Below are 115,343 nucleotides of genomic sequence, written 5' to 3' on the forward strand. Positions count from 1 at the left end.
CGTCGCTGCACGAAATCGCGACGCGTCCGGCCGCCACATGCAAGTGCGAATGCAGATTGCTGAAGCCTATGGAAACCTGCTGCAAGGCGACAACAGCGAAAATCCCGTGCGCCGCGCCGAAGTCGGTGCGGAGCTCGCCAGGCTTGGCAACGCAGAGAACGAATGCTTCGGGATCGAGCACGGCTTTGTTTATGAAGGATCGCCGATCGTCGCTGACGGGGCGGCCGCTCCATTTCCGTTCGATCCCGTCGTCTACAAGCCGACGACCACGCCCGGTGCCCGCCTGCCCAGCACGTATCTGAAGGATGGGACGGCACTCTACGACCGGCTCGGTGCGCATTTCACGCTGATCGATTTCCGCGGCGCCGACCTGTCACCCTTCGTCGACGGTGCGGCGCGACGGCGGATCCCGCTGTCGATCCTGCAACTCGACGAGCCCGATCTGAAGGGCGTCTATGGCCGGGACATGCTGCTCGTGCGCCCCGACCATCACATCGCGTGGCGTGGAACGGGCGGCAAGGCACCCAATGCGGACGCGATCCTCGCGACGGCTCTCGGCTGGGGAGGCGAGCGGTGAAGCCGCTGCATGCCCTCGTGATCGGTGCCGGTATCGGGGGCACGGCCGCTGCCATTGCGCTGCGCCGGGCCGGTCTCGACGCTTCTCTGTTCGAGCAGACGACGGCGCAACGCGAGGTCGGCGCCGGCATCCAGATCAGCCCCAACGCCTCCCGGCTGCTTCGCCGCTACGGGCTTGGCGACGCCATGGCGCGAGCCGCCGTTCGTCCCGCCGCGGTGGTCTTTCGTCGCTGGCAGGACGGCCGTGTGCTGGGGCGCGAGGAATTGGGCGACGTCCTCGAGGACCGCTACGGTTCGCCCTACTACCATTTCCACCGGGCGGACCTCATCGCTCTCCTGGCGGACGCGTTCGGCCCCAAGGAGATCAAGCTCGGGCGTCGCCTGATCAATGTCGAGCAAGACGATAGCGGCGTGACCGCCCATTTCGACGATGGCACGTCCGCGCGCGGCGACCTCCTGATCGGGGCCGACGGAATCCACTCCAGGGTTCGTGAGTGTCTGTTCGGCGAGGAAAAGCCGAGGTTCTCGGGGCAGATCGCGTATCGGGGGCTCGCGCCTGTTGAACGCGTCGCGCATCTCGGCCTTCCGCTCGATGTCACGAACTGGGTGGGGCCGGGCGGTCACTTTGTCCATTACTTCGTTGCCGCCGGTCGCTTTCTGAATTTTGTGGCGGTGAGCGAAGCGGCGACCTGGACGCGGGAGCAGTGGTCCGACCGCGGTTCGATCTCCGATGCCGTCAAGATCTATGAAGGGTGGCATCCGCAGACTGCGACGATTCTCAACGCGGTCGACGAGACGTTCAAGTGGGCGCTGTTCGATCGCAATCCATTTCCGGAATGGACGCAGGGGCGGATCGCACTCCTCGGGGACGCCTGTCATCCCATGCTGCCGTTCATGGCACAAGGTGCCGCACAGGCCATCGAGGATGGCGCGGCGCTGGCGGCCTGCCTGAAACACGCAGCCTTCGACATTCCGTCTGCGTTTCGCGCTTACGTCGCATTGCGCAAGCCGCGTGCGACTGAGGTGCAGGAAAGATCCCGCGCCAATTCCACGAGCTTCCACATGCCGGATGGGCCGCAGCAGATCGAGAGGGATCACATCCTCGCCACGCGCGGCGTGCGCGGCAGCCCCGAGGCAATGAACCGACTTTATGGCTACGACGCAGAAGCCGTCGCGGCGACGCTGGAGGAAAAACCATGACCCGCGCTTTCCAAATCGCCTATGTCGATCTCGATACGCCCGCCGCAGAGCAGGAGTTCGCCTATTATGATCAAGTGATCGGCGCAACTCCGACCGAGCGGGGCTCCGACGGCCGCACCTATTTCAGCCTCGGTGTCGATCACCACAACATCACCATCAAGCCGGCGTCCGATAAACGCCTCACCGCACTCGGTCTGAGGATCGGCCAAGAAGCGATCGACGAGACGATCCGCTCACTGCGCGATCTCGGACTTTCCGCGGAAAGGAAGAGCGATGCGCGGCCGGGCGTTCCGGACTTGGTGGAGGTTGCCGTTGCCGGGCACACACTGCACCTCGTGCCGGAGATGGCCATGCCCGGCCCCGGTTTCCGCACCTCGGGTGTCGTTCCGACGCGGCTCGGACATATCGCCCTGATGGCGCCGGAGGCGGACAAACTCATCAAATTCTGTTCGGCGATCGGGTTTCGTGCGACCGATTGGTTCGAGGGAATAGCCACGTTCCTGACCTGCAACCACGATCACCACGTGCTCAATATCATCGCGGCACCGGAGGCGCGGGTTCATCATCTCGCCTTCGAGCTGCGCAGCCGCGCCGCGCACCACGACGCGGCGGATTTTCTGGCGACGACAGGTCATCCGATGCTCTGGGGCCCGTCGCGGCACACCGCGGGCCATAACCTCGCTTCCTATCACTATGACCCCAGCCGCTTTCTGATCGAGCTCTACTCCGACATGGACGTGCTCGTTCCAGAGCTCAATATTTTCGAGCCGCGACCGTGGCACGATGCATTTCCCCAACGCCCTCGCGTGTGGACGATCGATCAGCTGACGACGTGGGGAACCCGTTTCGAGTTCGACTTGAAGACGGCGTAGCGCCGGCCGATTGCCGATCGAAAACCAACCGCGAGGAAAGAGATGCCACGGCACGCGCGCGAGGCTAGATCCGCTTGTTTGGGTGTCGCGCTGACGATCCTGGTCGGCTTGGCCGTTGCGGCGCCGGGCTCGGCTCACGAGGAGAAGCGCTACGATCCCGGCGCATCCGACACAGCGATCAAGATCGGCAACACGGCTCCCTACAGTGGGCCGCTCTCCTCGAATGGCATCATCGCCAGGACGGAAGCCGCCTACTTCAAGATGATCAACGATCAAGGCGGGGTTAACGGCCGCAAGATCGAGTTCATCTCCTATGATGATGCCTATAGTCCCCCGAAGACCGTCGAGCAGACCCGCAAGTTGATCGAGAGCGACGAGGTGCTGCTGCTCTTCAATCAACTCGGTACGCCGACCACCATGTCGGTCATCAAATATGTCAACGCCAGGAAGGTGCCGCAGCTGTTTATCGCGGCCGGAGCAACGGTCTTCGGCGATCACGAGGCATACCCCTGGTCGATGGGTTTTCAGCCAAGCTACCAGAGCGAAACGCGCATCTACGGGAAATACCTGCGCGAAAACTACCCCGACGGAAAGATTGCCGTTCTGTCGTCCAATGACGACTTTGGACGGGACAACATCAAGGGCTTGAAAGACGGTCTGGGCGATGCGGCCGGCAACATCGTCGCCGAGGTCACCTATGAGACAAGCGCGCCGACGATCGATTCCGAGCTTGTGAAGCTGAAATTCTCGGGCGCGAGCATCTTCGTCAATTTCGCCTCCGCGAAGTTTGCGGCCCAAGCCATCAAGAAAGCAGCAGAGATCGGCTGGAAGCCCGTGCATATCCTGCATGGGAACTCGCAATCGATCAGCGCTGTGCTGAAACCTGCCGGCCTCGAGAACGCCAGGGACATCATCACCGCAAGTTACAGCAAGGACCCCGCGGATGCGGCCTGGAAGGATGACCCCGGCTTGAAGAGATTCTCCGATTTCATGGCCGAGCACATGCCGGGCGAGGATCGAGACAATTCCTACGTGGTCTATGGATACAACGCCGCGCAGGCGCTGGTTGAAGTGCTCAGGCAATGCGGGGATGACCTGACGCGCGCCAACGTCATGAGGCAGGCCGAGGCTTTGAACGGGGCGCACCTCGACATGCTGCTTCCGGATATCGCGTTGACGACATCGCCAAGCGACCACTATCCGATCGAACGAATGCAACTACAGAAGTTCGATGGGCGGAACTGGGTGCGATTTGGCGCCGGCGTTGAAGGCGCGCTGGACAAGAAGTGAATGGCCATTGGCGGAGGATCCTGTCGGTAGGCAAAACTGAATTTCGGCAATGGCTCAAATGGTGGGTTCCCGGCAGCTCGACAATTGCGTTGTCTTTCAACGAGCTTGCCGAGCCCTTTCTCCGCCGCCGATATGCGCTCCCTGAACTGCGATTAACCCTCGCTTAGGCGTGGCTAACTGCCTTGCAAGCAAAGATTGCAAGGGCCAACGAATGTCACTTTTTGAGAACGCGCCGGATCGCACGCTTCCGGAGGTATCGCGTTCTGCCGATGATACGCGCCTGCTGCCGGTCCTCAGCGTGGCGACGCTGTTCGTATCCGCGCTGCTGCTGTTCCTGATTCAGCCGATGTTCGCGAAAATGGTGCTGCCGAAGCTTGGCGGCGCGCCCTCGGTCTGGTCGGTGGCGATGGTGTTCTTCCAGGCCGTCCTGCTCGCCGGCTATGCCTATGCGCATCTGCTCGGCCGGTTGTTCGGGCCGCAGCGCGCGGGCCTCGTCCATCTGCTCCTGCTCGTGGTCACGGCCATGATCTTGCCAATCGCGATCGCGCCCAATTGGGGTGCGCCACCCGCCGATGGGACCGCGCTCTAGCTGTTCGGGCTGTTCGCTGCGTTCCGCTGGCGCTCTATCTGTTCACCTTCGTTGTCGTGTTCCGCGACCGGCCGTGGATCAGCCACGCGACCGTGGTGCGCCTCGTTCCGTTCGCCGTGGCCCCGCTTGCGATCAGTCTGGTTGGCGCCAAGGTGTACTGGTTCACGACGATCGTGCTCCATCTCGTCGTGTTCGCGCTGTTGGCGCTGCTCTGTCATAGCGAGCTTTATGCCCAGCGCCCGCGCCCGCAGCGGCTGACGGAGTTCTTCCTGTGCACCTCGCTCGGCGGTGTGCTGGGCGGCGCCTTCGCGGGGCTGCTGGCGCCGCAGATATTTTCCGGCAATTACGAATATCCGATCCTGATCGCACTCGCATTGCTGGCACTGCCCGGCATGTTCGCAGGCGGTGCGCGCCAGGCGCTGATGAAGGCGTCGCCATGGCTGGCGGTGGCGATCGCCCTTGCCACGGTCTGGTACGTGACCCAACTACAGCTTCTGGCCTCCTTCGAGCTTCCGTTCCGGGCCTTGCTGGTCCTGCTGGCGGCCGGCATGATATTTTTGCGCCAGCGGCCGGTGTCATTCGCCGGATTGGCGATCGCCGGCCTGATGCTGACGACGTTCTGGCGTCCGGGCATGGCCCCGATCGAGACCGCGCGCAGCTTCTTCGGGGTCCATACCGTGGTCGACCTCGCGGATGGCCGCGCGCGGCTGCTGTTCGACGGCAACACGATGCATGGCGCAGAGCGGTTGCGGAACGACGACGGCACGCCGGTCGAGGGAGCGCCTCAGCCTCAGAGCTACTACTATCCGGGCAGCCTGCTGGCCGAAGGGGTTGCGGCGATACGTAGCGCCCGGAGCAGCTTCGGACGGGTTGCGGTCGTCGGTCTCGGTACCGGCACGCTCGCTTGCCTCCGTCGCGGCGCCGAGAACTGGACGTTCTTCGAGATCGATCCCGAGGTGATCCGGATCGCGAGCAATCCAACCCTCTTCACGTTCCTGTCGCGCTGCGCGCCGAAGGCCAGCCTCGTGCTCGGCGATGCGCGTCTCACACTGCAGGCCTCACTTGATCGCTACGACCTGATCGTGCTGGACGCCTTCTCGTCCGATAGTATTCCGGTCCACCTGCTGACGCGTGAAGCGATCGCCGGCTATGTGTCGAAGCTGGCGCCGCACGGGGTCATCCTCGTGCACATCTCCAACCGCCATCTCGATCTCGCGCCGATCATGGCGAATGTCGCGCAGTCCCAGGGGTTGATCGCACTCTTCAAGGAAGGACATCCCGTCGGCGACGTCATGACTACGCTGAGGACGGCGTCCCGGGTGGTGATGCTTGCGCGCACGCCTGACGATGTCGGCAAGGCGGCCCGGCATTGGGCCGCCATGTCGCCGGATCCGGACAGCGCACTCTGGACGGACGACTACTCGAATCTCCTTGGCCCCATGCTGCGGGCGAAACTCGGCTCCTGACCGCGCGTAGAACTGCGCGTGGCCAACTTCTACGGTCATGTTTGCTGCGGTACGACAGAGGATCGGACAGCCCGGATTGGCTAAAGGAGTGTTAAGAGCCATGTCCGATTTTCGTCGATCGCGCAGAACTGACATTAAATTGTCATGCTGTAGGAATCGGGGAAACTTGCCACAAGCGGCGTGAGGACAACATGACGGCCTTCATCACTTGGAAGGCGGAAGTTGGAATATCCTCGCAAATGAGGTCGGCACCGGATGAGTGCCAAGCGTGCCCGGATGGTCTCCTGAAGCGCTTTGCGCGCGACCAGTCCGGCAGCTACGCGATTATCATCGCCTTGCTGATGCCAGTCCTGGTGGGAACCGCAGGACTTGGTACCGAGGTCGCGTGGTGGTTCTACAAGCACAAGAATATGATGAGCGCGGCCGACTCCGCGGCGGTCAGTGCAGCCACCGCCGGCACCAATTTTGCGACCGAAGCCAACGCCATCACGACGTTCTACGGCTACGCGAACGGGATCGGCAACGTCACCGTCACCGTGAACCAGCCGCCGTCCACGGGAAGCTTCACTTCCAGCTCCCAGGCGGTCGAAGTCATCATCACCCAGCCGCAAGCGCGGCTCATGTCGGCGTTGTTCGGCTCCGGGGCGGTGCCGGTCACGGCCCGTGCCGTCGCACTGGGCAATGTCGGCACAGGCTGCGTGCTGGCGCTCGACCCGACCGCCAATCCCGCCGTGACGGTGAAGGGCAACACCCAGCTCAACCTGATCAACTGCAACCTCTATGACAACTCGAACGGCGGCTCGGCGCTCGATGTCAGCGGGACGGCAACGATATCCGCAGCCATGGTTGGCGTCGTTGGCGGGGTTTCCGGCACGAGCAGCATCACGGCGACCGCCGGCATTCGGACCGGCATCAGGGCGATCGCGGATCCCTATGCCAACGTCACGCCCACGATGCCGACGTGGTGCGACTACTCGAACAAGTTCAACGTGAAGGGGACGACGACCCTCAGTCCGGGGAGCTATTGCGGTGACATTTCGGTGGCCGCCGGTGCCACGCTGACATTCAATCCAGGGGTTTACTATTTGAACGGCGCGAACCTGTCGGTGGCCGGCAACGCTACGATCACGGGAACGGGCGTCACCCTGGTGTTTACCGGCTCGGGCGGCAACTGGGGCTCGGCGACGATCGGGAGCAACGCCAATGTCAGCCTCACGGCGCCGACGAGCGGAACGACCGCTGGAATCGCAATCTATGGCGACCGGAGGATGCCGGTGGGTACCAGCTTCAACTTGACGGGCGGCGGTACACAGAATCTGCAGGGAGCGGTCTACCTCCCGAAAGGGGCGCTGAGCTTCAGTGGCGGCAATGGCACGAGCACGACATGTACGCAAATCATCGCCGACACGATCTCGATCGTCGGAAATTCCAATGTCCAGGTCAATTGCGCCGCGATGGGCGGCAATGCCATCGGTACGGCGACAGCGCAGCTTGTCGAGTAAGCTGGAGGGATGAGATGAAAACGGGCACGACAGGTGGTGAGCGCCGTTCCCAACGACGCTGCATACTCTTCCGTCGCAGGTTCGGAAATGACACGCGCGGTGTCGCGGCGATCGAATTCGGCGTCCTGGTTCCGCTGCTTTCGCTGATGGTCGTTTCGGTGACCGATATCGGCCTTGCGATCTACCGCAAGATGCAGGTGGAGGGTTCGTCGCAAGCAGGCGTCGAGTATGCCATCGCACATGGGTTCGACGCCAATGCGATTTCGACCGCCGTGGCAGCCGCGACGAATTCCAATGTGATCAACGCCTCGCCTGTTCCGATCAAGTTTTGCGGGTGTGCGACCAGTTCGGGCGTCAGCAGCATGACCTGCGGCGGAATCTGTCCCGGAGGCGGAATGGCGGGTACATACACCATCGTCTCCGCGCAAGGCAGCTACTCGACCATCATCAACTACCAGGTCGTTCCGAACAGCTATGTCATCAGCACCCAGTCGACGGCGAGGCTGCAGTGAAACGCGCATTCTGGCGCGACCGGAGCGGGGCGTCGGCACTCGAATTCGGCCTGATCGCGCCGTTCTTCTTCGCGTTCCTGTTCGGCGTGATCGAGTTCGGGCTGTTGATGTGGACGCAGGTGGGAATGCAGCACGCAGTGGCGGTCACGGCGCGATGCGCCAGCGTCAACGCCACGCTTTGTCCGACCGGCAACCCGAGCGCGATAGCCACCTACGCAACCCAGCAGGCGTTTGGACTGAGCTTGCCGTCCTCGACATTCACCTACAGCGCCGCGGCGTGCGGCAGCCAGGTGAGCGCAAACTATCAATTCCAGTTTCCCCAGATCCTCAATCTGGCGCCGTTCACGCTGACGGCCGCGGCCTGCTTTCCCTCCTAGAAGTTCGTGTCCCGAGGCGTGCCGCGAGGACATCGGCGTCCCGTGCCCCGGGACGCCGATGTGTAGGCGAGACTGTTCGGCTTGCCCGATCACGATGTGCCGGTGCAAGCCATTCGGTGCGTTGCTCCCTTTGCGCTTTACTTCAGCTTCAAGGCCTCGACACCTTCGTCACGAACCGCCTGGAGGCTGCGCGGATTGAGGTCGAGCGCATGGAGGATCGTCGGCGCGATCTGGGTGGTGAAAGCCGTCTCCTCGACGACCCTCGCATGCTTGATGCGCGGCGAAGAGACCAGCAGCAGCACGTTGCGATCGTCGTTGGAGAAGCCGCCGTGCTCGGCGAGCTTGCTGCCGCCGGTGCAGATGACGCCATGATCGGTGATGGCGATGAAGTCCGGCACCCGGCTGTTGTGGAACGGATCTTCATAGAGCTTGGTCAGTTCGTCGCGGTCGAGCAGCTTCTGGATATGCAGATCGGCGGCGTGGGCGAGGATGTAAGCCTTGGCATCTGCGTAGTAGGGATGGCCGGTCGCCGGATTGGTCGCTTGCTGCAGCTCCGGCGACAACCAGACCAGCGCCTCGTCATCGCAGATCTCGAAGCCGTTGGTACCGAAGCCGGGCGCCTTGCTGTACAGCGCATCGGAGATCGCCACGCGGTCCTTGACGTCGATCGGTGACTGGCCGTGCTTGGCGCTGACGATGATCAGCGTCGAATCGTAGAGGTTCTGCGCCTTGAGTTCATTGACGAACTTGCCGAGCGCGTCGTCCACGAACTGGAATTGCAGCGTGAGCGCATTGCCGGGCGTTGCCTTGCCGTCGGCATAGCCGCCGACAAGCGACTTGTCGGCATCCGCATGGCCGGCCTTGGCGAGCTTCTGGCCGACGCTGACCGCCTGGAAGTTCATGCCGAAGATCGCGGGCACCGGCTGACGCTGGCTGCGCGTGCCGTCATAGCCGTCGATCCAGTTCAACACCGCCTTCACTTTCAGCGAGTCGTAGGAGCGGACGCCGGTGTAGCTCGTGGTGTAGTCGTCGCCGGGCTGGGCGCCGGCGTCGATGGTGTCCTGCGAATTGATTTCCGGCGTGAAGAGCTCGTCGAGGCCCTTGCCCGACGGGCCCGCAAGGTCCTCATAGGCTGGATGCTTGTCGGACCAGGCCGTGCGCATTCCGGCCTCCTTGATGACTTCGAAGATCGTGTTGGTGCGCACGTAATCATGGGGATAGACCGGCACGCACTGGCCGTTCACGAGCTTGCGCTGCATGTGATCCGGATCGAGCTGGGTGTAGACCTGACCCAGCGTGCCGCCGGCGGTGTAATCGGCGACCAGCCCGCTGGAGTAATTGTAGGTCTTGTCGAGCGCTTCGAAGTTGGTGAGTTCGGTTCCTGCCGGGCCCACACAACCGGGGTCCGCAAGACCCTGGCTGGTGTAGAAGGCCTTGGCCGGATATTCGGTGCGGTCATAGCTGTCGTCATAGAACAGGCCGCCGCCCTTCGGCGTGGCGCCCGTGACCTGCGCGAGCATGCCGGGAAAGCTGTCGGATGGCGCGGTGGTATAGGCGTTCGGATAGACCACGCCCTTTCCGGTGAGCTGGGCGAAGTTGCCGCCGGGGCGGCTTTCGACCCAACGCTTCAAATCGACGGCGTGCATGCCGTCGACGCTGATCAGCAGGACGTGCTTGTAGCCATGTCGCTGCGAATGGTCATTGTCGTCATCCGCTTGCGCGACGGCGACGCCGCAAGCCAGCATGGCTGCCGCTATCGCGGCCGTTGACAGGAAATAGTCACGAAAGCCACTCATGAGTTCGCCCCTCTTTGATTTCGGTGAGTTTGGAATCGCCTGCGCTGGCCGCGACAACTTGTCGCGGTCAATTGACGGCGGCATGACGCTTTCATGCGAGTTCGATGACCGTGGTCGGGGCTGACCGGCATCCGATGATTGCAGGATTGGCCCAATCTGGGCGACGCGCCGGCCGGGCGACGCCGCGCAATGGCAAGCTTTGCCGTTCAAACGCGGACATCGCGTCTCTGACGTCTTATGCTGGACCGCGCGACACTGCCGGCTCTATGAGAGCATGAGGGGGAACGCGCATGCCCAACATGTCTCGCCGGCCATTCCTGCAACTCGCGCTCGGCGCGGCGACGCTGCCGCTTGCTTCCCGCGGCATGCGCGCGGAAACGCTTGCGCGCCCCATCACGATGATCGTGCCGTTCGCCGCCGGTGGGCCGACCGACGTGCTGGCGCGGATCCTCGCCGAATATATGCGCAATTCGCTCGGCCATCCCGTCATTATCGAGAATGTCACGGGCGCCTCCGGCACTGTCGCGGGCCTGCGCGCCTCGCGCGCGGCGCCGGACGGCACGACGATCACGATCGGGCATTGGGGCACGCATTGCCTCAATGGCGCGATCTATCAGCTGCAATATGACGTGCGCGAATTCGCGCCGATTGCGCTGGTCGCGAGCGGACCGCAGCTCATCATCGGACGGCCCGATCTGCCGGCGAAGAATCTGAAGGAGCTGATCGCCTGGCTCAAGACCAATGGCGACAAGGCGACCGCCGGCACCGCGGGCCCGGGTTCGGGCGCGCATGTCGCGGGCGTGTTCTTCCAGCAGCTGACGGGCACGAACTTCTCGTTCGTGCCGTATCGCGGCGCCGGTCCCGCGCTGAACGATCTGATGGCCGGGCATATCGACATTATGTTCGATCAGGCCTCCAACTCGCTGCCGCAGGTGAAGAGCGGAACCGTGAAGGCTTTTGCGGTGACCGCATCGTCGCGGCTCGCATCGGCGTCGGATATTCCGACGGTCGACGAGGCTGGACTGCCGGGACTCGATATCGCCTATTGGCACGGCATCTGGGCGCCGAAGGGCACGGGCCCCGATATCGTTTCGACGCTGTCGAAGGCGGTGATGTCGGCGCTCGCCGAGCCCGTCGTTCGGCAACGCTTCGCGGAACTCGGGCAGGAGATCCCGTCACCGGACAAGCAGACCTCTGCCGCGCTGCGCGACCATCAGGCCGCCGAGGTCGAGAAATGGTGGCCGATCGTCAAGTCGGCCAACATCAAGGCGGAATAGGCGCAATCATCTGATTCAAAAAGTGTTTTGACCGGCCCCGATCCGGGCTCGTTGCCTTGAAAAGACGGTTCATACTCCTATATGTGCAATCGTACATATAAGAGCAACGATGACTGATCCGAGTAAATTGGTGGCGGCGCAGGCCTCCCGGCCCAAGGGACGCCGCAGCAAGGATATGCCCGACGGCCGCCAGGCGCTGCTGATCGCGGCGACCGAGGCCTTTGCGAGTCTCGGTTTCGACGGCGCCGACCTGCGCAGCGTCGCCGCGGCGGCGGGCGTCGCGCCGAATCTCGTGCGCGTCCATTTCGGCAACAAGGCCGCGCTGTGGGAGGCCTGCCTCGACCGCGTCGTTACACTTGCGGAGCCTGTGATGGCCGAGGTGCACACCATCGCCACGGACACGCGCCGTTCGCTGGCTGACCGGCTGCGCGATCTCATCATCCGCGTCGCCACGTTCTATGCCGCGCATCCGCAGGTGCGGGACTTCGTGGTTCGCCACGGCGCGGAAACGCCGGAGCGCTCCGCAATGGTGACCGAAAAGCTGCTGCGTCCGGCCTATGAGAGCGCGCGCGAGCTCTTCGAGGCCGGCATCGCGGCGGGCATCATCCGCAGCAGCCATCCGGCGCTGTTCTTTGCGCTGCTCAACGCGGCGCTCAACCAGCCGCCGGCGTTTCCGATGCTGCTCGGCCGGTTTGCGCCCGAGATCGATCCCGAGACAGCGCGGACGCAGCTGCTCGATACGACGATCGCAACGCTTTTGCATCTTCCGCCGTCGCAAGCCGGTGCCGAACCCGCCGCCGGCAACGGCCGCACGCCGCTGTCGTGACATCCAGTCTCGACCAACACTTCAACCTGCCAGTGAGAGAGTGATCCATGAAACTTCGTCTTGCCCTCGTGCTTCTCGCCGCAACGATTGCGCCCGCGTTGGCCCAGTCCGGACTGAACGAATCCATGCAGCGTCAAGCCTGCCTGGGTGACGCGGTCCGGCTGTGCGGCGCCTACATTCCGGATCGCGGCCGGATCAGGGATTGCATGGCCGCGCAGGTCGAGCAGCTCAGCCCGTCATGCCGCGCGGTGTTCGATGCGTCGGTGCAGGCCGAGCGATCGCCGTCGTCGCGGCGGTGATCCGCGCCACCGGTCACAGAATCATGCGTCCAGGCAACAGGTCGCAGCCAACAGCGGTTGCCGGAGGAGCAGCCCTCGCAAATCCGTGAAAACACCTCCTTCCGTTAACCTTTGATTAACCATGCGGTCCGATTGTTAACCATTCGACAAGAGAACCGAGTCAGAGGCGATGGACGCAACTCAACAGGTGGCACGTCAGCAGGTCCGCATGCGCGGCCGTTCCTATGTTGCGTTCGTTTTCTCGCCAATCGTGCCCGTGGTGTCCTGGCTCGCCGAGATCGACGCGACGCTGGGGAAGTCGCCGGGCTTCTTCGCCGGCAAGCCTGTGGTGCTCGACCTCTCGGCGGTCGACCTCAGCCAGGCCGCGATCGCGCATCTGGTCGGCAGCCTCGCTGAGCGCAATATCCGCATTCTCGGCATCGAGGGTGTCGACGAATCCAAGCTCGGCGCCAACCTGCCGCCGCTTCTGACCGGCGGCCGGGCCTGCGCAATCACCCATGTCGAGCCGAAGACGCCGCCGGCGCAGGAAAAGAACAAAGACAAGGACAAGACCAAGCTGCCGTCGCTGCTGCTGGAGAGCCCGGTGCGTTCCGGCCAGTCGATCGTGTTTGCCGAAGGCGATGTCACCGTGCTCGGCTCGGTCGGCTCCGGCGCCGAGATCGTCGCCGGCGGCTCGATCCATGTCTACGGCACGCTGCGCGGCCGCGCGATGGCCGGCATCAACGGCAATTCGGCGGCGCGGATCTTCTGCCAGAAGATCGAGGCCGAACTGCTAGCCATCGACGGCTACTACCAGACCGCAGATGAAATCGCCGACAGCTTGCGCAACCGGCCCGCCCAGGCGTGGCTCGAGGGCGAAATGCTGCGCATCACAGCTTTGAACTGATCGACCACAAGGAGAGAGAGAATGGCCAAGGTATTGGTCGTGACGTCTGGGAAGGGCGGGGTCGGCAAGACGACCTCCACCGCCGCGCTTGGCGCGGCGCTCGCGCAAATGGGCCAGAACGTCGTCGTCATCGATTTCGACGTCGGCCTGCGTAACCTCGATTTGGTGATGGGCGCGGAGCGGCGGGTCGTGTTCGACCTCATCAATGTGGTGCAGGGCGTCGCCAAGCTGCCGCAGGCGCTGATCCGCGACAAACGGCTGGAAAATCTCTGGCTGCTGCCGGCGTCGCAGACCCGCGACAAGGACGCGCTGACCGAAGAAGGCGTCAAGCGCGTGATCGCCGACCTCAAGACCAAGTTCGACTGGATCCTGTGCGACAGCCCGGCCGGCATCGAACGCGGCGCGACGCTCGCGATGCGCTATGCCGACGAGGCCATCATCGTCACCAATCCGGAAGTGTCGTCGGTACGCGATTCCGACCGCATCATCGGCATGCTGGATTCCAAGACCGCCCGCGCCGAGCGTGGCGAGCGGGTCGAGAAGCATCTGCTGGTCACCCGCTACGACAGCGCGCGTGCCGCGCGCGGCGAGATGCTGTCGATCGACGATATCCTGGAAATCCTTGCCACACCGCTGCTCGGCATCGTCCCGGAAAGCCAGGACGTGTTGCGCGCGTCCAATGTCGGCTGCCCGGTCACGCTGAACGCTGCGAGCAGCGCGCCGGCGCGGGCCTATACCGACGCGGTGCGGCGCCTGATGGGCGAAGCGGTGGAGATGACCGTGCCGGTCGAGCGCAAGGGGCTGATGGACCGGTTGCTGCGACGGAGGGCGGCATGATGAACGTAATGCGGCTGTTCGGCGGCCGCTCTGCATCGGCGCCCGTCGCGCGGGAGCGGTTGCAGATCCTGCTTTCGCATGAGCGCGGCCGGACCGGCACGCCGGACCTTCTGGAGATGCTCCGCTCGGAAATCCTGGGCGTGGTCTCCAAGCATATCGACGTCGATCCCGACAAGGTCGTGGTCCGGATGGACCGGGGCAAGTTCGTCTCGATGCTGGAAGTCGACATTGAGGTTCCCAACGGCGTGCAACGATCAAAGATGGTGGCGGCCACATGACAGCAGACAGCAACAGTCACATTGCCTGGCAGCGCGCGCAGCTGAAGAAGCTGCGTGCGGCGTTGAAGGCGATCGAGGTCGATCAGCTCGGCAAGGCCAATTGCGGCCGCGCGACGCAGATGACGATCGACGAATTGCAGCGCAAGATCGGCGAATCCGGGCGCTGCATCGCGGAGTACGAGCGCCGCACGCGTCGTCCGTTGGCAACGGACCGGGGCAGCCTCGCCAGCGTCAGCTGGACGCACTGGAACGCCAACATGCCGATGGCCAAGTCGCAGCGCCATCGCGCGTGACGGGATAGTTTATCCCGTCGTCATTGCGAGGAGCTCGCGACAAAATTGCAGAGCAATTTTGCGCTGAAGCGACCGAGCAATCCATGCTTCAACGTGTGCGGCACGATGGATTGCTTCGCTTCGCTCGCAATGACGGCCGGCTACAGCAAAAACGCCAGCGCCGCCTCGCACTGGTCCTCGATCTTGAGCGTGAGCAACTCGTCGGCGCGGGTGCGGCCGAGATTGACGGCGGCGATCGGCAAGCCGCGCTGCTCCGCCATCCGGACGAAGCGAAAGCCGGAATAGACCATCAGCGAGGAGCCGACGATCAACAGAGCGTCGGCCTGTTCGAGATGCGCCTGCGCCGACGCGACGGTATCGCGCGGCACGTTCTCGCCGAAGAACACCACGTCGGGTTTCAGCACGCCGCCGCAGGCCTCGCAGGCCGGCACCACGAACGACGAAAAATCCTGCTCGAGATCGGCATCGCCGTCAGGGGCATCGCCGGCATCGAGCGTGAGCCAGGCGGGATTCAGCCGCGCCAGCTCGCTCTGAAACTGCTCGCGGGGCGTCGTCGCGCCGCAGCCGAGGCAGCGCACCACATCGAGCCGGCCGTGCAGGTCGATCACGCGCTGGCTGCCTGCGGCTTGGTGCAGCCGGTCGACATTCTGCGTCAAGAGCAGCTCGCAGCGGCCTTGTTGTTCGAGCTTCGCCAGTGCGCGATGCGCGCCGTTTGGCGCCGCGCGGCCGAACCGCCGCCAGCCGACCATGCTGCGCGCCCAGTAGCGCTGCCGCGTCGCCGCCTCACCCAGGAATGCCTGGATCGTGACCGGCCGCGTCCGCTTCCAGTTGCCGTCGCTGTCGCGATAGTCGGGAATGCCGGAATTGGTGCTGCAGCCGGCCCCGGTCAGGACAAACAGGCGCTGGTGACCGGTGACGAAATCCTCAAGGGCGGGGTGCTGCATGGCAGCACATCTAGTGTGGCGGGCATGCCTGCGCCAGATGTGGGGCCTGCCAGATGAGGACCTTTCGCGTGGCCTCTGCGTTGACGGCATGGCGGCCGGGGCAGGGTGTTGCAAACTGTCTTGCTTAGCGCAATTGCCGAGGAAGAGACCGATGCGGCCGGGATTCATTGTCGTCGTTTGCGGGCTGATGTCCCTGTCGCTGTCACCGTCCCATGGCCAGGATGCGGACGTGCCCGGCGAGCAGGCATTCAACAATTCCTGCCGCACCTGCCACACCGTCAAGGACGGCGATAACCGCGTCGGCCCGAACCTGCACAACATCATCGGCCGCAAGGCCGGATCGGTCGCGAACTTTCCCTATTCGGAGGCGATGAAATCATCCGACATCGTCTGGGATGAGCGCACGCTGCTGCACTTCATCGAGGATCCGGAAGCCGTGGTGTCCGGCAACGGCATGAAGCCGTATACCGGCGTTCGCTCGGCGGAGGATCGCGCCAAGATCGTGGCCTTCCTGAAATCCCCCGGCAAGTGAGCGTTGGCGGAATGCCGGCCTCAACGAGCCGGCAGGACGAACACCTGGCCGGGATAGATCAAATTGGGATTGCGGATCTGCTGCATGTTGGCGCGATAGATCACCGCGTAGCGCTGCCCGGCACCCAATGCGCGCTGGCTGATCCGCCACAGGCTGTCGCCGCGGGCCACGGTGGTCGTGGTGATCTTCGGCACGACCACGGCGGAAGGTGAGTTCAGTGCGGTGGTGGTTGCCGCCGCGAGTTGCGGCGTGGTCACACCCGTACGGCCGGACGCCGCCGCAGATGTCGTGATCGATGCGGTCGTCGTGGTGTCCGGAACGTTGAACGGCACCTCGGCGCGCGCGCGGACCTTGCCGGAGCCAAGGTCGACCTCGTCAAGCCGGATCCGATAGTCGCCGGTCATTACGCCCTTGTTGATCGTGACCGAGAGGTGCCCCGCCGCGTCGGCCGTCGCGGATGTGATCAGACTGTCGTTGAGATAGAGCTTGACCGTCGCGCCGGGAGTTGCCTGAGCGCTGACATGGAGCTTGCCGCCCGGATCGGTCTCGACGGCCTCGACAGCCACCTTCCCGTGCGTCGCCGCCGCAGGTTGCGACAGCACGCGGATCGGCCTGTCCGGCGCCATCAGCGCCACCATCGGGCGCTCTCTTGTCGCAGCGTCGAGCGCCACCGCCACGCTCTGCTTGGAGGTCACCTGCTTGCCGTCACGCGTGGTGCGCAGGGTCAGGTCGTAGTTTCCCGGCGGAAGCGGGCGCGGCACCATGACGAACTGGCCGGACTTGTCCGCCACGGCGCGATCGTGCACCTCGCCATTGCGCAGCAATTCCACCGTCGCGCCAGGGAGCGCCCGGCCGGCGACAACGGTCTCACCGGTCGGCTCGATGTTGACGACGTCAAACTCCGGCACCGCGGTGCCGCCCGGTGTTGCCGACGGTCCTGCCAAAGCGTTGGCCAGCGCCGCGGTCTCGGTCTGCGCCTTTGCCAGCGCAGTCTTGTCCTGGTCCTGCGCGGGAGCCGCTGGCGCCATCAAGCGCGTGCTCACGCCCAGGATCTGCTGGGTTTGGTGGATGCCGAAGATGAACGCAGCGGTGCCGCCGGCCGCAAGTGCCAGCAACGGTATGGCCAGTCTCATCGCCGTGACGTTCATGACTGTCATTCCGGGATGAATCTACCCGCGCATGCGCGCGCGCGACCCTGCAGCCCTGTGGGGAGTCCGGAAAGAGACTGCGCCGATTTGCGCGGCCCATCAAGCCGAATGAAAGGACTACTCCTCTTGGGCAGGCTGGCCGACGCAGCAGCTGTTGGGGATCGCGTCTGGCTCAGAACTCCGGCGCCGCATGGTCCGCCACCGGTGCGCGCGCAACAACCGTGGCCGGGTTGATTTCCTGCTCAGACTTACAGGTAAATCTTCGCTGGACGCTCGCTCGCAGTCCGCGGCAGATGGCCAGCGCCGATCTTCGACGGCGGCGCCGTTGCCTATTGCGAATACGACAGCTGTTCTTCCGTCACCACGCGCTCGATATTGCCTGCCTTGCTTCTGATCCGGTACCGAAGCCGCCCGTCGGCTTCAATCGGCATGCGTTGAATGATGGTGTAGACCGCCGGCTCATCGGCCTCGGCACGACCTTGCGGCCCCTGGGCCCGGTGGTGAACGTCTTCATTCAGCTTGTAGGCATATGACATCTGTCCACCTCTGCAGTTGGGGGTGCTCTCACGCAGGACTGTGCTGTGACGCAATGGAGCCGTGGCTTCCCGTATGGACGCGACTTGCTGTTTCGATGGCCGCGTCAGGCCTCTCCGGAGTCCGCAGGAGCACGTTGGCTACATTGACCGAATACGCCGCAAATAGCCACCGAATACTCGCCTTCGACCAAGGATGGGTGAGAGCGCTGGGTGGGTTCCCGGCCGTTTGCGGCCTCAATTGCCATTTGATCTCCGCAGGCAGATGCTGCCCGTCAGTGGTACAAGGGAGGAGCAACATGAGCAAGGCAGGTCTCGACCACCGGCATCCCAACAAGGATGGCGAAATCAGCGGCAAGCACGGAAACACGCTGCTCCGCACCTTGCGTAAGGTTTACGGGCCAGGTTTCGCGGCGGGTTATCCCGAAACCGAGAAGCTGAGCGATGTCCTGGCTTCGTTGAACGAGACCTCGCTGAGCCAACTCCGCAGAGATCATCAGACCGGCCATCTCGCGCACAAGATCGCCAAAGCTTCGAAGTAGGTGCCGAGCGGAGCCGCAGCTCAGAATTCGAGCTCCGCATTGTCCACCACCTCCTTCATCACGAAGAAGGTGCGGGTCTGCCGCACACCGGGCAGCGCGATCAGCTGGTCGCCATGGATGCGGTTGAAGTCCTCCATGTCGCCGACGCGGATCTTGAGGAAATAATCGAAGTCGCCGGCGACGAGGTGACAGTCGAGCACGAACTTCAGCTTCGCCACCGCCTGCTCGAAGCTCGCAAAGCTCTCCGGCGTCGAGCGGTCGAGCACGACGCCGACCATCACCAGCGCGCCCTTGCCGACCTTGCGCGGCGCCACCATGGCGCGGACGCCGCTAAGAAAGCCTTCGTCGAACAGCGCCTGGGTCCGGCGATGGCAGGTGGCGGGGCTGACGCCGACCTGATCGGCCAGCTCGGCGTTGCTGAGCCGACCGTTCTTTTGCAGCAATCTCAATATCTTGAGGTCGATGCGGTCGAGTCGGGCGGACATGGAAGAATCTCTCATTGCTAGCCAGTAACGTGAGAGAAAACATATCATCTGGCGCGAATTCGGCAATCTTCGACGATCAGGCGGCCTGACTTAGAGAGCACCTTTCGCGGCTGTAGTGATAGTTCTGGCCGCCGTTCCAGACCACCAAAGAGGATGCCAGTATGCTGGAGAAGTTCGCACGCTACCCGCTCACCTTCGGGCCGACCGCCATCGAGAAGCTCGATCGGTTGTCAAAGCACCTCGGCGGCAAGGTCGAGCTCTATGCCAAGCGCGAGGATTGCAATTCCGGGCTCGCCTTTGGCGGCAACAAGCTGCGCAAGCTCGAATACATCATCCCCGACGCGATCGCCTCCAACGCCGACACGCTGGTCTCGATCGGCGGCGTGCAATCCAACCACACCCGCATGGTCGCGGCAGTCGCGGCCAAGATCGGCATGAAGTGCCGGCTGGTGCAGGAAAGCTGGGTGCCGCATGAGGACGCAGTCTATGACCGCGTCGGCAACATCCTGCTCTCGCGCGTGATGGGCGCGGATGTGCGCCTGGTCGACGAAGGTTTTGACATCGGCATTCGCAAGAGCTGGGAGCAGGCGCTCGAGGAAGTGAAGGCGGCGGGCGGCAAGCCCTACGCGATCCCGGCCGGCGCCTCCGTCCACAAATATGGCGGGCTCGGCTATGTCGGCTTCGCCGAAGAGGTGCGCGCGCAGGAGCGTCAGTTCGGCGTCAAGTTCGACTACATCATCGTCTGCACGGTGACCGGCTCGACCCATGCCGGCATGCTGGTCGGCTTCGCCGCCGACGGGCGCGCGCGCAACGTGATCGGCATCGATGGTTCGTTCACGCCTGCGCAGACCAAGGCACAGGTGCTGTCGATCGCGCAGAACACCGCGAAGTTGGTCGAACTCGGCCGCGACATCGTCGAGGATGATGTCGTGCTGATCGAGGACTACGCCTATCCCGCCTATGGCGTGCCGTCGGACGAGACCAAGGCGGCGATCCGGCTCAGCGCACGGCTGGAAGGCATGATCACCGACCCCGTCTACGAGGGGAAATCGATGCAGGGCATGATCGATCTGGTGCAGAAGGGTTTCTTCCCGGCCGGGTCGAAGGTGCTCTACGCCCATCTCGGCGGCGCGCCGGCGCTCAACGGCTACGCCTACGCATTCAGGAACGGCTGAGACGACCAGAGTTTTCGATTTCGTAGCCCGGATGGAACCCCTGCATCCGGGCTACAGGTCCCGCCCGTCCTGCGTCAGGTCGGCGTCAGCTTCTCCCGATATCCTGTCCCAGGCCGGGCGAGTCGGGAGACCTTCGCGTGAGGATGATGAATGCGGCCGGCCGAGCCATCGCCGCGCTCGGCGTCGGCATCGTCGCGGTGGGGCATTGGTTTTGGGTTTACCAGAGCCGTGGTCATGCGCCGCACTCTTGCCTGCTGGCGATGAACAGCGAGATCGAGCTCTATGCCGGCATCTTCCTGATCGGCGTCGGCGTGCATGCCTTCGCATCCCGCTGCTGGTTCAGCGATCCAAATCCGCCGGCGCAGTCTTCGGTTCGGGAGCCGCAATAGCGTCCGCCTGGCACGTCGGCTGGACTATGTCCAGGTTGACATCTTCGGAACATAATAGGAACATGCCATCTGTAACCTGAGGGTGTGGCGATTGCCTCATCCGCGGCGGTATTGCGTGGCCGCTGGAGCAAAGGCCACGCCGCGCACCACTTGCGGATGAATTTCTCCGCCTCCTATAAGGGGTTGTGGCTGGGGAGTGGATGTCATGAGAGTTGCGATCTGGGCGGCCGTTGTGGCCGCGTGGCTGTTTGCGTCCGCAACTCCATCGAGCGCCCGCGGTCCCTACGGTTCGATCACGGTCGGCAATTGGAAGGGCGGCGCCTTTACCGACGACAAGAGCGGTGCGTTCACGCATTGCTCGGCGGGGAGCACATACCAGAGCGGCATCTTCTTCATGGTGGCGGTTGCCGCGAATGGCAGCTGGCGGCTGGGCTTGGCTCATGACAGCTGGCGTTTGACGCCGGGCGAAGCCTTTCCGCTTGCGCTGACCTTTGACGGCCAGCCCGCGTTCAATGTCTACGGTATGCCGCTCGGCGAGAAGCTCGTGAATGTCGAGATGCCGGTGAATTCGGCGCTGATCAATCAGTTCCGCAAGGCGCGCCAGATGACGGCGTTCGCGCAGGGGCAACTGTTTCAGTTCAATCTCAATCAGACCGCGCAATTGCTGCCGGCGCTGCTCAACTGCGTGGTCTCTGTGAAGAAGAACGGCGTCTCCAACGCCGGCGAGTTCGCGGTCGCGACAAAGCCTGCGGCTGCCGCGCCGCCGCAGCAGGCTGCTGCACCCAACGCGCCGCCCGCGAAGCAGGCGAGATCAGGCACCGGCACCGGCTTCGTCGTCAGCGATAGCGGCCACGTCGTCACCAACCATCATGTCGTCGATGGTTGCAGCGAGATCACGGGCAATCTGAGCGGTGCGGCGGCGGTCAAATTGCGGTTAGTGTCCGACGACGAGACCAACGATCTCGCGCTGCTGCAGGCGCCGTCCCCGTTCAAGGATGTCGCGAGCATCCGGCAGAACTCGATTAGGGTTGGCGACGGAGTCGTGGCGATCGGCTACCCCTATCATGGCCTGCTGACATCCGATTTCACCGTGACCACGGGCATCGTTTCTTCGCTGAGCGGCATCCTCAACGACACGCGTCATCTGCAGATCAGCGCCGCGGTACAGCCCGGCAACAGCGGTGGGCCGCTGTTCGATCTCGGCGGCGCCGTGGTCGGCGTGGTGGCCGCGAAACTCGACGCGGTCAGGATGGCGCGGGCCACGGGATCGATCCCGGAAAACATCAACTTCGCCATCAAGACCGGCGCGCTGCGCGACTTCCTTGACAACAGCGCGGTGATGTACCGGACCGCCGAATGGCGCGACGGGACCAAGAAGGAGACGTCCGATATCGCCAAGGATGCGCGCGGCTACACCCTGTTGATCACCTGCACGGTGAACGAGCAGAGCGCGAGCGCGAAGAAGGGCAATTGAGACCTCCGATACTCCCTCTCCCCATCCCTTACGGTAGGGCGATCGCATATCGGCCACACGTCATTCCCTGCGAAAGTCTGGGCAGCCGCTGGCTACTTTGCATGGGGTTGTTTTCGATATTTGGCCGTGCGCGCCTGCGACGTACGGGCGCGTATCACCCGAGCCGGCGCAGCGTATGCACCGTGATCTCGGCCGGGCAGTTCAGCCGCACCGGCGCAAGGCTGGTGCCGGCGCCGGCCGATGTGTAGCCGGCAAGTTCACCGAACCGCCAGGCGCCCCGGCCCATCCTGCGCGGCAGCCGCGCCTCGAGCTTGATGGCGATGCCGCCGGGCAGGCAGAGCTGGCCGCCATGGGTATGGCCGCTCAGCATCAGGTCGAAGCCGGCGGCGGCCGCCGCGCGATAGGATTCCGGCGTATGCGCGAGCAGGATCGAGAACGCATCGCGCGGGATCGCCGCGGCAGACTTTGCAATGTCGTCGGTGCGATAGAAATGCGCATCGTCGATGCCGGCGAGATGGATCGTCGCGCCATCGCGCGTGATCGGCTCCTGCTCGTTGAACAGCATTCTGATGCCCATCGCCTCCAGCGCCGGCGTCATGCGGATGCTGTCGTGATTGCCGAGGATGCCGTAGAGCGGCAGCTTGATCCGCGCGCAGAGATCCTTCATCAGCGCGAGACTGGTTTCGAACGGGCCAAACGTCTTGCCGCGATAATCGCCGGTGAGGACGCAGATGTCGCAAGCGACATAGCGGACGATGTCAGCCAGATGCCGCATCGCTCCCTGGCTGATGTCGGCGTGGAGATCGCTGAGATGAAGGATGGTGAAGCCGTCGAAGGCCGCTGGCAGACGCGTCGACGTCACGAGGTTGCGCCGCACCTCGACCCGGTCGGCGTTGCGGCGCGCCCGGCCATGCAGGCCGGCCAGCTTGAGCGCGGTCTCGACGATCCACGGCGCCAGCTTCCAGTTCTCGACGTTGAACACCAATGTGCCCTGGCCGAACAGCTGCTTTTCGTGCGCGGCCTCGATTCCAAGCCGGCGCACGACGTGATCCGCGCCGATCCGCTCGACCAATCCCTGCAATGCCGTGTCGGCCATCGTCCCCCGTGCGGCCCGCGATGCGAAACGCGAACCCGGCACGACACTATCACGCGCAATCCCGGCCGGGATACCACTGAGGCTCAGACCATGGGGACGCGCTTGGCGGCAACTGCGGCCGGCGAGATCACCTCGATGTCGAGCGGCACCTGCCAGCGCTCGGTAAAGCGGACCTGCGGCGGCGCGTTGCCTTTGGGCGCACCCTGCAGCACGAAGCCGTCATAGCCCGAATTCATCACCTCATTGCATTTCTGCACATAGATCGGGAAGCCACCGATATAGGGCATGAACACGCGGGGACGGCCCGGAATGTTGGCGCCGACATACCAGGAGCTGCAGGTCGAGCGCAGCGAGACCGTGGAGACGTCGTTGACATGGGCGACCCAGGCGTCCTCATCGTCGCGGACCGCCTCGATCGTGCCGGCGCCGACGTCGCGCATGTGGCTGATGCAATCCGCCAGCCAGTCGACATGCTGCTCGATCGCCTGGATCATGCTCGCGAGCACCGAAGGGCTGCCGGGCCCAGTGATCATGAACAGGTTCGGAAATCCCTCCGAGGCGAGGCCGAGATAGGCGCGCGGGCCGGCCTGCCATTTTTCGGCCAGCGTCTGCCCGCCGCGGCCGGTGATCGCGATCTTGTCGAACGAGCCGGTCATGGCGGCAAAGCCGGTGGCGGAGACGACCGCGTCGAATCTGTGTTCGGTGCCGTCGACCACGATGCCGTCGGTGGTGAAGCGCTCGATCGGTGTGTTCGACACGTCGACCAGTTTCACATGCGGCAGGTTGTAGGTCTCGAAGTAGTTGGTATCGACGCAGAGCCGCTTGCAGCCGAACACGTTTCGAGGGCACAGCAGCTCGGCGGTGGCGGGATCCTTGACGATGCCGCGGATCTTCTCGCGCGCGAAATCGGCGATGGTGTCGTTGGCGGCCTTCTCGAACAGGAGGTCGCCGAACGCGCCGAGGAAGGGCAGGCCGCCGCGCTGCCAGGCTTCCTCATAGAGCCGCTCGCGCTCCTGCTCGCTCGCCTGCAAGGCGGGCTGGGCATTGAACTGAAAGTAGAAGCCGGTCGGGCGCGCACGCGCCTTCGCGCGCAGCTCCGGATAATGCGCCTTGGCTTCCTTCAGATACTCCGCCGACAGCCGCTCGTTCCATGCCGGCACCGACCAGGTCGCGGTGCGCTGGAACACGGTGAGCTCGGACGCCTGCTGCGCGATGATCGGGATTGACTGGATCGCGGACGAGCCGGTGCCGATGACGCCGACGCGCAGGCCGGTGAAATCGACACCCTCATGCGGCCATTCGCCGGTGTGATAGATCGGCCCGCGGAAATCTGCCATCCCGGGGAAAGCGGGTCGGTTGGGCGCCGACAGGCAGCCGACCGCCATGATGCAGAATTTGGCGGTGACCTTGTCGCCGCGATCGGTTTCGATCAGCCAGTTGCCTGCCTGCTCGTCGAAGGTCGCCGCGGTGACGCGGGTGTCGAACACGATCTGGCTGCGCAGGTCGAAACGGTCGGCGACGTGGTTGGCGTAGGCGAGAATTTCGGGCTGCGGAGAATATTTCTCCGACCAGCTCCAGTCCTGGTCGAGCTCCTCGGAGAACGAGAACGAGTATTGCAGGCTCTCGACGTCGCAGCGCGCGCCGGGATAGCGATTCCAGTACCAGGTGCCGCCGACGCCGCCGCCGGCCTCATAGACCCGCGCGGTGAACCCGAGCCCACGCAGCCGATGTAGCATGTACATGCCGGCGAACCCTGCGCCGATCACGACGGCGTCGAACGTTCCACTTTCGGCAGGGCGCGCAGCCTTGCGCGCGGTGCTCTCCTGAGCCATGGCCCGTCTCTTCCCTATCTCTTGTCGTTATATCTTGGCCGCGCCTCGTTGGACGCGACGACCGAAAGATTAGGGCGAGGGCGGCGCGGCCCGCAAGCGCATGCATTGCCGCGCCGGGTATGGCTCCTATGCCGGGCCGCCGATTACTGCGGTATCCGGAGCAGGTTGGGGCGATGCAGCCGGGGATTGCGTGGAGGTGCGCGGCCCCTGCGGAGCTTGCGACCGCAGTCAATGCAGTATGCTTGGACCGGCTCAAGGCTCTGCGCGAAGTTCAGCCGTCGTTGGATTTCACGATCCGGATCAGCTCGTCGCCGTAATGCTCGAGCTTCTTGTCGCCGATCCCGGCGATGTTGCGCAGTTCGCCCAGCGTGTCCGGACGCATCGCGGCGATGCCGTCGATGGTCGAATCGTGCAGCACCACATAGGCCGGCACGCCGCGCTGGCGTGCGACTTCCGAGCGCCAGGCGCGCAGGGCGGCATGCAACGCCGGGCTCACGGCCCCGCCGGGACCGTCGGCCGCGGGCGCCAGTTCGCCGCGGCGCGACTTGCCGCGGACCGCGCGGTTGCGGGCGCCTTCCGGTTGCTCACGCAACATCACCGCGGTCTCGCCCTTCAGCACGCCGCGGGCGCTGTCGGTCAGCTTCAGCGCGCCGAAGGCGTCGCTGTCGGCGCGGAGATGGCCCATCGCCACCAGCTGGCGCAGCACCGCGCGCCATTGCTTCTCGTTAAGCTCGCGGCCGATGCCGAACACCGACAATTGGTCGTGGTTGAACTGCTTGACGCGTTCGGTCAGCCGCCCGATCAGCACGTCGATCAGGTGCATGGCACCAAAGCGCTGCCCGGTGCGATAGACGCAGGACAATAGCTTCTGCGCCGGCACTTTGCCGTCGCGGACGCGCGGCGGCGTCAGGCAATTGTCGCAATTGCCGCAGCTTTCATCCGAGCGGGTCTCGCCGAAATAGCCGAGCAGGCGCTGCCGCCGGCAATGCACGGTCTCCGCGAGCGCAACCAGCGCGTCGAGCTTGCCGATCGAGACGCGCTTGAAGGCGTCGGAGCCGGTCGATTCGTCGATCATGCGGCGCTGCTGCACGATGTCGGAAAGGCCATAGGCCATCCACGCGGCCGACGGCTTGCCGTCACGGCCGGCGCGTCCGGTCTCCTGGTAATAGGCCTCGATGCTCTTCGGCAAATCGAGATGCGCGACGAAGCGCACGTCGGGCTTGTCGATGCCCATGCCGAACGCGATCGTGGCGACGATCACGATGCCGTCCTCATTGAGGAAGCGGTCCTGATGCCGGGCCCGCACGCTGGCGTCGAGCCCGGCATGATAGGGCAGCGCGGGAATGCCGGCCTCGCTCAGCGATGCCGCAACATCCTCGACCTTGGCGCGCGACAGGCAATAGACCACGCCGGCGTCGCCGGCATGCCGCTCCTTGATGAAGGACTTCAGCTGCGTGGTGGCGTTCTGCTTGTCGACGATCTCGTAGCGGATGTTGGGGCGGTCGAAGCTTGCGACGAACTCAGGCGCGTCGGTCAGTGACAGCCGCTCGGCGATCTCCTTTCGCGTCAACGCGTCCGCGGTTGCCGTCAGCGCGATGCGCGGCACTTTCGGGAAGCGCTCGGCGAGTGCGGACAGGCCGATATATTCCGGGCGGAAGTCATGGCCCCATTGCGAGACGCAATGCGCCTCGTCGATCGCAAACAGCGCGATCTGCGCCTGGCCGAGCAGATTGAGGCAGCGCGGCGTCAGAAGCCGTTCCGGCGCGACATAGAGCAAATCGAGATCGCCGGCGAGCAGCCGGCGCTCGACCTCGGAGGCTTCCTGATAGGACAGCGTCGAGTTCAGCACCGCGGCGTTGACGCCGGCCTCGGAGAGGCCCGCGACCTGGTCACGCATCAGCGCGATCAAGGGCGACACCACGATGCCGCAGCCGTCGCGCAGCAGCGACGGCAGCTGGTAGCACAGCGACTTGCCACCGCCGGTCGGCATCAGCACCAGGCAATTGCCGCCATTGGTGACGTGGCGGACGATCTTTTCCTGCGCGCCGCGGAAGCCCGACAGGCCGAATACGGAACTGAGCACGGATCGCGCGTCGCGGGGCGGAGCGGCTGCAAGATCGAGGGCTGGTTGGGCGGTCATGATCCCTGAGCGGGCGATTCGGGTTCCCGGATCGAACGATTCCGGAACGAAACGTGTTAATACACCGTCCTGCGATAAACTCAATTGAGGCAATGCCTGCCGGCCATCGCGCGCGCCGATGCGGTCGGCTGAGCTCAGCCGCACGCGGATCAAGGATGCCGATCGACGCGCAAAGCGCTTTCGAGCGAAGTGGATGCCGCTTCGCGTGAAGAAAAGCGCCTCAAGATAGGCAACCCTGACGCCATCAGGCCGTCAGGCCGTCGGAGCGGGCGGCGCCGGTGGCGGCGTCATTGGCTCGACCTTGTAGGTCTTCGGCAGGTTGATCGGCCGGTAGGCCGAATCCTTCGCCATGCGCTCCAGTACCGAGGCGTGGATGGCCGCCCCTTCCGGTATCGGCCGCGGCTCGCCGCGCGGCAGATAAAAGCCGAGGAAGGACTTCCGCTCCGGCCATTCCTTCCATTTGTCGCTCTTCGGAATCCATTCCAGGATTTCCCAGGCGGCGGTCAGCGAATTGTGCAGCGGGGCCGTCGCGCTCGGCGGCACATAGTCGTGCTTGTGCGGCGGCAGCGGCATCCCCCAGGCGAGATGATCGATCAGCGCCTGATCCATGTGCAGCCCGGCAGCCCCGGCCTGCGCGAGCATCCAGATCAGCGGAAATTTTGACGGCCCGCTCTGGTCCTCAGGATAGCCGCCGCCGACGTCTGAGTGCACGCCGGCGAACCAGACCTGGCGAATATCCTGCTCCACCTCCGTCGCTGGATTGAACGGATCGGAACGGAACTTCTGCGGCTCAATCCAGCGGTTGAGGCGGAACATGCGCCTGCGTTCGTCGATCGAGATCGCCTGGCGAAATCGCCTGACACTGGAATTGGTGCGGGTGAACAGCAGCGTCTGGATGTCGAACAGGAAGTTGTCCTGCCGCGGCACGATGATCGAGGCCACGGTGTCCCAGACCCCGACGAACTCGATGTCGATGTTGCGCCCGCCGGCGATCTGGCTGAAGTGCCAGGCTTCCTTCAGCGGGGCATCGTCGAACGTGCCGTCCGATTTCTGGGAGTCGGAGCTGGCTTTCTTGTAGGTGTTGAACGCGTAGTCCGCGATATCGAGCTGGTCGACCGGCAACAGGCCCATCACATGGACGAAGGCCGCCAGCGTGCGCACGGTATAGGCGCCGCGGCTGAAGCCGAACATCCAGACCCGGTCGCCGGGCTCCCAGAGCCGGCACAAGAACCGGTAGGCGCCAAGCGTGTCCACGTCGAGACCGGCGCCGAAGGCCAGCCCGAAAAGGCCGCGCACCTCCTGCTTGAAGCGGCCCCAGCTGTTCTGCAGGCCGATCGTGCCGAGACCCGGATGATAGTAGATCCGCTGCCGGTCATCCTTGTCGGCGACGCGAAACAGCTTCAGGACGTTGGAAATATTGGCGCCGATCTCGTTGCCGGTGCCGTCGCAACAAATCACAATATCCTTCGGCATCCGTTGCCCCCGCGGCCGCCGTGAAAATTCGCGACCTCAATGTACGGCAGAACACGGGGACGATTCAATCTCCAATTGAAGACGGTTCTGTGTACGCGGTGTGAACGCCGACTGTCGTTCCGGAGTCTGCGGCCGGCATCGGGCGCGCGTGCGCGCACTCCACAGCGGTCAGCAGAATTCAATTGCAACACTTTGGAAAAGGTGGGAATCTCATCGCCAATCATTGCGATATTGCGTCGATATTTTTTCTCCCCTTCAGGATTTCGCCGGTACGCGCGATCATCTTGCCTGCTGCTTTCCGCAGCTTCCTCAGCCTGGACGGGAAGGGGTCGGAATGAGCCACCAAGCTCTCGTGACGGTCATTCTCGCGGGATTGGTGGTGATAGCGTTCGGACTGTTCTGTTGGGTCGGCAGCTACTCCGATCGCGTATTCGCCAACAGATTTCGGACCCGCTTTCCGGAGAAGACGCTGAGTTACACCGGCGATCAGCTCGGCGAGCTGGTGCAATCCGATCTCCGGATGAAATATGTCTTCCCGATTCTGTTCCCGCTCGATCTTATCGTCATGCTGGCGCTGGCGGGCGCGATGGGCGCGGCGTCGTCATATTGGCTCAACCAGATCTATCCGACTGCAGCGTGGCTCGGCCTGGTCGTGCCGGCGGTGTATCTGCTGAGCGACCTGATCGAGGACTGCTTGCTGGCCTGGCTGTTGCTGCGCGGCGACCCGCATGCGGCAGCACGTTCCGTCTCGATCCTGAAGGCGATCACGACGATCAAGCTCGTCAGCATCTTTGCCTCGATCGTGCTGACGCTGGTCGCGTTTGTCGGATGGCTATCTCACAGCGACTCGCTTCGCCTCTAGAGCTTCGGTTCTGATTGAATCAGAACCGAAGCTCTAGATTTTTGTTTGACGCGTTTTCTTCACGCGAACCGGTGTCCACTTCGCTCGAAAACGCTCTAAAGCGCTGGCGGTCTACTGATAGGTCGCCACGATGTCGGAGACGGCGCGCTCGAGCTGCCGGGCGGTCGCGCACTGGCGCACCACGGTGCAGAAGGTCGCGTAGCGCGGCATCTCGGAATCGCCGAAGCCCCAGACCATGCGGCCTTCGGGGTTGAGCCACACCAGCCGCTTGGAGCGCTCGCCGATGCGGCGCAGGATGTCGGCGCGCGGATCGAGATTGTTGCTACGGGCGTCGCCGAGCACGATCACCGTGGTCTGCGGCGTGATCGCGCTCATCCAATTGTGCTCGAAATCGGCGAAGGAATTGCCGTAGTCGGACGAGCCGAAGCCGACCTTGGACATGATCTCCTTCATCGCCTCTTCCGGCGATTTCGATTCCAGGATGTCGCTGACCTCGATCAAATGGCCCGAGAAGGCGAACGAGCGGACGTCGTCAACCACCTCGTGCAGGCTGTGGATCAGGAGCAGGAAGAAGTCCGAGACGCGGGCCACCGAACCCGAGACGTCGCACAGCGCGACGATCTTCGGCCGGTCGCGATGCTTGCGCTTCCACGCGGTGAGGAAGGGCACGCCGCCCCAGGCCGCGTTCCGGCGCAGCGTGCGGCGGACGTCGAGATGGCCGCGGCGCTGACGCTTGCGCGGCTTGGAATAGCGCTCGCGCAGCCGGCGCGCGATCTGGCGGATCAGTGCGCGCATCTGCTCGACCTGGCGCGGCTCGATCCGCGCCAGCGGGGCGTTGCGCAGGATCTCGTTGCGCAGATTTTCCGTCTCCTCGCGCCCGTAGAGCAGCAGAGCTTGCGAGACCGCGTCGCGAACGGTGCCGCGCAGGCCGTTGAGCGCCTCCTGCAGCCGCTCGGCGAGCGCCGGATTGCGCGTGGTCTGCTCGTCGATATCGTCGCGCAGGCGCTGGATGCCCATCGCATCGAGGATGCGGGTCTGGAAGATGCCGCGCTGGGTGAAGTAGCGGATGTCGGGCAGCGAGGCGGCGCCGGAGGCATTGGCGATCGCCGTCGATATCGCGGCGCGATCCTGCGACAGCAGCATCTGCGCCAGCGGTCCGACATTCTCGCTGGCGGCGTCGCCCGCCGCATCGCCATGCTCGTCGGCCGACGGGTTGGCGCCGGATTCGCTGCTGTCGTCGGTCTTGTTCTGCTCGGCGGTCTCCTGCTGCGGCTCGGGCTGGCTGAAGAACAGATCAAAGCATTCGCCGAGCGAGCGCTTCTCGTCCTGGGTCTTGGCAAGCGTCAGCAGGAACGTGTCGCGCAGGATGTCGCGGTCGGCAAAGCCGACCTGGGCGACCGCCCGCATCGCATCGATGCTTTCCGCGGGCGAGACCCGGACCCCGGCTCCCCGCGCCGCACGAAAGAAGCGATGCAGGTTCTCGCGCATCTTGGTCTAGCTGAATACGCCTTGGCGCGACGCCTTGGCGATGAAGGACGAAATCTGCGGCGTCGCGGCCTCGATATCGGCCTCGTATTTCAGGAGCACGTTGAGCGTGTCCTTGACGATCTCGGTGTCGAGCTCGCTGGCTTGCAGCAGCACCAGCACGCGCGCCCAGTCGATTGCCTCGCTGACCGAGGGCAGCTTCTTCAGGTCCAGCGAGCGGATCTCGTGGATGAAGCCGACCATCTGCTTGCGCAATGTCTGCGAGATGCCGGGCACCCGGCTCTCGACGATGCGCTCTTCCAGCTTCTGCTCGGGAAAGCCGATATGCAGATGCAGGCAGCGCCGCTTCAAGGCATCGCCGAGATCGCGCTCGCTGTTCGAGGTCAGGATCACGGTCGGCGGCGCCACCGCGGAGACGGTGCCGAGCTCGGGGATCGTGACCTGGAAGTCCGAGAGGATCTCCAGCAGCAGCGATTCGAATTCGGCATCCGACTTGTCGATCTCGTCGATCAGGAGCACGCAGCCGGCCGGCTGCTCCAGCGCCTGCAACAGCGGCCGCGGCTCGACGAATTCCTTGGAGAAGAACACGTCGCCGAAGGTGTGGAGTTGGTCGAGTGCTGCGGCCAGCGTCTGCGCGCCGCCGAGCACCTCGCCGAGCTTGTCCTTCAGGATCTGGGTGTAGAGCAGCTGCTTGGCATATTTCCACTCATACAGCGCCTTGGCTTCGTCGAGGCCTTCATAGCACTGCAGACGGATCATCTTCAGGCCGCGCCAGGCGGCGATCGCCTTCGCAAGTTCGGTCTTACCGACGCCGGCAGGGCCCTCGACCAGGATCGGCTTCTCGATCTGCTGCGACAGGTAGACCGCAGTCGCGATCTGCCGGCTCGCAATATAGCCTTGCGCGGCGAGGCCGCTTTCCGCGGCCTCGATCGAGGCGGTGGGCCTGGTGTCAGCCACGAGGATCAGCTCCGAATTTGCCTTGAACTCGGACCTGTTCTGCTCCCGTTGCGGGCAAAGCACAAGGCTCGTTTGGCCCGCAAAGGCATGGGCTTAGCGCATGGTTCCGGGGTATTCCGCCGAGCGCAATACGGAGGAGGCGGCAGCTTCTAGCCCGCGCAGCTCTTCACGAAATCCTTGCGCTGCGGGCCGGTGATCTTCTGGTCGATCGCCTGCTTCAGGCAGTCGAGATGCGCCTGCGCCATGCAGAGCTGCATCTGGTCATGCCGGTCCTGTCCCTTCAACGCCTTCGCCGCGCTCTGGCAGGCCGCGCGTTTGGCACCGGGGACGGGCGCTGCCGCCGACGTGTTCTCTTGCGCTGGAGCCGCCGCCGGCGCTGCCGCCGGTGCGGGGGTTGAGGTTGATTGCGCGAACGCTGCGACCGAGACCAGCAGCGAACCAGCCGAGACCAGGGCGACGACGAGATGTTTCATGGGGTGAGCCTCCGCGGGCATGATCCGGAGAAGTGAACGTCGGTTTTCCGGAACGTCATGCTCAGACCAGGAAAGGGATCACGATGCGATTCCATGGTCGCGCCGTGACCCAGGGGAGGCTGAGAACTAGCGACTGCCGCCTGAATGCGGAGTGAATATGCCGGGAGGCCACTTCACCTCAGCGTGAGGCCGGTCGCAGCTTCGAGCTCGGAGATCGCCTGCGCGGCGTTCGCGACCTTGATCGTGGTCATGCCCATCTCGCGCGCCGGCTTCAGGTTGACGCCGAGGTCGTCGAGATAGACGCAGTGCTTCGGGTTCACCAGCAGCGTCTCCACCATCATCTGGTAGATGCGCGGGTTCGGCTTGCGCAGGCCGATCTTCGCGGACTCGATGACGTGGTCGAACAGCGACATCACCTCGGCAACATAGAGCGTGCGTCCGCTGTGGCTGCCGATTGGGTTCGACGGCAGATTGTTGGTGATGCAGCCGGTCTTGAATTCCGCCTTGATGCGCTTCAGCGCCTCGACCATTTCCGGGCGCAGGTCGCCGGAGAGCAGCGGCAGCACGTCCTTGCCGCGCACCTCGGCGCCGAGCGCCTTCGATTCCGCGGCGAACAGCTCGTCGAATGCATCGATACCGATCTCGGCGCGTTCGAACTTGGCCCACGCGTTTTCCAGATGGTTGGCGGCGTTGGTGCGGCGGATGATGTCGATCGGCAGGCCGCGCTCAGTCTCGTAGCGCGCGAAGGCCTCGAACGGCGAGGTGGTCAAGACACCGCCGAAATCCCAGATCACTGCCTCGATCATCAATGTCCTGCCCGTTGCAAAGCGGCGGCTTCGCCTCGGGTCGTCCGGCCGTTTTGGCCGAAGACAGGGAAACGCGCGTTCAGCCTTCTTTATTGGAATTGCCGCCAATCAGGCAAGCCGCCAGTTCGCGGCAAACTCCGCCACGCGGAACGGGCTCACCAGACCATCGGAACCAGGCGGTAACGCACGCGCCCGAGGTATTCGGCATAGCCGTCGAGCTCGGCAGTGAGCATCCGCTCCTCCATCATGGATCTCAGGCCGAGCAGCGCCGCCATGACCGGCACGATGCCAAGGCCCCACCAGGATCCGAGCAGCAGCGGCGTGCCGACATAGGTCAACAGGCCGCTGGCATAGATCGGGTGGCGCACATAGGCGTACGGCCCCGTGGTCACCGCAGCATGCCCGCGCTCGCGCTGGATCTTCACGACGGGGGCGGCGTAGCTGTTTTCGCGGTAGGTCCGATAGACGATGTAGAACGATGCGGCGATCATCACCGCGCCGGCGCATTGCAGCCAGAACGGGACGAACGATGTCCGGTAGCGCACCGCGTCGAGCGCCATCAGCGGCAGCCATGTCAGCCACAACAGCGGCATGATCGTCGTGATGACGCGATCCCACCCGGCCTGGCCGCGCGCGGTGCGGCGCTCCGCCAGTAGGCCCGGATCATGTCTTGCGAGCCATGCCTCGGTGATCAGTCCGCCGATCGTGATCTCGAGCAGGAACATCCAGGCGCCGGCCCATCGCATGGTGCCGGCCGCAAGAAACAGGAGTGTCCCGAGGCCGACAAATGTGCAGGCGGCGCGGCGCAGATCGATGCGAGGGGGATTGCCGTTCTGGTTCATGTCTCTCTCCGAAGAGCGGCAACGGCCGCGCCGCCGGATCGGGCGGGCCGTTGCATGTCCGGGTAGCGGATCGAAGCGCCTTCAGTGCGTGGACCTGATTACGGTCTGCGGGTCCAGTTTCGTGCCTGTCCGGAATAGACCTTGCTCGGCAGCGCGCGGGCTGTGGGATCGAGCAGGACCTTCATCGCGGTGTTGAGCCGCGCCTCCGAACGCGGCGAGCCGTCATGGCGCATCTGCTGCGGAGCACCGGGGCCCTGCGGCGGCGCCATGTAGGCCGACGTTGTCGGCGGGGCGGGCGTGGTGGCGATCTTCGGACGGGCGACAACGGCCGCCTCCAACGGGCGCCGCGCGTCGGCGAGGCTTGACGCTGCGGATGCTTCCGCGGGCGGCGGAGAGGCGGCGCTGTCGGATCCGGATTTGCGGGGCGGTTTTGCCATGGCATCGGCTCCATAGGTTCGGTGATGACGACGTCGTCAGGATTTGTCTTCGTCGGATGTGGTGCGTTTGGCGATGATCGGGTTGCGGTCGCTGATCGCGGCGAGCAGTGAGGCGTGGCTCACGACTGATGACACGACGATCTTTCCGGACGGCTCGATCCGGCGACCGTTCTGCTGCTGTTGCTGTGGGCTCCTGGCGGTGGATTTCTGCATCATGTCGGCCTCCTCGAGGGCAGGGGTGGGGCCCGACAGCGCCGGGCCCCGAGTTTGGCGATCAGATGCCGAAAGCACCGAGGACGCCCGGCAGCGCCTGCACGGCCGTACCGAGGATGTCCTGCCAACCTTGCGGGTTGACCGACCCGTTGGTCGCCACTTCGGCAATCCGCTTCGGACCGCGCTCGATGCCCTCACACTGGATCGGGCTACGCACGCTGCCGAAGGTCTCAAAGTCGTTCCTTGCGTACATGTTCAGCTCCTTCTTTCGGTTTGAATTGACGGCAACTACGGGAGGTGGGCACCGACCGGGGCAGCCGTCGCTGGACGTCGCCCAGGGGATCGCTCATCGCGTCGATCCCTTGGACCACGTGACGCTAATTCGCGCCACGTTCTGATCTCCTCCGGACGCAGAGGAGCAATCGCGTCAATAGACCTGCCACTGCCGCAGCGGCCCGACCGCCACCGGCACCACGTCGCTCACATCGATCGTGTACTGATAGACTTCGCGAGCCTGGGTCAGGACCTGCGTCGGGTTGAAGAAGCGGTAGGTCACGTCGTGGCAAATCGATTCCGGACGGCAGATCAGACTCTGGTCGACCTCGACGGTGTCGAGCCGCAAGCCCTTCTTGGCGACGTCGGTGAAGATCTTCCGCGTATTGTAGGCATTCATCGCCGAGTAGTTCAGCGCGCGATCCTGCGGCGAAAGACCGACATTGCGGAATTCGTTGTAGATCCGCTCGAGGAAGCCCTCGGCGCCGTCCGGCCAGGTGGTGGGGTCGGGCCCGAACAGCGTGTAGAGATCCCACTGGTAGAAGCCGCGCCAATCGGTCACCAGCGTCGGAACGACCGTGCCGTTGAGCAGCTTGGTCGTGTTGGTGCTGTCGACCCAACCGGCCATCGAGACCCGCGCGACGCCGCCGCGCGGCGGGAATGCGGGGGGCGTGATCGGTCGTGCGTCAGCGCCGGCGGCGGCCGCCGTCGCCAGCACCACGGTGCGGGTCGTCGCGGGATCGTCGTGCGAAACCTCCTGATGCCACAGCGCCAGGATCAGCGCGGCGAAGAATCCGAGACCGAACACGTCGAGCGGCTTGATCGCATAGATCGGGATCGAATCGATCGTCATCGTCCAGGTGATGGCGTCGGCGTCCGGGAAGTTGTTGCCGGCGCCGGCCGGCGTCGCGGTCTCGCCTTCAGCCTGGTTCAACAGATAGCGCGCCATGATCGCCGGATTGTACGGCGCCGAGGTATCGCCGGAGTGGTCGCGCTCGGGCCCGAAGGCCGGATCGCCGCGGCCGATCAGGCTGTCGCGCCAGTTGGCGATCGCCTGCACGAAGTAGTCGAGGCGGGCTTCCTTGCCGAAATCGTAGAACAGCCGCCCGATCGGGAAGGCGAGCTGTCCGGTGGACTCGGGCGTCGCGCCCTGCGGACGCATGCCGCCGCCACAGCCGCAGCTCTTCTCGCTGGTTCGAACCGCGGGCGCTTCGTACATCGGCAGCGCCTGGGGCATTGCGGCGGGAAGCGCATTGCTCGGCATCAGCGCGTGCAGCTGCTGCGGTTGCAGCCAGGTTTGCGGCATCATGCCGGCCGTTGGCATCGCCATCTGCGGCATCATCATCGGCGGCATCATCATCTGGGGTGCCGGTGCCGGCATCCAGACCATGTCGCCGCCCGCATGGGGAGCGTGATACGGATAAGGCGCGGGTGCGGCGATCGGCGCGGTGACGACGCCGTGATCAACGGGGACGGCCATGGCCGCAGGTGCCGCCGGCGCGGCGGGCTGCGCCTCGCTTGGCATGATCCCGCCGTTGCTTCGCAGGATCGAGCCGTCCGGCCCGAATATGCGCGGAGCCGATGGTGCAGACATTGCTGATAGATCTCCCATGGAACCCTCTCTGGTTGCAGTTGGCTGAGCGGCGAATGACGGTTGGACGAAAGGGCGCGCGGACACTCCCCAGAAGTGGGGAGGCGCGGCCGTGGCACCCGACGGCATGACGGCGTCCGCCTGCTCGCCAAGCAGGGCGGCGACAGCCGCGGGAATATCGAGCCGTCCGACGAGACAGCGCGAGGCGCTGCCGTCGTTGCGGCAGGGCACCGCGCTTTCGAGCAGCGCGGCACGAACGGCTTGCGGATCGGCCTTGCGTCCGTTCTGGCGCAGGCATGAGAGCAGCAGCGCGACGACGCCTGTCACGATCGGCGCAGCGTAGCTCGTTCCGGACCGCAGGCTGACGTTGCGGACCGGCGAGGCGCCGGCGATGTTCTCGCCAGGCGCCAGGATGCCGTTCTCCAGATAGGCGTCGCCGAAATTGCTGAACGGCAGCGGGTTGCCGGCCAGATCGCACGCGCCGACCGCAAGCACCGAAGCGAGGCTGCCCGGCACCTGGACGCAGCGGCAGCCATCATTGCCGGCGGCGGCGACGATCAGCTTGCCGGCGCGCTCGCAGGCGCGCACCGCGTCGACCAGAATGCGATCGGCCTGCCCCGTCGCGGATTGCTGACCGCTGCTGACGTTGATGATGTCGGCGCCCACCGCCAGCGCCTGGTTGATCGCGAGCGCCAATGTGCTTTGCGAGGACGGCTCGATCTGCCCGGCGGCATTCTCGCGATAGATCGAGAACACGGTTGCGCTGCAGTTCGGCGCGACGCCGAGCACCGGGCTGCCGGGTGTCCCCATCAGCACGCTCGTGACATGCGTGCCGTGCTCGGACTGGATGATCGATGAAGACGGCGCGACGAATTCGCCGCCCATGGCGACACGGGCCTGCCTGAGCGAGGGATGATTGAGAGCGACGGGACCGTCGATGATCGCGATCTTCACCGCGGGGTCGCCACCCGACGTTCTCTGCCACAAGGCAGCCAGACCAGCGATGTCGGCAACTGGATTCATGAAATCGATCCTGGCCGATCTGCTGCGAATTCGTGCAGCCGATCCGTCTTCCACGGCAATCTGCAACCGCGCAGCGAACGAAAAGAGCGGCATGTCGCTGCGTTGGTGCTGTTGTGGCAGGTGTGCCGCGAAAGGCCTATTCGCCGCGGTGGATCAGAAAGGATCGAGCCGATGATACGGATCGACCGATCCGTGAGATCGATCCCGCGCCTCGAAAGATCGATCAAAGGGTTTAGTCGGGATCGGTCTCGCGGCGTGATGCGGCGCGCATGCGTGCAAAGCCGCGCCGCATTCGCGCACCAATGCGTGCGCGCGCTGCGGTCAGTCGAATACGGAATTCAGGTCGCTGGTGTCAGTCGAGCTCGCGGCGACGATCGAGAGCCGGCGCAGATGATGCGATCCATGGCGCTTCGCGAACCCGCCGCATCGCCTGCGCCCGGCGCGGCAGGCCGAGCTTTTGCAGCACGTGATGGACGTGATGCTTGACGGTGGCAAGACTGAGATTGAGATCGCGTGCGATCTCCTTGTTTGACATGCCCTGCCCGATGAGCTTGAGGACCTCGCCTTCGCGGCGCGTCAGGCCCTGGTCGGTATCGATCGTATCCGTCTGACGTTCCATGCAAAACAACGCGCGCAGCAGTCCGCCGGAAATCTCGGCGCTGCAGGCAAGCCGCCCCGACGCCACGTCCGACAGTGCGCGGCACAGCTCGTCGAAGCTGGCATTCCGGGAAATGTAGCCGCTGAACCCGGCTCGGCCGCAGCGGACCACGTCGCGCCGGTCCTCGTTGAGGCCAAGCGCCACCAGCGCGATCTCGGCATGCTCGCTCGCGATCACGCGCACCTCGTCGAGATCGATGCCCTGTGTGACGTCGATCAGAATGACACCCACATTACCGGTCTTGAGGGTCGCACGCAGGCCGGCAAGATCGGCGACTGCCGCCTCGACGGCAAACTCGGCGTGGTTCCGGAAACTCGAGGCAAGCCCCTCGCTGAACAGCCTGATCGGCGTGACGACCGCGATCCTCATCATTATCCTCGAAACTCAACGAAATGGCGGATGAAAAGCCGTCTCTATGTCAACGGCACCGGCATCCAGAAAGTCATGAAGGTAAGTATGCGGTATGCTGCCAGAGGTTGTATTATATTATCAGGTCGAAATTACGGCTCTGATACGCGCGGGATCAAGAGATACAGTTCACATTCGAACGTCGTGCCGGCAGCACGATGCAGGATACGGTGTGATGGATATCGCGGCAAGGTGGCGAGACGCAGCGCGTGCGCACCACGGGCTGCTGGAAATCTCGTGGCGACTTCAACGCCGTAGTGATCGACGTCTAGATATTTAGATAATTGACGCGTGCGGGCCCGGGTGCTCTGTACAAGATTGCGTGTTCTTCGGCCGAGTGTGAGCGACGCAATGCCGCGCCTCGGATGTGCTCAATACAGATGCAGATCAACAGGGTTCCATGACGAGCGTGATTCGAGCGACAGCCTTTCTGACCCTGTTGATGGCAACGCCGGCCTTCGCGATCGTCGGTGGTGGCGCGCCGTCGACCGATGGCGTCGCGCGCGCCGTCGTCACCATCGTCGGCTCGCGTGGCAATTTCTGCACCGGCGCACTGATCGCGCCGAAGGTGGTGCTGACCGCGGCGCATTGCGTGCAGCCCGGTGCCGACTACAAGATCGTCGATTATGGGCCGGACCGGCAGCCGAAGCTGCAGGACGTCAAGACGGTTGCGATCCATCCCGGCTTTCGGATGCAGGCGATGACCAATCATGTGGCGACCGCCGATGTCGCGCTGCTGCAGCTCGCGGACCCAGCCGCAGGCAAGGCGCCGGCCGTGCTCGGCATGCCCAACATTCCGATCCAGGTCGGCGGCCGCTTCACCGTCGCAGGCGTCGGTGTCACCGTGCGCGGCGACGGCAAGAGCGGCGGCAGCATTCGCGTCGCCGGCCTGATCGCGAGCGGCAAGCCCGGCACGCTGCAGATTCGTCTGGTCGATCCGGTCGGGCAGGGCGTGCGCGACGGGCTCGGCGCCTGTACCGGCGATTCCGGTGCGCCCGTGTTCGAGGACAAGCCAGGCGGGCCTGTCATCGTCGGCGTGGTGAGCTGGTCCACCGGCCCGAACGGCACCGCCGGCTGCGGCGGCATCACCGGGGTGACGCCGCTCACGCTCTATCGCGACTGGGTGATGCAGACCGCGCGCCAGTGGGGTGCGAGCTTCTGAAGTTGCCTCGCCCCGCTTGCGGGGAGAGGTCGGATCGCATCGAGAGATGCGATCCGGGTGAGGGGGAGTCTCCGCGAATCTGCTTGCCATTGTGTATGCGGGGACAGCCCCCTCACCCCAACCCTCTCCCCGTAAGAACGGGGAGAGGGAGATGAGAGCGTTAATGCCCCGCCGCCTTGTTCGCGGCGGCGTTGTTCAGCACGATCAGGCCGTCGACGGCGACGCCGAGCTTGCTGTTGATCAGGAACGGATTGACGTCGATTGAGGCGATGCGGCCGTTGGCGTCGGCCATCAGGTTGGAGAGCCCGACCAGCGCCTTCACCGCCGACGGCTCGTGCAGCGCGGGCTTGCCGCGATAGCCCTTCATCTTGACCCCGGCCTTGGTCTTGGCGATCAGCTCTTTCGCCTCGGCGGCATCGAGCGGCGCGCCGGCAAGGGCGACGTCCTTCAGCAGCTCGATATCGACGCCGCCGGTGCCGAACAGCACCACGGGGCCCATCTCGGCATCGAGCGAGGCGCCGACCACGAGCTCGAGGTCGGCCTTGACCTGTTGCGCAATCAGGATGCCCTCGAGCTTCGGCTTGCCCTTCAGCTTCTTCACCCGCGCGGTGATGTCGTTGAACGCCTTCTTCACCTCGGCGGCGTTGGCAAGGTTCAGCACCACGCCGCCGATGTCCGACTTGTGCAGGATGTCGGGGCTGACAACTTTCGCGACCACCGGGAAGCCGATCGCCTTGCCGATCTTCACGGCCTCCGCCGCGGTCTGCGCGACGTCCTCCTTGGAGATCGGGATGCCGTAGGCCTTGAGCAGCCGCTTCGAGGCGACCTCGTCGAGCGCGGCGGCGCCGTTGGCGGCCTTCAGCGTCTTCTCCAGCACCGCGCGAGCGGACGCCTTCGAGCTTGACACGATGTCGGGCACTTCCTTGCGCAGACCGGCATATTCAATCAGCGACTTGATCGCGCCGACCGCGCGGTCGAGTCCCTGCATGACCGCGATATGGGGCAGCGACTTGCGCAGTCCCTTGGTGAATTCGGTGAAGCCGATCGACATCGCGCTGATATAGATCACCGGCTTGTTGGCCTGGCCCGCCATCTCGTTGACGATGCGCAGATTGCGCTCGCGCAGCTCATGCGGCGCCTTCGGCAGCTCGGCATCGATGATGACGATGTCGGTGTCGGGATCGTCGATCATGATCTTGATCGACTTCATGTAGACGGAGGGATCGACCACCGCGGCGAAGCCGGCGTCGAGCGGGTTGCCGACGATGCTGCCGGGCCCGAGCATCTTCGCCAGCTGCTCGGACGCGTTCGAGCTCAGCGCTGCGAAGTTCAGGCCGGCGGAATGGAACGCGTCGATCAGCAGCCCGCGCTTGCCGCCCGATAGCGACACCGCCGCAAGGCGGTTGCCCTTCGGCGGATCGGCATGGACGAAGCACTCGGTGGTCTCGATCAGTTCATCCAGGCCGCGCACGCGGATCACGCCTTCGCGGGTCGAGATCGCATCGAACGTCTCGATCGAGCCGGCGAGCGCGCCGGTATGCGCCATCGCGGCGGCGCGGCCGCCTTCGGAGGCACCGAGCTTGAGCGCGATCACCGGCTTGCCCGCGGCGCGCGCGGCCTTGCAGGCTTCGCGGAACACCTTTGTGTTCCTGACGCCTTCGAGATAGACCACGATGACGCGGATGCTCGGATCGGCGGCGAAATAGCTCATCAGGTCCGGGGTCTCGAGGCCGGATTCGTTACCGGTCGTGACCATGTAGCCGACGCCGACGCCGCGATCCTCGAGCGCCTGGCGGATCGCCATCACGATCGCCCCGGATTGGCCGGCGATCGCGACCGCGCCCGGCTCCATGGTGACGATGCGGTCGTCGATATTGGTGAACAGGTTCTCGCCGGCGCTGAGATTGCCGAGGCAATTTGGACCGGTAACCGCAAGTCCGGTCTCCTTGATCGCCTGCTTCAGCTCGACCGCGAGCCGCTGGCTTTCCTCGTCCTGCAGCTCGCTGAAGCCTGATGTGACGATGGTCGCCGAGCGGGCGCCGGCAGCGGCCGCGTCGCGGATCACCTGCACGGCGAATCGCGCCGGTACCAGCACCAACACATGGTCCGGCTTTTCCGGAAGGCTGGCGAAATCCTTGTAGCAGGTGACGCCCCAGATGGTTTCGCGCTTGGCGTTGATCGGAAACAACCCGCCGGCATACTCGTATTTGATCAGATTGTTCCAGATCCGTTCGGCGTAGTTGCCGGGCTTGTCGGTGGCGCCGACCAGCACGATGTTGCGCGGGTGCAGCATCGCATGGATGCTCTTGACGATGTCGCTCGCGTCAGCGGGCGGTGCCCATTTGCGGGACGGATGTGACGCGGTGCCTCCGAAAGCTTCCATGGAGCCTGCCCTTATCCTTGTTCTACTTGTTTCCTCTGGCCCACGGCGGATCACCGCAGAACGCGATTTTTCATTGTTTTTATGGCTGATGGAAGGGGGTAGCAACTCACGCTGCTGCAAGTCAGGGCATCGCTTGCAATATCCCGGCAGGCGCAAAATCGATGCCGATCAGGAACCTGATTCGGGTCGGCTCGAATCCGTCTCGAACGGGTTCGAATCCGGGCCGATCATGGTCGCGTGCAGCAGATAGCGCTCGGGCCCCGATGTCAGCGCGTCGAATGGCCAGCAGGTCGACAGCACCAGCTCATACCGGTTGGTGAGCGGATCGATGCCGGACTGGTCGAAGAGCACGACCGCGCTGCGATCGGCGAGGTAGCGAAAAATCTTGCCGTCGCTTCTCGTGACGTCGATCTCGTCACCGATTGTGACATCCTTCAGAAAGCGGAAATGGGTGTCGCGATGCGCGGAATAGACCGCAACGCCCGGCTCGCCGGCATCGACGGTCTGCTCGACATGGCCGGGGCCGAACGCCAGCGCCTGGCCGCTGCTGCCGGCAAGCGCAATTGCGGACGCGTGCAGGCGCTTCACCTCGATCCGGGCGACCGGCCAGGTATCGGCCCAGCGCCACGGCTTCACCGGATGTCCGGTCGCGATGCTCTGTGCGAAGGCGCGCTCCAGCAGCAGCTGCGCGAGCAGCGCCTTGGCGTGGATATAGGCGCCCTGGCCGAACAGGATCAGGCCGATGAGGGCGAAGGCGAGCGGGAGGATGAAGCGGCGCATTGCTATCTTGCTCCCGTCATTGCGAGCGAAGCGAAGCAAAGCAATCCATCATGCGGCATATGGGGAGCCATGGATTGCGTCGTCGCTTCGCTCCTCGCAATGACGCTTAGCGAGAGAAGTGGCGCGCGCGGCCCATGGGGGACGGGTGAGAAGGCCGCGCGCGCTCTTGAAAGAGGAGGTCGGGGGCACCTCCTCCTTTCATCCGACGTCAGTGGGACGACGTCTGACGCCGGTTGAACACCAGAAGCAGAATGCTGACCGTGAGCAGGATCACACCCGCGATCATCTTCAGTTCGGCATCGGTCGCGGTCTTCGGCAGCTGAATCGTGCCGGGACCTGGTGTCGCGACCGGTGACCGCTTCAGCGCGGCGAGCTGCACCTTGCCGTCGCCGCCGTCGGCGCGGCGTTCGGTCGGTGCGGCCGGCAGGCGCGGACGCTCACCGAATACTTTAGCGAAATCCCAGCCCGCGGGCAGGTTGAGCGGCAGTTCAGCAAGCTTCAGCGGCTCGCCTTCGGCACGGCTCGGCGTCTTGTCGACCGCAACGAGGCTGGTCAGCCGCGTCACGAGCTGATGCTCCAGCGCGAGCGCAAGGATGGTCTTGTCGGCGTCCTCGGAGCTCATCTGCCGCGTGGTGCGCGCAACCTCGGCATCCGCGATCTTGCGGCGTGCCCACAGCTTGGAGAGGCCCTTGCCTTCGGCCGCATTCGCGAGCGGCAGTGTCACGCTCCACGGACGGTCGCCGATGCGGCCCTTGATCTCGACCGAGCCAGCAAGCTTGTCGAGCTTCGCGGCCAGCACCAGCGGCTCGTCGCCATAGACGTCGGGGAGTGCGGACGGCGTCAAGTCGGCCGTTGCATCGGAGAACTTTGCGGCGAGGTTCGTCACCGCGGGATTCTCCAGCTTGGCGAACAGGTCGCGCATCCGCTCGTCGACCTGCTCGACCGAGCCGATATGGGTGAAGGTGCCGCGGCCGAGCTCGGCGGCGCGCGTCATCAGGTAGGTGTTCGGCGCTGAGCCGATTCCGACCATGAAGACGCGTGAGCGGCCGCGCAGCGCGCTGATGGTTTCGAACAATTGCTGCTCATTGCCGATGGCGCCGTCGGTCAGGAACACGACCTGGCGGACATGGTCGGCGTCATCATGATTGGTGTCGGAGAGCGCCGCGCGCATTGCCGGCACCATCTCGGTGCCGCCGCGCGCCTGCAACGCGCTGACGAACGACGTCGCGTTGCCGATATTGGCGCTGTTGGCCGTAACCGGTGCCGGGAACAGCGTGTCCATGGTGTCGTCGAAGCGGATCACGTTAAAGCGATCGGTCGGCTGCAAGCGGCCGAGCGCGTAGATGAGGCTCGCCTTGGCCTGGATGATCGAGGTGCCGCCCATCGAGCCGGAATTGTCGATCACGAAGATCACTTCGCGCGGCAGGGGCTTCTGTTGCGCCTGCTCGACCGATGGCGGGGTGACGAAGGCCAGCAGATAGTCGGAATTGCCGACATGCTCGCGGAACAGGCCGACCGACGGCGCCTTCCCGGCGGCCGGCTTCCAGCTCAGCTCGAAATCGCGGTCGGCCGGCACCGGGCCTTCGGCGAGCTTGACGACGCGCGTGGTGCTGTCGGGGCTCTCGATCCTGACCTGGTGGAAATGGCTCTTCACCTCGCCGAGCGCGAAGCCTGCGTTGAGGTGAACGGTGATGTTGGTTGGGTTGACCGGAGCATTCGTCGCGGGATCGAGCACTTCGGAGGTGATGCGATCGCGGTCCGGCACCGGATCGGTCGTGGTGGCGCCCCAGCCGCTGCCGTCGGCGCGGAGGTCGACGCTCTGCACCACCGGGCGCGGATTGTAGCGCGGTCCGACCACCATCGGCACCCGCAGCGAGAATTCGTTGCCGTTCTGCTGCACCGGCTCCTGATACTCGATCTGCACCAGCACGGTTTCACCTGGGCCGATATTGGCAACCGAGTTGGTGAAGATGTTCGGCCGCTCCTGCTCGGTGAGCGCGGCCTTCTGGCCATTGTGTTTGGCCTGTTCGTAGATCGCGCGGGCCTGCTGCCGCTCCTTGATGTCGCCGACCACGATGCGGTCGCCGACCACCATCTTCAGCGTGTCGACCGCGCCGCCGGCCGGCAGCGGATAGACATAGGTCGCTTCCACCCAGTCCTTGGTCGGATTGCGGAAGATCTGCGTGACGCGGGCACGGACGGTCGGACCCGACACGGTGAGGTCGACATCGATGCCGAGCCTGGTTGCGTCGGCATAGCCGTCGTCGGTCTTGAACAGCAGCGAGCCGGAGCGCGCCTCGCTCGGCCGCGGTACCGCCTGTTGCGGCAACTCGGCTGACCACACCGGATCAAAGCTCACGAACAGCGCCGCGAAGCCGATCGCCAGCGCGGCGACACCTTCCACCAGGAAGAACAGCACAATGCGCATCCGGCGCGACAGCCGGATCTGCGGGCCGCTCTCACATGCATCGTAAATCGTCATTTTCGTCACTCCTGAGCGAGACTTTCGCTGCCTCGCGATCATGGAGAACGGCGGTTTTGGCGCGAGCAGAATGATCGGCAATGATTGGCCGCCGCCCGGCGCGGCCCGCCGCCGGCCGAGGCGGGTTTGTGCGGTTTTGTGATGGATTGTCCGGTCTGCTAGACTGCACAGATTGATGGGGAATCAGCGCAGGACCACGATGCCGACGCCGGCCAAGCAGCTTTCCGCCGAGCAGAGCCAGCAGGTCGCGGAGACCATCCGCGAGGAAATCGCGCGCCGCCGCATCTCGCGGCAGACGCTGGCCGAGCAGGCGAAGCTCAGCCTGTCGACGCTGGAGAAGGTGCTCGGCGGCCGCCGCCCGTTCACGCTCGCGACCACTGTGCGGCTCGAGCAGGCGCTCGGCGTGTCCTTGCGTAAGCTGCCGGAGACGATCACGGTGGCCGCGCCTGCCAATGGCGGGATCGCGCCCGACAGCCTCGGATCCTATTCGCGCCGCTCGGTGGCGCGGATCGAAGGGACTTACATCACGGTGCGCCCGTCGTTCGGCGAGCAGGGCGCGGTCTACGCCTATCGGACGGAGATCGCCTGGGACGATGCGGCGTCATCGCTCGGCTTTCGAGAGGGCGAGCGGCAGGATGCCGATTACACCCAGTATGGCGAGGTGGCGGTGCCCAATGAATCAGGCTTCGTCTATCTCGTGACCAACCGGCATGGCCAGCACCGCGTGATCACGGTCTCGCGCCCGCGCAATTCCGGTGAAATGTACGGCATCATCACCACGCTGCTCGCCGGCCGCGGCTCGCTGCTGACGCCGGTCGCCGCGCCGATCGCATTCCTGCCGGTGAAGAACGTGTCGAAGCCGAGCCTCGGCCGGGTGTCGGCCGACGATGCGAACTACGCCCTCTATCGCGAGCATCTGCGCCGCACGATCGACGAGCCGTTCGCGATCTTTTTGCCGGGATAGTCGCAGGTTACGCGGCAACAAGGACGTCGTCGGTACACTCCGATGCTAGCCCCGTCATCCTGAGGTGCGAGCGGAGCGAGCCTCGAAGGATGCACGGCCACCATCGGAGCCGTCGACCCTTCGAGATGCGCGCAAGAGCGCGCTCCTCAGGGTGACGGTGAGAGAGTGGTGTGCCACCGGCTGGTTCAATCTGGCCTCTCGCTTCATACAAAGCACTCCGCAAGAACAACGAAGCCGCCCGATTGGGCGGCTTCGCGATGGCTGATGTTTGGTCGCGGCGCGCGTGGCGCTAGCCGCCGGTCTCGGCGCTGATGATGTCGCCGAACAGCTCCCACTGTCCGTTCTTGAACTGCATCATCTTGAGCTGCTCGACCGGGGCGAAGTCGGTCGCACTGGTGTTGATCCGGATGCCAGGAATCAGCGTGTCGGGCGTGAAGTCCTTCAGGCTGGCGGCCTGCTTCATCACGTTCTCACGCGTCAGGTTGTCGCCGGCCTGCTTCAGCACCTGCACCATGGTCTGCGCCGCTGCGTAGCCATAGACCAGATTGGCGTCGGACAGGTTGGCGCCCGGCATGTACTTCTCGGCGAACGCCATGAACTTCTTCATGCCCTCGTCGTTCTTCCACTGCGGATCGGACGCGTCCTTGAGGTACCCGGCCGACAGCACGCCTTCGGACGCTTCGAGGCCGGCGGGCTTCATGACCGCGCCGATCGAGATCGAGACGTCGGTCATCACATGCATCGGCTTCCAGCCAAGCTCGGCGATCTTCTTGATCGCCTGTGCGGCGAATTTCGGCGTCGAGATGTTGACGAACACGTCGGCGCCGGTGTCTTTCAGCTTGACGATGTGGGAATCGATCGAGGGCTCGGTGGTCTCGTAGCTTTCCTCGACGACGATCTTGACGCTCGTTTTGTCGAGCACCTCCTTGAGGCCGACCAGGTAGTCCTTGCCGAAATCGTCATTGGCATAGAAGATCACGACCTTGGCATCCGGCTTGGCCTTGAGGATGTACTTGCCGAAGATCCGCGCCTCGACGCGGTAGCTCGGCTGGAAGCCCATCGTCCACGGGAAATCCTTCGGATCGTTCCACTTGCTGGCGCCGGTGGCGAGGAAGAGCTGCGGCACCTTCTTGGCGTTGTGATACTTCTGCACCGCGGTCTGGGTCGGCGTGCCCAGCGCGTTGAACACCAGGAAGACCTCGTCGCTCTCGATCAGCTTGCGGATCTGCTCCACGGTCTTCGGCGGCGAGTAGCCGTCGTCATAGGAGATCCAGTTGATCTTGCGGCCGTTGATGCCGCCCTGATCGTTGATCATCTTGAAATAGGCTTCCTCGGTCTTGCCGATGACGCCGTAGGCTGAGGCAGGACCGCTATAGGCCTCGACATTGCCGATCTTGATCTCGGTGTCGGAGGCGCCGGTGTCATACTTCTTTTGTGCAAAGGCGGCCTGGGTTGAGAGCAGGCAGAGCGCGGCGGCGGCGGCCAGCAGCGACAATTTTGTGGTTTTCATAAAGGCAATTTCCTCGATTGATTCTGGTTGGGGACTTACGCAACGAACCCGCAGCCGGTCCCGGCAGACGGTTGTGGGCAACACTTCTCTCGACATGGCCAGGGAGACGCGAGACGCGTCCCCAGGCTCATGCGGCAGTATCGGTCGGCTTCGGCTGGCTGAATTGCTGCCGCAGCGTCGGCTTATGAATCTTGCCTGTCGCATTCCGCGGCAGGGCATCGATGAATTCGATCAGGCGCGGGCACTTGAACCGCGCCAGATTGGCCTGGCAATGCGCGTGGATCTCGGCCGGCGTCAGCGTGTGGCCCGGCTTCACGGCGATCACGGCCATCCCGACCTCGCCCCATTGCTCGTTCGGGATGCCGATGACGGCGGCCTCGGCGACGGCGGCCAATTGATGCAGCACGCTTTCGACCTCGGCCGGATAGACGTTCTCGCCGCCGGAGATGTACATGTCCTTCCAGCGGTCGACGATATAGTAGAAGCCTTCCTCGTCGATCCGCGTGGCGTCGCCGGTGTGCAGCCAGCCGTCGGTGAAGGAGGAGGCGTTGGCGTCCGGCCGGTTCCAGTAGCCCGGCGTAATGTTCGGGCCCTTGACCCAGAGTTCGCCGAGTTCGCCGACCGCGGCATCGCTGCCGTCGGGCCGCACGATCCGAACCTCGGTATGCAGCACCGGCTTGCCGGACGAGCCGGCCTTGCGCGCGGCATCCTCGCGGTCGAGCACCATCACCGCGGGCGAGGTCTCGGTCATGCCGTAGCCCTGTTGCAGCGCGACGCCGCGCGCCTCCCAGGTCTTGAGCAGCGGCACCGGCATCGGTGCGCCGCCGACCCCGCCGATCATCAGGCGGCTGAAATCCACTGATGCGAAGGCCGGATGCTGCGCCATGAACTGATAGATCGCGGGCACGCCGAAGAACACGTTGATGCCCTGCAAGGGATCGCTGATCAGCTTCAGCGCCTCGCCGGGATCGAACGCGCGCATGATCAGCACCGTGCCGCCGGCATGCAGTACCGGGTTGGTGTAACAATTCAGGCCGCCGGTGTGGAACAGCGGCAGCACCGTCAGCAGCACCGAGGCCGGCGAGATGTAAGCGGGGCCGCCGAGATTGACGCAATTCCAGAACGTCATCCCATGCGTTATGATCGCGCCCTTCGGTTGGCCCGTGGTGCCCGAGGTGTACATGATGGTCGAGATGTCATCGAGCGTGACCTCCTCGAACCGTTCGAGCGGTTTCGCCGCCGCGATGCCGGCCTCATAGGCACCGCCGGGGCCGAGCCGCACGGTCGAAGCGACATCGCAGAGCTTGGCGACCGCAAGCGCGGTCTCGGCGAGGTCGTCGTCATGGATCATCACCTTGGGCGCGGCGTCGCCGGTGATGTAGCGCAGCTCGGGAACGGTGAGGCGGGTGTTGAGCGGCAGGAAGACCGCCGCCGATCCGGAAGCAGGCGAACTGAACCTCCAGCGTATCCGTCGTGTTCAGCGCCAGCACCGCGACCCGGTCGCCGCTGGCGACCTTGAGCTCGTCGCGCAGATAGCCCGCGAGCCGCGACACGCGGGCGTCGAGTTCCGCATAGCTGAAGCGGCGACCGCTTGCGAGATCGACGAGCGCCATCTTGTCCGGCGTGCGCCGGCGATGATGCGCGATCCAGTCGTAATAACGAACCGGCAAATGTCCCTCCTCTGGAACGGCAGTCTTGCGCCGCCTGTTCCTGGCTCGATTGATGCCATGAATTGGCAGTGGAGGGGGCGTATCGGGATACTGTCTTGCGTTTAGTGGCTGGCGGGTGGCCAGATGGAAGGCCGGTCCAGCCGACAGCCACTCGACGCAAGTGAACAGAGAAAAATCCGGACATCGTCGGAGGCGGGAATCAACGGAGCACGCGGATGGCAAACCCGTTCTACACCAGCGAGCATGAGGCCTTTCGCGAGGTGATGCGGCGCTTTGTGGCCAAGGAAATCGAGCCTTATGCCCATCAATGGGACGAGGAGGGCGAGTTTCCCCGCGCGCTCTATGCCAAGGCGTCCGAAATCGGGCTGCTCGGCCTCGGTTTCCCGGAAGAATATGGCGGGATCGCCGCCGACCAGTTCATGAAGATCGTGGCCTCGCAGGAGCTGGCGCGCGCCGGCGCCGGCGGCGTCTCCGCGAGCCTGATGAGCCACACCATCGGCTCGCCGCCGATCGCCCGCGCCGCCCGCCCGGAGGTCAAGGCGCGGGTGCTGCCGGAGGTGCTTGCGGGCAAGAAGATCTCCGCGCTGGCGATCACCGAGCCGAGCGGCGGCTCCGATGTCGCGAATTTGCGGACCAAGGCACGGCGCGACGGCGACCATTATATCGTCTCTGGCGAGAAGACCTTCATCACCTCGGGCATGCGCGCCGACTATCTGACGGTCGCGGTGCGCACCGGCGGCGAGGGTCCGGGCGGCGTCAGCCTGCTCTTGATCGAAGGCGATACGCCGGGCCTCTCCCGCACCAAGCTGAAGAAGATGGGCTGGTGGGCGTCTGATACCGCGACACTTCATTTCGACGAATGCCGCGTGCCGGTCGAGAACCTGATCGGCGAGGAAGGCCAGGGCTTCAAGATCATCATGCAGAACTTCAACAGCGAGCGCATGGGCATGGCGGCGGGCTGCACCGCCTATGCGCGCGTCTGCCTCGACGAGGCGGTCGCCTATGCCAAGGAGCGCAAGACGTTCGGCAAGCCGATCGCCCAGCACCAGGTGATCAGGCACAAGATCGTCGACATGGCGCAGAAGGTCGCGGCCTCGCAGGCGATGCTGGAAATGCTGGCGTGGCGGCTCGGCCAGGGCGAAAGCCCGGTCGCCGAGATCTGCATGATGAAGAACCAGGCCACGCAGACCATGGCGCATTGCGCCTCCGAGGCGGTGCAGATCTTCGGCGGCGCCGGCTTCATGCGCGGCATCAAGGTCGAGCGCATCTATCGCGAGGTCAAGGTCAACGCCATCGGCGGCGGCACCGAGGAGATCATGAAGGATCTCGCGTCACGGCAGATGGGGTTGTGATGAATTTGCTCCGTCATTCCCCGGTGCGCAATTGCGCACCTGAGGGCGCGCGCAGCGCGAGCCCGGAATCCATCGAGCGGCAAATTTGATGTGAAATGGATTCCGGGTTCGATGCTTCGCATCGCCCCGGAGTGACGAGGATCAAGGAAACATGCTCTTCACCGCCGATCACGACGAACCGCGCCGCGCTCTACAAAAATTCATCGCGGCCGAGATCAATCCCCATGTCGATGAATGGGAGAAGGCCGACATCTTCCCGGCGCATGAGCTGTTCAAGAAGCTCGGCAATCTCGGATTCCTCGGCCTCAACAAGCCGGTCGAATTCGGCGGCCAGGGGCTGGATTATTCCTACGCGCTGATGATGGCCGAGGAACTCGGGGCCATTACCTGCGGCGGCGTGCCGATGGCGATCGGGGTGCAGACCGACATGGCAACGCCCGCGCTGGCGCGGTTCGGCTCCGACGAGGTGCGGCGCGAATTCCTGGTGCCTGCGATTGCAGGCGACCAGGTCGCCTGCATCGGCGTCTCCGAGCCCGGCGCCGGTTCCGACGTCGCCTCGATCAAGACCAATGCGCGCTCCGACGGCGACGACTACGTCATCAATGGCGGCAAGATGTGGATCACCAACGGCACACAGGCCGACTGGATCTGCCTGCTCGCCAACACCAGCGACGGCCAGGTCCATCGCAACAAGTCGCTGATTTGCGTGCCGATGAAAACCAAGGGCGTGCAGGTCGCGCGCAAGCTCGACAAGCTCGGCATGCGCTCCTCCGACACCGCGCAGATCTTCTTCGACAATGTCCGGGTGCCGAAGCGCAACCGGATCGGCGAGGAGGGTCAGGGCTTCACCTACCAGATGATCCAGTTCCAGGAGGAGCGGCTGTGGGGCGCGGCCGCCTGCCTGAAGGCGCATGAATTCATCATCAACGAGACCATCGACTACACCCGCAACCGCAAGGCGTTCGGCGGCTCGATCCTCGACAACCAGGTGGTGCACTTCAAGCTCGCGGAGATGCAGACCGAGGTCGAGCTGCTGCGCTCGCTGATCTATCGTGCTGGCGAGGCGCTGGTCGCGGGCGAAGACGTGACGCGGCTTGCGACTATGGCGAAATTGAAGGCCGGCCGGCTCGGCCGCGAGCTCACCGACGCCTGCCTGCAATATTGGGGCGGCATGGGTTTTACCAACGAGACGCCGGTCAGCCGCGCCTATCGCGACAGCCGCCTGACCTCGATCGGCGGCGGCGCCGACGAGGTGATGCTGATGGTGTTGTGCAAGATGATGGGCACGCTGCCCGAGATGAAGAAGAACTAGCGCGAAGCCGTCCGGCGGATCGCACGCGCCGCCGGTACGACCGCAGGGATGGAGGCCGATATGCTCTATCAGGAGAGCCAGAAAGTCGTGGAGCTGAAGCATCGCCTTCAGTCGTTCATGGATCGCCATGTCTATCCGAACGAGGCCCGGTTCTACCGCGAGGCGGAAGAGCTCGGCCCGTGGAAGGTCTATCCTGTCGTTGAGGAGCTGAAACCGAAAGCCAGGGACGAGGGGCTGTGGAATCTGTTCCTGCCCGAGAGCGAGCACGGCGCAGGTCTCTCCAATCTCGAATATGCGCCGCTGTGCGAGATCATGGGCCGATCGCATCTTGCGCCGGAGCTCTTCAATTGCTCGGCGCCGGATACCGGCAACATGGAGGTGCTGGCGCGTTACGGCACCAGGGAGCATCAGGAGCGATGGCTGAAGCCGCTGCTCGCGGGCGAGATACGGTCCTGCTTCGCGATGACCGAGCCGGCCGTCGCTTCCAGCGACGCGACCAATATCGAGAGCTCGATCGTGCGCGACGGCGATGACTACGTCATTAATGGCCGCAAATGGTACACCACCAATGCCACCGATCCGCGCTGCAAGATCTGCATCTTCATGGGCAAGACCGATCCGCACAATCCGGACCGGCATCGCCAGCAGTCGATGATCCTGGTGCCGATGGATACGCACGGGATCGAGGTGCTGCGGCCGCTTCCGGTGTTCGGCTTCTACGGCGTGCCGGACCGTGCCTCGGAGGTCGTGTTCACCAATGTGCGGGTGCCCGCAAGCAACATGCTGCTCGGCGAGGGCCGCGGTTTCGAGATCGCGCAGGGGCGGCTCGGCCCGGGCCGCATTCATCACTGCATGCGGCTGATCGGGCTTGCCGAACGCACGCTGGAGAAGATGTGCGTCAGGACCAGGAGCCGGGTCGCGTTCGGCAAGCCGGTCGCGGAGCAGACGGTTACGCAAGAGCGGATCGCGGAATCGCGCATCATGATCGAGCAGGCGCGGCTCTTGACGCTCAACGCGGCCCACATGATGGACACGGTAGGCAACAGGGTGGCCAAGGCCGAGATCGCCATGATCAAGGTCGCGGTCCCCAACATGGCCTGCCAGGTCATCGACTGGGCGATCCAGGCGCATGGCGGCGGCGGTACCAGCAACGACTTCGGGCTTGCCGCAGCCTATGCGACGGCCCGGCTGCTGCGTCTCGCCGACGGTCCGGACGAGGTCCATCGCAACCAGATCGCGCGGCTCGAGCTGCGCAAATACGGCAATGCCTGAAGGAGAAGCGTGCGCGATGAATGCACCGCGCACGACATTGTTGCAGTCACTGCGCCGGCGCTCCATGGTGGCGGCGATCAAGAACATGGGAAACGCCTGATGATCACGCTCTATCACTGCGATGCCGCGCGCTCGTTCCGTCCGCTGTGGATGCTGGAGGAGCTCGGGCTGCCCTATGAGCTGAAGATGTTGCCGTTCCCGCCGCGCGTATTCGCCAAGGAATATCTCGGTATCAATCCGCTCGGCACCATTCCGTTCATGGTCGATGGCGAGACGAAGATGACGGAGTCCTCGGGCATCTGCCACTACCTCGGCACCAAGTACGGCCCGACGCCGCTGATCGTAGGTCCCGACGAGCCGGCCTATGGCGCGTTCCTGAACTGGATGTATTTTTCCGATGCGACACTGACCTTTCCGCAGACACTGGTGCTTCGCTACAGCCAGCTCGAGCCGGAGGAGCGGCGCAACCCGCAGGTCTCGGGCGATTATGCAAAATGGTTCCTGGGCCGCCTGCGCGCGGTGGAGGCCGCCGCTGCGAATTCTGAATTCCTCTGCGCGGAACGCTTCACCGCGGCCGACATCGCCAACGGCTATGCGCTCCGGCTCGCCACCAATATCGGCCTCGCCAAGGATTTCGGGCCGAATGTCGCGGCCTATTGGGCGCGGCTGCAGCAGCGCGAAGGCTACAAGCGCGCGGTGGCGTCGGAGCAAAAAGCCGGGCAGGAACAGAACGTTGCGCCGCGAGCGCGGCCGTAACTTCCCCGTCGTGCCGGAGCAATGCACAGCATTGAACCCCAATACTCAATTGCGCATTGGGGAACCTAGAGATCCCGCAATTGCGCATTGGGGTTCGCTGCGTCGCATCGCCCCGGAATGACGACGTATCGCTTTTGCGAATTTGCGCTATGGTAGCTCCGCCGCAGCGGCCCAAAGAGCCGCGCGAGGAGGAACCGCCATGGACGCGATCGTGGACGCGAAGTGCCAAAAGTCCGGCCAGCAGTCCGGCCACCGGATGTTGATCACGCCGGAACGGGTGTTCTATGCGGGGCTGCTCGGCCGCCCGCGCGAACGCTGTCCCGGCGCATTCCATGTCTATGTCGCGATCCGCGACGGCTTGCATCTGTCGACCAGCGAAGGCCGCGAATCCCACGGCGAGCTCGCGGTGACGATGCCGAACCTGCGCCACACCATCACCAGCGAATATCGATCCGCGATCTGCGTTGCGATCGAGCCGGAGAGCGTGCCTGATGGCACGCTCGAAGCCGTCGCCCGCCGCCTGCAAGGACCCGACTCTCACTTGTTCGCGAACCGGATTCGCAACGCCTATGCGACGCTTGCCGAGATGCAGCATCGCGACGCGATCGCGAATGCCGAGTTCGACACCATGTGCTTCGGCGACGCGCTGCCGCAGCGTGTGCTCGATCCGCGGGTCGTGCGCGCGATCGGCCGCATCGGGCAGTTCTCCGGCGAGCCGGTGACCGCGGCCGGCTGCGCCACCGAGGCCGGGCTATCGCCCTCGCGCTTCCTGCATCTGTTCAAGGAGGAGACCGGAATCTCGTTCCGCTCCTTCCGCGCCTGGAAGCGCGCGCGGCATCTGCTGCATTTCGCCAACCAGGACATCAATCTCGCGCATCTCGCGCAGGATATCGGCTATCCCGATAGCACGCATTTCAGCCACTCGATCCGCCGCTTCTATGGCTTGAAGCCGCGCGCGATCTTCTCCGGCTCGCGGGATCTCGCGATCTATCGCACCGGGCAGGCGGCAAGCGAGCGGGTGTTGACTTAGCCCCCGCTGTCGTCCCGGCGAACGCCGGGACCCATAATCACCGATCTCAGTAGTTTAGACGGCTGTCGCTCCAGCGGACTCAAATAACCACCATACGTGGTTGATGGTGTGGACGGCCCCCTACGGCATCAGTGTGCCAGAATGAGGTTGTTGTAAATCTCAGACAAGGAGACCGTCCGTGAGAGAGATTATCCGTATTGGGATGGATACGTCGAAGCATATTTTTGTGCTGCATGGGGTTGATGCGTCCGAGCAGCCGGTCTTACGCAAGAAGCTTTCGCGCAAACTCGTGCTGGAGTTCTTCGCCAAATTGCCGCCGACGGTGATCGGGATGGAGGCCTGCGGGGCGTCGCAATATTGGGCGCGCGAGCTTTCCAGGCTGGGCCATGAGGTGAAGCTGATGGCGCCGCAATTGGTGAAGCCCTACGTGATGCGGAACAAGAATGACGGGCGTGATGCAGAAGGCCTGTGTGAGGCGATGAGCCGGCCGAGCATGCGCTTTGTGCCGGTGAAGACGGCCGAGCAGCAGGCTGCGCTGATGCTGATGGGGGTCCGCGACGGACTGATCGCCCGGCGCACCCAATTGACCAACACGATCCGCGGCCATGCGGCGGAGTATGGCCTGATCGCGCCCAAGGGACTGGAGGCGATCGAACCACTGCTGGCGCGGATCGCGCAGGACGAGACGCTTCCCGCTCTGGCGCGCGAGCTGTTTGTCGTGCTGGGCCGGGAGTGCGTCAGGCTCGAGGGCGAGTTGGAGGTGGTTGAGGCCAGGCTGATGGCCTGGCACCGCGGCGATGCCACGGGCCGGCGCCTGGCTCAGATCCCCTCGGTCGGTCCGATCATTGCAACGATGCTGGTGATGAAGACACCTGATCCGGGCGCGTTCCGCTCCGGTCGTCACTTTGCGGCTTGGCTGGGATTGACACCCAAGGACCATTCCACCGCAGGCAAGACCAGGCTCGGCAAGATTACCCGGGCGGGCGATGAGGACCTGCGCCGTCTGCTGGTCGTCGGGGCCACGGCGGTGATCCAGCAGGCCAGGCGGGGGCGCGGTCATCACTCGCGCTGGCTGCTGGCGCTGATCAAGCGTAAGCCGCCGAAGCTTGCGGCCGTAGCGCTCGCCAACAAGGTGGCGCGCATCGTCTGGAAGCTGATGGTGACGGGTGAGAGTTATGACGCCGCACGGCTGAATGCCGCGACGACGGGTACCGCTTAACAGATTGGCCGGCTGGCGGGCTCGCTCGTCAGCCGACCCGGAGCTGCAAGAGCAGATGGAGCGATCGATCGAGCAACGATGCGAGACAATCCGTGGGACCCATCGGCCGTCAACAGGTCGCGTGGTTGTTTGGAACTCGCATCGCGCAAACCATCTTGGCCAGCGATCCATTCGATCGCACTCAACAGGCCGGACATATGGATGCAAGCGATCCGATCAATCCCAGAAAGCTCTTGTGCCACGGGGGCCGTCCACATATGGGTCCCGGGTCGCGCTTCGCTTGCCCGGGACGACAGTTGGGATTCTCCTCCGCTACAAATTCGCGCCCTGGATCACCTCGCCGAACCGCAGCCAGCCAGGCCCTTCGATCCGTTGCAGTTGAAGCTGCTGCAGCGGGTGGTGATTGGTCGGGCTGGTGTTGACGCGGATACCGGGCAACAGCGTCGGCACTTCGACATCCCTGAGATTGTTGGCCTGCGCCATGATGTTGTCGCGGGTGAAATTGCCCTTGCACTGCTCGAGCACGATCTTCAGCACCTGCGCCACCGTGTAGGCATAGAGGCTGTAGCCCTCCTTCGGATTGCCATCGGGGAAGTACCTCGCCATGAAGGCGAGGAAATCCTTGACGCCGGGGTCGTTGGCCCAGGCCGGGTCGGCGACGTCCTTCACATAGGCCGACGAGATCGTGCCTTGCGACTTGTCGAGACCGACGGGCGCAATGGTCGAGGAGATCGAGGCCGCGCCGCTCGCAATGAAATGCATCGGCTTCCAGCCGAGCTCGTAGATCTTGCGGATCGACTGCGCGCAGAATTTCGCCGTCGTGCCCGAGATCAGCACGTCGGGATTGGCGCCGCGCAGCGCGACGATCTGGGAATCGATCGTCGGATCGGTGACCTCGTGCGAGGCCACCACGGCCGACGTCGCGAACCGCTCACCCAGCACATCCTTGGTGCCGGCGACGAAATCCTTGCCGAGATCGTCGTTCTGGTAGAGAACCGCGAACTTCGCGTTCTTGTTCTGGCTCAGCGCATATTTGACGAATACCTGCGCTTCGGTGCGCGCGCTCGGCGCAAAGCCCATGGTCCAGGGATAGGTCTTGTAGTCGCCCCATTTGTCGCCGTTCACCGACAGGAACAGATGCGGCACCTTGGCGGCGTTGATGTACTTGACGACCGACGAGTTCGGCGCGGTGCCGAGCATGTTGAACAGGAAGGCGACATTGTCGCTCTCGATCAGGCGGCGCACCTGCTCGACGGTCTTTGCCGGATTGAACGCATCGTCGTAGTAGATGTATTTGATCTGCCGGCCGGCGATGCCGCCCTGCTCGTTCAGCATCTTGAAATAAGCTTCCTGGCAGCGCGCCTGCACGCCGAGCGCGGACACCGGGCCGCTGAGCGAGGTGGTGCTGCCGATCCTGATCTCGGTCGCGGTGACGCCGAGCGTATCTTCGGCAAGTGAGGGCTTGAGGCCCGCGACCGCGGCAAGCCCCGCGCCTGCGGCGCCGGTGAGCCATCTGCGCCGGTTGATCGAGACCATGACGTTCTCCCCGTGATGCCGGCTTGTTGCGCCGCTTCTGCTTACAGCGACTCTACGCGCCGCACGGGCGTCGCGTCTTGTGTTAACCGGCTGACGGCGGATTCCGTCGTGAGCGCATCCACTTAGCCAGTCAACGCAAGATGGCGCACAGACAAATTTCTCATCATGGGAAAATCAGCCGCGCAGGTGCGCTGCAACCCGGACGAGAGACCCATGAGCGACAAGGCCGTCATCACCTGCGCGCTGAACGGCGTGCTTACCGACCCGAAACAGCACAATGTTCCGGTGACGCCGGAAGAGATGGCGCGCGAGGCCAGGGCCGCGTTCAACGCCGGCGCCAGCATCATGCACATCCATCTACGCCAGCAGGAGCCGAACAAGGGGCACCTGCCGTCGTGGGAGGTCGGCGTCAGCAAGGAAATCCAGCAGGCGATTCGTGAGGCCTGCCCCGGTGTGATCATCAACCACACCACCGGCACCTCGGGTCCGAACTACCAGGGCGCGCTCGACTGCGTGCGCGAGACAAAACCCGAGATCGCGGCCTGCAATGCCGGCTCGCTGAACTATCTGAAGGTCAAGGCCGACAACACCTGGGCCTGGCCGCCGATGATGTTCGATAACGCGGTCGAGAAAGTGCAGGATTATCTCGACGTGATGAAGGTGGCCGGCACCATCCCCGAATTCGAGTGCTTCGATGTCGGCATCGTGCGCTGCGTCGGCATGTACCGGCAGACCGGCATGTATTCCGGCCCGCTCGAGTACAATTTCGTGATGGGCGTCGCCTCGGGGATGCCGGCCGATCCGGAGCTGTTGCCGATCCTCTTGAAGCTGAAAGTGCCGGAAGCGCATTGGCAGGTCACCGCGATCGGCCGCGCCGAGATCTGGCCGCTGCACCAGCGCGCCGCCGACCTCGGTGGTCATCTGCGCAGCGGCCTGGAGGACACGTTCTATCTCGGCGACGGCACCAAGGTGACGTCGAACGGGCAGCTCGTCGAAGGACTCGCCGCCTGTGCACGCCGTGCCGGCCGCGACATCGCGAGTCCTGCGGAAGCGCGGCAGATTTTTGGGGTCAGGCACTGACGTCAACCCGGCCGTCATTGCGAGCGAAGCGAAGCAATCCATCTTGCCACTCGAAGATAGAGTGGATTGCTTCGTCGCTTCGCTCCTCGCAATGACGATGCAGGAGGAAACATATGGACAATCTCGCAGCAACCGGCGGCGTCACCGGGCCGGGCCGCATCGGACGGGTCGCGATCGGCGATCTCCTCAAGCGCGCCGCACGGCGATTCCCGGATCGCGTCGCGCTGACCGATGGCGGCCGGCAGGTCACCTTCACCGAGCTCGAGCGCGACGCCAATCGCTTCGCCAATCATCTGGTGCAGCGCGGGTTGAAGCCGGGTGAGAAGATCTCGACGATCTGCAACAACTCTGTCGAATTCGTCAAAGCGCTGTTCGGCATCCATCGCGCCGGCCTCGTCTGGGTGCCGATCAACACCATGCTTGGGCCGTCGGACATGGACTACATCCTCGGCCATGCCGAGGTGCGCTTTGCCGTCATCGACGACAATCTTCATGCCCAGGCAGACCGGCGCGCCGCGCTGGAAGCGCGCGGCGTGGAGATGATCGCGGTCGACCTGACCGGCAATGCCGGCAAGACCGGCTTGCAGGAGTTTAATGGTCTCCTCGAGGGGCAATCCGATATCGAGCCTGACATCGAGATCAACGACCGCGATCTCGCGATGGTCATCTATACCTCGGGCACGACCTCGCGGCCGAAGGGGGCGATGCATTGCCACCTCGCCGTGGTCATGGCCGTGATGAGCAACAGCATCGAGATGCAGCTTTCGCGCGACGACGGGATCACCGGGCAGTTTCCGTTGTTCCACTGCGCCGGCCACGTGCTGCTGCTGAGCTATCTCTCGGTCGGCGGCCGCATGGCGCTGATGCGCGGCTTCGATCCGGTCGTCTGCATGGAGGCGATCGTTCGTGATAGGCTCACCGTGTTCGTCGGCCTGTCGCTGATGTACCAGGCGATCCTCGATCATCCGCGCCGGCGCGAATATGATCTGTCGGGCCTGCGCTGCTGCATCTACACCATGGCGCCGATGGGCAAGCCGCTGCTCGAACGCGCGATGGCGGATATGTGCCCGAACTTCGTGCTGACCAGCGGCCAGACCGAAATGTACCCGGCGACGACGATGTCGAGGCCCGAGGTACAGCTCGACCGCTTCGGCAATTACTGGGGCGAGTCGCTGATCGTCAACGAGACCGCGATCATGGACGACAACGGCAACCTGTTGCCGCGTGGCGAGATCGGCGAGCTGGTGCATCGCGGACCCAACGTGATGATGGGCTATTACAAGGACCCGAAGTCGACCGAGGAGGCGCGCAAGTTCGGTTGGCACCATACCGGCGATCTTGCCCTGATCGACGCCAACGGCGAGGTGCTGTTCCTCGATCGCAAGAAGGACATGATCAAGTCGGGCGGCGAGAACGTCGCTTCCGTCAAGATCGAGGAGACGCTGCTGGCGCACCCCGCCGTGCAGAATGCCGCGGTGGTGGGCCTGCCGCACCCGCAATGGGGCGAGGCGGTCTCAGCCTTCGTCAAGCTGAAGCCCGGCGCGATGGCCGACGAGGCCGGCATCGAGGCGCATTGCAGAAAGCATCTCGGCGGCTTCCAGGTGCCGAAGCTGGTGCGTATCCTCGACGAGATGCCGATGACCGCGACCGGCAAGCTGCGCAAGGTCGAGCTACGCCAGCAGTACAGCGGGCATTTTGTGGAGCGCGCCTAGTGGCCATCATAGAGAACACCATTTCCACCGGCAGCGCCGCGTTCCACAGCAATCGCGACGGCATGCTGGCGCTGATCGCCCGGATGCGGGGGCTGGAAGAGCGGACGCGCGCCGCATCCGCCGCGGCCAAGGACCGCTTTCACAAGCGCGGCCAGCTGCTGCCGCGCGAGCGCGTCGCGCTGGTGCTCGATCCCGGCTCGCCGTTCCTCGAACTCTCGACGCTCGCCGGCTACATGTTCGATGTGGCGGATTCGGACAAGAGCGTGCCCGGTGGCGGCCTGGTCGCCGGCATCGGCTTCGTCTCCGGCATCCGCTGCATGGTTAGCGCCAATGACGCCGGCATCGACGCCGGCGCGCTGCAACCCTACGGCCTCGACAAGACGCTGCGGGTGCAGGAGCTCGCGCTGGAGAACAAGCTGCCCTATGTGCAGCTGGTCGAGAGCGCCGGCGCCAATCTGCTGCGCTACCGGGTCGAGGACTTCGTCCGCGGCGGCAACATCTTCCGCAATCTGGCGCGGCTGTCTGCGACGGGGCTTCCCGTTGTCACCGTCACCCATGGTTCCTCGACCGCGGGCGGCGCCTACCAGACAGGCCTCTCCGATTACATCGTGATGGTGCGCGGCCGTACCCGCGCGTTCCTCGCCGGGCCGCCTCTGCTCAAGGCCGCCACCGGCGAGATCGCGACCGAGGAGGAACTCGGCGGCGCCGAGATGCACACCCAGATCTCCGGCCTTGGCGATTATCTCGCCGAGGACGATCGCGATGCGCTCCGCATCGCGCGCGACATCATGGCCAAACTGCCGTGGGACCGGCCGGCGCCGGAGCTGGCCGCATTCAAGCCGCCGCGCTATGACGCGGAGGAGTTGCTCGGCATCATGCCGATGGACCACAAGCGTCCCGTCGATATGCGCCAGGCGATCGCGCGCTTCATTGACGATTCCGATTTCACCGAGTTCGGCGCCAATTACGGTCCGGCGACGGTCTGCGGCCATGCCCGTATCGAGGGCCAAGCGATCGGCATCATCACCAACAACGGGCCGCTCGATGTGCCCGGCGCCAACAAGGCGACGCATTTCATCCAGGCCTGCTGCCAGTCGCGCACGCCGATCCTCTACATGAACAACACCACCGGCTACATGGTCGGCCGCGCCTATGAAGAGGCCGGCATGATCAAGCACGGCTCGAAGATGATCCAGGCCGTGACCTCGGCGACGGTGCCGCAGATCACGCTGTATTGCGGCGCCTCGTTCGGCGCCGGCAATTACGGCATGTGCGGCCGCGGCTTCCATCCACGCTTCTGCTTCTCTTGGCCGAACGCCAAGACCGCCGTGATGGGCGGCGAGCAGGCTGCCGAAACCATGGCGATCGTGACTGAAGCCGCCGCTGCGCGGCGCGGCAAGCCGATCGAGAAGGAGAAGCTGGAGGCGATGAAGGCACAGATCACCGGTGTGTTCGATGGCCAGATGGACGTGTTCTCTACCAGCGCCCGCGTGCTCGATGACGGCGTGATCGATCCGCGCGATACGCGGACGGTGCTCGCCGAGGTGCTGGCGATCTGCCGCGAGGCCGAGGCGCGCAGCCCGCAGCGGATGCAGTTCTCGGTGGCGCGGCCATGAGCGGGACAATCGTGAAGCGGACACCGTTCTTCAAGATCCTGATCGCCAACCGCGGCGAGATCGCGCTGCGCATCATGCGCACGGCGCGGCGGCTCGGCTACGGCGTCGTCGCGGTCTACTCCGACGCCGACCGCGACGCACTGCATGTGCGCGAAGCCGATCAGGCGGTGCGGATCGGCGAGGCGCTGCCCGCGCAATCCTATCTGAAGATCGACGAGATCATCGCAGCGGCCAAGGCGAGTGGCGCCGGCGCCGTGCATCCCGGCTACGGCTTCCTCGCCGAGAACGAGGACTTTGCGCAGGCCTGCCGCGATGCGGGGCTGGTGTTTATCGGCCCGTCGCCGGAGGCGATCCTGACGATGGGCAACAAGGCCGGCGCCAAGGAGATCATGCAGAAGGCTGGCGTGCCCTGCGTGCCCGGCTATCAGGGCGCCGACCAGAGCGACGCCGTGATGCTGGCGGAAGCCAAGGCAATTGGTTTTCCGGTCATGATCAAGGCGGTCGCCGGTGGCGGCGGCCGCGGCATGCGGCTGGTCGCGGATGCTGCGGCGTTTCCGGATGCGTTGCGCAGCGCGCGGTCGGAGGCGCAGGGCGCGTTCGGCGATCCCACCGTCATCCTCGAGCGCGCGATCGTCGATCCCCGCCACATCGAGATCCAGGTATTCGGCGATCGCTATGGCAACGCCGTCCATCTCGGCGAGCGCGATTGCTCGGTGCAGCGCAGGCACCAGAAGCTGATCGAGGAGGCACCGTCGCCGGCGGTGACGCCGGAGCTGCGCGCGCGGATGGGCGCGGTCGCAGTCCAGGCGGTCAAGGCGATCGGCTACGAGGGGGCCGGCACGCTGGAATTCCTGCTCGATCGCACTGGCAATTTCTACTTCATGGAGATGAACACGCGGCTGCAGGTCGAGCATCCCGTCACCGAGGCGATCACCGGGCTCGATCTGGTCGAGTTGCAGCTCCGCGTCGCCAGCGGCGAGCGGCTCGGCCTGAGGCAGGAGGACATCACCTTCTCCGGTCATGCCATCGAGGTGCGGCTCTGCTCGGAGGATGCCGGGCATGATTTCATGCCGCAATCCGGCACGATGGCGCGGTGGCAGGTGCCTGAAGGCATCCGCGTCGAGCACGCATTGCAGTCCGGCTCGGAGATTCCGTCGTTCTACGATTCGATGATCGCCAAGGTGATCAGCCACGGCGCAATCCGTGATGAATCGCGCGGCAAGCTGATCTGCGCGCTGGAGCAGGTCACGGCCTTCGGCGTCACCACCAATCAGGGTTTCCTGATCGACTGCCTGCGTCATCCGGTCTTTGCCAAGGGCGAGGCGACCACGGCCTTCATCGGCAACAACCGCGATACCCTGCTGGCGTCCCCGGCCCGATCGCGGCAGCGACCTCGCGCTCGCGGCGCTGCTGCTCTATGTCACCAATCCGCACGCGCCGCCATGGCAGCGCGGCCGCTCGCTGTCGGCGACATTCCCGCTCGGCTTGCGGATCGATCTCGGTCACGGCGTGCAGGAGATCGAGATTGTCCGCGAGCGCGACGGCAGCTACCGCGCGGCTCGCAACGGCGATCGCTTCAGCTTCGAGATCGACGAACTCGATCAGGACAACATCCGTTTCCACCACGATGGTTTGATGGAGCAGGCCAGGTTCCTGCGCGACGGCGATCGGCTCCATATCCTGCATCGTGGCGTCACTCTGGTAGCGCGCGATCTGACGCTCGCGCCGCCGGAGAGCGCTGCGGCCGCCGGTGGCGACGGCAAGGTCCGTGCGGCGATGAACGGCCGGGTCGTCGCGGTGCTGGTGAAGGCCGGCGACAAGGTCGCGGCCGGCCAACCGGTGCTGACGCTGGAGGCGATGAAGATGGAGCACGTGCATACGGCGGGTGTCGCGGGCACGGTGTCGTCGATCGACGTTGCCGAGGGCGAGCAGGTGACGACGGGGAAGATCGTGGTGGAGATCGAGGCGGCGGCATAGCTACTGTCGTCCCGGGCAAGCCAACGGGTCGGCGCGAAGCGCCGCCGGATGACAGGCTCCGCGCGACCCGGGACCCATAACCACCGATCGATGTTGTTGGAACAGACTATGGCCACAGCTCGGTGCAACAACGAGCAACGGTGGTTATGGGTCCCTGCTTTCGCAGGGACTACAGTGGAGTCACTCGTCCCGCCCCGTCCCATCATTCAGCCAGCAGGCGACCTGATGCCCCGTGCCGGCCGTTTGCAACGCCGGGCGCTCGGTCTTGCAGCGATCGATCGCGTAGCGGCAGCGGGTGTGGAAGGCGCAGCCAGGCGGCGGGTTGATCGGGCTCGGCACGTCGCCGTCGATCATCGGCGCGAGCCGCCTCGCCTTGGGGTCGGCGATCGGAACCGAGAGGCGAGCAGTGCTTGCGTATAGGGATGCCGCGGGTTGGCGAACAGCTCGTGCTTGTCGGCGATCTCGACGATCCGGCCGAGATACATCACGGCGACGCGGTGGCTGATATGGGCGACCACCGCGAGATCGTGCGCGATGAACAGGTAGGAGAAGTTCTGCTTGCGCTGCAGGTCGATCAACAGATTGATCACCTGCGCCTGGATCGAGACGTCGAGCGCGGAGACCGGCTCGTCGCAGACGATCAGCCGCGGGCCGAGCGACAGCGCGCGGGCGATGCAAATGCGCTGACGCTGCCCGCCGGAGAATTGATGCGGAAAGTTCTTCATCTGGTCGGGCCGGAGACCGACCTGCTGGAACAGCTCCGCGACGCGCTCCTGCTTCTTCGCGCCGGTCGCGAGCCCATGCACGATCAGGGGCTCACCGACGATGTCGCCGGCCGTCATGCGTGGATTGAGCGAGGCGAACGGGTCCTGGAACACGATCTGCATCGAGCGGCGATACGGCCGCAGCGCGCTCTTGCTGAGCGGTGCGATGTCCTCGCCATCCAGCTTGATGGCGCCGCTGGTCGGCTCGACCAGCCGCAGCACCGTGCGCGCCACCGTCGACTTGCCGCAGCCGGATTCGCCGACCAGCCCGAGCGTCTCGCCGGTGCCGAGCGAAAAGCTGACGCCGTCGACTGCGTGAACGGTGCCGACCTGCCGGCGCAGCACGCCGCCGCGCACCGCGTAGTGCTTGACGAGATCGGTCACCTCGAGGAGCGGGCGTTGCTCGGTCATGACGCCTCCAGCATCTCGCCGGCGCGCCAGCATGCCGCCCAGTGATTGCTCTTGACCTCGTCGAGCGGCGGATACTCCTTGAGGCAGCGGTCGATCGCGAACTTGCAGCGCGGCGCGAAGGCGCAGCCGGGCGGCAGATTGGTCAGCGACGGCACCATGCCGGGAATTTCGGTCAGCCGCGCATCGGTCTTCGCGCCCAGCGCGATCACCGCCGGCATCGAGGCCATCAGCCCGCGCGTATAGGGATGCAGCGGCGTTTCGAACAAGGATTCAACTGTCGCCTCCTCGACCTTCTTGCCGGCATACATCACGATCACGCGCTGCGCGGTCTGCGCGACGACGCCAAGGTCATGGGTGATCAGGATCAGCCCGGTGCCGAGCCGCTGCTGCAAATCGACGATCAGCGCGAGGATCTGCGCCTGGATGGTGACGTCGAGCGCGGTGGTCGGCTCGTCCGCGATCAGGAGCGCCGGCCGGCAGGCCAGCGCCATCGCGATCATGGCGCGCTGACGCATGCCGCCGGAGAGCTGGTGCGGATATTCCTGCGCGCGGCGCTCCGGTTCGGGAATGCGCACCAGCCGCAGCATGTCGACCGCCTGCGCCCATGCCTCCTTGCTACTCATCTTCCGATGCAGGCGCACGGCCTCGGTGATCTGGTCGCCGATCCGCATCACCGGATTGAGCGAGGTCATCGGCTCCTGGAAGATCATGGAGATGCGGTTGCCCCGGATGGCGCGCATCGCGGCATCGTCGAGCTTCAGGAGGTCGGTGCCCTCGAGCGTCACCGAGCCGCCGACGATGCGGCCGGGCGGATCGGGCACCAGACGCATGATCGAGAGCGCGCTGACGCTCTTGCCGCAGCCGGATTCGCCGACGATCGCCAGCGTTTCGCCGCGGCGGATTGAGAACGAGACGTCGTCGACCGCGCGGAACAGGCCGGAGTTGGTGAAGAATACCGTCTGCAGGTTCTTCACCTCGAGAACCGTCTCTGCCGCAATAGCGTCGCTCATCAGCCGCGCTGCCTCGGATCGAGGATGTCGCGCAGCGCGTCGCCGAACAGATTGGTGCCGAACACCGCGAGACTGATCGCGATGCCGGGGAAGATCACCAGCCACGGCGCGGTGCGGACATATTCAGCGGCGGATTCCGACAGCATGCGGCCCCAGGACGGATAAGGCTCGGGAATGCCGAGGCCGAGGAACGACAACGACGCTTCGGTGAGGGATGGTTGAGCCGAGCTGCGCGGTGGCCAGCACGATCAGCGGTGCGATCGTGTTCGGCAGCACGTGGCGCAGCGCGATGCGCGTCTCGCTCATGCCGATCGATTTGGCGGCTTCCACGAATGGCTGCTCGCGCAGCGCCAGCGTATTGGCGCGGATCACGCGGGCAACCGTCGGGATCAAGGGAATGGCGATGGCAAGGATCACGTTCGGCAGCGAGGGACCGAGTGCCGCGGTCATCACAAGCGCGAGCACCAGGAGCGGCAGCGATTGCAGGATGTCGGTCACCCGTTGGAACACGAGGTCGACCCAGCCGGAGAGATAGCCGGAGGTGAGACCCACGATGACGCCGAGCGTGGCGCCGAGCGTCGTGGAGCCGATGCCGACCGCAAGCGAGATCCGCGCGCCATGGACGATGCGGCTCCAGACGTCGCGGCCGAAGGAGTCGGTACCGAACCAGTGCAGCGTGGAGGGGGCGGCCAGCCGGTGCGCGGAATCGACGGTGAGCGGATCGTAGCGGCTGATCAGATCGGCTGATATCGCGGTCAGCACGAACGACAGCATGATGATCAGGCCGATTGTGCCGAGCACGTGGCGCTGCGCGAGGAACGCAAGCCGCCCCCAGCCGCCGGTGGCGTTGGCTCCGGCGCGTCGCAGCTCGCTGTCGAAATTGATCGTTGCCACGCGTTCAGTCTCCGAACCGGATGCGCGGATCGATCGCCGCGTAGAGCATGTCGACGATGAAGTTCACGACCACGACGACGACCGCGATGAACATCACGAGGTTCTGCACGATCGGGTAATCGCGCCAGCGCAGCGCCTCGACCAGGAAGCGGGCGATGCCGGGAATGTTGAACACGGTCTCGGTGACGATAAGCCCGCCGATCAGGAATGCGGCCTCGATGCCGATCACGGTGATGACCGGCAGCACCGCGTTCTTCAGTGCGTGGTGATAGTTCACGGAGGCCTCGGAAGCACCCTTGGCGCGCGCGGTGCGGATGTAGTCCTGGCGCAGGATCTCCAGCATCGAGGAGCGGGTGATGCGCATGGTCAGCGCCGCGCTGCGGAAGCCGACTGCCATCGCCGGCACCGCATAGATGGTCAACGCCTCGAGCCAGGTCTTCGGGTTCGGATTGAAGATCGGCATGGTACCGAACAGCGAGACCGAGGCCATCAGGATCAAGAGGCCGAGCCAGAATGACGGCAGCGACAGGCCGCTGAGGCTGACGACGCGCAGCGTATAATCGAGCTTCGAGCCCTGGTGCACAGCGCTGATGACGCCGAGCGGAATGCCGATCGAGGCGGAGAACAATAGCGCCAGCCCCGCAAGCCGTGCGGTGATCGGAATCCGCGGCAGGATCTCCTCCAGCGCCGGCTTCTCGGAGACGTAGGAATAGCCGAGGTCGCCGTGCAGCAGGCCGCCGATCCAGTGCAGGTACTGGATCACGATCGGCTGGTTGAGGCCGAGCTCGCGCTCGAGATTGGCCTTGTCGGCGGGATCGACGAAGCCCGCGGCGTCGAACAGGATGTCGACGATGTTGCCGGGCACGACGCGCAGCAGCACGAAGATGATGACCGAGATCCCGAACAGGGTCACGAGCATCAGGAACAGCCGCCGCACGATATAGGCAAACACCCTGGCTCTCTCCCTAATCCCGAATCTTCTCTTGATGCGTTTTCTCGACGCGAACCGGTGGCCACCTCGCTCGAAAACGCTTTGCCTACTTGTCCAGCCAGACGTCTTCGTAGCGATAACCGTTATAGGAGCTGTTGGACATGATCGTGACATTCTTCACGTAAGGCTTCCAGCAGGTGCCGGTCCGGGCATGGAAGATGATCGGGCGCGCGACGTCTTCCTGCAGCTTCTTGTCGATCTCCCAGACCAGCTTCTTGCGCTTGTCGAGGTCGGTCTCCTCGGATTGCTGATCGAACAGCTTCTCGATGTCCTTGTTGCAATAGTTGGTGTAGTTGCGCTCCGAGCCGCAGGCATAGTTCTCGTAGAAGGACTGGTCAGGCTCGTCGACGGCGTTGCCGGTGAGGTTGAGGCCGAGCGAATAGTCTTTGCGTGCGATCTTCGGGAACCATTGCGCGGTGTCGACGACGTCGAGTTCGGCGTCGATGTAGATGCTCTTGATCTGGTCGATCAGGATGATCGCGGGATCGCGGTAAACCGCGATGTTGCGGGTCGACACCTTGATCTGCAGGTGCTTGTCCGGGCCATAGCCCGCCTTCTGCATCAGCTTGCGGGCTTCCTCGCGGTTCTTCTCGATGTCGGGACCGTAGCCGGGGATCGATTCCAGCATGTCCTTCGGCATCGCCCACAGGCCGTCAGGTGTCGGCTCCATGGTGCCGCCGATGTCGCCCTGGCCCTCGAACATGATCTGGATGAACGCCTTGCGATCGAGCGCCAGCGCCAGCGCGCGACGGATGTCGAGATTGTCGAACGGCGGTCCGCTCGAATTAATGATGATGTTGGTGGAGACATTGTTCGGTTCCACCACACAGACCGCCTTGGAGTCCTGTGACTTGACGTCCTTGAGCAGCGGGATCGAGACCTCGGTCGGGAACGTCATGTCGAACTTGCCCGAGACGAAACCGAGGATCGCCGTCGAGCGGTTGGTGATAATGGTGAACTCGATGCCGTCGAGATAGGGCAGGCCCTTCTTGAAGTAATCGGGGTTCTTGGTGAGCTTGATCGATTCGTTGGCCTTGAACTCGACGAACTTGAACGGGCCGGTGCCGACAGGCTTGGTGCGCATCTCCGCCGGCGACACATGGCAGGGATAGACCGGCGAATAGCCCGAGGCGAGCAGAGACAAGAGCGCGGGCTGCGGCCGCTTCAGCTTGAACGATGCTTCATAGTCGCCGTTGGTAGTGACCTCGTCGACCTGGTCGTACCAGGACTTGCGCGGGTTCTGCCGGAACTTCTGCTGCGACTTGCCCATTAGCATGTCGAAGGTGCATTTGACGTCAGCCGCGGTGAACGGCTTGCCGTCATGCCACTTCACGTCCTTGCGCAGCTTGAAGGTCAGCGTCTTGTTGTCGCCGCTCCAGGCCCAGCTCTCCGCAAGCTCGGGCCGGATCGTGTTGGCGCTGTTCTGCGCGATGTGCTGATCGAAAATGACGAGGTTGTTGAAGATCGGCATGAACGGAATGTTCACCGAATAGGTCGCACCCTCGTGGATCGAGGCGCTGCCGGGACTGTCGCGGTGATAGATCCTGAAGATGCCGCCGGATTTCGGCTCGGCTGCGCGTGAAACGTCGCCGATGGTCAGCACAGACAACACCGCGACGGCCAGCGCTTGCACGCTCCGCATGGTCCCCTCCACGAATTTCGGTCTCAATGGCCGATTGGCATCGACGATACCACGGTGAGGCTGTCGGGCAACCGGCGAGGGCGGTGCGGGGATTGGCAATTCGGATGACGTGGCAGCATTAAAATTTCCACGGACGGGGAATAATGACTGTGATTGTGCGGAACTCAGTCTGTTTTGCTATGAAGTTACGAATCTCCGTTCGAATTCGATTGCCATTGCTGACGGGCGTGACGTGAAACGGCTTGCAATCAGCGACAGTTTGTCGCCGATTGCGAACGTTACCGCATACTTGTTCTCCGTCATCCTGAGGAGCGCGGAACGCGCGTCTCGAAGGATCGACGGCCACTGACCGGGCCGTTCATCCTTCGAGGCTCGCTGCGCTCGCGCCTCCAGCGACAAAGGCGAAGCCTTTGCGCGGGGATGACGGGCAGGGAGCATTCGCCTCACTCCGCCGCCTGCGTTGAGGGCGGCTGCATGTTCGCGACACCGTCCGCCTCGGTCGCCGAGATCGTGGTACGGATCATCAGGCGGCCCTCATGCGCCGGCCAAGGGCGGCCGCGATGCATGGTGGCGCGGTTGTCCCACATCACGACGTCGCCCTGCTTCCATTGATGCAGATAGCTGACGCCGGGCGCGGTGGCGGCTCCGGTCAGCTGCTCGATCAGCGCCTTGCCGGCATCGGCGTCCATGCCCTCGACGCCATAGGCGTGGGAGGCGAGATACAGCGCGCCGCGGCCGTTGACGGGATTGCGCCAGACCATGCGCCAGCACACCGGCGGCAGCGCGTCGACTTCCTCCGGCGTCGCGAGTCCGGAGGCCACCTTGCTGCGCGAATGCGCATAGGAGTGCCAGGCGAAGGAGTTCTCCAGCCGCTTGGCCACATCCTTGTCGAGCCGCTCGAAGGCCAGCCGCATCGAGACGAACTCGGTCTCGCCGCCATGTTCGGGGATGATGCGCGCGGAAAGGATCGAGGTCAGCGCCGGCACGCGCTTGAACGAGGAGTCGGTGTGCCAGAGCTGGTTGGCCCTGGCGCGCAGCTGCTGCCGATGATCAGAGGGGACCACCTTGCCGTTAGGTCCGAAGGTCGAGAGGATCACGAAATGCGAGCCGGTGCCCATCGAACCGACCTTGGTCGTCTCGGGCGGGCCGAAGCGGCGCGAGAAGGCGAGCTGGATGTCGTCGCTGACCTCCTGGCCGCGGAACACCAGCACCGAGTGTTCCTCGAATGCCGCGCGCACCGCGGCATAGGCGGCATCGCTGGCGGCAATATCCGAAAGCGTGACGCCGCGCAGTTCGGCTCCGAATCCCTCGCGCAGTGGGATCACTTCCATCGGCAAATCCTCCCTGACGTTTCTTGTTGCGGCGAGGTTAGGGGAAAAGCCTGCCAGCGGCAACGCGGCTCGCGCCGCCTCACCCCATCGCGATCAGTTTGTGCCGCGTCCGCCGGTCGGCGACCTCCATGCGATGCGTGACGAAGGCGAACAGCGCCCAGCTGGAATGGAAGGCGACGCCGGCCAGAACCACGATGGCTCCCGGAATCGGGCCGATCGAGGCGCGGTCCCAGATCTCGCTCACCGTGGTAAGCGGCAGGGGGTGGATCGCCAGCTTGCCGTAATAGGCGATGGCCTGGATCGCGAAGATCCAGCCATAGGTCCGGCGCAGCCGTCGGCCGATCGCCCGGGCAAGGCTGATGTGATAGCTCGGGCGGCGGTAGTCGTTGGCGAGCAGCTCGGTCCAGGCCGAGCCCGGCGAGGGACCTTCGCCGCGGATCATCGGCGCGTAGAAATCGGTTTCGAGCAACCGCGCGCGGGCGCGCCAGACGTTGAAGTAGCGATAACGCCGCGCCTCGAACAACAGAAACACCGTGACCAGCAACCCGACCAGCACCATCGGCAAAGGCGAAGCCTCCGCGCTGCTGTAGGTCGCCGACAGCGCGATGCCGGTCGTGACCACCGCCCAGTTGGTCGAGCTGTCGAGGCGGGTGCGCCAGACCGTGCTGCGGTAGACCTCGCCACGATAGAGATGGGCGAGCGCACCGATCTCGGCGGCGGTGAATTCGAGCCTTCCGGCCTGTACCGGCTCGGGCTCGCGCGGTTGGGGCGACGGCATGGCGGCCTCCGGCGAAGCTGGCTTGCGATCCCGGAGCATAGCGCGAAATCCGCGCGAGGGGCGAGTCCGTTACGCCGCCCGACGTCCCCGGCTGCGAGGGCCCGGCCCGCCGCATCGCCTGTTCATACGATCCGCGAGGTCTTGTTGCCCCAGTAGCGATCGCGCAGCAGGCGCTTGTAGAGTTTTCCGGTCGGCAGCCGCGGCAGCTCGGCCTCGAAATCGACCGAGCGCGGCACCTTCTGGCGCGACAGCGAGCTTGCGCAGAAGGCGATCAGCTCCTCGGCGAGTTCCGGCCCCGGCGCGATGCCGTCGACCGGCTGCACCACCGCCTTCACCTCCTCGCCGAGATCGACATTGGGCACGCCGAACACCGCGGCGTCGGCGACCTTGGGATGAGTGATCAGGAGGTTCTCGCATTCCTGCGGGTAGATGTTCACGCCGCCGGAGATGATCATGAAGGTGGCGCGGTCGGTCAGATAGAGGAAGTTGTCGTCGTCGACATAGCCGACGTCGCCGACCGTGCTCATGCTGCCGTCCGCCGAGCGGGCCTCGCTGGTCTTGGCCGGATCGTTGAAATATTCGAACGGCGTCGCGGTCTTGAACCACACGGTGCCCGGCGTGCCCTTCGGGCAGGGCTGCATGTTCTCGTCGAGGATATGCAGGTCGCCGAGCAGCACCTTGCCGACGGTGCCGCGATGGGCGAGCCACTCCTCGCTGTTGCAGGCGGTGAAGCCGAGGCCCTCGGTCGCGCCGTAATATTCGTGAATGATCGGGCCCCACCATTTGATCATGTCGTCCTTGACCAGCGCCGGGCAGGGCGCTGCGGCATGGATCGCGATCTCGAGCGTCGACAGATCGTAGCGGGCGCGAACCTCCTCGGGCAGCTTCAGCAGGCGCGAGAACATCGTCGGCACCAGTTGGCTATGGGTGATGCCCCATTTTTCGACCAGCTGGAGATAGCGCTCGGGATCGAAACTCTCCATGATGACGACGGTGCCGCCCATCCGGATGGTGAGATTGACCGCGGCCTGCGGCGCCGAGTGATAGAGCGGCGCCGGCGACAGATAGACCATGCCCTCGCGGTAGTGCCAGAGCTTGGTCAGGAAATCGAACAGCGGCAGGTTTTGCGACGGCGGCTGCTCGGGCAGCGGCCGCACGATGCCCTTCGGCCGGCCGGTCGTGCCGGACGAATAGAGCATCGCGGTGCCCGCATATTCGTCCGCGATCGGCGTCGCCGGCAGGCCAGCGGTCGCCTGTTGCAGTCCGACGATGCGATCGCTTTCACTGTCGCCGTCGACCACGATGCAGAGCTCGACCTGCGGGCACTCCTTCAGCGCCTCGCGCGCGATGTCGAGCTTCAGCTTCGAGGTGATCAGGATTCGTGACTGGCTGTTGGTCAGGATGTAGGCGAGCTCGCCGGCCGTGAGGTAGGAATTGACGCAGGTGAAGTAGAGGCCGGAACGTTCCCCGGCGCCGCAGGCTTCGAGGTAGCGGTTGTTGTTCTCCATGAAGATCGAATAGTGGTCGAGCCGCTTCATGCCGCGGTTGCGGAACAGGTGCGCGAGACGGTTGTTGCGTGCCTCGAGCTCGCGATAGGTGACGATCTCGCCGGTCCCGGCCATGATGAAGGCCGGTTGCAGCGGGCGCAGGTAAGCATGCTTGCCGGTGTACATCGAAGCTCAGATCTCCCCTCAGCGTTACTTTGCTTCTTGTTCGAGCATGATCTTGTCGGAAAACCGCTTCGCACTTTTCCGGATCATGCTTTAAGCGGCCATCATCAGAATCTCGCGGACCTGGGATGGACCGTCGATCTTGCGTGGATTGCGCGGCACCCAGGGCGTACGCATCGCACCCGCCGCGATGCGGTCGAAATGCTCAGGGCCGACGTTGACCTCCCTCAGGCTGCGCGGCATGCCGAGGTCGCGGATGAAGCGGTCGAGCACGTCGCCGGCGTCCGCGCCCGGATGACCCATCGCGGCCGCGACCAGCGCCTGCCGGTCGGCATTGTCGCTCCTGTTCCAGCGCATCACCGCCGGCAGCATCACGCATGAGGTGTAGCCGTGCGGCACGTCGAACTCGGCGCCGAGCACGTAGCCGATGCCGTGGCTCGCGCCCATCGGCACGCCGGAGGCGAGCGGGCCGGTCGACAGCCAGGTGCCGATCTGGCAATCCATCCGCGCCGGGATGTCCTTCGGGTCGGCCTTCACCCGCGGCAGGCCCTGCGCCAGCATCTCGAGCCCCTTCAGCGCCTGCGCATCGCCGTAGGGATGTGCCTCGCGCGAGCAGATGCCCTCGACGCAATGATCGACCGCGCGGATGCCGGTCGACAGGAACAGCCAGTCCGGCGTGTGCACCGAGATATCCGGATCGAGGATGGTGGCGCGCGGCATCACCAGGGGATGGCGCAGCATCTCCTTCTGCCGCTTGGCCTCGTTGGTGACGCCTGCGATCGACGAGAACTCGCCGCCGGCGATCGTGGTCGGCACGCTGATCTGGCGCACGGCCGGAGGATTCATCTCGGGCGAGACGCCGCCGCGGGTGCGGATCGTGTCGATGCCGTCGGATGTCGTGACGTTGTTGGCGAGGCAAAGCTGCACCGCCTTGGCGCCGTCGGTGATCGAACCGCCGCCGATGGTGACGATCAGATCGGCCTTCGCATCACGCGCCTGTGCCGCCGCCGCGATGACCGCGGCGCGCGGCGTATGCGCCGGCATCTGGTCGAAGGTGCCGACACAGCGGGCGCCGAGCGCCTGACGGACCTTTTCGATCTCGTCGGTTTCGCGGTTCAGCGTACCTGACACCATCAGGAAGGCGCGCTGGGCGCCCAGCCGGTCCAGTTGCTCGACGATGGCCTCACGGGCGGGCCGCCCGAACACGACCTCGTCCATGGCGCCGAATACCACACGGCCTCGATGCACGCGGCTGTCCTCCCTCAAGATGGCCCGCCTTGCCGGCGGCCCTTTGCCGAGAGGTTAGCGGAGGAAATCGGGGCCGTCATCAGGGCTCTGGGTTGTACGGTCGGAGGCTCCGCGTTCACCGCCGTCGTCCCGGCGAAGGCCGGGACCCATACGCCGCAGCAGATGTAATGAACGGGACTCGTGATTCCGGCATCGCGCAACGACTTGCATTTGGGGTTATGGGTCCCGGCCTCCGCCGGGACGACACCGAGTATGTTGCGCGGCTTGTGAGTCATACATCTCCATCCTCGCGGCGCGCGGCGCCCGAGTCTTGCGTTTACTTGCCCTCCACTTGAGCAGAGAGCGCAGGGAAAGCCGGTGCGGCAGGAGAGGCACGGCTCCATCCACCCGTCATTCCCCGGCGCCCCGGAATGACGGAGAGCTTTGGTTCGGACAGCGGATGGCCGGCAGAAATCTTGACGGCAACATCGCAGCGTGTGTTACACCTCGAAGGCAACAGAGGCGTGCGCATGACATCCACCGTCGATCTCGCGAAACTGCATATCGATGACTTCCGGTCGCATCAGGGCGCGGAGTTCGAGATGCAGACGGCGGAAGGCGTCGTGGCGCTGAGGCTCACCAAGGTCGAGCCCGCGGGCAACAGCGGCCGGCCGGGCGGCGCGTTCTCGCTGCTGTTCGCGGGGCCGAAGGGAGCATGGCTGCCGCAGGCGATCTATCCGGTGCGGCTTCCGGCGCTGGGCCTGATCGAGATCTTCCTGGTGCCGATCGGCCCGCTCGGAGACGGCAACGGCTATCAGGCGGTCTTCACCTGACGGTCGGAACCTGCGGTCCTGCGCCAGCGCATCAGGTCGTAGACGCCCTTGTCTTCCTCGGTGACGAAGCCGAGCCGGCGGTAGAGCCGCATCGCCGGATTGAACTTCTCGACGTGGATTGACATCGCCTTGCCTGCGCCGGCGGCCTCGTCGAGCAGGTCGCGCATCAGCGCGCCGCCGAGACCCGATCCGCGATGTTCGGGCAGGAAGGCGATATCGATGACGCAATGCTCGCTCGGCCAGCGGTCGACATAGAGGCGGCCGATATCCTCTCCATCGCGCATCGTCACCAGCCAGTCGGCCGTCGGATAGTGCTGCTGGTAATGCGCATGCTGCGCCTGGAACTGCATCGCCAGGAAAGCGGCCTTCTGCTCCGCGCTCCACGGTGTCACTGCCAGTTCATCGGTGCGCGTCGAAGCATAGAGCCGCGACAGGAAGGGTAAATCGGCATCGGCGATACGACGGAAGCTCAGGCCCGCATCCGCGGCGCGCGTCCATCCGAACGCCGCGGCAGCCGCATCAGTGCTCAAACCATCCGTCATGGCCGGTCTAGAGCCTTTTCCGTTCCGATTGAATCGGAACGGAGCTCTTGATTCTTGTTTTGACGCGTTTTCTTCACGCGAACCGGTATCCACTTCGCTCGAACACGCTCTAGCTGCGCGGCGGGAAAATGCCCTGCAACGCGATGCAGAAATTCAACGTGAGATAGGGCATCAGGTTGTTGTGGGGCTGGCTGCCGCCGTTCGGCAGAATTGAACTGGTTGCCGAGAACGGCGAAACGTTGGTCAGCGTCGCCGTGTAGGCCTGTCCCGGGTTTGCCCGTGCAAGGGATCGTGCCGGACTGGGCGTGGCAAGCTGAGACTGATTGATATTGCCTAGAACCCCGTGGTTGTGCTGGGGCATCTCGCTTTGCAGCAGGGTCACGGTCGTCGTACCGGCGGTCTGCCCGATGTCGTAGAAAGTGCCGGAGGAGCTCTGCCCCTGCTGCATCGGCGCGCTGCCTTGCAGGTTGGGCAACGCAAAAGTGCTCTTGCCGTCGCCGCCATAGTAGGTGCCGAGCAGCGAGAAAAGCGCGGTGTTCTGCGAGATCGGCATGAGCTGGCCGTTGCAGAGGGCCCACCCCGTCGGCGCAAAGTCGAACGGAAAAATGCGGATCTCGGCCAGGAATTGATCAGACATGGTCCCGTCCTAGTTCTGGCTCGGGTAAACGCCGAACAGTGAAATGATGAAGTTGTAGCAGAGGTAGGGTTGCATGTTATCGTGCGGCTGGCTGCCGCCGACGAGCGAGCACGCCTGGCTCGCCATCGGCGAGGCGGCTGCGACCTCGCGGTAGATCTGGGTCGCTCCCACCGCGCCCACGACATTGCCGGTCACCGTGTTGCCGGTCGCGTTGTTCAGGGACGCTGCCATCGAGTGGTTGTGAACGGGGAGTTGCTGCGTAGTTAGCGTCACCTGTTCGGAGCCGCCGGTCTGCCCGATGACGAAGCCGCTGGTCTGGTGCAGCGGCAGCCGACCTTGCAGGTTCGGCAGCGCGAATGTCTGCTGGCCGTCACCGCCATAGGTGGTTCCGATCAGATTGAACAACGTGTCGTATTGGGAGATCGGCAGGATCTGTCCCTGGCAGAGCATCCAGCCAACCGGCGCAAAATTGCCGGCGAACATGCGGATCTCGCCCACGTAAGGCTGGCCCATGGCGCGCGTCCTTCAATTCCGGGAGGGGAAGATGCCCTGCAATGCGATGCAGAAGCTCAGCGTGAGATAGGGTTGCATGTTCTCGTGAGGCTGCGAGCCCCCGGCATTGCCGACGGTGCTCGGGTCCAGCGTCGTCAAATTGGCGGGAGCGGTGTAGAGATTGGCCGACGTCGCCATCAGATTGTTGGTGACCGCGGCGTTGTCTGCGCCGTTGGTCGTGCCCTGAAACGTATGCGGATGCTGTGGCATCTCGGCGATCGATAGTGTGTGGGATGTTTCACCGCCGGTCTGCCCGATCGTGAATCCCGACCCCGCATGCAGTGGCACTTTTCCCTGCAGGTTGGGCAGCGCGAAGGTGGTCTGGCCATTGCCGCCATAGATCGTGCCGAGCAACGAGAACAGCGCCTGGTTCTGATTGATCGGCAGCAACTGGCCATTGCAAAAGGCCCAGCCTTTCGGCGGAAAGTTGAACGACATCATCCTGATTTCAGAGAGAAACGGTAGGGACATCGATCCTCCGTCAGACGATCCGTCTCGTCAGTGACTCAATTAATGAAAATGCAAGGCAAATGCGGTCGGGCGATTACAAATGCACGATAGCGTGTTTTACGCGAAGTGCAACCTAAACGATTGCCGAAGTTTCGTGATTTTTTGTCTGGCTGCGTGACGCGCAGATGTCGTTGCGATGACGTTCGCTTCGCCACAACGACCGATGCGAATGCGGCGCGACCGAATCGCAACGCCTGCCGGATCGTTCCGGCAGGCGTTGCTCGCGCCGTTCGATCAAACCACCAGATCGTGATGGGTCTGGAGATGATCGGTCGGGTTGCCGCCCATGGCGGCATAGGCCGCCTCGTGGCCGACCCACCATGGCGTCGCGGCACTGGACTGCCCGCTGAACAGATCGGATAAAGTCTGCGTGTTCGTGGCCACATCCACGTGGTTTGTGTTGGTCTGCGACTGCGTCTGGGTCAATGACGAGAAGTCGAAGCTGTCGCCGCCGGTCACCTTGAGCGTACCGGTGGTCTGCAAAGTGGCGGTTTGCTGGTTCGAGGTTGAGGTGCCTTGCGTGGGCATCGCCTTTTGCAGGGCCGCATTGGATTGGGCGACATCCGAAGTAGTGGCAAGCCGGCGCTCGCCGTCGGCGATGCCGATATACATCAGGCTGTTGGCATCGGATGGCGAAACGGAGTCGGGGAGGCCGAGCACGTGACCCAGTTCGTGGACCACGGTGGTCAGCAGATCGAGATGACCCGCAGCCGCCGTCGACGGATCGGTCAAGAGATCGGTGCCGGCGGCGTTGACGGCGTGGGTGAATTCGAAATTGTCCGACGGGGTCGGGTCGATGAACCAGCCATGGCCGGCGGCATCGGCGTCGATCGTGATATGCAAGGCGCCTTCCTGACCGACAATCTGGCCGGCGAGGTCGGCGATGCTGAAGGTCGCGGCATGCAGGAGGGCGAGCTGCGTCGCGTTGGCGCCCGCACTCGCCCAATCGGCGATCGCCGCCGACACCGCCGAATTGAGCTCGGCCTGCGTCAGGTGCATCTCGCCGGTGCTCGGGGTCGACGCCTGAACGCCGCCCGCTTCGGCAAGCAGCGGCGCGACCACCGCGGGCAGCGCAGGCAGCGTGCCGACCAGCGTCGTCGTGCCGTTGCCGCCCGTGGTGTCGACGGTGATGCCGCCCGTGGTGCTGGTGTTGTCGTCGGTGATCACGCCTGCGGCGGTCCCCGATGTTGAACCGTTCTTCGAGAGGTTCAGATGGGTGCTGGCGCCGAAATTGCTCAACTCGACGTCGGTGGCGTAGAGCGTGCTATGGTTCAGCGTATTCTTGCTGCCCGTGCCGCCGGCACCCATGCCGATGACGACATTCGTCGTACTGGTGTCGGTCGCCGTCGCGCCGTTCTCGACATCGAGCGCCGCGAACGGACTGTTGGAGGTCGGAGACGACACCGAGTTGCCGTAGAGCGTGGCGTTGAGGGTCGAGCTGCCGTCGTTATTCTGCAGCGCGATGCCGGCGTCGCCGACGCCGGTGATGGTGTTGTTCTGGATCAGCGTCGTCAAGCTGCCGGCGCCTGCGTCGCGGACGAAGATGCCGTCGGAGTTGGATCCCACCTTCGCCGGGCCGATATCGTTGCTGGCGATGGTGCCGGACATGGTGCCGTTGTCCTGGCCCTTCGCCACGAAAATGCCGACCGTGTCGAAGGCGTTGGCGCCGCCGTCGGTCAGGATGTTGTGCGAGATGTCGAACGTGGTGGTCGCGGCGGAGACATTGCCGCCGGAGCCGCTCCTGATGTCGACCGCCGTGCCGCCGCCGGGAACGATCGCTTGGCCGTTGTGGAAGGTGTTGCTCCGCACTACGGCGTCCATCGACGAATTGTTGTTGGCGGCGAACGCGATGAAGTCGGACCGCGTGCCGGAAAACGTGCTGTTGGTCACCGTGTAGTTGGCGGTCGCGGAGTTGTAGACTTGGCCGAGGACGTTGTCGTTGCCGCTCGAGCCGATCAGGCCGAACGTGTCGCTGTCCATAGTCAGGCGGTTCAGCGTGCCGCTGGTGTTGTAGAGATCGACATTCTGGGTGAAGCCGCCCGAAATGCTCGATCCCGTGATCGACGCGGTGCCGAGCAGATTGTCGAACCGGATGCTGCTTTCCTCGCGGTCGCCGGCATTGGTGGTGCCGTTGGTGCCGCTGATCGCGCTGTTGGCGAGCGTGAAATTGGTGACGCCATTGCCGTAGATCGCGAAGTTGCTGAAGTCGTGCAGCGTCATGTCAGTCAGCGACACGTTGGCGGTGTTGTGCAGGAAAATGCCGGTACCGCCGTCGCCCGATGTGGTTTGCCCGCCGGCGTCGGTGCCGCTCAGGATGTCGCCGCCGGTCTTGTTGTTGATCGTGCCACCGGATCCCGCGGAGCCGGTCCCGGTGACCGTGAGCCCGCCGGCCGTTCCCGTCGTGTCGAGGATGATGCCGGCATTGCCCGACGAGCCTGTCGCCGAAATGCTCTTGAAGGTGAGATTGTCGGCGCCGATGTTGGTGTGCTCGACATCGAGGGCGGTGCCAGTCGTCGACGTGATGGTGTTGTTGCTGCCTGTGACGGTGATGGTGCCGCCATGGGTGAAGCTCAAGCCGGCACCGCTGGCCGTCTTGACCGTGATGTCGGACATCGTGACGGTGCCGACATTGTTGCCGTCGTCGCTGATGCCGATGCCGGTCGAGGCCGAGGTGTCGATGCTGACGCCGGTGATGGTGTGGCCCGACGTGCCGAGCAGGTCGATGCCGTTGTCGGCGCCGGTGACATGGATGACCGGATCGGTGCCGGAGCCGACATTCGCGGTCACCGCGGCGTTGGTCACCGGATTGGTGAACGTCAGGGTATGGCTGCCGCCGATCAGGTTGACGCCGCTGGCGAGGTTGATGCCGTTGGCTTCGCTGTAGGTGCCGGTGCCGTGCTCGAGCACGACATAGTCGCCGGAGCCGGCCGGATTCGCCGCGTTGAAGGCCGCGATCGAGGTGTAGGGATCGTGCTGGGTACCGAGGTTGAGGCTAGTGCCTGTCGTCGAGTTGTCGATGTAGAACACCTGCGGCACGACGCCGACATGGAAGGTCTGCGGGCCGGAGGTTTGCGCGCCGGGTGTGCCGGTGTTGCCGTTGTCGTTGACGTTGAGCGTGACGGTATCCGAGCCGGTGAAGCCGTCGTCGCTGTTGTAGGTCAGCGTCGCCAGCGCGGTATTGACCTGCGCGATGGTGCCGGTGAGCGTGACGGTGTGGCTGGCGTTGTTGGTGAAGCTCGCGAGCCCCGTGGTGTCGAAGCTCAGGGCCGCGTGGTTTGAGGCGATCGTCGCCGTGACGTTGCCGCTGCCGGCGTCGACGTCGGCGACCGACAGGCCGGCGATCGTGAGATTGGTGTGCGAGAAGGCGGTGCCGATCGAATTGTCCGCCGGCACCGTCGCGGTGGGCGCATCGTTGACGGCGGTCACGCTTCCCGTCGTCGATGCCGTCCCGGTGTTGTTGCCGCCGTTGGCGGTGCCGCCGTCATCGTGCACGGTCAGGGTATAGGAACGCGCGGTGGTATCGGGGTTTTCGCTGGTGTTGTTGAACTGGATCAGGTCGAGCGCCGCATTGTAGTGCGCCAGCGTGTCGGTGCCGGTGAAGCTGATCGTTTCCGTTCCGGCGGTGCTGCTGATGTCGAAGTGGATCCCGCCGATGTCCCCGCTGGTGCCGGCGTGCCCCGCGATTGAGAGCGCGTCCGACGGCTTCAGATCGTTCAGCACGAAGGTCGCATCGGTCAGGTTGTTGCCTTCGGCGTCTGATATCGTCAGGTTTGGCGTGATCGTCACCGGCGTCGAGTTCGCTGCCGGCGCGCCATTCGGCGGTTCGGTGAATCCGGCGATGGCGCCGAAGCTGATCACCGGCGCGTCGTTGACCGGCGTGACATGGATGGTCGAGGTCGAGGTGTTGCTGTCCAGCGAGCCGTCATTGACCGTAAAGCTGACGGTACGATCCGCCCCGGACGGATTGTCGCTGGTGTTGAAATAGGTGATGGAGTCGAGCGCGGCCTTGTAGTTCGCGACGCTGGAGGAGCCGGTCAACGTCAAAACGCCGGTCGCGGCGTTGTACGATCCGTTGATGCCGTTTTGGTTGATGAAGCCGAGCACGTCCTGGCCCGCGGCGAAGCCGCCGGTAATAGCAACCGTGGCGCTGGCCATGTTGGCGCTGTCGACGTCGGACACGTTGACCGACGTGTCGATCGCGGTCGCGGCCTGGTTCTCGATGTAGTTCAGCGTGCCGCCGGCTGACGTGACCGGCGGATCGTTGACCGGCGTGACGTTGATGGTGTCGGTGACTGCCGTGGAATTCGCGGCGCCGTCATTGGCTGTTATCGTCACCGTGCGCGCCAGGCCCGACGGGTTGTCGCTGGTGTTGAAATAGGTCACCGAGGCCAGCGCGGCCTGGTAGTTGGCGACCGTGTCGGTGCCGGTCAACGTCAGTTTGCCGGTCGCGGCATCGAACGTGCCGGTGATGTTGCCGATGGTGGTGAAGCCCAGGACATCCTGGCCGTTGGCATAGTTGCCGGTGATCTGCACGGTCGCGCCGGCCAGCGTGGTGTTGTCGACGTCGGTGACCGTGATCGCCGGGTCGAACGCGATCGCGACCTGGTTCTCGGTGTAGTTCAGCGCGTGGCCGGCGGTGACCACGGGCGGGTCGTTGACCGGGGTGACGTTGATGGTGTCGGTGACCGGCGTGCTGTCGAGCGTACCGTCATTGGCCGTGATCGTGACGGTGCGCGCCAGCCCGGACGGATTGTCGCTGGTGTTGAAATAGGTCACGGACGCCAGCGCGGCCTGGTAGTTGGCGACGGAATCGATGCCGGTCAGCGTCAGCGTTCCGGACGCGGCATCGAACGTGCCGGTGATCGTGGCGGTGTTGACGAAGCCGAGGACGTCCTCGCCGCTCACATAATGATCGGTGATCTGCACCGTCGCGTGGTCGAGCGTGGCGGTGTCGGAGTCGGTGACGGTGATCGCCGGATCGATCGGGGTCGCGACCTGGTTTTCCGTGTAGCCCAGGATGTGGCCGGCGGTGACGACCGGGGCTGCGTCGATGACAACCGCGATGGTGAAGGTCTGCTGGCTGTGCAGCGTGCCGTCGGAGGAATCGACCGTGACGTCGTAGGACGGATCGGCGGCGTGGATCTTGGTGGGGTCGGCGACCGTGACCTTGCCGGTTGCCGCATTGATGGTGAAGGCGCCACCGGAGGTATCGCCGACCAGCGAATAGGTCACGGCCGGGCCGTTGACGTCGGTCGAGGATGCCGTCACGCCGGTTCCCGAACCGACCGGTGCGCCGACTGCGACGCGGTTAATGGCGCCGTCGCTGTCGACCGGGGTCGATGGCGCGACGTCGTTGACGGCGATGGTGAAGGTCTGCGAACTCACGAGCGTACCGTCGCTCGCCTGGGCGGTGACGGTATAGGCGTGCCCGGCCGCGCTTTCGTAGTCGATCTTGGTCGAGTCCGCGACGGTGATGACGCCCGTAGCCGCGTTGATGGTGAAGCCGCCGCCGGACGTGTCGCCAATCAGCGAATAGGTCACGGCCGGGCCGTTGACGTCGACCGACGATGCGGTGATGCCGACGGTCGAACCGTTGGCCGCGCCTTCGGCGATCGAATTGGGGGTGGCGTCGGCATCGACCGGGGTCGACGGCGGGGCGTCGTTGACGGCGATGGTGAAGGTCTGCGAGCTCGTGAGCGTGCCGTCGCTGGCTTGCGCGGTCACCGCGTAGGAATGGGTTGGGCCGCTGCTCTCGTAGTCGATCTTGGTGGGGTCGGCGACGGTGATGACACCCGTTGTCGCGTTGATGGTGAAGCCGCCGCCCGAGGTGTCGCCGACCAGCGAATAGGTGACGGCCGGGCCATTGACGTCGGTCGATGACGCGGTGACGCCGACCGTGCTGCCGGCGGCGGCGCCTTCGACGACACTGTTGGCGGCGACGTTGCTGTCGACCGGGGTCGACGGCGCAACGTCGGTAACGGCGATGGTGAAGGTCTGCGAACTCGCCAGCGTGCCGTCGCTCGCCTGTGCGGTAATGGTATAGCTGTGAGCCGCGCCGCTGGTTTCGTAATCGATCTTGGTGGGATCGGCGACGGTGACGACGCCGGTCGTCGCGTTGATGGTGAAGCCGCCACCCGAGGTGTCGCCGGTCAGCGAATAGGTCACGGCCGGGCCGTTGACGTCGATCGCCGACGCGGTGATGCCGACCGTGCTGCCGGCGGCGGCGCCTTCGACGACCGTGTTGGCGGCGACGTCGCTATCGACCGGGGTCGATGGCGCAACGTCCGTGACAGCGATGGTGAAGCTCTGCGTGCTGGTGCCGCCCTGGCCGTCGCTGGCCTGCGCGGTGATGGTGTAGGCGTGGCCGGGCGCGCTTTCGTAATCGATCTTGGTGCCGTCGGCGACGGTGACGACACCCGTCGTCGCGTCGATGGTGAAGCCGCCGCCGGAGGCGTCGCCGACCAGCGAGTAAGTGACGGGCGGGCCGTTGACGTCGATCGCCGACGCGGTGACGCCGACCGTCGAGCCGTTGGCCGCGCCTTCGGCGATCGAATTGGCGTTGGCGTCGGCGTCGACCGGGGCCGACGGCGGCGCGTTGGTGACGCCGATGGTGAAGGTCTGCGAACTCGCGAGCGTGCCGTCGCTGGCGGTCGCCGTCACGGTGTAGGCGTGGCCGGGCGCGCTTTCATAGTTGATCTTGGTCGGGTCGGTGACGGTGATGATGCCGGTCGCCGCATCGATCGCGAAGCCGCCGCCGGAGGTATCGCCGGTCAGCGAATAGGTCACGGCCGGGCCGTTAATGTCGACCGCATGCGCGGTGATGCCGACCGCGGTGCCGGCGGTTGCGCCTTCGACGACGGTGTTGGCTGCGGCGTTGCTGTCGACCGGGGTCGATGGCGCCACGTCGGTGACGTTGATGGTGAAATTCTGCGTGCTGGTCAGCGTGCCGTCACTGGCCTGCGCGGTGATGGTGTAGGCGTGGCCGGGGGCGGTTTCGAAATCGATCTTGGTCGGATCGGCGACGGTGACGATGCCGGTCGCAGCGTCGATGGTGAAGCCGTGCGCATCGCCGACCAGCGAATAGGTCACGGCGCCGCCATTGATGTCGGTGGCGTGGGCGGTGATCCCGACCGCGGTACCGATGGCCGCGCCTTCGACCACCGAATTGGCCGTGACGTCGGTATCGGTGGGCGCCGACGGCGGTGCGTCGGTGACGCCGATGGTGAAGGTCTGGGTCGACGAGGTCGCGCCGGCGGTCGCGTGCACGGTGATGGTGTAGGCGTGGCCGGGCGCGCTCTCATAGTCGAGCTTGGTCGGATCGGCGACCGTGACGACGCCGGTATTGGGATCGATCTTGAAGCCGCCGCCGGAGGTGTCGCCGGTCAGCGAGTAGGTGCTTGCGGGACCGTTCGGATCGACCGCGGACGCCGTGATGCCGACCAGCGTGTTGACGGCGGCGCCTTCGACGACGCTGTTGGCGGCGGGATTGGTGTCGACCGGCGTAGAGACCGGAACGTCGTTGACGTTGATCGTGAAGCTCTGCGAGCTAAAGCCGCCATGGCCGTCGCTGGCCTGCACGGTGATGGTGTAGGCGTGGCTCGGCGCGGTCTCGAAGTCGAGTTTGGTGGAATCGGCGACGGTGACGACGCCGGTGTTGGGATCGATCTTGAAGCCGCCGCCGGACGTATCGCCGGTCAGCGAATAGGTGACGCCGGGGCCGTTGACATCGGCCGACGATGCGGTGATCCCGACCAGGGTATTGACGGCGGCGCCCTCGTTGACGGCGTTGGCGGCGGCGTTGCTGTCGACCGGTGTCGATGGCGGCGCGTTGCTGACCGCGATCGTGAAGCTCTGCGACGAGGCGAAGATGCCGTCGGTTGCCTGCACATTGACGATGTAGCTGCCGCCGGAGCTCTCGAAGTCGACCTTGGTGGGATCGGCGACCGAGATCACGCCGGTGTTCGGATCGACCTTGAAGCCGCCATGGGAGGAATCGGATGTCAGCGAATAGGTGACCGGAAGGCCGATCAGGCTGCTCGACTGCGCGGTGATGCCGACCGAGGTGTTGGCTGCGGCGCCTTCAACGACCGTGTTGGTGCTGGAATTTGGCGTCGGTCGGCGGCGCCAGGAAGCCCTGGATCGGCGGCCAGAGCGTACCGGGAGGGCAGCCGAGGTAGAGATACTGCAGACCATACGTGTCGGCGAACGCCTGCGCGGCCGGATCAAGAATGATATGTCCGGTCGGATCGAGGTGAAGTTCGGGGCGCGTTAAACCACCGATTGTATAGGCAGGTATGGTCGTCATGAGCACTCCTGCGACCGGCGTGGAAGCCGATCAATATTTACAATTGTTGGAGACGATGACGTGTGAAGCCGTTCACACGTTGAAGTTGATCGCCCGCGGCCGGCGATCGCGCCAAGCCGCCTGCAATTCGAGAAGGCCGCGATGTTCGCGGGGCCGCAGCATCAGCAAGATCAAATGCACTTGCCATTTACGTAGTCGCTTTCACACACTCGCGCCGCGACAAAACACTATGAATGTTCGAGAAAAATGCGGCCGGCCAAGAATATTCATGCTTTGGCAACCATGACCGTATTGGCGATACACCCTACCGGGTGTCAATGTGTGTCCGGATGACAACCGCGCCGTTAACGACGATTTCGCCGTGCAGCGGGAGGTAGAGTGTGGGAACCTGGCTGGTCGTGACGAAAGGTTCCTGTGCCAAGAGTAGAATCGGGGCGGTGTGACGAATCTGTGAAACGAACTCGCGCTGTGATTGATTCGAGACGATCTGTCTGTGACCTTGCAGCCTCGATAGGCCAGCTAAACTGCCCCTTTTCGTCGTCACGGTTTCGCGAGCGTGTCGTAAGGCTTTCAGATTGCGCAACTATTCGCTTGATCCGGCGGCCATCTTGAAGAGACTGGGGTGCGGCTACATCTGTGACGTCCGCTGCCGCGACATTGCGGTGGTCCAGCCGTGTTGAATCACCGCAAGTTTAATTGCGACTTTCGTAGCCCTGATTTGGTCGGCGTGCTTCGTGGTCTTTTGGGGGAGAGCGAATTGAGTTCGATTGACAGAACGGAGCGTCCGGCTCCGGTAACCGGCGTCGAGCGTCATTCGCTTCGCCGCCAGGGATTTGTCAGGGCGTGCCGGCGCGGCCTCGCGCCGATCGGGCTGTTGGCCGCGCTGGCGCTCGGCGGCTGCGGCGACAAGAGCGCGCAATCGCAGGCCGCGCCTCCGGCGCCGCCCGTGACCGTCGCGCAGCCGGTCAAGCGCACCGTTACCGACTGGGATGAATTCACCGGTCGCTTCGAGGCGATCGAAGAGGTTCAGGTCCGCGCCCGCGTCGGCGGCTTCGTCAACAGTGTCGAGTTCAAGGACGGTGCGATCGTCCACACCGGCGATCTGCTTTACATCATCGATCCGCGGCCGTTCGAGGCGGTCGTGCTGCAGGCCGAAGGTCAGCTCGCCGACGCGCGCGCCAAGGGGGAGCTTGCCAAGCGCGATCTCGAGCGCGGGCTCAATCTGGTGCAGACCAGCGCGGTCTCGGAGCAGGTCGTCGACCAGCGCCGCCAGGCGTTGCAGGCCGCGCGCGCCGCCGAGACACAGGCCGAGGGCACGCTGAAGGCCGCGCAGCTCAACGTCGAATTCAGCCATGTGCTGGCGCCGATCACCGGCCGCGTCAGCCGGCATCTGGTGACCCCGGGCAACCTGGTGCAGGGCAGCGAGAGCGGAGCGACGCTGCTCACCTCGATCGTGTCGCTCGATCCGATCTACATCTATTTCGACGTCGACGAGGCGACCTATCAGCGCAACAGCAAGCTGTGGTTCGAAGGCCGGCGGCCGAGCTCGCGCGATACGGCGAACCCGGTGCAGGTGACCCTGACCGGCGAGACCAAGCCCTCGCATGAGGGCAAGATGGATTTCCTCGACAACCGCCTCGACGTCTCGACCGCAACGCTGCGCAGCCGCGCGGTGATCTCGAACAAGGACCTCTCGATCCTGCCCGGCCAGTTCGGCCGCGTCCGCCTGATCGGCTCCTCGCCCTATGAGGCGCTGCTGATCCCGGATACCGCCATCGCCACCGACCAGTCGCGCAAGATCGTGTTCGTGGTCAAGGACGACAACACGGTGGAAGCACGAGCGGTCACGCTCGGACCGCTGGATGAGGGCTTGCGCGTGATCCGCGAAGGCCTCAAGCCGGAGGACCATGTGATCGTCGACGGGCTGCAACGCGCCCGCGTCGGCGCCAAGGTGACGCCGAAGATGGCCCAGGCTCCGGCCGACGCCAAGCTCCCGGCCGGCGACAAGCCCGCGGAAGCTGCCAAGCCCGCGGCAGGAGACAAGCCCCCGGCTGGAGACAAGCCGGCGGCAGGTGCCAAGCCATGAATCTCGGCAGGCTCTCTATCAACCAGCCCATCCTCGCGATGGTGCTGTCGATCGTGCTGCTGATCGTCGGCGCGATCGCCTATCCGACGCTGCCGGTCTCGGAATATCCGCAGGTCGTGCCGCCGACCGTCACGGTGACCACGCAGTATCCGGGTGCCTCGGCGCAGACCGTGTCCGACACCGTCGCCGCTCCGATCGAGCAGGAGATCAACGGCGTCGAGGACATGCTGTATCTCTACAGCCAGGCGACCTCGAACGGCCAGCTCACCATCACCGCGACCTTCAAGCTCGGCACCGACCTCGACAAGGCCCAGGTGCTGGTGCAGAACCGCGTCGCGATCGCGCAGCCGCGGCTGCCTGAAGAGGTCCAGCGCAACGGCGTCGTCACCCGCAAGAACTCGCCCGACATCCTGATGGTCGTGTTCATGCTGTCGCCCGACGACACGTTCGACCAGCTCTACATCTCCAACTACGCGCTGCTGCAGGTCCGCGACCAGCTTTTGCGGCTCGACGGCGTCGGCGACATCCAGATGTTCGGCGCGCGCGATTACTCGATGCGGCTGTGGCTCGATCCCGATCGGATCGCCAATCTCGGCCTGACCTCGGGCGAGGTGCTGGCGGCGATCCGGGCGCAGAACCTGCAGATCGCGGGCGGCCAGATCGCCGAGCCGCCGATCGCCGATCGCGCCTTCCAGCCGAACCTCGTCTTCACCGGCCGCCTCAAGGACATCAGGCAGTTCGAGGACATCGTGGTGAAGGCCGGCTCTGACGGCCGTACCGTGCGGCTGCGCGACGTCGCCCGCGTCGAGCTCGGTGCGCTGTCCTATGCCACCAACAGCTTCCTGCTGCGCAAATCGGCGGTCGCCCTGCTGGTGACGCAACGGCCGGGATCGAACGCGCTTGCCACCGCCAAGAGCATCTCCGACACGATGGAGCGTATGAAGGCGGGTTTCCCGAAGGGGCTCGACTACAACATCGGCTACAACCCGACCGAGTTCATCGCCCAATCGGTTCATGAGCTGATCAAGACGATCTACGAGGCGATGGCGCTCGTCGTCATCGTGGTGCTGGTGTTCCTGCAGGGATGGCGGCCTGCGATCATCCCGATCATCGCGATCCCGGTGTCGCTGGTCGGCACCTTCGCGGTGATGGCCGCGCTCGGCTTCTCGATCAACAATCTGACGCTGTTCGGCCTGGTTCTCGCGGTCGGCATCGTGGTCGACGACGCCATCGTGGTGGTCGAGAATGTCGAACGGCATCTCGAGCACGGCATGAGCCGGCGCGAGGCGGCGCTCAAGACCATGGAGGAGGTCGGCGGCGCGCTGGTCTCGATCGCACTGGTGCTGTGCGCGGTGTTCGTGCCGACCGCCTTCCTCGGCGGCATCTCCGGACAGTTCTTCCAGCAATTCGCCGTGACCATCGCGGTCGCGACCGCGATCTCCTGCTTCTGCTCGCTGACGCTGTCGCCGGCGCTGGCCTCGCAGATCCTGGTCCCGCACGAGGAGAAACGCCCGCCGGCACGCTGGAACATCATCGCGCGCGGCTGGGACAGCTTCACCGCGCTGTTCAACCGCGTATTCGACCGGCTGGCGCATGGCTATGCGGCGGTCGCCGACTTCGTGATCCGGCACACCGTGGTGATGGTCGCGATCTACCTCGTGTTGATCGGCAGCGCCGGCTGGCTGCTCGCGACCACCTCGCAGGGCTTCATTCCGGCGCAGGATCGCGGCTACGTCATCATCTCGGCGCAACTGCCGGGCGCCGCGTCGCTGGCGCGGACCACGGCTGTCGTACGCGAGATCGAGCGGATTGCGCTGGATACGCCCGGTATCGTTCGCGTCGCGGCCTTCGCCGGCTTCTCCGGCGCGACGCGCACGCAGGCGGGTAATGCCGCGGCGCTGTTCCCGGTGTTCGACGAGCCGGAGGCGCGCCTGAAGAAGGGACTGACGGCGACCGCGATCACGGCCGACCTGCGCAAGCGCCTGTCGGTGATCCAGGGCGCCTTCATCATCGTCATTCCGCCGCCGGCCGTGCCCGGTATCGGCACCGGCGGTGGTTTCACCATCCGCGTCCAGGATCGACAGGGGCGCGGGCCAGAATTGCTGGCGTCCGCGACCGACGAACTGGTGTTGGCCGCGCGCAAGTCGCCGAGCCTGACCTCGGTGTTCTCGCCCTATTCCGCGAACACCCCGCAATTGTTCGTCGATATCGATCGCGTCAAGGCGCAGAAGGTCGGCGTTCCCATCGCCAACATCACCGACACGATCGAGACCTATTTCGGTTCGACCTACGTCAACGACTTCAACCTGTTCGGGCGCACCTATCACGTCACGGCGCAGGCTGATCTGCCGTTCCGCAAGGAGACCACCGATCTTTCGCGGCTGCGCACCCGCAACGCCGCCGGCGACATGGTGATGCTCGGCAGTGTCGTGGACTTCAAGGACATCTCGGGCCCCGACCGTGTCGCGCGCTACAATCTCTACTCGGCGTCCGAACTGCAGGGTGAGCCGGCGCCGGGCGTCAGCTCGACGACGGCGCTCAACGCCATCAAGAAGCTCGCCGACGAAACCCTGCCGAGCGGCTTCTCGTTCGAATGGACCGATCTGTCCTACCAGCAGATCAACGGCGCCAACGCCGGCCTCTACGTGTTCCCGATCTGCGTGCTGTTCGTCTATCTGGTGCTGGCCGCGCAATATGGCAGCTGGACACTGCCGTTCGCGGTGATCCTGATCGTGCCGATGTGCCTGTTCGCGGCCACGATCGGCGTGCGCATCATGGGCCAGGACGTCAACATCCTGACCCAGATCGGCTTCGTGGTGCTGGTGGGCCTCGCCGCCAAGAACGCGATCCTGATCGTCGAGTTCGCGCGCGATATCGAGCTCGAGGGCAGGCCACGGCTGGAGGCGGTCATCGAGGCCTGCCGGCTTCGCCTGCGGCCGATCCTGATGACGTCGTTCGCCTTCATCCTCGGCGTGCTGCCGCTGGTGCTGTCGACCGGCTCGGGCTCGGAGATGCGCCAGGCGGTCGGCGTCGCGGTGTTCTTCGGCATGCTCGGCGTCACCCTGTTCGGCCTGGTCTTCACGCCGATCTTCTACATGGTGGTGCGCAACCTCGCGGAAGGAAAGAACGAGGGCAAGCCGAAGGAACCCGCAGCGAACGTGGCGGGGTGAGGGCGACCGGCATTCCGCAGCAGCGAGTGCTTCTCCGTCATCCTGAGGAGCCTGCGAAGCAGGCGTCTCGAAGGATGCACGGCCACCAGCCGGGCCGTCGAGCCTTCGAGGCTCGCCCAGCGGCGCAATTGCGCCGCAAGGCTCGCACCTCAGGGTGACGGAGCAGATATTGTGCGGACTTGCGTCGGCAGCCCATACTAACGGCTGAGCGGAAAGAGATGGGCAGGCGCGGGGTTATAAAATAATGTCGCGCCGATTTTTCCTGATGAGAGACTGCTGGGAGAGCACAAAAATGAAGTCGGGATTTTTGGCCGCGGTCGCGGCTTGCAGCCTGATGCTTGCGGCGCCGGCAGCGGCACAAGGTGTCAAGATCGGCATCCTGAACGATCAGTCCGGCGTCTACGCCGACTACGGCGGAAAGTATTCGCTCGAGGCGGCGCGGATGGCGGTCGAGGATTTCGGCGGCGAGGTGCTGGGACAGAAGATCGAGATCGTCACCGCCGACCATCAGAACAAGCCGGACCTGGCGACCGCGATTGCCCGACGCTGGTACGAGGTCGAGAACGTCGACATGATCACCGAGCTCACCACCTCGTCGGTAGCGCTTGCGGTGCAGGAACTGTCGAAGGAAAAGAAGAAGATCGACATCGTGGTCGGCGCGGCGACCTCGCGCATCTCGGGCGACGCCTGTACGCCCTACAGCTTCCATTGGGCCTATGACACCCGCGCGCTCGCGGTCGGGACCGGCGGCGCGCTGACGGAAGCGGGAGGCGACACCTGGTTCTTCCTGACCGCCGACTACGCCTTCGGCTACGCGCTGGAAAAGGACACCAGCGACATCGTCACGTCGAAGGGCGGCAAGGTGGTCGGCTCGGTCCGCGTGCCGCTCAACTCGTCGGACTTCTCGTCCTTCCTGCTGCAGGCGCAGAGCTCGAAGGCCAAGATCATCGGGCTCGCCAATGCCGGGCTCGACACCACCAACTCGATCAAGCAGGCGGCCGAGTTCGGCATCGTGCGCGGAGGCCAGAAGCTTGCCGGCCTGCTGATGACGCTGTCGGAGGTGCACGGTCTCGGGTTGGAGGCAGCCCAGGGTCTTGTCCTCACCGAAGGGTTCTACTGGGATCACGACGACGCCTCGCGCGCCTTCAGCGAGCGCTTCTTCAAACGCACCAACCGCATGCCGAGCATGATCCATGCCGGCACCTATTCGGCGACGCTGAGCTACCTCAAGGCGGTGAAGGCCGCCGGCACCAAGGACAGCGACGCGGTCGCCGCGAAGCTGAAGGAGCTGCCGGTCGACGACGCCTTTGCCAAGGGCAAGGTGCTCGCCAACGGCCGCATGGTCCACGACCTCTACCTGTTCGAGGTCAAGAAGCCGTCGGAATCGAAGAAGCCCTGGGACTATTACAAGCAGCTCGCCGTGGTGCCGGGCGACAAGGCGTTCTTCAGCGCCAAGGACAGCGGCTGCCCGCTGACGAAGTGACGCGCAGCTGACGTATCACGCAGCTCGCGACACAACATCACCGTCGTCCCTGCCTTGTGCGCAATTGCGCACTGGAGCAGGGACCCATAACCACCGCATTTTGTTGTGAGATCAGGCTGGGGCCCCAGCCATCGCAAAACTCGACCCTGTGGTTATGGGTCCCGGGTCAAGCCCGGGACGACAGCGGAGTGTGTAGCGCGATCGCGCCTTCAATGCGCCAGCCGCCACACCGCGCCGCCGAGCGCGCCGATCCACAGGATGATGCACGCTGCGGCCTGGATGGCAAAACCTCGGCTCCGCTTCGCCACCGCCTCGCGATAACCGATGAAGTAGACGATGCGGCCGATCACCCAGAGTGCACCGACGGCTGCGGCCGCGGCATCGCCGACATAGATCGCGAACAGCCACAGCGACGGCAGGAAGATCGGCATCCACTCGAGCGTGTTCATCTGGATGCGGAAGATGCGCTCGAAATCCGGATTGCCCGAGATTGCCGGCAGCTTGACGCCATAGGCGACGCGGGCGCGCGCGACCTGTGTCGAGGTGAAGAAATAGAACGCGACCAGCAAGGCAGGTGACGATGGCCGTGTAGTGGTACATGTCAGGCGTGTCCTCTTGTTTCATTGGCCCCGATGTCATGACGGGGCGGCAGCGACCGGTTTGACAGGCTGGACGATTTTGGGCACGCCGATCTTCTGTCGGCGTTTCAGTACCCGGTCATCTCAAGATAGCCGATTCCCGCGTGGCTGCCCGCAAAGCGGATCGGGCCTTCCCAATAGGGGAAGCTCGTCCCCATCCAGGCCTTCGGATTGACCGGCGTGGTCTCGATGGCAAGGCCGTGCGCCGGAAAGGCGACGCGCCATGATGTCGGCAGCTTGCGGCCGTCGATCTCGGTGGTCGCAACCGGCGTGATGCTGTTGCCGGGCCCAGCGATCTCGGCCGAGCGGCCGTCCGGCGTGAACCAGTTGCCGAACAGGTTCTCGCGGCCATCCTTCTGGCGCAGCCGGTACAGCATCAGCTTCTCGTCGCCGGGCAGATGCAGCGAGAACCAGTCCCAGCCGGTTTGATCCGCCGCCAATGGCTGGCTGCTCCATTCGCGATCCATCCAGGCCATACCCGTGACGTCGACCGGTCTGTCGTCGATCACGATGCGGCCGGATGCGTTGTAGAACGGCTGGCTGTAATAATAAGAGGCCTGTCCGCGATCCGACTTGCGGCTGTAGCCATGGTCGCCTTGCAGCACCAGCGGGCGGTTGGCGTCGAGGCGGAGCGCGGTGCTGAAGTCGGCAGCTGAGGCCTTCAGTTCGAGCGGCGCGACGCGCTGCGCATCGAACGGGTCGAGCCCGTGCATCTCCCAGGCGTCGATCCAGGCACGGAACGGCGTGGCCTCGACACCGGCTTGACCGATGCCGCCGCGCGCAAACGTCTCGCTGAAACGATGCGTGGTGGCGCTGGTCACGGCGGCGTGGCCCATCCAGACCTGCTGGTTGGCCCAACCCTCGCTGGGACCGCCCGGCTTCATCGCCTGACGGAACAATGTCCATTGCGCGCCATAGGCCGCGCCATTCGCGTCGGAGAGATTCGCGGTGACGTACCACCACTCGATCCGGAACTCCGGATGTGGGCCGTGATCGATCGGGAATGCGAATGGCTTGCCCGGCGTGACGGCGGCAAAACCTTCGGCATTCTCGCCGAGCCCGGCAAAGCCCTGCGCAAGGCTCTTGCCGCCGAGCGCGAGCGCCAGCGCACCGCCGGCAAAGGTGCGGCGCGTGATGATCGCGCGAGCGGCGACTGTACGTCGTATGGATCGGCGCATCCGCAACCTCATGTCACCTCTCCCGCTTGCGGGGGAGGTCGTATCGCATCGAAGATGCGATACGGGTGGGGGCTCTTTCCGCAATGCGACTCGCGGAGATACCCCCACCCTGACCCTCCCCCGCAAGCGGGAGAGGGAACAGAGTTTCCTTGCGGTCGCTGATTGCCCTCATCGCGTCTCAGCGCTCATTGACGAAGATCCTGATCAGGCTGGCTGGCTGCATGCGCGCCAGTCTAGCGACCGGCAGCGCCGCCGCACAGAAGGCGGCGGCGAGTGCCACGGCGAGCAGCTCGATCAGCTGCAACGGGAAGACCTGGAACGGCAGCCGCCAGCCGAATGCCTTCACATTGACGATCGCAAGCAGGCACCACGCAACCAGAAGGCCGAGCGGCAGCGCGAACAGCGCGGTGATCAATGCGACCGCCATGGTCTTCAACAGTTCGAGCGCCGCGAGCCGCCGCCGCGTCAGGCCGATCGCCCACAGCGGCGCAAGCTGCGGCAGCCGCGAATTGGCCAGCGTGAGCAGGCTGGTCAGGAGCGCGGTGCCGGCGACGCCGAGCGTGAAGGCGTTGAGCGCCGCGGTCACCGAGAAGGTGCGGTTGAACACCCGTTTGGATTCCCGCTTCATCGTCGCCTGGTCGGCGACGTTGCGGTCGTCGAGGCCGAACTTCTCCTGCAACGCCGCGATCAGCGGCGCGATGTGATCTGGCGCGACGCGGAGTCCGATCCGGGTCTGCGGCGTCTGCGGGAAACGCCGGGTCAGCGCAGCGAAGTTGACGGCGATCTGGCCCTTGGGGTTGCCGTAATCGGCATAGATGCCGACGATCTCGAGCGGCCAGTTGCCGCCGGAGGCGGGGACCTCGATACGATCGCCGAGGGCAAGCTTCATCCGCCGCGACAGCTGCTCGCTGACCAGACAGGTGTAGCCGGGACGCAGCCTGACCCAGGCATTGGACGTGCTCTCCAGCAACGGCCAGTTGTCGCGATAGGTGGCGTGGTCGGGCAGGCCGAGCACCTCGACCGGCGCGCCGCCGAGCTGGGTATCGGCGCGGCCGCCGGGCAGGATCGCCGCGACTTCGGGCCGATCGCGCAGCCACGCCTTGATCTCCTTTGCCTGCTGATCGCTGGCCGCGCTGATGTAGACGTCGGCGGCGAGCCGGCCATCGAGCCAGACCAGGAAGGTGCGGCTGAAACTTTCCACCATGGTGCTGACGCCGACATTGACCGCGAGCGCGAGCAACAGCGCCATCAGCGCCAGCGACAGGCCTGAGAGCTGCTGGCGGCTGTCGGCCCAGAACCAGATGCCGACCGGCGCCCGCGCGCTGCGCTGGCCGATCGCGAGCGCGATTTGCAGCACCATCGGCAGGATCAATGCCGCGCCGAGCATCAGCGCAGCCAGCACCGCAAATCCCGCGATCAGGGAATCGCCGAACCGAATGAGCGCTGCGGCAACCGCAAACACCGCGAGCGCCGCGGCACTTTGGAACATGAGCCAGCGCCGTTGCGCCTGCTGCCAGGCCTGCGGCTGCGCCGTCGCCAGCACCGGCATCCGGATCGCCTTGGCAAGGCTCGCGGCGGCGGCTGCGAGCGCGCCCAGAATGCTGATGGCGATGCCGGCGAACCACCAGACGGGCTTGAGCGAAAGCTGTCCCGGGATCTGCGCGCCATAGAGCCCGCGCAGGGAGGCCGCCACATCGGGCAGCAAGGCTGCCGCGATGAAGTAGCCGCAGACGAGGCCGATCAGGCCGGCGACCAGCGCCAGCGACACCAGCTCGATCACCAGCACGGTGTTGAGCAGCCGCGCCGAGACGCCGCAAGCGCGCAAGGTGCGCAGCATCGGCAGCCGCTGCTCGAAAGCGAGGCCGATCGCGGAGTTGACGATGAACAGGCCGACGAAGAACGACAGCAGGCCGAATGCGGTGAGGTTGAGATGGAAACTGTCGGTCAGCCGCTCGAGGTCGCTCTCGGCGCTCGGCTCCACCAGCCGAAGTTTTTCGCCGGCCACGCTTTCAAGCGTCGCGCGCGGCGTTTTCGATTTGCCGACCAGCAGGCGCGACACCAGGCCGGGCATCTTCAGGATGTCCTGCGCGATGCCGATATCGACGACCAGCGCGCCGGGCGCGAGCTCCGCCTGCACGCGCAGCGGCGGTAAACTCGTGCCGTTGGCCTGCGGCCGTTCGCCCTCCTTGAGGCCGAGATCGCGCAGCGTCTCGCCCGCCACCAGCATCTCGCCCGGCGGCGTGACAAAGGATAACAGGCTGCCGCGCCCGACCGCCGGTGCGTTGCCGACCTCGGACGGCAGCGTCACCGGCTCGACACCGAGCAGGCGCAAGCTGCGCCCGTCGATCTGGACGCGGCCCTCCAGCATCGGCGACACCGGCCAGCCGGCGCGGCGCAGATCGACGAACAGTTTTTGCGGGAAGGTCGCGCTGTCGCGGCTCACCAGCATGGCGGTGCGCGCGCCGCCGAAGGTCGCGGCGGCGCGGTCATAGGCGATGCGCGCCTGCTGGTTCAGCGCCTGCACGCCGCTCCACAGCGCGGTGGCCGAGATCAGCCCGATCAGCAGGGTTGCGAGCTGCATCGGATGCCGCCGCCAATGGCTGAGCAGCACCGCAAGAATCCACAGCGCCCGCCTCATGCGATGACCCCGGCATGCAGGGTGACCTGGCGGTCGAGCGTCGCGGCGAGCCGCGCGCTGTGGGTGACCATCAGGAAGCCGCAGCCGGTGCGAGCAACCAGATCGCGCGCCAGAAGCAGCACCTCGTCGGCGGTGTCCTCGTCGAGATTGCCGGTCGGCTCGTCGGCAAGCAGCAACTGCGGCTTCGGCGCCAGCGCGCGGCCGATCGCGACGCGCTGCTGCTGGCCGCCGGACAATTGCTCGGGATAGCGCTTCAGGAGCTGCTTGAGCCCGAGGCGCTCGACCAGTTCGTCATGCCAGGCCGCATCGTGGCGGCCGGCGATGCGGGACTGGAACACGAGATTGTCCGCAACCGTGAGACTCGGGATCAGGTTGAACTGCTGGAACACGAGGCCGAGCCGGTCGCGGCGCAGCGCGGCGCGGCCGGCGTCGTTGAGACCGGAAACGGTGATGTCGGCGAGCCTGATCTCGCCGCTGTCGGCGGCATCGAGCCCCGCGATCAAATGCAGCAGCGTGCTCTTGCCGCTGCCGGATTCGCCTGACAGCGCCACGCTCTCGCCGGTCGTGACAGTGAGATCGACGCCGCGCAGCACCGCGACGTCTTCACCGGCAGAGCGGTAACTCTTGGTCAGGCCGGTGACGCGAAGCACCGCGGCGGTCTGGTCAGGTGAAGCGATGGCCGTGCCTCATTCAAGGCTTCTGGTATTTCAGGACGAACTCGTCGATCGGCACCGGCGCCTTGAAGACGGGAATGTCCTTCGGGTCCTCCGCATGATGCAGGAAATCGGCCTCGGCGACCAGCTTGAAGCCGGCCGCCTCGATCTCCTGCTTCAGGGTGCTCTCCTCGATCCGGTGCAGCGTCTTGGCGACGCTTACGCCTTCGCCGGCCTTGGCCGAGTGGTCCGCGATGACCAGGAAGCCGCCCGGCTTCAGCGCGGCGAACATCTTCTTGTTCATCGCGGCGCGATCGACCGGCAGATAGCTGATGTCGTGATAGAAAAAGAACAAGGTGATCATGTCGAGGTTGCTGACCTCGGGCGGGATCGGGTCGTCGTAGTCGCGCACCACATGGACGACGTTCTTCATCGCCGGCGCCTTGGCGCGGGTGTCGAACTTGTCCTTGACGAAGCGCTCGAGCACGGCCGCCGAATCCTGCGCGTAGACCTTGCCCGAAGGGGCGACCGTGCGCGCCAACAGTTCGGTGCTGTAGCCGGCGCTCGCCGCCATGTCGAGAACGGTCATGCCGGGCTTGACGCCGGCAAAGGCCAGCATCTTTGCTGGCTGGCGGCGCTGGTCGACCTGGCGATCCGCATCGCTGCGATCGGGCGCGGCGACGATCGCCGCGTAGTCCGGGCTTGCCGCGTCCTCGGCGCGGACAGAAGGCACGGCGAGCAGTGCGGCGGACACAAGCGCAGCGCAGGCGGCCGCGCGAAGGATCGATCTGTTCATGAAATAACCCAACCTTCAATAACCTCGGCTTTTCGTTGCCCCGAGCATAGCAGCCGGCCGATGACAGATCACCGCTTCACTGGCCGCGACGACGCGATCGTGATCGGGCGCGCCTGCCCGGCCATCGTGTCGCGCCGGCCACAGAACCCGAGGAAATGCGGGGTTGCGTTGCGCGGCGAGGCGTGGCTAGCATCCTGCCGAGGCCGATCTTACGAAGCCAAAAAACGAAACGACGGGGAGCCAGACATGACAACGCAACCGACGCCCAAAGGGATGTCGAAGGGGACGCCGAAAGGCGCCTGGCAAATCACCTTCCTTCTGTTCCTGTACATGGTGGTGAACTTTGCGGACAAGATCGTGGTCGGGCTTGCCGGCGTGCCGATCCGGAAGGAGATGGGTCTCACCCCGGAGCAGTTCGGCGATCTCGGCTCATCCTTCTTCTATCTGTTCTCGATCTCGGCGATCGTGGTCGGCTTCATCGTCAACCGCGTCGACACGCGTTGGGTGCTGCTGATCCTGGCGGTGATCTGGTCGCTGACGCAATTTCCGATGATCGGCACCGTCAGCCTCACGACGCTCACGATCTGCCGCATCATCCTCGGCGCCGGCGAGGGACCGGCCTTCTCGGTCGCCGCGCACGCGATCTACAAATGGTTTCCGGATGAGAAGCGCACGCTGCCGACCGCGATCCTGTCGCAGGGTTCGGCGTTTGGCGTGATCCTCGCGGTGCCCGCGCTGAACTGGATCATCGTCAATCACAGCTGGCATCACGCCTTCGGCGCGCTCGGAATCGTCGGCCTGCTCTGGACCGTCGCCTGGTTCGCGCTCGGCAAGGAAGGGCCGCTGGTGTCGACGGCTGCCGTTGTTGCCGATGAACCACGGATTCCCTACTGGAAGCTGCTGACGTCGCGCACCTTCGTCGGCTGCGTGGTCGCGACCTTCGGCGCCTATTGGGCGCTGTCGTTGGGCCTGACCTGGTTCACGTCGTTCATCATCGAGGGGCTCGGCTTCTCGCAGCAGCAAGCCGGCTTCGTCTCGATCCTGCCCTGGATCTTCGGTGCGACGATCGTGATCCTGACCGGCTGGATCTCGCAGCTGATGCTGGCGCGCGGCTTCACCACCCGCGGCGCGCGCGGCGTGCTCGGCTCGGTGCCGTTGATCGTCGGCGGCTGCATCCTCGCTGCGCTGCCCTATGCGCCGCCGGGCGCGTTGATGATCGCACTGCTGGTGATCGGCTCCGGCCTGTGCGGCTCGATCTATGTGGTGTGCCCGCCGATGCTCGGCGAGTTCACGCCGGTGTCGCAGCGTGGCGCGATCATCGCGATCTACGGTGCGCTCTACACCATCTCGGGCATTCTGGCGCCGATGGTGATGGGCAGTGTGATCCAGCACGCCGCCACGCCGATGGCCGGCTACATGAGCGGCTTCACCATCAACGCCGCGATCATGGCCGGCTCCGGCCTGCTCGGATTGCTGCTGCTGTGGCCCAACACGGAGCGCGCGCGGCTGACCGGCACGGCGCAGCCGTCGGGGACGATCAAAGGCGCGATGTCGCCGACGTAGGGGCGTGCCTTCCACCCTCCCCTGGAGGGGGAGGGTCGGATCACGTTGAGCGCAGCGAAATGTGAGACGGGCTGGGGTGATCTCTCAACACGGGCAGCATCCGTGTGGAGAGACCGTCACCCCACCCCGCTGCGCATTCCGCTTCGCTACATGCCCAGCGACCCTCCCCCTCCAGGGGAGGGTGACGCGGCGGCCGCGGTTCGCGTCAATGCCGAGCTCTCTGTAGCCCGGACTCTCTGGAGCCCGGATGAAGCGCAGCGAAATCCGGGGCCTTGCTATCCGCGGATAGAGCTGCCCCGGATTGCGCTTCGCTTCATCCGGGCTACAAGCTACCTTAGTTCAACCCCTGCGCGCCGCGGACGAGCCTGCCCGGCCGCGCGCCGGTGGCCTTGCCCTCGAGCTGGGTGACGACGCCTGACACGATGGTGGCGTCGTAGCCGTCGACCTGTTGCAAGAGGCGGCGGCCGCCGACCGGCAGGTCGTAATGCACCTTCGGCGGATGCAGGTGCAGCCGGTCGTAGTCGATCACGTTGACGTCGGCCTTGAAGCCCGGCGCGATCACGCCGCGATCAGTGAGCCCAACCGACAGCGCGGTCTTGCCGCGACTGCGCCGCGATCACGAACGGGATCGAGAGCTTCTCGCCGCGGCTGCGGTCGCGCGTCCAGTGCGTCAAGAGATAGGTCGGGAAGCTGGCATCGCAGATGATGCCGCAATGCGCGCCGCCGTCGGACAGGCCGGGCACCGCGCTCGGTTCGCGCAGCATCTCATGCACGGCATCGAGATTGCCGTCGGCATAATTCAGGAACGGCACATAGAGCATGCCGCGGCCCTCGTCGGTCAGCATCGCGTCATAGGCGAGCTCTTCCGGCTGGCGGCCCTGGCGGCGCGCCTGCGGGCCGAGCGCGTTCTCCGGCGGCTGCTCATAGTCCGGCGGATTACCCAGCAGATACATCTTGTCGTAGTTCGGCCGGAAGAACAGCGGATCGTCGGTTGCCGTCGCGCTCTCGCTCAGGATCGCCGCGCGCACCTCGGGCCGGCGCAGATGCGTCAGCCGCTCCGCCAGCGGCAGCCTGGCGATCGCGCGATAGCTCGGATGGGTCTGGAACGGGTTGCGCGACAATTCGAGCCCGAGCAGCAGCCCGACCGGCCGCGCCGCGATCTGGGTCGTGATCGACAGGCCGCGCGCGGCGGCTTCATTGATGGTGTCCATTGTCTGCCGCCAGCGCCGCGGCGCCTTGTCGGCCTGAGCGACCGAGAACGAAATCGGGCACCTTGTGTTCTTGGCGACCCGCAGCATCATCGGCAGGTCTTCGTGAACGGTGCTCTGGTCGAGCACGAATTGCAGCACGCTGCGGCCGACGCCGTGCATCGCGCCGGCGATCGCGGTCAATTCATCCTCGCCCGCTTTCAGTGTCGGCGTGTAGTCGCCGGTCGAGGTGCGGTGATTGAGCGTGCGCGAGGTCGAGAAACCCAGCGCGCCCGATCGCACCGCATCGCCGGCGAGCGCCGCCATCGCCTTATTGTCCTCGGGCGTGGCGGGATCGCGGCGCGCGCCGCGCTCGCCCATCACATAGACGCGCAGCGCCGCGTGCGGCAGTTGCGCGCCGATGTCCATGTCGAAACTGCGCTTCGACAGCCATTCCATGTAGTCGGGGAAGCTTTCCCAAGCCCAGGGAATGCCTGCGCTCAGCACCGGCTCCGGAATGTCCTCGACGCCTTCCATCAGCTGGATCAGCCTGCCGTGGTCGCTCGGCCGGCACGGTGCGAAGCCGACGCCGCAATTGCCCATGATCGCGGTCGTGACGCCGTTCTGCGACGACGGCGTGATGTCCTGGCTCCAGGTCACCTGGCCGTCGTAATGGGTGTGGACGTCGACGAAGCCGGGCGCCACCAGTCTGCCGCGCGCGTCGATCTCCTCTTTGCCTTTTGCAGAGACCTTGCCGACTTCGGTGATCCTGCCGCCCGAAATCGCGACATCGGCCTCATAGAGGTCGCCGCCCTTGCCGTCGGCGATGTTGCCGCCGCGGATCACGAGGTCTGGGGTCGAGGTCATGGCGTTTCATCCCGTGGCTGTTCTTGGTTGCCGGCATCATGGGTGAGCCCTTGATGCTGTCAACCATCGCCGGCGAAGCTCTGGGATGCGCCGGCGATGGTTTGCCAGCGGGGATTGCGCGTTGCGGAAATTTGTTTCGCCGGGGACGCCGCTGCCCCGGCAGCATCAGGCCTTGCTGGCGATCAGGGGCTATCCGGGCGGCGGGCCGGTCACGATCGGCGATCTGGCCGAGCGGCTGCGGCTTCGTCATCACACCACCGTCGAACTGGTCGACCGGCTGTCCGAGGCGGGCCTGGTCGAGCGCGTGCTCGACCCCGCCGACCAGCGGCGGGTGCTGCTGAAGCTAACCGGCCTCGCGGCCGATCATCTCGCCGAACTGTCTGCGGTTCATCTCGATGAGCTGTCGCGGATCGAGCCGCTCTTGAAGCAGGTGCTGTCGCGGCGATCGGAATGAATGCGCAGCGTGCACGACGCTGGACGCGACCGGCGTCCATCGCCCGGGACTGGCGGTGTCGTTACCTACAACTTGAGCATGTAAAACTTGGATTTAATGCACGCTGCGATGCAGCGATATGCCTTGTCATTGTCACGAAACCTTCATAGACCATGCTGGGGGCGATATCACTAGATGGACGGCGGCCGGTCGTGACCGAGGCGGGGACTGCCATTGCCGTCAGGCATGGCGATCAGGCGGAAATCGAACTCAAGCTGCTTGCGCCGCAAGGAAGCCTCGAAAAACTGCGCGAGGCAGCCTGCATCGTGCAGCATGCGCGCAATCGCGGTGCATTTCACCGGCTGGAAACCGTCTATTACGACACGCCGGAGCGGCTGTTGTTTCGGCATGGCATGTCACTGCGCGTGCGACGCAGCGGCAAGACCTTCATCCAGACGCTGAAGCTTTCACCCAATGGCTCGCAGCCTCTGAGGCGGCGCCAATGGGAGGTGCCGCTTGAGAGCATCGCCCCTGATCTGGCGCGATTGCCCGCCGACGAGGTCGGCGATCCCGTGGCGGCGCTGAGCAACGATGCGCTGGTGCCGGTGTTCGCTGACAAAGGTACGCCGGCACGCGCGGCAGCTCGATCTGCCCGATGCGTCGGTTGAAATCGCATTCGACGAGGGGACGATCGAGGCCGATGCGCGCCAGGAGGTGCTGTCGGAAATCGAGCTTGAACTGAAGAGCGGCAATGCCGGCGTCCTGTTCGATCTCGGAACCCAGTTGCTCGATGCGGCGCCGCTCCAGATCGGCACGCGCAGCAAGGCGGAACGCGGCTATGCGCTCGCGTTCGATGTCGTGCCGTCGGCAGCGAAGGCCGAGTTGTCAGGCATCACCGCGGAGCTCGTGGTCGACGACGTCATCGCGTTGCTGGTGGGCTCCTGCTGGCATCATCTGTTGAAAAATCACGCGGTGGCCGAGCAGGGATCGGACCCCGAAGGCGTGCACCAGATGCGCGTGGCCTTGCGACGCTTGCGGACGATCTGCGCGCTGTTCCGGCGCGACATTCCATCGCCGGCATTTCTGGCGGTCAACAGCGAAGCAAAATGGCTGATGCGGCAGCTCGGCCAGGCCCGCGATTGGGACGTCTTCGCCGAAACGACGATCACCCGCCTGGTCAGCGCGGTTCCGGATATCGATCTGGATGGCCTTCGCCAGGCGGTTCAGCAGCAACGGAAGTCGAGTTACGGCACCTTGCAGAACGTCCTGGCCGATCCCCGGTGCAGCCGCTTCCTGCTCTCGCTCGGGCATCTGGTGGAACGTCGCGGCTGGCGTAACGAGATCGACAGCGAAGCGCTGGCTGTCCTGTCGCAACCGATGCCGGTGTTCGCCGACAAGATTCTGGAACGATTGCATCGCAAGACGTTGAAGCGGGGTGCGGGCTTCCGGCGGCTCGATATCCACGCGCAGCACAATCTCAGGATCAACCTCAAGAAGTTGCGCTATGCGGCGGAGTTCTTCCTGCCGCTCTATGCGTCCCACGCGCCGGCGAAGCGCTACGTGAAGCGGCTCGCCGGGTTGCAGACCAGTCTGGGGCGGGTGTGCGACATCGGAAGCACGCGCGTGCTGCTCCATACGATCCGGCAGGACGACCAGCCCGCGCTTCATCTCGGCATCGGCGCGATAACCGGCTGGCTGGCCCGTGATCAGATCGCGGTGACGAAAGCGCTGCGCAAGAGTTGGCGGCGGTTCAAGACGACGCCTGCATTCTGGGGCCGATGAGTTTGGCGGCGGCAAGTATTGGCCGCGCCTCTCGTCGACGACGGCTCGATGCGCGGTGAGAGCGGGATGCCCTAGCGGGACTGCGCCTGCATTACAACTGCGGAGGCCTGCGGCTTGCGCTCGGTCACCAGTGCAAGCAGCACGGTCAGCACCATGAACACCACCGAGGCGCCGAACACCCAATGCGGCATGTGCTGGTCCATGATCCAGCCGAACAGCAGCGGGCTGACGATGCCGCCGAAGTTGAAGCCGGTGGAGACGATGCCGAAAGCGCGGCCGGCGGCGCCGGGAGGCGCGGCGTTGCGCACCATCATGTCGCGGGAGGGCGCGATCACACGCCGCCGAGGAATCCGGCAAGCCCCATCGCGAGCGTGAGCGCCACCGGCGGCAGGTTCATCAGCGCGATCAGCAGCACCAGAACGGCATTGACCGCGAAGCAGGCCGCGGCAAGCTGGCTGTGGCGATGGGTCCAGTCGGCGAGATAGCCGCCGGCGAGCACACCCGCGGCGCTGGCGCCGAGGAAGGCGGTGAGTGCGACGTTGGCGGTCGAGAACGACGCGCCGTAGCCGCCCATCAGCGCGACCACGCCGAAATTGTTGATGCCCGAGGTCGACAGGCTGAGCAGCGTGAAGAATGCCGTCAGCACCATCAGCGCCGGCGTGATCACGCTGGCCTTCGGCGCCGCGTCGTCCTTCGGCTTGTTCTTGTTGGCGCCGGCATCGGGAATGCCGAGCACGATCAGGAACAGCGCCACCAGCGGGCCGACCGCGCCGGCAACGATCAGCGCGCCGAGCCCGCCGACCGAGGCGACCAGTGCTGCCATGATCGCAGGCGCCACCGCGCCGCCGAGGAAGCCGGCGAAGGTGTGGATCGAGAAGGCGCGGCCCATCCGCGCCTCGTCCATATGGGCCGAGAGGATCGCGTAGTCGGCCGGATGGTAAACGCTGTTGGCGAGGCCGAGCGCCACCGCACAGACGATCAGCGAAGTATAGCTCAGATGCAGGCCGAGCCCGATCAGCGCACAGCCGCCGATGGTCAGCCCGATCAGCAGGATCTTGCGCGCCCCGATATGGTCGGCGAGGTAGCCGATCGGCGCCTGGGTCAGGCCGGAGACCACCGCAAACACCGTCAGCGCGAAACCGAGCTCGACATAGCCGACGCCGAGCTGCTGCTTCAGGAATGGGAACAGCATCGGCAGCACGAAGATATGGAAGTGGCTGACCCAATGGGCGACCGAAATCCCCGTCAGCGTGCGCAGCGCGCTGTCGGCTTTCGCTTGCTGCGGTGCGGCCAGAATGTCGACCATGTCAGTGAAACTCCAATTCCATAGCGTTTTCGAGCGAAGTGGGTCGCGGTTCGCGTGAAGAAAACGCGTCAAAAAAATGCCCGGCAGGGCGGGCAGAAAATAAAGGCTGGCCGCTAATTGTCCATGAACGCGCCTGCATGGCTGCCCCCGGCGCGGGCGTGCCGGATCGACACATGCGGCATTAAAGGCGGCGACAAAGTGTGGTCCTGCGGTGATGATCGGCCATGATCGACGCCAAAAAGCCGCTCCGCGTGCTTGTGTCAGAGGGCTCCAGCACCTCCGGCCGCGAGGCGATCACGATCCTGGGGCTGGCCGGCCATCACGTCGAGGTCTGCGACCCCTCGCGCTGGTGCCTGGCGCGCTATTCCCGCTTTGTCCGCACATACCACCATTGTCCGCCGCTGCGGTCGGATCCGGCCGGCTTCCTTCGCTTCGTCGAGCGCTTGTTGGCGTCGCGACATTTCGATGTGCTGCTGCCGACCCATGAGCAGGGCTTCCTGTTCGCCCGCGCCGCGGCGCGGCTGACATCACGTGCCGGCCTGGCGCTGCCGGATTTCGCCAGCTATCGCGCGGTGCACAGCAAGGCCGGCTTCAGCCGGCTGCTCGACCAGCTCGGCCTGCCGCAGCCGCCGACCCGGATCGTGAACTCGGCCGACGAGCTGCGCGAGGCGGTGCGGTTTCCATCCGTGGTGAAGACGTCGGTCGGCACCGCCAGCCGCGGCGTCTGGTTCGTGCGCGATGCCGGCGATCTCAACCGCGCGCTCTACGATCTCGAATCCGCCGGCGATTTTGCCGGCGAGGTGCTGACGCAGGATCTCATCACCGGCACCGTCGAGAAGGCCCAGTCGGTGTTCTGCCGCGGCGCGCTAGTCGGCTTTCACGCCTACCGGCAGATCGCGGCCGGTGTCGGCGGCGGCGAGGCGATCAAGGAGAGCGTGAGCCGGCCGGCGATCCGTGCCGCGCTCGAGACCATCGGCGCGCATCTCGGCTGGCACGGCGCGCTCTCGGTCGACGTCATCATGCCGCTCGACAGCGCAACGCCGCTGTTGATCGACTGCAATCCGCGGCTGGTCGAGCCTGTCAACGCGTATCGCGCCGGCACCGATCTGGTCGACCTGCTGCTGCGCGTCTCGCTTGGCGAGACGCCGGCGCCGCTTTCCGAGAGCCGCAGCGGGGTACGAACGCATCTCGCGATGCAGGCGCTGCTCGGCAGCGCATCGCGCGACGGCACGCGGCGAGACCTGATCCGGGAATGCGGCCGCATCGCCGCGGGCGAAGGCCTTTATCGGGGCAGCAGCGAAGAGCTGACGCCGGTGCGGCTCGATTGGCTCAGTGCCGTGCCGCTGGCGATGACCACCGCGCTGCTGCTGGCATCGCCGCCGATCGCCGCATCGCTGGCGCGCGGCGGCTTCGGTGCGCATCTGCTCGATCGCACGAGTATCGAGAAGATCGAGGGGGAGCATTTTCTGCGCGATCTCTCAACACGTCGTCCCGGCGAAGGCCGGGACCCTTAACCACAGGATTGAATTGTCGAGGAAGGGCTGTGGCCCCAGCATTGCGAGACAATCCAATCCTGTGGTTATGGGTCCCGGGTCGCGCTTCGCTTGCCCGGGACGACGTGGGGATGGATAGTGCTGATCCCTCACAACGGCTCGTCATCATTGCCGTAGCGATCGAGCTTCGGCGTGGCGATGTCGCCGTCCTCATAATAGTCGTCGTCCTGTGGCGCCGCGGGCGGCGCAGGCTTTTTCGACTTGTCGTCGGTCTTGTCGTCGATCTTGCCGCCGCCCTTGCTCTTCTTTCCGGCCTTGGCCATCCGTTTCCCCTGCGCGGGTCAAATCAGCAGCCGGAATTCTACCCCAGTTCGCTGGTGCTTGTAACGTAAGGAGATGGGCGCGGCCGGTCACACCCGCCGCGCTGGATAGCTCAAAACGTCGCGCCCGCCTTGACCATGTAGGTGCGGCCGGGCAGCGGATAGGCCGAGAAGCGGCCGGCCGTGAACGAGCTCGCGATGGCGTAGTCGTAATAGAGCGCGTTGAACAGATTGTTCACGCTGAGCGACCAGAAGAAGCGGTCGTATTGCCCGCTGAGCTTGAGATCGGCGGTGGCGTTGCTGGGAATGCGGCTCTGGGTGTTGGCCTGGTCGTTGTCCATGATGCGCGAGCTCCAGGCCCGCACCGTGGCGTCGAACACCAGACAGTTCTGCCAGATATTCCAGGTCACGCCGAGATTGCCGGTGTAGCGCGACACCAGCGGCACATCGTTGCCGGCCCACATGCCTTCGCGGAAGACGGCGCGGGTGATCGCCATGCCGCCGCGCAGGGTGACGCTGTCGCTGACCTTGAGCGAGGCGCTGGTCTCTGAGCCGTAGCGGCGGGTGGGATCGAGGTTGACGTTGTAGAACAGCACCGGGTTGAAATGGATCTCGTTCTCGAGATCCATCAGATAGACGCTGCTCTGGACCTGAAACAGGTTGGTCTTGACGCGGAAGCCACCCTCGACGTCCTGCGATGTCTGGGTCTTGAGCTGGGAAGTTCTGCGGGATCGGGGCGAAGGTCAGCGGATCGAATGACGGACCCGAGGCGACGCGCTCGTCGACATCAGGCGTGCGGAATGCGCGCGCGGCGCGGCCGAACATCGAGAAGGTGTCGGTGAAGCGATGCTCGGCGCCGACATGCAGCGCGTATTGCGTCTCGTTGCTGTCGAGCGGCGCCGCCTGCGTGTCAAAGGCGAACGGTGCATTCGGATCGTAGCGATCGCGTGCCGACACGCTGGTATTCTGGACGCGCGCGCCGTACGAGAAATCGGTGGTCGGCAGCACGCCCAGTGTATGCTGCCAGTAGCCGGCCACGGTCTGCTGCTCGATATTGTAGATGTGGTAGGGATCGCCGCCCTGATAGGCGCCGCGTGCCTCGCGGAATGTCGAATCGTAATAGTCGATACCGGTCAGGATCGTCGACGGCATCCCGAGCATGAAGTTCTTGACGCTGAGGCGCGGCGTGATCGACCAGGTCTGTAGCGCCGCATCATTATAGGTCGAGGCGAAGCTGATGGTCGGCACGGTGCCGAAGAAGGCGCTTTGCGTCTCGCGCTGCCGCCAGCCGCCGTCGACGATGAGGTCGACGCCGTTCATTAGCGTCTTGGTGAAGCCGGTGGTGACGCTGGCGGTTTGCTGGTTGGCATAGTCGAAGGGCGTCGCCGCGCCGCGGCGATCGGTAAGCAGCTCGTTGACGCCGATCGACGGATCGACCAGCCGTCCGCCGGGCAGGCCGAGCTTCTGGTCGCTGCCGGTGACGGTGAGGAAGGCGGTGAGATCCGATGTCGTGTAGTTGACGTTGCCGACGGCGTTGCGCTGGTCGAGCGCGTTGTTGACGCGGTAGCCGTCGGACTTGATGCCGTTGCCGTAGAACGAGGTCGACCACGGGCCGGAATTGAGCGCCGCGGACACCGCGGCCATGCGGGTGTTGAACGAACCGAAGCCGCCTTCGGCCCGGATCGTGGCCGGCGGACCGCCGGCGCCGGTCTTGGTGATGATGTTTACCACGCCGCCCACCGCGTTGTCGCCGTAGAGCACCGCGCCGCTGTTGCCGCGCGTGATCTCGATGCGTTCGATCGAATCGAGCGGGATAGTGGTGAGATCGAAGCCGGCCTTGTCGACGTCGTTGAGGCGGCGGCCGTTGAGCAGGAACAGGGTGTTGTCGGAGGCGAATGCGCCGAAGCCGCGCAGGTCGACCGAGGTTTTGGCGCCGTTCGGGCCGCCATAAAGCGATTGCAGCTGCACGCCCGGCAGCTGCGCGAGCATCTCCGGCAGCGACTGCACCGGCGAATGCGCGATGTCGTCGGCCGTGATCACGGGCGAGGAAGAGCCGACAATGCCCGCGAACTGGGGGCTGCCGCCGGTGCCGCCCGTTCCCGTGGCCGGTCCGGTCCCTGTCGTGTTCGATCCTGCTCCGCTGCCCACATTGTTGCCTTGCGCGGTGCCCGGCGCCGGGCGGCGCGGGGCCGGCGCTTCGTCAGCGGCCGGCCTGGCGCGCGTGACATTCTGGTCGCCGGGCTTGGTGATTTCGATCGCCGGAAGTTGCTCGGGAACGGGCGCCTGCTGCGCCCGTGCGGTCGAGATGATGATGGTCGGTACGATCATCGTCGACGCGAGCAGAAGCACGCGGCGGCGCCGGGAGGAAGAGTTGGAGAACATCTAGGTGAGACCTCGGTAACGTCAGTGGCACGTCACCGCGAGCCAGTCTCACCATCGTGCTCGCAGGCCCAGCTGCTTGCAGCTCCAAGTGAAGCTCATGCCTGTACTCCCCGACCGGCATCTTCGCGTGTGACCACGGCTGACGGCAGGTCTCCTGGCTCGCGGGTCGTTACCCTCCGTCGCCTTCCCAGGACCGAGATTCCCAGTGGCCTGTGACGAAGGATTCACCGCATACAGTTGCGGGGGCAGCCGCGGCGTTGGGGAAGTTTCCCCGCACCGCATTCCCTTTTCATCTCATGATAGAACCGTCATGTTCATCTAGGGTTCGGCCGGGCAGCAAAGTCAATCCGGCGGAGGTCGGGCGGCCGCCAGCTGGCCACGGTTTTTGTCGGGTGTCGCTTGTCTGCCACGGCGATCGCTGTAAGAGCATGGATCCAATGAGCGTGCAGGATTTTGCCTTGGCGGCCGAGGTCGCGGCGCGGCGCCGGTGGGGCACCACCGCGGCGCTGCTCGCGCTCGTGGTGCTGCTGCTCGTGCTCTCGCTCGGCATCGGGCCGGTGCGGCTGTCGCCGCTCGCGGTGATCGAGGCGCTGTTCGGCGGCGGCAGCGACGTGGCGCAGGTGATCGTGCGCGAGATCCGGCTGCCGCGCACCATTCTGGCATTCGCGATCGGCGGTATTCTCGGGCTATCGGGCGCGGCGCTGCAGGGATTGCTGCGCAATCCGCTGGCCTCGCCGTCGCTGTTCGGTGCGCCGCAATCGGCGGCATTCGGCGCGGTGCTGGTGATCGCGCTGGGCCTCGCCGATGTGCGCTCCTATGCGCTGCCGGTGGTGGCAATCGTCGCCGCGTTCGGCTCGGTGTTCGCGCTGCTGGCGATTGCCGGCCGCAATGCCGGGCTGTTGATCCTGATCCTCGCGGGACTCGCAATCTCGAGCTTTGCCGGAGCCGCGACGGCGCTGGTGATGAACCTCTCCCGCAATCCGTTCGTGGTGCTGGAGATCGCATTCTGGCTGCTCGGCTCACTGGAGGACCGCAGCTTCCAGCACGTGGCGCTGGCGCTGCCCTTCATCATCGCGGGCGCGGCCGTCCTGCTCAGCCAGGCGAGCGCATTCCGTGCGCTGACGCTCGGTGAAGAGGCAGCACAGAGCCTCGGCGTCGATGTCGGACGACTGCGGCTCCTCGTGATCACGGGCGTCGCGCTCGGCGTCGGCGGCGCGGTCGCGGTCACGGGCACGATCGGCTTCATTGGCCTCGTCGCGCCGCACCTGATGCGCCCTCTGATCGGTCACGATCCGGCGCGGCTGCTGGTGCCGAGCGCGCTCGCCGGTTCGGCGCTGCTGCTCGCGGCCGATATCGCGGTGCGCATCATCCCCTCGACGTCGGACATCAAGGTCGGCGTGCTGACCTCGATCATCGGCGTGCCGTTCTTCCTCTATCTGATCATGCGCGAACGCCGCGCGCTCGGCGGAGGCGTGGCATGACGCTGCTCTCTGCAATCGCGCTCAATGCCTCGCTCGGCAGCCGCAAGGTGTTGCACGATGTCTCGCTGTCGCTGGAAGCGGGCCATCTGGTGGCGCTGGTCGGCCCCAACGGTGCCGGCAAGACCACGCTGCTGCGCGCACTGGCCGGATTGATTCCATCCGACGGCGAGATCCGGATCGGCGGCGACGCGCTGGCGTCGCTTGCGCTGCGCGAGCGGGCGAAGCGTTTCGCCTATTTGCCACAGGGGCACATGGTGCACTGGCCGCTGCCGGCGCGCGATATCGTCGCGCTCGGCCGCTATCCGCACGGCGCGACCGATCCGGCGCGGCTGTCGCCGAAGGATATCGAGGCCGTGCTGCGGGCAATGCAGGCGGTCGACGTCACTGAATTCAGCGACCGCCGCGTCACCGAGCTGTCCGGCGGCGAGCGCAGCCGCGTCGCACTGGCTCGGGTGCTGGCGGTGGAGGCGCCGGTGATCCTCGCCGACGAGCCGACCGCCTCGCTCGATCCGCGCCACCAGATCGACGTGATGCAGAAGCTGCGCAACGTCGCCGACACCGGGGTGCTGGTCGTCGTGGTGACCCACGATCTCGGGCTCGCCGCGCGCTTTGCCGATCACGTGCTGGTGCTGTCGGAGGGACGGCTGGCGGCGCAAGGCGCGCCTGCTGAGGCGTTGTCCGAGAGTGTTCTGGCCAGCGTGTTCCGGGTCAGCGCCTATCGCGCCGAATTTCAGCGCGAGGCCGTCATCGTGCCATGGGCGGACGTGTGATGGGGATGCGGCGTCTCGCAGCGGTGGCCGCAGCGGCATGGCTGACGTCGTATGCAGCCGCGTCCGCCGCCGGACCGCGCATCGTCTCGATGAACGTCTGCAGCGACCAGCTCGTGCTGTCGCTGGCCGATCCGGACCAGATCCTCGGCCTCAGCCGCTTTTCGCGCGATGCCTGGCAATCCTGGGCCGCCGAGCAGGCGCGAAACTATCCGCTTCTGGCCGGCGAGGCCGAGGATGTGCTGCTGCTCAAGCCCGACCTTGTCGTGGTCAGCCTGTTCGACAAGCGTGCGACGCGCGATCTCTTGAAGGCCAACGGGTTGCACCTGATCGAATTCACGGTGCCGCGCACGCTGGATGAGGTGAGGGACCAGATCCGCGCGATGGGCGACGTGTTGCAGCATCCGGATCGCGCGCGGGCCGAGATCGCGCGGCTCGATGCGGCGATCGCGCGGGCCCGGGCAGCGGCTGATGGTCAGCACTATCGCGTGCTGCCGGTGGAGCGCCGCGGCTTTGTCGCAGGTCGCAGCAGCCTGGTCAGCTCGCTGCTGGCGGCAACCGGCCTGAGCAACGTGGCCGGCGAACTCGGGCTCGACGCGGGCGGATTTGCTTCGCTGGAGGCAATCGTAAAACTGCGGCCGGATTTCATCCTGGTGTCGGAGGCCGGCGATCGTGCCGAAGACGAGGGCCGCGCCTTCCTGCTGCATCCGGCGCTGGAGCGATTCTATCCGGCCGACAAGCGGATCGTGGTGCCGGAGCGGCTGACGGTGTGCGGCGGCGTGATGCTGGCCGATGCGCTGGATCGGCTGACGGAGGAGCTCAAGCGGGTGACGCGGTAGGAATCTCTATCGTCATTGCGAGCGAAGCGAAGCAATCCATCCTTCCGCTTGCTGCAGCATGGATTGCTTCGTCGCTTCGCTCCTCGCAATGACGGGAAGTGACCTACCCTTGCACCACCGGCCCGCCAGCCTTCTTCCAGGCGTCGATGCCGCCTTCGATATGGGCGGTGTTCGCCAATCCCGCCTTCTTCGCGGCGGCAACGGCCATCGCCGAGCGCTCACCGAAGGCGCAGAAGAACACGACGCGGCGGCCGGTCGCGGCCGCGACTTCGCGCAGCATGCCGCCGGGCTGCAATGTGGCGCAAATCCCGGGATAGGGCGCGTGCAGGGCGCCGGGCAGCATGCCGTGCTTGGCCCGCTCGCCGCTCTCGCGCAAATCGACCAGCAGGATATCGGGCCGGCCGAGACTCGCGATGGCATCGCGCGCGCTGAGGGAGAGGCCTTCCCTGGCAAGCTCGTCCTGGTGCAGGCCGACATGCATGTTGGCGGGCACCGCGACGTCCATCATCTTTGGATTCGGGAGATGAAGGTTGTTCATCAGCTCGACATAGTCGTCGATCGATTTCACCTGCAGCCGCGGATTGTAGCGCTTCTCCTCGCCGATCGTGGAGACGGTGTCGCCCTTGTAGTCATGCGCGGGGAACACCAGGGTTTCCTCCGGCAGCTTGAGCAGGCGGTTGAAGATCGAATCGTACTGTGCCCGCGCGCTGCCGTTCTGGAAATCGGTGCGGCCGGTGCCGCGGATTAAGAGCGTGTCGCCGGTGAAGACGCGGTCGCCCATCAGATAGCTAAAGGAATCGTCGGTGTGGCCAGGCGTGTACAGCGCTTCGAGGCAGAGGCCCTCGATCGTCACCTTGTCGCCGTCGGAGACGCGCATCGACACCACGTCGGCCTTGCTCTGCTCGCCCATGATGGTGATGCACTGGGTGCGGTCGCGCAGCTCGCCGAGGCCGGTGATGTGATCGGCATGCAGGTGCGTATCGACGGCCTTGACCAGTCGGAGGTCGAGTTCCTGCAGCAGCTTGCAGTAGCGGTCGACCTTCTCCAGCACGGGATCGAGGATCAGCGCCTCGCCGCCGGCGCGGCTCGCGAGCAGATAGCTGTAAGTGCCGGACACACTGTCAAAGAGCTGGCGAAAGATCATGACGGCTTACCTGTTCTCCGGGGCGAGTCGTGAGGAGGATATTATTCCATAGATAGGGTCGATTCAAAGCAAATCCATCCCCGTGCAAGCCATGGTCCCGCCACCCCTGAGGAGCCGCGTAGCGGCGTCTCGAAGGGTCAACGGCCCGGCTCTTTCCGCGGGAGGGGTTATGCGCGTTCAGGCGACGGCGGTGTTAAGGACGGACCAGCGTGTATCCGTTCTCGGTGAGAAGCAGGATCTGTGCGACGCCGACCTCCACGGGGGTGGCGGTTGCGATGTAGTCCGGCCGCTTGCCGGTGTCGCGCTCGATCGTGTCGACGGTGTTGAGGCAGATGTCGACCCGCGCGCCCTGCGCGACCAGGCTCTCGACCAGCTTGCGGTTGGCATTGTCAGGCTTGAGCAAGTCGATGCCCGGGCCGAAGGCGACGATCTCGACCGCGACCTTGTCGGGGTCGTAGTGCTTCATCAGATTGTTGGCGACGCTGATGACGAGGCCCTGCTTCTTCGGATCGTTATCGGAGAGCTGCAGCACGACCTTGTGCTCGGCGAACGGCTTGTCC

88 protein-coding genes, 8 pseudogenes and 1 riboswitch (2 of these 97 cut by a window edge) are annotated in these 115,343 nt (G+C 64.9%); of the genes and pseudogenes, 46 read left to right on the forward strand and 50 right to left on the reverse strand.

The window, feature by feature from the left end:
• From ACVWW1_RS32990 to ACVWW1_RS33030, 9 genes are all read left to right on the forward strand, one after another.
• On the forward strand, nt 1–577 hold the 3' portion of the coding sequence (locus tag ACVWW1_RS32990) for an aromatic-ring hydroxylase C-terminal domain-containing protein (protein WP_456658761.1). It extends 110 nt beyond the left edge of the window; only the last 577 of its 687 coding nucleotides appear in the window; its start codon lies off the left edge, out of view; it ends in the stop codon at nt 575–577.
• On the forward strand, nt 574–1,776 hold the full coding sequence (locus tag ACVWW1_RS32995; RefSeq protein WP_456658762.1) for an FAD-dependent monooxygenase: 1,203 nt from the start codon (nt 574–576) through the stop codon (nt 1,774–1,776). Before ACVWW1_RS32990 ends, ACVWW1_RS32995 begins: the two co-directional genes overlap by 4 nt.
• Nucleotides 1,773–2,648, forward strand: coding sequence for a VOC family protein (locus ACVWW1_RS33000; protein ID WP_456658763.1), 876 nt, complete (start codon nt 1,773–1,775; stop codon nt 2,646–2,648). The genes ACVWW1_RS32995 and ACVWW1_RS33000 overlap by 4 nt, the downstream gene beginning before the upstream one ends.
• Nucleotides 2,649–2,690: 42 nt before the next feature.
• Nucleotides 2,691–3,938 (forward strand): ABC transporter substrate-binding protein, encoded by a 1,248-nt coding sequence (locus tag ACVWW1_RS33005; protein ID WP_456658764.1) that lies wholly within the window; start codon nt 2,691–2,693, stop codon nt 3,936–3,938.
• A gap of 211 nt (nt 3,939–4,149) precedes the next feature.
• Nucleotides 4,150–4,527, forward strand: coding sequence for a hypothetical protein (locus ACVWW1_RS33010; protein ID WP_456658765.1), 378 nt, complete (start codon nt 4,150–4,152; stop codon nt 4,525–4,527).
• Nucleotides 4,491–5,993 (forward strand): spermidine synthase, encoded by a 1,503-nt coding sequence (locus ACVWW1_RS33015; RefSeq protein ID WP_456658766.1) that lies wholly within the window; start codon nt 4,491–4,493, stop codon nt 5,991–5,993. The genes ACVWW1_RS33010 and ACVWW1_RS33015 overlap by 37 nt, the downstream gene beginning before the upstream one ends.
• Before the next feature lie 239 nt (nt 5,994–6,232).
• Nucleotides 6,233–7,495, forward strand: coding sequence for a TadE/TadG family type IV pilus assembly protein (locus ACVWW1_RS33020; RefSeq protein WP_456658767.1), 1,263 nt, complete (start codon nt 6,233–6,235; stop codon nt 7,493–7,495).
• A 14-nt stretch (nt 7,496–7,509) separates the two neighbouring features.
• Nucleotides 7,510–8,007, forward strand: a complete 498-nt coding sequence (locus ACVWW1_RS33025) for a TadE/TadG family type IV pilus assembly protein (RefSeq protein ID WP_456658768.1) — start codon at nt 7,510–7,512, stop codon at nt 8,005–8,007.
• Nucleotides 8,004–8,384, forward strand: coding sequence for a TadE/TadG family type IV pilus assembly protein (locus ACVWW1_RS33030; RefSeq protein WP_456658769.1), 381 nt, complete (start codon nt 8,004–8,006; stop codon nt 8,382–8,384). The genes ACVWW1_RS33025 and ACVWW1_RS33030 overlap by 4 nt, the downstream gene beginning before the upstream one ends.
• Before the next feature lie 137 nt (nt 8,385–8,521).
• Here ACVWW1_RS33030 and ACVWW1_RS33035 read toward each other — a convergent pair whose 3' ends face one another.
• Nucleotides 8,522–10,180, reverse strand: coding sequence for an alkaline phosphatase family protein (locus ACVWW1_RS33035; protein WP_456658770.1), 1,659 nt, complete (start codon nt 10,178–10,180; stop codon nt 8,522–8,524).
• 365 nt (nt 10,181–10,545) lie between these two features.
• Here ACVWW1_RS33035 and ACVWW1_RS33040 point away from each other — a divergent pair, with 365 nt between their 5' ends.
• From ACVWW1_RS33040 to ACVWW1_RS33070, 7 genes are all read left to right on the forward strand, one after another.
• Entirely contained in the window at nt 10,546–11,457 is a 912-nt protein-coding gene (locus ACVWW1_RS33040; protein ID WP_456660729.1) for a tripartite tricarboxylate transporter substrate-binding protein, read from the forward strand.
• Nucleotides 11,458–11,566: 109 nt separating this feature from the next.
• A complete protein-coding gene (locus ACVWW1_RS33045; protein ID WP_456658771.1) occupies nt 11,567–12,283 on the forward strand; it encodes a TetR/AcrR family transcriptional regulator in 717 nt (238 codons plus the stop codon).
• A 47-nt stretch (nt 12,284–12,330) separates the two neighbouring features.
• On the forward strand, nt 12,331–12,582 hold the full coding sequence (locus ACVWW1_RS33050; RefSeq protein ID WP_456658772.1) for a hypothetical protein: 252 nt from the start codon (nt 12,331–12,333) through the stop codon (nt 12,580–12,582).
• Between the two features lie 169 nt (nt 12,583–12,751).
• The gene (minC, locus tag ACVWW1_RS33055; RefSeq protein ID WP_456658773.1) at nt 12,752–13,468 is read left to right on the forward strand and encodes a septum site-determining protein MinC; all 717 of its coding nucleotides are present in this window, start codon (nt 12,752–12,754) and stop codon (nt 13,466–13,468) included.
• Nucleotides 13,469–13,489: 21 nt separating this feature from the next.
• The gene (gene minD, locus ACVWW1_RS33060; protein WP_092122315.1) at nt 13,490–14,305 is read left to right on the forward strand and encodes a septum site-determining protein MinD; all 816 of its coding nucleotides are present in this window, start codon (nt 13,490–13,492) and stop codon (nt 14,303–14,305) included.
• A complete protein-coding gene (gene minE / locus ACVWW1_RS33065; RefSeq protein ID WP_171948207.1) occupies nt 14,305–14,583 on the forward strand; it encodes a cell division topological specificity factor MinE in 279 nt (92 codons plus the stop codon). The genes minD and minE overlap by 1 nt, the downstream gene beginning before the upstream one ends.
• Nucleotides 14,580–14,876 carry a hypothetical protein gene (locus ACVWW1_RS33070; protein ID WP_092122321.1) on the forward strand — a complete coding sequence of 99 codons (297 nt, stop codon included), beginning with the start codon at nt 14,580–14,582 and terminating at the stop codon, nt 14,874–14,876. The genes minE and ACVWW1_RS33070 overlap by 4 nt, the downstream gene beginning before the upstream one ends.
• A gap of 140 nt (nt 14,877–15,016) precedes the next feature.
• Here ACVWW1_RS33070 and ACVWW1_RS33075 read toward each other — a convergent pair whose 3' ends face one another.
• Complete coding sequence (locus ACVWW1_RS33075) at nt 15,017–15,988, reverse strand: NAD-dependent protein deacetylase (protein ID WP_456658774.1); 972 nt, start codon at nt 15,986–15,988, stop codon at nt 15,017–15,019.
• Between ACVWW1_RS33075 and ACVWW1_RS33080 the strand changes: the two genes are divergently transcribed.
• On the forward strand, nt 15,972–16,352 hold the full coding sequence (locus ACVWW1_RS33080) for a c-type cytochrome (protein ID WP_456658775.1): 381 nt from the start codon (nt 15,972–15,974) through the stop codon (nt 16,350–16,352). The genes ACVWW1_RS33075 and ACVWW1_RS33080 overlap by 17 nt on opposite strands.
• Nucleotides 16,353–16,372: 20 nt before the next feature.
• On the opposite strand, the gene ACVWW1_RS33085 is transcribed toward ACVWW1_RS33080, so the two are convergent.
• Nucleotides 16,373–17,509: a LysM peptidoglycan-binding domain-containing protein gene (locus tag ACVWW1_RS33085; RefSeq protein ID WP_456658776.1), complete on the reverse strand. Its 1,137-nt coding sequence runs from the start codon at nt 17,507–17,509 to the stop codon at nt 16,373–16,375.
• 320 nt (nt 17,510–17,829) lie between these two features.
• Nucleotides 17,830–18,036 carry a hypothetical protein gene (locus ACVWW1_RS33090; protein WP_176534193.1) on the reverse strand — a complete coding sequence of 69 codons (207 nt, stop codon included), beginning with the start codon at nt 18,034–18,036 and terminating at the stop codon, nt 17,830–17,832.
• Between the two features lie 296 nt (nt 18,037–18,332).
• Here ACVWW1_RS33090 and ACVWW1_RS33095 point away from each other — a divergent pair, with 296 nt between their 5' ends.
• Nucleotides 18,333–18,575, forward strand: coding sequence for a hypothetical protein (locus ACVWW1_RS33095; protein WP_456658777.1), 243 nt, complete (start codon nt 18,333–18,335; stop codon nt 18,573–18,575).
• A 20-nt stretch (nt 18,576–18,595) separates the two neighbouring features.
• On the opposite strand, the gene ACVWW1_RS33100 is transcribed toward ACVWW1_RS33095, so the two are convergent.
• The gene (locus tag ACVWW1_RS33100) at nt 18,596–19,060 is read right to left on the reverse strand and encodes an Lrp/AsnC family transcriptional regulator (protein WP_207833793.1); all 465 of its coding nucleotides are present in this window, start codon (nt 19,058–19,060) and stop codon (nt 18,596–18,598) included.
• A 161-nt stretch (nt 19,061–19,221) separates the two neighbouring features.
• Between ACVWW1_RS33100 and ACVWW1_RS33105 the strand changes: the two genes are divergently transcribed.
• From ACVWW1_RS33105 to ACVWW1_RS33115, 3 genes are all read left to right on the forward strand, one after another.
• Nucleotides 19,222–20,235 carry a 1-aminocyclopropane-1-carboxylate deaminase gene (locus tag ACVWW1_RS33105; RefSeq protein WP_456658778.1) on the forward strand — a complete coding sequence of 338 codons (1,014 nt, stop codon included), beginning with the start codon at nt 19,222–19,224 and terminating at the stop codon, nt 20,233–20,235.
• A 143-nt stretch (nt 20,236–20,378) separates the two neighbouring features.
• Nucleotides 20,379–20,624, forward strand: a complete 246-nt coding sequence (locus tag ACVWW1_RS33110) for a hypothetical protein (RefSeq protein WP_456660730.1) — start codon at nt 20,379–20,381, stop codon at nt 20,622–20,624.
• Nucleotides 20,625–20,829: 205 nt separating this feature from the next.
• Complete coding sequence (locus ACVWW1_RS33115; RefSeq protein ID WP_456658779.1) at nt 20,830–22,098, forward strand: S1C family serine protease; 1,269 nt, start codon at nt 20,830–20,832, stop codon at nt 22,096–22,098.
• Nucleotides 22,099–22,252: 154 nt separating this feature from the next.
• Here ACVWW1_RS33115 and ACVWW1_RS33120 read toward each other — a convergent pair whose 3' ends face one another.
• The 4 genes from ACVWW1_RS33120 to ACVWW1_RS33135 all read right to left on the reverse strand — a co-directional run bounded on the left by ACVWW1_RS33120 (nt 22,253) and on the right by ACVWW1_RS33135 (nt 28,639).
• Entirely contained in the window at nt 22,253–23,194 is a 942-nt protein-coding gene (locus tag ACVWW1_RS33120) for a metallophosphoesterase (protein ID WP_456658780.1), read from the reverse strand.
• Between the two features lie 83 nt (nt 23,195–23,277).
• The gene (locus tag ACVWW1_RS33125) at nt 23,278–25,026 is read right to left on the reverse strand and encodes a flavin-containing monooxygenase (protein WP_456658781.1); all 1,749 of its coding nucleotides are present in this window, start codon (nt 25,024–25,026) and stop codon (nt 23,278–23,280) included.
• A 271-nt stretch (nt 25,027–25,297) separates the two neighbouring features.
• The gene (gene recQ, locus ACVWW1_RS33130) at nt 25,298–27,166 is read right to left on the reverse strand and encodes a DNA helicase RecQ (protein WP_456658782.1); all 1,869 of its coding nucleotides are present in this window, start codon (nt 27,164–27,166) and stop codon (nt 25,298–25,300) included.
• A gap of 252 nt (nt 27,167–27,418) precedes the next feature.
• The gene (locus ACVWW1_RS33135) at nt 27,419–28,639 is read right to left on the reverse strand and encodes a T6SS phospholipase effector Tle1-like catalytic domain-containing protein (RefSeq protein WP_456658783.1); all 1,221 of its coding nucleotides are present in this window, start codon (nt 28,637–28,639) and stop codon (nt 27,419–27,421) included.
• 334 nt (nt 28,640–28,973) lie between these two features.
• On the opposite strand from ACVWW1_RS33135, the gene ACVWW1_RS33140 reads away from it, so the two are divergent.
• Nucleotides 28,974–29,501 (forward strand): hypothetical protein, encoded by a 528-nt coding sequence (locus ACVWW1_RS33140; RefSeq protein ID WP_456658784.1) that lies wholly within the window; start codon nt 28,974–28,976, stop codon nt 29,499–29,501.
• 111 nt (nt 29,502–29,612) lie between these two features.
• Here ACVWW1_RS33140 and ACVWW1_RS33145 read toward each other — a convergent pair whose 3' ends face one another.
• The 10 genes from ACVWW1_RS33145 to ACVWW1_RS33190 form a co-directional block, all read right to left on the reverse strand.
• Entirely contained in the window at nt 29,613–30,989 is a 1,377-nt protein-coding gene (locus ACVWW1_RS33145) for a vWA domain-containing protein (protein WP_456658785.1), read from the reverse strand.
• 6 nt (nt 30,990–30,995) lie between these two features.
• Nucleotides 30,996–31,943: an AAA family ATPase gene (locus ACVWW1_RS33150; RefSeq protein WP_456658786.1), complete on the reverse strand. Its 948-nt coding sequence runs from the start codon at nt 31,941–31,943 to the stop codon at nt 30,996–30,998.
• Between the two features lie 149 nt (nt 31,944–32,092).
• A complete protein-coding gene (locus tag ACVWW1_RS33155) occupies nt 32,093–32,416 on the reverse strand; it encodes a hypothetical protein (protein WP_420967499.1) in 324 nt (107 codons plus the stop codon).
• A gap of 173 nt (nt 32,417–32,589) precedes the next feature.
• Nucleotides 32,590–33,222: an HAD-IA family hydrolase gene (locus tag ACVWW1_RS33160; RefSeq protein WP_456658787.1), complete on the reverse strand. Its 633-nt coding sequence runs from the start codon at nt 33,220–33,222 to the stop codon at nt 32,590–32,592.
• Between the two features lie 155 nt (nt 33,223–33,377).
• The gene (locus ACVWW1_RS33165) at nt 33,378–34,064 is read right to left on the reverse strand and encodes a methyltransferase family protein (protein ID WP_456658788.1); all 687 of its coding nucleotides are present in this window, start codon (nt 34,062–34,064) and stop codon (nt 33,378–33,380) included.
• A 98-nt stretch (nt 34,065–34,162) separates the two neighbouring features.
• A complete protein-coding gene (locus tag ACVWW1_RS33170) occupies nt 34,163–34,501 on the reverse strand; it encodes a hypothetical protein (protein WP_456658789.1) in 339 nt (112 codons plus the stop codon).
• 36 nt (nt 34,502–34,537) lie between these two features.
• Nucleotides 34,538–34,717 carry a hypothetical protein gene (locus ACVWW1_RS33175; protein WP_092126523.1) on the reverse strand — a complete coding sequence of 60 codons (180 nt, stop codon included), beginning with the start codon at nt 34,715–34,717 and terminating at the stop codon, nt 34,538–34,540.
• Between the two features lie 58 nt (nt 34,718–34,775).
• Entirely contained in the window at nt 34,776–34,967 is a 192-nt protein-coding gene (locus ACVWW1_RS33180) for a hypothetical protein (protein ID WP_029080476.1), read from the reverse strand.
• 174 nt (nt 34,968–35,141) lie between these two features.
• Nucleotides 35,142–37,601 (reverse strand): cyanobactin maturation protease PatG family protein, encoded by a 2,460-nt coding sequence (locus tag ACVWW1_RS33185; protein WP_456658790.1) that lies wholly within the window; start codon nt 37,599–37,601, stop codon nt 35,142–35,144.
• Nucleotides 37,602–37,953: 352 nt separating this feature from the next.
• Nucleotides 37,954–38,628, reverse strand: coding sequence for a LuxR C-terminal-related transcriptional regulator (locus ACVWW1_RS33190; protein WP_456658791.1), 675 nt, complete (start codon nt 38,626–38,628; stop codon nt 37,954–37,956).
• 439 nt (nt 38,629–39,067) lie between these two features.
• On the opposite strand from ACVWW1_RS33190, the gene ACVWW1_RS33195 reads away from it, so the two are divergent.
• On the forward strand, nt 39,068–39,829 hold the full coding sequence (locus tag ACVWW1_RS33195) for a S1 family peptidase (protein WP_456658792.1): 762 nt from the start codon (nt 39,068–39,070) through the stop codon (nt 39,827–39,829).
• 160 nt (nt 39,830–39,989) lie between these two features.
• Here ACVWW1_RS33195 and ACVWW1_RS33200 read toward each other — a convergent pair whose 3' ends face one another.
• From ACVWW1_RS33200 to ACVWW1_RS33210, 3 genes are all read right to left on the reverse strand, one after another.
• On the reverse strand, nt 39,990–42,212 hold the full coding sequence (locus ACVWW1_RS33200; RefSeq protein WP_456658793.1) for an acetate--CoA ligase family protein: 2,223 nt from the start codon (nt 42,210–42,212) through the stop codon (nt 39,990–39,992).
• A gap of 168 nt (nt 42,213–42,380) precedes the next feature.
• A complete protein-coding gene (locus ACVWW1_RS33205) occupies nt 42,381–42,992 on the reverse strand; it encodes a class GN sortase (RefSeq protein ID WP_456658794.1) in 612 nt (203 codons plus the stop codon).
• Nucleotides 42,993–43,200: 208 nt separating this feature from the next.
• Nucleotides 43,201–45,420, reverse strand: a complete 2,220-nt coding sequence (locus tag ACVWW1_RS33210; protein ID WP_456660731.1) for a marine proteobacterial sortase target protein — start codon at nt 45,418–45,420, stop codon at nt 43,201–43,203.
• A 253-nt stretch (nt 45,421–45,673) separates the two neighbouring features.
• Between ACVWW1_RS33210 and ACVWW1_RS33215 the strand changes: the two genes are divergently transcribed.
• Nucleotides 45,674–46,438 (forward strand): helix-turn-helix domain-containing protein, encoded by a 765-nt coding sequence (locus ACVWW1_RS33215; protein ID WP_456658795.1) that lies wholly within the window; start codon nt 45,674–45,676, stop codon nt 46,436–46,438.
• Between the two features lie 289 nt (nt 46,439–46,727).
• On the opposite strand, the gene ACVWW1_RS33220 is transcribed toward ACVWW1_RS33215, so the two are convergent.
• Nucleotides 46,728–47,948, reverse strand: a complete 1,221-nt coding sequence (locus tag ACVWW1_RS33220) for an ABC transporter substrate-binding protein (RefSeq protein ID WP_456658796.1) — start codon at nt 47,946–47,948, stop codon at nt 46,728–46,730.
• Between the two features lie 127 nt (nt 47,949–48,075).
• Nucleotides 48,076–49,618 (reverse strand): annotated as a pseudogene (locus ACVWW1_RS33225) (acyl-CoA synthetase).
• A 215-nt stretch (nt 49,619–49,833) separates the two neighbouring features.
• On the opposite strand from ACVWW1_RS33225, the gene ACVWW1_RS33230 reads away from it, so the two are divergent.
• The 6 genes from ACVWW1_RS33230 to ACVWW1_RS33255 all read left to right on the forward strand — a co-directional run bounded on the left by ACVWW1_RS33230 (nt 49,834) and on the right by ACVWW1_RS33255 (nt 56,559).
• Nucleotides 49,834–50,970, forward strand: a complete 1,137-nt coding sequence (locus ACVWW1_RS33230; protein ID WP_456658797.1) for an acyl-CoA dehydrogenase family protein — start codon at nt 49,834–49,836, stop codon at nt 50,968–50,970.
• A gap of 151 nt (nt 50,971–51,121) precedes the next feature.
• Nucleotides 51,122–52,282, forward strand: a complete 1,161-nt coding sequence (locus tag ACVWW1_RS33235) for an acyl-CoA dehydrogenase family protein (RefSeq protein ID WP_456658798.1) — start codon at nt 51,122–51,124, stop codon at nt 52,280–52,282.
• A 60-nt stretch (nt 52,283–52,342) separates the two neighbouring features.
• Entirely contained in the window at nt 52,343–53,554 is a 1,212-nt protein-coding gene (locus ACVWW1_RS33240) for an acyl-CoA dehydrogenase family protein (RefSeq protein WP_456658799.1), read from the forward strand.
• Between the two features lie 99 nt (nt 53,555–53,653).
• Complete coding sequence (locus tag ACVWW1_RS33245) at nt 53,654–54,310, forward strand: glutathione S-transferase family protein (protein WP_456658800.1); 657 nt, start codon at nt 53,654–53,656, stop codon at nt 54,308–54,310.
• A 199-nt stretch (nt 54,311–54,509) separates the two neighbouring features.
• Nucleotides 54,510–55,340, forward strand: coding sequence for a helix-turn-helix domain-containing protein (locus ACVWW1_RS33250; protein WP_456658801.1), 831 nt, complete (start codon nt 54,510–54,512; stop codon nt 55,338–55,340).
• Between the two features lie 178 nt (nt 55,341–55,518).
• Nucleotides 55,519–56,559 (forward strand): IS110 family RNA-guided transposase, encoded by a 1,041-nt coding sequence (locus tag ACVWW1_RS33255; protein WP_456655417.1) that lies wholly within the window; start codon nt 55,519–55,521, stop codon nt 56,557–56,559.
• A 312-nt stretch (nt 56,560–56,871) separates the two neighbouring features.
• Here the strand turns inward: ACVWW1_RS33255 and ACVWW1_RS33260 are convergent, their stop codons facing one another.
• On the reverse strand, nt 56,872–58,095 hold the full coding sequence (locus ACVWW1_RS33260) for an ABC transporter substrate-binding protein (protein WP_456658802.1): 1,224 nt from the start codon (nt 58,093–58,095) through the stop codon (nt 56,872–56,874).
• Nucleotides 58,096–58,308: 213 nt separating this feature from the next.
• Here ACVWW1_RS33260 and ACVWW1_RS33265 point away from each other — a divergent pair, with 213 nt between their 5' ends.
• The 4 genes and pseudogenes from ACVWW1_RS33265 to ACVWW1_RS33280 all read left to right on the forward strand — a co-directional run bounded on the left by ACVWW1_RS33265 (nt 58,309) and on the right by ACVWW1_RS33280 (nt 64,480).
• Entirely contained in the window at nt 58,309–59,175 is an 867-nt protein-coding gene (locus ACVWW1_RS33265) for a BKACE family enzyme (protein WP_176534166.1), read from the forward strand.
• Nucleotides 59,176–59,288: 113 nt separating this feature from the next.
• Nucleotides 59,289–60,887 (forward strand): AMP-binding protein, encoded by a 1,599-nt coding sequence (locus tag ACVWW1_RS33270; RefSeq protein ID WP_456658803.1) that lies wholly within the window; start codon nt 59,289–59,291, stop codon nt 60,885–60,887.
• Nucleotides 60,887–62,503 carry an acyl-CoA carboxylase subunit beta gene (locus tag ACVWW1_RS33275; protein ID WP_456658804.1) on the forward strand — a complete coding sequence of 539 codons (1,617 nt, stop codon included), beginning with the start codon at nt 60,887–60,889 and terminating at the stop codon, nt 62,501–62,503. The genes ACVWW1_RS33270 and ACVWW1_RS33275 overlap by 1 nt, the downstream gene beginning before the upstream one ends.
• Nucleotides 62,500–64,480: pseudogene (locus ACVWW1_RS33280) on the forward strand (acetyl/propionyl/methylcrotonyl-CoA carboxylase subunit alpha). Before ACVWW1_RS33275 ends, ACVWW1_RS33280 begins: the two are co-directional and overlap by 4 nt.
• A 180-nt stretch (nt 64,481–64,660) precedes the next feature.
• On the opposite strand, the pseudogene ACVWW1_RS33285 reads toward ACVWW1_RS33280, so the two are convergent.
• The 9 genes and pseudogenes from ACVWW1_RS33285 to ACVWW1_RS33325 all read right to left on the reverse strand — a co-directional run bounded on the left by ACVWW1_RS33285 (nt 64,661) and on the right by ACVWW1_RS33325 (nt 75,219).
• A pseudogene (locus ACVWW1_RS33285) lies at nt 64,661–65,655 on the reverse strand (ABC transporter ATP-binding protein).
• Complete coding sequence (locus ACVWW1_RS33290) at nt 65,652–66,665, reverse strand: ABC transporter ATP-binding protein (RefSeq protein ID WP_456658805.1); 1,014 nt, start codon at nt 66,663–66,665, stop codon at nt 65,652–65,654. The pseudogene ACVWW1_RS33285 and the gene ACVWW1_RS33290 overlap by 4 nt, the downstream one beginning before the upstream one ends.
• A pseudogene (locus ACVWW1_RS33295) lies at nt 66,665–67,559 on the reverse strand (ABC transporter permease). The gene ACVWW1_RS33290 and the pseudogene ACVWW1_RS33295 overlap by 1 nt, the downstream one beginning before the upstream one ends.
• A gap of 4 nt (nt 67,560–67,563) precedes the next feature.
• Nucleotides 67,564–68,511 (reverse strand): ABC transporter permease, encoded by a 948-nt coding sequence (locus tag ACVWW1_RS33300; protein WP_456658806.1) that lies wholly within the window; start codon nt 68,509–68,511, stop codon nt 67,564–67,566.
• Between the two features lie 85 nt (nt 68,512–68,596).
• Nucleotides 68,597–70,192, reverse strand: a complete 1,596-nt coding sequence (locus ACVWW1_RS33305; RefSeq protein ID WP_456658807.1) for an ABC transporter substrate-binding protein — start codon at nt 70,190–70,192, stop codon at nt 68,597–68,599.
• Between the two features lie 443 nt (nt 70,193–70,635).
• Nucleotides 70,636–71,523: a TauD/TfdA dioxygenase family protein gene (locus ACVWW1_RS33310; protein ID WP_456658808.1), complete on the reverse strand. Its 888-nt coding sequence runs from the start codon at nt 71,521–71,523 to the stop codon at nt 70,636–70,638.
• 79 nt (nt 71,524–71,602) lie between these two features.
• On the reverse strand, nt 71,603–72,301 hold the full coding sequence (locus ACVWW1_RS33315; protein WP_420831851.1) for a DUF2270 domain-containing protein: 699 nt from the start codon (nt 72,299–72,301) through the stop codon (nt 71,603–71,605).
• 122 nt (nt 72,302–72,423) lie between these two features.
• Nucleotides 72,424–73,974, reverse strand: a complete 1,551-nt coding sequence (locus ACVWW1_RS33320) for an AMP-binding protein (protein WP_456658809.1) — start codon at nt 73,972–73,974, stop codon at nt 72,424–72,426.
• 90 nt (nt 73,975–74,064) lie between these two features.
• Entirely contained in the window at nt 74,065–75,219 is a 1,155-nt protein-coding gene (locus ACVWW1_RS33325) for an iron-containing alcohol dehydrogenase (RefSeq protein ID WP_456658810.1), read from the reverse strand.
• A gap of 509 nt (nt 75,220–75,728) precedes the next feature.
• Between ACVWW1_RS33325 and ACVWW1_RS33330 the strand changes: the two genes are divergently transcribed.
• A complete protein-coding gene (locus tag ACVWW1_RS33330; protein ID WP_456658811.1) occupies nt 75,729–76,031 on the forward strand; it encodes a DUF6916 family protein in 303 nt (100 codons plus the stop codon).
• On the opposite strand, the gene ACVWW1_RS33335 is transcribed toward ACVWW1_RS33330, so the two are convergent.
• The 5 genes from ACVWW1_RS33335 to ACVWW1_RS33355 form a co-directional block, all read right to left on the reverse strand.
• Complete coding sequence (locus ACVWW1_RS33335) at nt 76,013–76,573, reverse strand: N-acetyltransferase family protein (RefSeq protein ID WP_456658812.1); 561 nt, start codon at nt 76,571–76,573, stop codon at nt 76,013–76,015. The genes ACVWW1_RS33330 and ACVWW1_RS33335 overlap by 19 nt on opposite strands.
• Nucleotides 76,574–76,682: 109 nt before the next feature.
• Nucleotides 76,683–77,210 (reverse strand): phage tail protein, encoded by a 528-nt coding sequence (locus ACVWW1_RS33340; RefSeq protein WP_456658813.1) that lies wholly within the window; start codon nt 77,208–77,210, stop codon nt 76,683–76,685.
• 9 nt (nt 77,211–77,219) lie between these two features.
• Nucleotides 77,220–77,723: a phage tail protein gene (locus ACVWW1_RS33345; protein WP_456658814.1), complete on the reverse strand. Its 504-nt coding sequence runs from the start codon at nt 77,721–77,723 to the stop codon at nt 77,220–77,222.
• 12 nt (nt 77,724–77,735) lie between these two features.
• A complete protein-coding gene (locus ACVWW1_RS33350; protein WP_176534149.1) occupies nt 77,736–78,233 on the reverse strand; it encodes a phage tail protein in 498 nt (165 codons plus the stop codon).
• 273 nt (nt 78,234–78,506) lie between these two features.
• On the reverse strand, nt 78,507–86,465 hold the full coding sequence (locus ACVWW1_RS33355; RefSeq protein WP_456658815.1) for a cadherin domain-containing protein: 7,959 nt from the start codon (nt 86,463–86,465) through the stop codon (nt 78,507–78,509).
• A 977-nt stretch (nt 86,466–87,442) separates the two neighbouring features.
• Between ACVWW1_RS33355 and ACVWW1_RS33360 the strand changes: the two genes are divergently transcribed.
• The 3 genes from ACVWW1_RS33360 to ACVWW1_RS33370 all read left to right on the forward strand — a co-directional run bounded on the left by ACVWW1_RS33360 (nt 87,443) and on the right by ACVWW1_RS33370 (nt 93,316).
• Nucleotides 87,443–88,663, forward strand: a complete 1,221-nt coding sequence (locus tag ACVWW1_RS33360) for an efflux RND transporter periplasmic adaptor subunit (RefSeq protein WP_456660732.1) — start codon at nt 87,443–87,445, stop codon at nt 88,661–88,663.
• Nucleotides 88,660–91,833, forward strand: coding sequence for an efflux RND transporter permease subunit (locus ACVWW1_RS33365; RefSeq protein WP_456658816.1), 3,174 nt, complete (start codon nt 88,660–88,662; stop codon nt 91,831–91,833). Before ACVWW1_RS33360 ends, ACVWW1_RS33365 begins: the two co-directional genes overlap by 4 nt.
• A 292-nt stretch (nt 91,834–92,125) precedes the next feature.
• The gene (locus ACVWW1_RS33370; RefSeq protein WP_456658817.1) at nt 92,126–93,316 is read left to right on the forward strand and encodes an ABC transporter substrate-binding protein; all 1,191 of its coding nucleotides are present in this window, start codon (nt 92,126–92,128) and stop codon (nt 93,314–93,316) included.
• Between the two features lie 209 nt (nt 93,317–93,525).
• On the opposite strand, the pseudogene ACVWW1_RS33375 reads toward ACVWW1_RS33370, so the two are convergent.
• From ACVWW1_RS33375 to ACVWW1_RS33395, 5 genes and pseudogenes are all read right to left on the reverse strand, one after another.
• A pseudogene (locus ACVWW1_RS33375) lies at nt 93,526–93,916 on the reverse strand (MAPEG family protein).
• Nucleotides 93,917–94,022: 106 nt separating this feature from the next.
• On the reverse strand, nt 94,023–95,144 hold the full coding sequence (locus ACVWW1_RS33380; protein WP_456658818.1) for a lipocalin-like domain-containing protein: 1,122 nt from the start codon (nt 95,142–95,144) through the stop codon (nt 94,023–94,025).
• A gap of 166 nt (nt 95,145–95,310) precedes the next feature.
• Nucleotides 95,311–97,770 carry an FtsX-like permease family protein gene (locus tag ACVWW1_RS33385; RefSeq protein WP_456658819.1) on the reverse strand — a complete coding sequence of 820 codons (2,460 nt, stop codon included), beginning with the start codon at nt 97,768–97,770 and terminating at the stop codon, nt 95,311–95,313.
• The gene (locus ACVWW1_RS33390; protein ID WP_456658820.1) at nt 97,767–98,420 is read right to left on the reverse strand and encodes an ABC transporter ATP-binding protein; all 654 of its coding nucleotides are present in this window, start codon (nt 98,418–98,420) and stop codon (nt 97,767–97,769) included. The genes ACVWW1_RS33385 and ACVWW1_RS33390 overlap by 4 nt, the downstream gene beginning before the upstream one ends.
• Nucleotides 98,421–98,460: 40 nt before the next feature.
• Entirely contained in the window at nt 98,461–99,219 is a 759-nt protein-coding gene (locus tag ACVWW1_RS33395; protein ID WP_456658821.1) for a class I SAM-dependent methyltransferase, read from the reverse strand.
• Between the two features lie 246 nt (nt 99,220–99,465).
• Here ACVWW1_RS33395 and ACVWW1_RS33400 point away from each other — a divergent pair, with 246 nt between their 5' ends.
• Nucleotides 99,466–100,782, forward strand: coding sequence for an MFS transporter (locus ACVWW1_RS33400; protein ID WP_456658822.1), 1,317 nt, complete (start codon nt 99,466–99,468; stop codon nt 100,780–100,782).
• 334 nt (nt 100,783–101,116) lie between these two features.
• Here the strand turns inward: ACVWW1_RS33400 and ACVWW1_RS33405 are convergent.
• Nucleotides 101,117–102,836 (reverse strand): annotated as a pseudogene (locus tag ACVWW1_RS33405) (N-acyl-D-amino-acid deacylase family protein).
• Between the two features lie 121 nt (nt 102,837–102,957).
• On the opposite strand from ACVWW1_RS33405, the gene ACVWW1_RS33410 reads away from it, so the two are divergent.
• From ACVWW1_RS33410 to ACVWW1_RS33420, 3 genes are all read left to right on the forward strand, one after another.
• Nucleotides 102,958–103,290, forward strand: a complete 333-nt coding sequence (locus ACVWW1_RS33410) for a MarR family winged helix-turn-helix transcriptional regulator (RefSeq protein WP_456658823.1) — start codon at nt 102,958–102,960, stop codon at nt 103,288–103,290.
• A 191-nt stretch (nt 103,291–103,481) separates the two neighbouring features.
• Nucleotides 103,482–103,937, forward strand: coding sequence for a CYTH domain-containing protein (locus tag ACVWW1_RS33415; protein ID WP_456658824.1), 456 nt, complete (start codon nt 103,482–103,484; stop codon nt 103,935–103,937).
• A complete protein-coding gene (locus ACVWW1_RS33420; protein ID WP_456658825.1) occupies nt 103,861–105,051 on the forward strand; it encodes a CYTH and CHAD domain-containing protein in 1,191 nt (396 codons plus the stop codon). Before ACVWW1_RS33415 ends, ACVWW1_RS33420 begins: the two co-directional genes overlap by 77 nt.
• A 71-nt stretch (nt 105,052–105,122) precedes the next feature.
• On the opposite strand, the pseudogene ACVWW1_RS33425 reads toward ACVWW1_RS33420, so the two are convergent.
• Nucleotides 105,123–106,357 (reverse strand): annotated as a pseudogene (locus ACVWW1_RS33425) (MFS transporter).
• 224 nt (nt 106,358–106,581) lie between these two features.
• Between ACVWW1_RS33425 and ACVWW1_RS33430 the strand changes: the two are divergent.
• The gene (locus tag ACVWW1_RS33430) at nt 106,582–107,871 is read left to right on the forward strand and encodes a hypothetical protein (protein WP_456658826.1); all 1,290 of its coding nucleotides are present in this window, start codon (nt 106,582–106,584) and stop codon (nt 107,869–107,871) included.
• Nucleotides 107,872–107,999: 128 nt separating this feature from the next.
• On the opposite strand, the gene ACVWW1_RS33435 is transcribed toward ACVWW1_RS33430, so the two are convergent.
• The gene (locus tag ACVWW1_RS33435; protein WP_176534134.1) at nt 108,000–108,173 is read right to left on the reverse strand and encodes a hypothetical protein; all 174 of its coding nucleotides are present in this window, start codon (nt 108,171–108,173) and stop codon (nt 108,000–108,002) included.
• A gap of 110 nt (nt 108,174–108,283) precedes the next feature.
• Nucleotides 108,284–110,552, reverse strand: a pseudogene (locus ACVWW1_RS33440) (TonB-dependent receptor).
• Between the two features lie 127 nt (nt 110,553–110,679).
• A riboswitch (cobalamin riboswitch) is annotated at nt 110,680–110,877 on the reverse strand.
• A 112-nt stretch (nt 110,878–110,989) separates the two neighbouring features.
• Here ACVWW1_RS33440 and ACVWW1_RS33445 point away from each other — a divergent pair.
• Genes ACVWW1_RS33445 through ACVWW1_RS33455 form a run of 3 tightly spaced genes read left to right on the forward strand, consistent with a single transcriptional unit; the run spans nt 110,990 to nt 113,639 of the window.
• Complete coding sequence (locus tag ACVWW1_RS33445) at nt 110,990–112,033, forward strand: FecCD family ABC transporter permease (protein ID WP_456658827.1); 1,044 nt, start codon at nt 110,990–110,992, stop codon at nt 112,031–112,033.
• A complete protein-coding gene (locus tag ACVWW1_RS33450; RefSeq protein WP_456658828.1) occupies nt 112,030–112,803 on the forward strand; it encodes an ABC transporter ATP-binding protein in 774 nt (257 codons plus the stop codon). The genes ACVWW1_RS33445 and ACVWW1_RS33450 overlap by 4 nt, the downstream gene beginning before the upstream one ends.
• A 5-nt stretch (nt 112,804–112,808) precedes the next feature.
• Nucleotides 112,809–113,639 (forward strand): ABC transporter substrate-binding protein, encoded by an 831-nt coding sequence (locus tag ACVWW1_RS33455; RefSeq protein WP_456660733.1) that lies wholly within the window; start codon nt 112,809–112,811, stop codon nt 113,637–113,639.
• A gap of 103 nt (nt 113,640–113,742) precedes the next feature.
• Here ACVWW1_RS33455 and ACVWW1_RS33460 read toward each other — a convergent pair whose 3' ends face one another.
• On the reverse strand, nt 113,743–114,783 hold the full coding sequence (locus ACVWW1_RS33460; RefSeq protein ID WP_456658829.1) for an MBL fold metallo-hydrolase: 1,041 nt from the start codon (nt 114,781–114,783) through the stop codon (nt 113,743–113,745).
• A gap of 193 nt (nt 114,784–114,976) precedes the next feature.
• Nucleotides 114,977–115,343 carry the 3' portion of a DsrE family protein gene (locus tag ACVWW1_RS33465; RefSeq protein ID WP_456658830.1) on the reverse strand. 89 nt of this gene lie beyond the right edge of the window, so the window shows 367 of its 456 coding nt (coding positions 90–456); its start codon lies beyond the right edge, outside the window — the gene reads right to left on this strand; the stop codon is at nt 114,977–114,979.

Source organism: Bradyrhizobium sp. JR3.5, from assembly GCF_054057015.1.

What these genes read in the sequence shown, in the direction of transcription:
- ACVWW1_RS33035 (WP_456658770.1), bottom strand. Translation starts at nt 10,180, where the DNA reads ATGAGTGGCTTTCGTGACTATTTCCTGTCAACGGCCGCGATAGCGGCA.
- ACVWW1_RS33120 (WP_456658780.1), bottom strand. Translation starts at nt 23,194, where the DNA reads ATGGCCGACACGGCATTGCAGGGATTGGTCGAGCGGATCGGCGCGGAT.
- ACVWW1_RS33165 (WP_456658788.1), bottom strand. Translation starts at nt 34,064, where the DNA reads ATGAACCAGAACGGCAATCCCCCTCGCATCGATCTGCGCCGCGCCGCC.
- ACVWW1_RS33250 (WP_456658801.1), top strand. Translation starts at nt 54,510, where the DNA reads ATGGACGCGATCGTGGACGCGAAGTGCCAAAAGTCCGGCCAGCAGTCC.
- ACVWW1_RS33435 (WP_176534134.1), bottom strand. Translation starts at nt 108,173, where the DNA reads ATGGCCAAGGCCGGAAAGAAGAGCAAGGGCGGCGGCAAGATCGACGAC.
- ACVWW1_RS33110 (WP_456660730.1), top strand. Translation starts at nt 20,379, where the DNA reads ATGATGAATGCGGCCGGCCGAGCCATCGCCGCGCTCGGCGTCGGCATC.
- ACVWW1_RS33455 (WP_456660733.1), top strand. Translation starts at nt 112,809, where the DNA reads ATGCGGCGTCTCGCAGCGGTGGCCGCAGCGGCATGGCTGACGTCGTAT.
- ACVWW1_RS33215 (WP_456658795.1), top strand. Translation starts at nt 45,674, where the DNA reads ATGCCGACGCCGGCCAAGCAGCTTTCCGCCGAGCAGAGCCAGCAGGTC.
- ACVWW1_RS33270 (WP_456658803.1), top strand. Translation starts at nt 59,289, where the DNA reads ATGGACAATCTCGCAGCAACCGGCGGCGTCACCGGGCCGGGCCGCATC.
- minD (WP_092122315.1), top strand. Translation starts at nt 13,490, where the DNA reads ATGGCCAAGGTATTGGTCGTGACGTCTGGGAAGGGCGGGGTCGGCAAG.
- ACVWW1_RS33160 (WP_456658787.1), bottom strand. Translation starts at nt 33,222, where the DNA reads ATGATCGAGGCAGTGATCTGGGATTTCGGCGGTGTCTTGACCACCTCG.
- ACVWW1_RS33195 (WP_456658792.1), top strand. Translation starts at nt 39,068, where the DNA reads ATGACGAGCGTGATTCGAGCGACAGCCTTTCTGACCCTGTTGATGGCA.
- ACVWW1_RS33200 (WP_456658793.1), bottom strand. Translation starts at nt 42,212, where the DNA reads ATGGAAGCTTTCGGAGGCACCGCGTCACATCCGTCCCGCAAATGGGCA.
- ACVWW1_RS33180 (WP_029080476.1), bottom strand. Translation starts at nt 34,967, where the DNA reads ATGTACGCAAGGAACGACTTTGAGACCTTCGGCAGCGTGCGTAGCCCG.
- ACVWW1_RS33340 (WP_456658813.1), bottom strand. Translation starts at nt 77,210, where the DNA reads ATGTCTGATCAATTCCTGGCCGAGATCCGCATTTTTCCGTTCGACTTT.
- ACVWW1_RS33335 (WP_456658812.1), bottom strand. Translation starts at nt 76,573, where the DNA reads ATGACGGATGGTTTGAGCACTGATGCGGCTGCCGCGGCGTTCGGATGG.
- ACVWW1_RS33260 (WP_456658802.1), bottom strand. Translation starts at nt 58,095, where the DNA reads ATGGTCTCGATCAACCGGCGCAGATGGCTCACCGGCGCCGCAGGCGCG.
- minE (WP_171948207.1), top strand. Translation starts at nt 14,305, where the DNA reads ATGAACGTAATGCGGCTGTTCGGCGGCCGCTCTGCATCGGCGCCCGTC.
- ACVWW1_RS33385 (WP_456658819.1), bottom strand. Translation starts at nt 97,770, where the DNA reads ATGAGGCGGGCGCTGTGGATTCTTGCGGTGCTGCTCAGCCATTGGCGG.
- ACVWW1_RS33090 (WP_176534193.1), bottom strand. Translation starts at nt 18,036, where the DNA reads ATGTCATATGCCTACAAGCTGAATGAAGACGTTCACCACCGGGCCCAG.
- ACVWW1_RS33170 (WP_456658789.1), bottom strand. Translation starts at nt 34,501, where the DNA reads ATGGCAAAACCGCCCCGCAAATCCGGATCCGACAGCGCCGCCTCTCCG.
- ACVWW1_RS33230 (WP_456658797.1), top strand. Translation starts at nt 49,834, where the DNA reads ATGGCAAACCCGTTCTACACCAGCGAGCATGAGGCCTTTCGCGAGGTG.
- ACVWW1_RS33400 (WP_456658822.1), top strand. Translation starts at nt 99,466, where the DNA reads ATGACAACGCAACCGACGCCCAAAGGGATGTCGAAGGGGACGCCGAAA.
- ACVWW1_RS33235 (WP_456658798.1), top strand. Translation starts at nt 51,122, where the DNA reads ATGCTCTTCACCGCCGATCACGACGAACCGCGCCGCGCTCTACAAAAA.
- ACVWW1_RS33380 (WP_456658818.1), bottom strand. Translation starts at nt 95,144, where the DNA reads ATGAGGTTGCGGATGCGCCGATCCATACGACGTACAGTCGCCGCTCGC.
- ACVWW1_RS33365 (WP_456658816.1), top strand. Translation starts at nt 88,660, where the DNA reads ATGAATCTCGGCAGGCTCTCTATCAACCAGCCCATCCTCGCGATGGTG.
- ACVWW1_RS33075 (WP_456658774.1), bottom strand. Translation starts at nt 15,988, where the DNA reads ATGAATCCCGGCCGCATCGGTCTCTTCCTCGGCAATTGCGCTAAGCAA.
- ACVWW1_RS33095 (WP_456658777.1), top strand. Translation starts at nt 18,333, where the DNA reads ATGAGCAAGGCAGGTCTCGACCACCGGCATCCCAACAAGGATGGCGAA.
- ACVWW1_RS33040 (WP_456660729.1), top strand. Translation starts at nt 10,546, where the DNA reads ATGCGCGCGGAAACGCTTGCGCGCCCCATCACGATGATCGTGCCGTTC.
- ACVWW1_RS33000 (WP_456658763.1), top strand. Translation starts at nt 1,773, where the DNA reads ATGACCCGCGCTTTCCAAATCGCCTATGTCGATCTCGATACGCCCGCC.
- recQ (WP_456658782.1), bottom strand. Translation starts at nt 27,166, where the DNA reads ATGACCGCCCAACCAGCCCTCGATCTTGCAGCCGCTCCGCCCCGCGAC.
- minC (WP_456658773.1), top strand. Translation starts at nt 12,752, where the DNA reads ATGGACGCAACTCAACAGGTGGCACGTCAGCAGGTCCGCATGCGCGGC.
- ACVWW1_RS33350 (WP_176534149.1), bottom strand. Translation starts at nt 78,233, where the DNA reads ATGTCCCTACCGTTTCTCTCTGAAATCAGGATGATGTCGTTCAACTTT.
- ACVWW1_RS33290 (WP_456658805.1), bottom strand. Translation starts at nt 66,665, where the DNA reads ATGAGCGACGCTATTGCGGCAGAGACGGTTCTCGAGGTGAAGAACCTG.
- ACVWW1_RS33245 (WP_456658800.1), top strand. Translation starts at nt 53,654, where the DNA reads ATGATCACGCTCTATCACTGCGATGCCGCGCGCTCGTTCCGTCCGCTG.
- ACVWW1_RS33005 (WP_456658764.1), top strand. Translation starts at nt 2,691, where the DNA reads ATGCCACGGCACGCGCGCGAGGCTAGATCCGCTTGTTTGGGTGTCGCG.
- ACVWW1_RS33100 (WP_207833793.1), bottom strand. Translation starts at nt 19,060, where the DNA reads ATGTCCGCCCGACTCGACCGCATCGACCTCAAGATATTGAGATTGCTG.
- ACVWW1_RS33010 (WP_456658765.1), top strand. Translation starts at nt 4,150, where the DNA reads ATGTCACTTTTTGAGAACGCGCCGGATCGCACGCTTCCGGAGGTATCG.
- ACVWW1_RS33145 (WP_456658785.1), bottom strand. Translation starts at nt 30,989, where the DNA reads ATGCGCGAGAACCTGCATCGCTTCTTTCGTGCGGCGCGGGGAGCCGGG.
- ACVWW1_RS33070 (WP_092122321.1), top strand. Translation starts at nt 14,580, where the DNA reads ATGACAGCAGACAGCAACAGTCACATTGCCTGGCAGCGCGCGCAGCTG.
- ACVWW1_RS33345 (WP_456658814.1), bottom strand. Translation starts at nt 77,723, where the DNA reads ATGGGCCAGCCTTACGTGGGCGAGATCCGCATGTTCGCCGGCAATTTT.
- ACVWW1_RS33220 (WP_456658796.1), bottom strand. Translation starts at nt 47,948, where the DNA reads ATGAAAACCACAAAATTGTCGCTGCTGGCCGCCGCCGCCGCGCTCTGC.
- ACVWW1_RS33050 (WP_456658772.1), top strand. Translation starts at nt 12,331, where the DNA reads ATGAAACTTCGTCTTGCCCTCGTGCTTCTCGCCGCAACGATTGCGCCC.
- ACVWW1_RS33450 (WP_456658828.1), top strand. Translation starts at nt 112,030, where the DNA reads ATGACGCTGCTCTCTGCAATCGCGCTCAATGCCTCGCTCGGCAGCCGC.
- ACVWW1_RS33175 (WP_092126523.1), bottom strand. Translation starts at nt 34,717, where the DNA reads ATGATGCAGAAATCCACCGCCAGGAGCCCACAGCAACAGCAGCAGAAC.
- ACVWW1_RS33420 (WP_456658825.1), top strand. Translation starts at nt 103,861, where the DNA reads ATGCGCTGGTGCCGGTGTTCGCTGACAAAGGTACGCCGGCACGCGCGG.
- ACVWW1_RS33240 (WP_456658799.1), top strand. Translation starts at nt 52,343, where the DNA reads ATGCTCTATCAGGAGAGCCAGAAAGTCGTGGAGCTGAAGCATCGCCTT.
- ACVWW1_RS33330 (WP_456658811.1), top strand. Translation starts at nt 75,729, where the DNA reads ATGACATCCACCGTCGATCTCGCGAAACTGCATATCGATGACTTCCGG.
- ACVWW1_RS33305 (WP_456658807.1), bottom strand. Translation starts at nt 70,192, where the DNA reads ATGCGGAGCGTGCAAGCGCTGGCCGTCGCGGTGTTGTCTGTGCTGACC.
- ACVWW1_RS33190 (WP_456658791.1), bottom strand. Translation starts at nt 38,628, where the DNA reads ATGAGGATCGCGGTCGTCACGCCGATCAGGCTGTTCAGCGAGGGGCTT.
- ACVWW1_RS33105 (WP_456658778.1), top strand. Translation starts at nt 19,222, where the DNA reads ATGCTGGAGAAGTTCGCACGCTACCCGCTCACCTTCGGGCCGACCGCC.
- ACVWW1_RS33115 (WP_456658779.1), top strand. Translation starts at nt 20,830, where the DNA reads ATGAGAGTTGCGATCTGGGCGGCCGTTGTGGCCGCGTGGCTGTTTGCG.
- ACVWW1_RS33315 (WP_420831851.1), bottom strand. Translation starts at nt 72,301, where the DNA reads ATGCCGTCGCCCCAACCGCGCGAGCCCGAGCCGGTACAGGCCGGAAGG.
- ACVWW1_RS33395 (WP_456658821.1), bottom strand. Translation starts at nt 99,219, where the DNA reads ATGAACAGATCGATCCTTCGCGCGGCCGCCTGCGCTGCGCTTGTGTCC.
- ACVWW1_RS33025 (WP_456658768.1), top strand. Translation starts at nt 7,510, where the DNA reads ATGAAAACGGGCACGACAGGTGGTGAGCGCCGTTCCCAACGACGCTGC.
- ACVWW1_RS33080 (WP_456658775.1), top strand. Translation starts at nt 15,972, where the DNA reads ATGCGGCCGGGATTCATTGTCGTCGTTTGCGGGCTGATGTCCCTGTCG.
- ACVWW1_RS33265 (WP_176534166.1), top strand. Translation starts at nt 58,309, where the DNA reads ATGAGCGACAAGGCCGTCATCACCTGCGCGCTGAACGGCGTGCTTACC.
- ACVWW1_RS33310 (WP_456658808.1), bottom strand. Translation starts at nt 71,523, where the DNA reads ATGGAAGTGATCCCACTGCGCGAGGGATTCGGAGCCGAACTGCGCGGC.
- ACVWW1_RS33155 (WP_420967499.1), bottom strand. Translation starts at nt 32,416, where the DNA reads ATGAAACATCTCGTCGTCGCCCTGGTCTCGGCTGGTTCGCTGCTGGTC.
- ACVWW1_RS33045 (WP_456658771.1), top strand. Translation starts at nt 11,567, where the DNA reads ATGACTGATCCGAGTAAATTGGTGGCGGCGCAGGCCTCCCGGCCCAAG.
- ACVWW1_RS33320 (WP_456658809.1), bottom strand. Translation starts at nt 73,974, where the DNA reads ATGTACACCGGCAAGCATGCTTACCTGCGCCCGCTGCAACCGGCCTTC.
- ACVWW1_RS33460 (WP_456658829.1), bottom strand. Translation starts at nt 114,783, where the DNA reads ATGATCTTTCGCCAGCTCTTTGACAGTGTGTCCGGCACTTACAGCTAT.
- ACVWW1_RS33370 (WP_456658817.1), top strand. Translation starts at nt 92,126, where the DNA reads ATGAAGTCGGGATTTTTGGCCGCGGTCGCGGCTTGCAGCCTGATGCTT.
- ACVWW1_RS33140 (WP_456658784.1), top strand. Translation starts at nt 28,974, where the DNA reads ATGAGCCACCAAGCTCTCGTGACGGTCATTCTCGCGGGATTGGTGGTG.
- ACVWW1_RS33430 (WP_456658826.1), top strand. Translation starts at nt 106,582, where the DNA reads ATGATCGACGCCAAAAAGCCGCTCCGCGTGCTTGTGTCAGAGGGCTCC.
- ACVWW1_RS33205 (WP_456658794.1), bottom strand. Translation starts at nt 42,992, where the DNA reads ATGCGCCGCTTCATCCTCCCGCTCGCCTTCGCCCTCATCGGCCTGATC.
- ACVWW1_RS33085 (WP_456658776.1), bottom strand. Translation starts at nt 17,509, where the DNA reads ATGACAGTCATGAACGTCACGGCGATGAGACTGGCCATACCGTTGCTG.
- ACVWW1_RS33185 (WP_456658790.1), bottom strand. Translation starts at nt 37,601, where the DNA reads ATGAATCCAGTTGCCGACATCGCTGGTCTGGCTGCCTTGTGGCAGAGA.
- ACVWW1_RS33135 (WP_456658783.1), bottom strand. Translation starts at nt 28,639, where the DNA reads ATGCCGAAGGATATTGTGATTTGTTGCGACGGCACCGGCAACGAGATC.
- ACVWW1_RS33445 (WP_456658827.1), top strand. Translation starts at nt 110,990, where the DNA reads ATGAGCGTGCAGGATTTTGCCTTGGCGGCCGAGGTCGCGGCGCGGCGC.
- ACVWW1_RS33210 (WP_456660731.1), bottom strand. Translation starts at nt 45,420, where the DNA reads ATGCGCATTGTGCTGTTCTTCCTGGTGGAAGGTGTCGCCGCGCTGGCG.
- ACVWW1_RS33355 (WP_456658815.1), bottom strand. Translation starts at nt 86,465, where the DNA reads ATGGTCTGCAGTATCTCTACCTCGGCTGCCCTCCCGGTACGCTCTGGC.
- ACVWW1_RS33125 (WP_456658781.1), bottom strand. Translation starts at nt 25,026, where the DNA reads ATGGCTCAGGAGAGCACCGCGCGCAAGGCTGCGCGCCCTGCCGAAAGT.
- ACVWW1_RS33020 (WP_456658767.1), top strand. Translation starts at nt 6,233, where the DNA reads ATGAGGTCGGCACCGGATGAGTGCCAAGCGTGCCCGGATGGTCTCCTG.